At 65.1% G+C, this 115,343-nt stretch carries 96 protein-coding genes (1 of these 96 running past the window's edge); 52 read left to right on the forward strand and 44 right to left on the reverse strand.

Going from position 1 to position 115,343, the window contains the following annotated elements:
- The first annotated feature begins 504 nt into the window (after positions 1–504).
- Together NJG22_RS06355 and mutM are read left to right on the forward strand one after the other, a co-directional pair.
- Positions 505–1,323, forward strand: coding sequence for an HDOD domain-containing protein (locus NJG22_RS06355; protein WP_253093441.1), 819 nt, complete (start codon positions 505–507; stop codon positions 1,321–1,323).
- A 3-nt stretch (positions 1,324–1,326) separates the two neighbouring features.
- Positions 1,327–2,139, forward strand: a complete 813-nt coding sequence (mutM, locus tag NJG22_RS06360) for a bifunctional DNA-formamidopyrimidine glycosylase/DNA-(apurinic or apyrimidinic site) lyase (RefSeq protein ID WP_253093272.1) — start codon at positions 1,327–1,329, stop codon at positions 2,137–2,139.
- A gap of 51 nt (positions 2,140–2,190) precedes the next feature.
- Here the strand turns inward: mutM and ggt are convergent, their stop codons facing one another.
- From ggt to NJG22_RS06390, 6 genes are all read right to left on the reverse strand, one after another.
- The gene (gene ggt, locus NJG22_RS06365) at positions 2,191–3,873 is read right to left on the reverse strand and encodes a gamma-glutamyltransferase (RefSeq protein ID WP_253093273.1); all 1,683 of its coding nucleotides are present in this window, start codon (positions 3,871–3,873) and stop codon (positions 2,191–2,193) included.
- Positions 3,873–4,124, reverse strand: a complete 252-nt coding sequence (locus NJG22_RS06370) for a YfhL family 4Fe-4S dicluster ferredoxin (protein ID WP_011531711.1) — start codon at positions 4,122–4,124, stop codon at positions 3,873–3,875. The genes ggt and NJG22_RS06370 overlap by 1 nt, the downstream gene beginning before the upstream one ends.
- 108 nt (positions 4,125–4,232) lie before the next feature.
- Complete coding sequence (coaD, locus tag NJG22_RS06375; protein WP_134691301.1) at positions 4,233–4,712, reverse strand: pantetheine-phosphate adenylyltransferase; 480 nt, start codon at positions 4,710–4,712, stop codon at positions 4,233–4,235.
- A 111-nt stretch (positions 4,713–4,823) separates the two neighbouring features.
- Positions 4,824–6,422, reverse strand: coding sequence for a GMC family oxidoreductase (locus NJG22_RS06380; RefSeq protein WP_253093274.1), 1,599 nt, complete (start codon positions 6,420–6,422; stop codon positions 4,824–4,826).
- 50 nt (positions 6,423–6,472) lie between these two features.
- Positions 6,473–6,958 carry a twin-arginine translocation pathway signal protein gene (locus NJG22_RS06385; RefSeq protein WP_253093275.1) on the reverse strand — a complete coding sequence of 162 codons (486 nt, stop codon included), beginning with the start codon at positions 6,956–6,958 and terminating at the stop codon, positions 6,473–6,475.
- Positions 6,958–8,388, reverse strand: coding sequence for a coniferyl aldehyde dehydrogenase (locus tag NJG22_RS06390; RefSeq protein WP_253093276.1), 1,431 nt, complete (start codon positions 8,386–8,388; stop codon positions 6,958–6,960). The genes NJG22_RS06385 and NJG22_RS06390 overlap by 1 nt, the downstream gene beginning before the upstream one ends.
- A gap of 170 nt (positions 8,389–8,558) precedes the next feature.
- Between NJG22_RS06390 and NJG22_RS06395 the strand changes: the two genes are divergently transcribed.
- Together NJG22_RS06395 and NJG22_RS06400 are read left to right on the forward strand one after the other, a co-directional pair.
- On the forward strand, positions 8,559–9,224 hold the full coding sequence (locus tag NJG22_RS06395) for a TetR/AcrR family transcriptional regulator (protein WP_217851995.1): 666 nt from the start codon (positions 8,559–8,561) through the stop codon (positions 9,222–9,224).
- Between the two features lie 34 nt (positions 9,225–9,258).
- Positions 9,259–10,113 (forward strand): sulfurtransferase, encoded by an 855-nt coding sequence (locus tag NJG22_RS06400; protein WP_253093277.1) that lies wholly within the window; start codon positions 9,259–9,261, stop codon positions 10,111–10,113.
- Positions 10,114–10,174: 61 nt separating this feature from the next.
- Here NJG22_RS06400 and NJG22_RS06405 read toward each other — a convergent pair whose 3' ends face one another.
- From NJG22_RS06405 to NJG22_RS06420, 4 genes are all read right to left on the reverse strand, one after another.
- A complete protein-coding gene (locus NJG22_RS06405; RefSeq protein WP_253093278.1) occupies positions 10,175–11,167 on the reverse strand; it encodes a hydrolase in 993 nt (330 codons plus the stop codon).
- A 61-nt stretch (positions 11,168–11,228) separates the two neighbouring features.
- Positions 11,229–11,843 (reverse strand): 16S rRNA (guanine(966)-N(2))-methyltransferase RsmD, encoded by a 615-nt coding sequence (gene rsmD / locus NJG22_RS06410; RefSeq protein WP_253093279.1) that lies wholly within the window; start codon positions 11,841–11,843, stop codon positions 11,229–11,231.
- Positions 11,843–13,336 (reverse strand): pitrilysin family protein, encoded by a 1,494-nt coding sequence (locus NJG22_RS06415; protein ID WP_253093280.1) that lies wholly within the window; start codon positions 13,334–13,336, stop codon positions 11,843–11,845. Before NJG22_RS06415 ends, rsmD begins: the two co-directional genes overlap by 1 nt.
- Entirely contained in the window at positions 13,329–14,684 is a 1,356-nt protein-coding gene (locus NJG22_RS06420; RefSeq protein ID WP_253093281.1) for a pitrilysin family protein, read from the reverse strand. Before NJG22_RS06420 ends, NJG22_RS06415 begins: the two co-directional genes overlap by 8 nt.
- Positions 14,685–14,918: 234 nt before the next feature.
- On the opposite strand from NJG22_RS06420, the gene ftsY reads away from it, so the two are divergent.
- The 4 genes from ftsY to rpoH all read left to right on the forward strand — a co-directional run bounded on the left by ftsY (position 14,919) and on the right by rpoH (position 19,118).
- Complete coding sequence (gene ftsY, locus NJG22_RS06425; protein WP_253093282.1) at positions 14,919–16,460, forward strand: signal recognition particle-docking protein FtsY; 1,542 nt, start codon at positions 14,919–14,921, stop codon at positions 16,458–16,460.
- Positions 16,457–17,128 carry a cell division ATP-binding protein FtsE gene (ftsE, locus tag NJG22_RS06430; RefSeq protein ID WP_011531723.1) on the forward strand — a complete coding sequence of 224 codons (672 nt, stop codon included), beginning with the start codon at positions 16,457–16,459 and terminating at the stop codon, positions 17,126–17,128. The genes ftsY and ftsE overlap by 4 nt, the downstream gene beginning before the upstream one ends.
- Positions 17,125–18,153 (forward strand): permease-like cell division protein FtsX, encoded by a 1,029-nt coding sequence (gene ftsX / locus NJG22_RS06435; protein WP_253093283.1) that lies wholly within the window; start codon positions 17,125–17,127, stop codon positions 18,151–18,153. Before ftsE ends, ftsX begins: the two co-directional genes overlap by 4 nt.
- A gap of 110 nt (positions 18,154–18,263) precedes the next feature.
- Positions 18,264–19,118: an RNA polymerase sigma factor RpoH gene (rpoH, locus tag NJG22_RS06440; RefSeq protein WP_253093284.1), complete on the forward strand. Its 855-nt coding sequence runs from the start codon at positions 18,264–18,266 to the stop codon at positions 19,116–19,118.
- A 153-nt stretch (positions 19,119–19,271) separates the two neighbouring features.
- Here the strand turns inward: rpoH and mtgA are convergent, their stop codons facing one another.
- Positions 19,272–19,982, reverse strand: a complete 711-nt coding sequence (gene mtgA, locus NJG22_RS06445; protein ID WP_253093285.1) for a monofunctional biosynthetic peptidoglycan transglycosylase — start codon at positions 19,980–19,982, stop codon at positions 19,272–19,274.
- Positions 19,983–20,046: 64 nt separating this feature from the next.
- On the opposite strand from mtgA, the gene NJG22_RS06450 reads away from it, so the two are divergent.
- The 6 genes from NJG22_RS06450 to NJG22_RS06475 all read left to right on the forward strand — a co-directional run bounded on the left by NJG22_RS06450 (position 20,047) and on the right by NJG22_RS06475 (position 24,495).
- Complete coding sequence (locus NJG22_RS06450; RefSeq protein ID WP_253093286.1) at positions 20,047–20,418, forward strand: DUF423 domain-containing protein; 372 nt, start codon at positions 20,047–20,049, stop codon at positions 20,416–20,418.
- A gap of 102 nt (positions 20,419–20,520) precedes the next feature.
- Complete coding sequence (gene thiS / locus NJG22_RS06455; RefSeq protein ID WP_253093287.1) at positions 20,521–20,721, forward strand: sulfur carrier protein ThiS; 201 nt, start codon at positions 20,521–20,523, stop codon at positions 20,719–20,721.
- A gap of 53 nt (positions 20,722–20,774) precedes the next feature.
- Positions 20,775–21,587, forward strand: coding sequence for a thiazole synthase (locus NJG22_RS06460; protein ID WP_253093288.1), 813 nt, complete (start codon positions 20,775–20,777; stop codon positions 21,585–21,587).
- A gap of 9 nt (positions 21,588–21,596) precedes the next feature.
- A complete protein-coding gene (trmB, locus tag NJG22_RS06465) occupies positions 21,597–22,319 on the forward strand; it encodes a tRNA (guanosine(46)-N7)-methyltransferase TrmB (protein ID WP_253093289.1) in 723 nt (240 codons plus the stop codon).
- Between the two features lie 370 nt (positions 22,320–22,689).
- Positions 22,690–22,851, forward strand: a complete 162-nt coding sequence (locus tag NJG22_RS06470; protein ID WP_253093290.1) for a hypothetical protein — start codon at positions 22,690–22,692, stop codon at positions 22,849–22,851.
- 243 nt (positions 22,852–23,094) lie between these two features.
- Entirely contained in the window at positions 23,095–24,495 is a 1,401-nt protein-coding gene (locus tag NJG22_RS06475; protein ID WP_253093291.1) for a serine protease, read from the forward strand.
- A 41-nt stretch (positions 24,496–24,536) separates the two neighbouring features.
- Here the strand turns inward: NJG22_RS06475 and NJG22_RS06480 are convergent, their stop codons facing one another.
- The 9 genes from NJG22_RS06480 to NJG22_RS06520 all read right to left on the reverse strand — a co-directional run bounded on the left by NJG22_RS06480 (position 24,537) and on the right by NJG22_RS06520 (position 31,113).
- The gene (locus tag NJG22_RS06480) at positions 24,537–24,863 is read right to left on the reverse strand and encodes a DUF3392 family protein (RefSeq protein WP_110735365.1); all 327 of its coding nucleotides are present in this window, start codon (positions 24,861–24,863) and stop codon (positions 24,537–24,539) included.
- Between the two features lie 9 nt (positions 24,864–24,872).
- Positions 24,873–26,051, reverse strand: a complete 1,179-nt coding sequence (gene hemW / locus NJG22_RS06485; protein ID WP_253093292.1) for a radical SAM family heme chaperone HemW — start codon at positions 26,049–26,051, stop codon at positions 24,873–24,875.
- A complete protein-coding gene (gene rdgB, locus NJG22_RS06490; protein WP_217852029.1) occupies positions 26,048–26,644 on the reverse strand; it encodes an RdgB/HAM1 family non-canonical purine NTP pyrophosphatase in 597 nt (198 codons plus the stop codon). The genes hemW and rdgB overlap by 4 nt, the downstream gene beginning before the upstream one ends.
- Positions 26,641–27,075, reverse strand: coding sequence for a DUF4426 domain-containing protein (locus NJG22_RS06495; RefSeq protein ID WP_253093293.1), 435 nt, complete (start codon positions 27,073–27,075; stop codon positions 26,641–26,643). Before NJG22_RS06495 ends, rdgB begins: the two co-directional genes overlap by 4 nt.
- 25 nt (positions 27,076–27,100) lie before the next feature.
- On the reverse strand, positions 27,101–27,721 hold the full coding sequence (gene metW / locus NJG22_RS06500) for a methionine biosynthesis protein MetW (RefSeq protein ID WP_134691337.1): 621 nt from the start codon (positions 27,719–27,721) through the stop codon (positions 27,101–27,103).
- 7 nt (positions 27,722–27,728) lie between these two features.
- Positions 27,729–28,868, reverse strand: a complete 1,140-nt coding sequence (locus NJG22_RS06505; protein WP_253093294.1) for a homoserine O-acetyltransferase — start codon at positions 28,866–28,868, stop codon at positions 27,729–27,731.
- Between the two features lie 100 nt (positions 28,869–28,968).
- Positions 28,969–29,559, reverse strand: a complete 591-nt coding sequence (locus tag NJG22_RS06510; RefSeq protein WP_134691339.1) for a YggT family protein — start codon at positions 29,557–29,559, stop codon at positions 28,969–28,971.
- Positions 29,560–29,569: 10 nt separating this feature from the next.
- Positions 29,570–30,388, reverse strand: coding sequence for a pyrroline-5-carboxylate reductase (gene proC / locus NJG22_RS06515; RefSeq protein WP_253093295.1), 819 nt, complete (start codon positions 30,386–30,388; stop codon positions 29,570–29,572).
- Positions 30,389–30,426: 38 nt separating this feature from the next.
- Positions 30,427–31,113, reverse strand: coding sequence for a YggS family pyridoxal phosphate-dependent enzyme (locus NJG22_RS06520; RefSeq protein ID WP_253093296.1), 687 nt, complete (start codon positions 31,111–31,113; stop codon positions 30,427–30,429).
- A 65-nt stretch (positions 31,114–31,178) separates the two neighbouring features.
- Between NJG22_RS06520 and NJG22_RS06525 the strand changes: the two genes are divergently transcribed.
- Complete coding sequence (locus NJG22_RS06525) at positions 31,179–32,168, forward strand: PilT/PilU family type 4a pilus ATPase (protein ID WP_253093297.1); 990 nt, start codon at positions 31,179–31,181, stop codon at positions 32,166–32,168.
- 77 nt (positions 32,169–32,245) lie between these two features.
- Here NJG22_RS06525 and NJG22_RS06530 read toward each other — a convergent pair whose 3' ends face one another.
- Complete coding sequence (locus tag NJG22_RS06530; protein WP_253093298.1) at positions 32,246–32,890, reverse strand: NlpC/P60 family protein; 645 nt, start codon at positions 32,888–32,890, stop codon at positions 32,246–32,248.
- Positions 32,891–33,047: 157 nt separating this feature from the next.
- On the opposite strand from NJG22_RS06530, the gene NJG22_RS06535 reads away from it, so the two are divergent.
- The gene (locus NJG22_RS06535) at positions 33,048–33,473 is read left to right on the forward strand and encodes a TM2 domain-containing protein (protein ID WP_253093299.1); all 426 of its coding nucleotides are present in this window, start codon (positions 33,048–33,050) and stop codon (positions 33,471–33,473) included.
- A 39-nt stretch (positions 33,474–33,512) separates the two neighbouring features.
- On the opposite strand, the gene NJG22_RS06540 is transcribed toward NJG22_RS06535, so the two are convergent.
- From NJG22_RS06540 to NJG22_RS06550, 3 genes are all read right to left on the reverse strand, one after another.
- Complete coding sequence (locus NJG22_RS06540; protein WP_134691345.1) at positions 33,513–34,214, reverse strand: SPOR domain-containing protein; 702 nt, start codon at positions 34,212–34,214, stop codon at positions 33,513–33,515.
- 1 nt (position 34,215) lies between these two features.
- Entirely contained in the window at positions 34,216–35,952 is a 1,737-nt protein-coding gene (gene argS / locus NJG22_RS06545; protein WP_253093300.1) for an arginine--tRNA ligase, read from the reverse strand.
- Positions 35,953–36,128: 176 nt separating this feature from the next.
- Positions 36,129–38,348, reverse strand: coding sequence for a primosomal protein N' (locus NJG22_RS06550; protein ID WP_253093301.1), 2,220 nt, complete (start codon positions 38,346–38,348; stop codon positions 36,129–36,131).
- A 169-nt stretch (positions 38,349–38,517) separates the two neighbouring features.
- Here NJG22_RS06550 and rpmE point away from each other — a divergent pair, with 169 nt between their 5' ends.
- From rpmE to NJG22_RS06565, 3 genes are all read left to right on the forward strand, one after another.
- On the forward strand, positions 38,518–38,733 hold the full coding sequence (rpmE, locus tag NJG22_RS06555; protein ID WP_134691348.1) for a 50S ribosomal protein L31: 216 nt from the start codon (positions 38,518–38,520) through the stop codon (positions 38,731–38,733).
- Positions 38,734–38,735: 2 nt separating this feature from the next.
- Positions 38,736–39,551, forward strand: coding sequence for a thermonuclease family protein (locus tag NJG22_RS06560; protein ID WP_253093302.1), 816 nt, complete (start codon positions 38,736–38,738; stop codon positions 39,549–39,551).
- Between the two features lie 175 nt (positions 39,552–39,726).
- Positions 39,727–40,995: a malic enzyme-like NAD(P)-binding protein gene (locus tag NJG22_RS06565; protein ID WP_253093303.1), complete on the forward strand. Its 1,269-nt coding sequence runs from the start codon at positions 39,727–39,729 to the stop codon at positions 40,993–40,995.
- A 147-nt stretch (positions 40,996–41,142) separates the two neighbouring features.
- On the opposite strand, the gene NJG22_RS06570 is transcribed toward NJG22_RS06565, so the two are convergent.
- Positions 41,143–43,596, reverse strand: a complete 2,454-nt coding sequence (locus NJG22_RS06570) for a penicillin-binding protein 1A (protein ID WP_253093304.1) — start codon at positions 43,594–43,596, stop codon at positions 41,143–41,145.
- A 169-nt stretch (positions 43,597–43,765) separates the two neighbouring features.
- Between NJG22_RS06570 and pilM the strand changes: the two genes are divergently transcribed.
- The 11 genes from pilM to NJG22_RS06625 all read left to right on the forward strand — a co-directional run bounded on the left by pilM (position 43,766) and on the right by NJG22_RS06625 (position 58,820).
- Complete coding sequence (gene pilM / locus NJG22_RS06575; RefSeq protein WP_253093305.1) at positions 43,766–44,605, forward strand: pilus assembly protein PilM; 840 nt, start codon at positions 43,766–43,768, stop codon at positions 44,603–44,605.
- Complete coding sequence (locus NJG22_RS06580; protein ID WP_253093306.1) at positions 44,602–45,141, forward strand: PilN domain-containing protein; 540 nt, start codon at positions 44,602–44,604, stop codon at positions 45,139–45,141. The genes pilM and NJG22_RS06580 overlap by 4 nt, the downstream gene beginning before the upstream one ends.
- Positions 45,138–46,148 (forward strand): pilus assembly protein PilP, encoded by a 1,011-nt coding sequence (locus NJG22_RS06585; protein ID WP_253093307.1) that lies wholly within the window; start codon positions 45,138–45,140, stop codon positions 46,146–46,148. The genes NJG22_RS06580 and NJG22_RS06585 overlap by 4 nt, the downstream gene beginning before the upstream one ends.
- Entirely contained in the window at positions 46,108–47,340 is a 1,233-nt protein-coding gene (gene pilQ, locus NJG22_RS06590) for a type IV pilus secretin PilQ (RefSeq protein WP_253093442.1), read from the forward strand. Before NJG22_RS06585 ends, pilQ begins: the two co-directional genes overlap by 41 nt.
- 4 nt (positions 47,341–47,344) lie before the next feature.
- Positions 47,345–47,863 (forward strand): shikimate kinase AroK, encoded by a 519-nt coding sequence (gene aroK, locus NJG22_RS06595; protein WP_134691356.1) that lies wholly within the window; start codon positions 47,345–47,347, stop codon positions 47,861–47,863.
- Positions 47,864–47,961: 98 nt separating this feature from the next.
- Positions 47,962–49,059, forward strand: coding sequence for a 3-dehydroquinate synthase (gene aroB, locus NJG22_RS06600; protein WP_253093308.1), 1,098 nt, complete (start codon positions 47,962–47,964; stop codon positions 49,057–49,059).
- 15 nt (positions 49,060–49,074) lie between these two features.
- Positions 49,075–50,697: an AAA family ATPase gene (locus tag NJG22_RS06605; RefSeq protein WP_253093309.1), complete on the forward strand. Its 1,623-nt coding sequence runs from the start codon at positions 49,075–49,077 to the stop codon at positions 50,695–50,697.
- 374 nt (positions 50,698–51,071) lie between these two features.
- Complete coding sequence (gene gltB / locus NJG22_RS06610) at positions 51,072–55,517, forward strand: glutamate synthase large subunit (protein ID WP_253093310.1); 4,446 nt, start codon at positions 51,072–51,074, stop codon at positions 55,515–55,517.
- A gap of 105 nt (positions 55,518–55,622) precedes the next feature.
- On the forward strand, positions 55,623–57,041 hold the full coding sequence (locus NJG22_RS06615) for an FAD-dependent oxidoreductase (RefSeq protein ID WP_253093311.1): 1,419 nt from the start codon (positions 55,623–55,625) through the stop codon (positions 57,039–57,041).
- A 251-nt stretch (positions 57,042–57,292) separates the two neighbouring features.
- Entirely contained in the window at positions 57,293–58,357 is a 1,065-nt protein-coding gene (gene hemE, locus NJG22_RS06620) for a uroporphyrinogen decarboxylase (protein ID WP_253093312.1), read from the forward strand.
- Positions 58,358–58,472: 115 nt separating this feature from the next.
- Positions 58,473–58,820 carry a NirD/YgiW/YdeI family stress tolerance protein gene (locus NJG22_RS06625; protein ID WP_134691363.1) on the forward strand — a complete coding sequence of 116 codons (348 nt, stop codon included), beginning with the start codon at positions 58,473–58,475 and terminating at the stop codon, positions 58,818–58,820.
- 119 nt (positions 58,821–58,939) lie between these two features.
- On the opposite strand, the gene NJG22_RS06630 is transcribed toward NJG22_RS06625, so the two are convergent.
- Entirely contained in the window at positions 58,940–60,178 is a 1,239-nt protein-coding gene (locus NJG22_RS06630) for an MFS transporter (RefSeq protein ID WP_253093313.1), read from the reverse strand.
- Between the two features lie 124 nt (positions 60,179–60,302).
- Between NJG22_RS06630 and NJG22_RS06635 the strand changes: the two genes are divergently transcribed.
- Positions 60,303–61,208, forward strand: coding sequence for a LysR family transcriptional regulator (locus tag NJG22_RS06635; RefSeq protein ID WP_217852076.1), 906 nt, complete (start codon positions 60,303–60,305; stop codon positions 61,206–61,208).
- Positions 61,209–61,260: 52 nt separating this feature from the next.
- The gene (locus tag NJG22_RS06640; protein WP_134691366.1) at positions 61,261–62,034 is read left to right on the forward strand and encodes a ParA family protein; all 774 of its coding nucleotides are present in this window, start codon (positions 61,261–61,263) and stop codon (positions 62,032–62,034) included.
- On the opposite strand, the gene trxC is transcribed toward NJG22_RS06640, so the two are convergent.
- From trxC to betI, 7 genes are all read right to left on the reverse strand, one after another.
- A complete protein-coding gene (trxC, locus tag NJG22_RS06645) occupies positions 62,031–62,465 on the reverse strand; it encodes a thioredoxin TrxC (RefSeq protein WP_253093314.1) in 435 nt (144 codons plus the stop codon). The genes NJG22_RS06640 and trxC overlap by 4 nt on opposite strands.
- Positions 62,466–62,592: 127 nt before the next feature.
- A complete protein-coding gene (gene selO / locus NJG22_RS06650; protein ID WP_253093315.1) occupies positions 62,593–64,053 on the reverse strand; it encodes a protein adenylyltransferase SelO in 1,461 nt (486 codons plus the stop codon).
- Between the two features lie 156 nt (positions 64,054–64,209).
- Complete coding sequence (mscK, locus tag NJG22_RS06655) at positions 64,210–67,515, reverse strand: mechanosensitive channel MscK (RefSeq protein WP_253093316.1); 3,306 nt, start codon at positions 67,513–67,515, stop codon at positions 64,210–64,212.
- Between the two features lie 35 nt (positions 67,516–67,550).
- Positions 67,551–69,293, reverse strand: a complete 1,743-nt coding sequence (locus tag NJG22_RS06660) for a potassium/proton antiporter (protein WP_253093317.1) — start codon at positions 69,291–69,293, stop codon at positions 67,551–67,553.
- 249 nt (positions 69,294–69,542) lie between these two features.
- Entirely contained in the window at positions 69,543–71,240 is a 1,698-nt protein-coding gene (betA, locus tag NJG22_RS06665; RefSeq protein WP_253093318.1) for a choline dehydrogenase, read from the reverse strand.
- A 75-nt stretch (positions 71,241–71,315) separates the two neighbouring features.
- A complete protein-coding gene (gene betB, locus NJG22_RS06670; RefSeq protein ID WP_253093319.1) occupies positions 71,316–72,788 on the reverse strand; it encodes a betaine-aldehyde dehydrogenase in 1,473 nt (490 codons plus the stop codon).
- 38 nt (positions 72,789–72,826) lie between these two features.
- Positions 72,827–73,483 carry a transcriptional regulator BetI gene (gene betI, locus NJG22_RS06675; protein WP_186656587.1) on the reverse strand — a complete coding sequence of 219 codons (657 nt, stop codon included), beginning with the start codon at positions 73,481–73,483 and terminating at the stop codon, positions 72,827–72,829.
- Between the two features lie 535 nt (positions 73,484–74,018).
- On the opposite strand from betI, the gene NJG22_RS06680 reads away from it, so the two are divergent.
- A complete protein-coding gene (locus tag NJG22_RS06680) occupies positions 74,019–75,965 on the forward strand; it encodes a BCCT family transporter (protein ID WP_253093443.1) in 1,947 nt (648 codons plus the stop codon).
- A 145-nt stretch (positions 75,966–76,110) separates the two neighbouring features.
- The gene (locus NJG22_RS06685) at positions 76,111–80,730 is read left to right on the forward strand and encodes a DUF6543 domain-containing protein (RefSeq protein WP_253093320.1); all 4,620 of its coding nucleotides are present in this window, start codon (positions 76,111–76,113) and stop codon (positions 80,728–80,730) included.
- Positions 80,731–80,734: 4 nt separating this feature from the next.
- Here the strand turns inward: NJG22_RS06685 and NJG22_RS06690 are convergent, their stop codons facing one another.
- The 4 genes from NJG22_RS06690 to gpmI form a co-directional block, all read right to left on the reverse strand.
- Positions 80,735–81,502, reverse strand: coding sequence for a divergent polysaccharide deacetylase family protein (locus NJG22_RS06690; protein WP_253093321.1), 768 nt, complete (start codon positions 81,500–81,502; stop codon positions 80,735–80,737).
- An 8-nt stretch (positions 81,503–81,510) separates the two neighbouring features.
- Positions 81,511–82,842 (reverse strand): S41 family peptidase, encoded by a 1,332-nt coding sequence (locus NJG22_RS06695; RefSeq protein ID WP_217852096.1) that lies wholly within the window; start codon positions 82,840–82,842, stop codon positions 81,511–81,513.
- A gap of 87 nt (positions 82,843–82,929) precedes the next feature.
- Positions 82,930–84,228 carry a murein hydrolase activator EnvC gene (locus NJG22_RS06700; RefSeq protein ID WP_253093322.1) on the reverse strand — a complete coding sequence of 433 codons (1,299 nt, stop codon included), beginning with the start codon at positions 84,226–84,228 and terminating at the stop codon, positions 82,930–82,932.
- 185 nt (positions 84,229–84,413) lie between these two features.
- Positions 84,414–85,949, reverse strand: coding sequence for a 2,3-bisphosphoglycerate-independent phosphoglycerate mutase (gene gpmI / locus NJG22_RS06705; protein WP_253093323.1), 1,536 nt, complete (start codon positions 85,947–85,949; stop codon positions 84,414–84,416).
- A 206-nt stretch (positions 85,950–86,155) separates the two neighbouring features.
- On the opposite strand from gpmI, the gene NJG22_RS06710 reads away from it, so the two are divergent.
- From NJG22_RS06710 to secB, 3 genes are read left to right on the forward strand one after another with little or no spacing between them, the layout of a single operon-like run.
- Positions 86,156–86,569, forward strand: a complete 414-nt coding sequence (locus NJG22_RS06710; RefSeq protein ID WP_253093324.1) for a rhodanese-like domain-containing protein — start codon at positions 86,156–86,158, stop codon at positions 86,567–86,569.
- Position 86,570: 1 nt separating this feature from the next.
- Positions 86,571–86,825 carry a glutaredoxin 3 gene (gene grxC, locus NJG22_RS06715; RefSeq protein WP_253093325.1) on the forward strand — a complete coding sequence of 85 codons (255 nt, stop codon included), beginning with the start codon at positions 86,571–86,573 and terminating at the stop codon, positions 86,823–86,825.
- Positions 86,826–86,864: 39 nt separating this feature from the next.
- Entirely contained in the window at positions 86,865–87,350 is a 486-nt protein-coding gene (gene secB, locus NJG22_RS06720) for a protein-export chaperone SecB (RefSeq protein WP_134691382.1), read from the forward strand.
- An 85-nt stretch (positions 87,351–87,435) separates the two neighbouring features.
- Here the strand turns inward: secB and trmL are convergent, their stop codons facing one another.
- Positions 87,436–87,897, reverse strand: a complete 462-nt coding sequence (gene trmL, locus NJG22_RS06725) for a tRNA (uridine(34)/cytosine(34)/5-carboxymethylaminomethyluridine(34)-2'-O)-methyltransferase TrmL (protein ID WP_253093326.1) — start codon at positions 87,895–87,897, stop codon at positions 87,436–87,438.
- Here trmL and NJG22_RS06730 point away from each other — a divergent pair.
- Entirely contained in the window at positions 87,896–88,333 is a 438-nt protein-coding gene (locus tag NJG22_RS06730; protein WP_253093327.1) for a hypothetical protein, read from the forward strand. The two genes, trmL and NJG22_RS06730, sit on opposite strands and share 2 nt — an antisense overlap.
- 221 nt (positions 88,334–88,554) lie before the next feature.
- Here the strand turns inward: NJG22_RS06730 and ntrC are convergent, their stop codons facing one another.
- The 3 genes from ntrC to glnA form a co-directional block, all read right to left on the reverse strand.
- On the reverse strand, positions 88,555–89,991 hold the full coding sequence (gene ntrC, locus NJG22_RS06735) for a nitrogen regulation protein NR(I) (RefSeq protein WP_253093328.1): 1,437 nt from the start codon (positions 89,989–89,991) through the stop codon (positions 88,555–88,557).
- Complete coding sequence (gene glnL, locus NJG22_RS06740; protein ID WP_253093329.1) at positions 89,988–91,073, reverse strand: nitrogen regulation protein NR(II); 1,086 nt, start codon at positions 91,071–91,073, stop codon at positions 89,988–89,990. The genes ntrC and glnL overlap by 4 nt, the downstream gene beginning before the upstream one ends.
- Before the next feature lie 414 nt (positions 91,074–91,487).
- Complete coding sequence (gene glnA, locus NJG22_RS06745) at positions 91,488–92,894, reverse strand: type I glutamate--ammonia ligase (RefSeq protein WP_134691388.1); 1,407 nt, start codon at positions 92,892–92,894, stop codon at positions 91,488–91,490.
- 355 nt (positions 92,895–93,249) lie between these two features.
- On the opposite strand from glnA, the gene thiI reads away from it, so the two are divergent.
- Positions 93,250–94,704, forward strand: a complete 1,455-nt coding sequence (thiI, locus tag NJG22_RS06750; protein WP_253093330.1) for a tRNA uracil 4-sulfurtransferase ThiI — start codon at positions 93,250–93,252, stop codon at positions 94,702–94,704.
- A gap of 127 nt (positions 94,705–94,831) precedes the next feature.
- Positions 94,832–96,652 (forward strand): translational GTPase TypA, encoded by a 1,821-nt coding sequence (typA, locus tag NJG22_RS06755; protein WP_253093331.1) that lies wholly within the window; start codon positions 94,832–94,834, stop codon positions 96,650–96,652.
- A 197-nt stretch (positions 96,653–96,849) separates the two neighbouring features.
- Here the strand turns inward: typA and NJG22_RS06760 are convergent, their stop codons facing one another.
- The gene (locus NJG22_RS06760) at positions 96,850–97,254 is read right to left on the reverse strand and encodes a YkgJ family cysteine cluster protein (protein ID WP_016712459.1); all 405 of its coding nucleotides are present in this window, start codon (positions 97,252–97,254) and stop codon (positions 96,850–96,852) included.
- Positions 97,255–97,437: 183 nt separating this feature from the next.
- Here NJG22_RS06760 and NJG22_RS06765 point away from each other — a divergent pair, with 183 nt between their 5' ends.
- From NJG22_RS06765 to NJG22_RS06785, 5 genes are all read left to right on the forward strand, one after another.
- The gene (locus tag NJG22_RS06765; RefSeq protein ID WP_253093332.1) at positions 97,438–99,903 is read left to right on the forward strand and encodes a glycogen/starch/alpha-glucan phosphorylase; all 2,466 of its coding nucleotides are present in this window, start codon (positions 97,438–97,440) and stop codon (positions 99,901–99,903) included.
- A gap of 286 nt (positions 99,904–100,189) precedes the next feature.
- A complete protein-coding gene (locus NJG22_RS06770) occupies positions 100,190–101,200 on the forward strand; it encodes a class 1 fructose-bisphosphatase (protein WP_134691394.1) in 1,011 nt (336 codons plus the stop codon).
- Between the two features lie 3 nt (positions 101,201–101,203).
- The gene (locus NJG22_RS06775; RefSeq protein WP_253093333.1) at positions 101,204–101,800 is read left to right on the forward strand and encodes a DUF924 family protein; all 597 of its coding nucleotides are present in this window, start codon (positions 101,204–101,206) and stop codon (positions 101,798–101,800) included.
- Positions 101,801–101,971: 171 nt separating this feature from the next.
- Positions 101,972–102,226 carry an outer membrane protein assembly factor BamE gene (locus tag NJG22_RS06780; RefSeq protein WP_217852125.1) on the forward strand — a complete coding sequence of 85 codons (255 nt, stop codon included), beginning with the start codon at positions 101,972–101,974 and terminating at the stop codon, positions 102,224–102,226.
- Positions 102,223–102,795 (forward strand): lipocalin family protein, encoded by a 573-nt coding sequence (locus tag NJG22_RS06785; protein ID WP_253093334.1) that lies wholly within the window; start codon positions 102,223–102,225, stop codon positions 102,793–102,795. The genes NJG22_RS06780 and NJG22_RS06785 overlap by 4 nt, the downstream gene beginning before the upstream one ends.
- A 148-nt stretch (positions 102,796–102,943) precedes the next feature.
- Here NJG22_RS06785 and NJG22_RS06790 read toward each other — a convergent pair whose 3' ends face one another.
- Positions 102,944–104,308, reverse strand: a complete 1,365-nt coding sequence (locus tag NJG22_RS06790; RefSeq protein ID WP_253093335.1) for a formimidoylglutamate deiminase — start codon at positions 104,306–104,308, stop codon at positions 102,944–102,946.
- 144 nt (positions 104,309–104,452) lie between these two features.
- On the opposite strand from NJG22_RS06790, the gene hutC reads away from it, so the two are divergent.
- The 7 genes from hutC (at position 104,453) to hutG (ending at position 112,857) form a co-directional block, all read left to right on the forward strand.
- Positions 104,453–105,163 (forward strand): histidine utilization repressor, encoded by a 711-nt coding sequence (gene hutC / locus NJG22_RS06795; protein ID WP_253093444.1) that lies wholly within the window; start codon positions 104,453–104,455, stop codon positions 105,161–105,163.
- Positions 105,160–105,732 (forward strand): HutD family protein, encoded by a 573-nt coding sequence (locus NJG22_RS06800; RefSeq protein WP_253093336.1) that lies wholly within the window; start codon positions 105,160–105,162, stop codon positions 105,730–105,732. Before hutC ends, NJG22_RS06800 begins: the two co-directional genes overlap by 4 nt.
- A gap of 238 nt (positions 105,733–105,970) precedes the next feature.
- On the forward strand, positions 105,971–107,644 hold the full coding sequence (hutU, locus tag NJG22_RS06805; protein ID WP_253093337.1) for a urocanate hydratase: 1,674 nt from the start codon (positions 105,971–105,973) through the stop codon (positions 107,642–107,644).
- An 87-nt stretch (positions 107,645–107,731) separates the two neighbouring features.
- A complete protein-coding gene (gene hutH / locus NJG22_RS06810; RefSeq protein WP_253093338.1) occupies positions 107,732–109,264 on the forward strand; it encodes a histidine ammonia-lyase in 1,533 nt (510 codons plus the stop codon).
- Between the two features lie 151 nt (positions 109,265–109,415).
- Positions 109,416–110,819, forward strand: coding sequence for an amino acid permease (locus NJG22_RS06815; RefSeq protein WP_253093339.1), 1,404 nt, complete (start codon positions 109,416–109,418; stop codon positions 110,817–110,819).
- A gap of 18 nt (positions 110,820–110,837) precedes the next feature.
- A complete protein-coding gene (gene hutI / locus NJG22_RS06820) occupies positions 110,838–112,043 on the forward strand; it encodes an imidazolonepropionase (RefSeq protein ID WP_253093340.1) in 1,206 nt (401 codons plus the stop codon).
- Between the two features lie 10 nt (positions 112,044–112,053).
- Entirely contained in the window at positions 112,054–112,857 is an 804-nt protein-coding gene (hutG, locus tag NJG22_RS06825) for an N-formylglutamate deformylase (protein ID WP_253093341.1), read from the forward strand.
- A 46-nt stretch (positions 112,858–112,903) separates the two neighbouring features.
- On the opposite strand, the gene NJG22_RS06830 is transcribed toward hutG, so the two are convergent.
- Positions 112,904–115,343, reverse strand: partial view of a DUF6543 domain-containing protein gene (locus NJG22_RS06830; protein ID WP_253093342.1) — the final stretch only. It continues 2,936 nt past the right edge of the window; 2,440 of the gene's 5,376 nt are visible here — the last part of the coding sequence; the start codon falls outside the window, past its right edge — the gene reads right to left on this strand; the stop codon is at positions 112,904–112,906.

The following is a 115,343-nucleotide window of genomic DNA, read 5'->3' on the forward strand; positions in this document are numbered from 1 at the left end:
GGCCTTGCCGGGGCGCCGGACCGGTCGGAAAGGGCCGCGAAGCGGCCCCGGCGATCCATGCGGCGTAGCTGAAACCTGGTGCCGCTGCGCGCCCCATCGCGACGCAAGGCCGCTCCTACAGGTTCGGTTGGGCCGGTCAGAAGGTGTACGCGAGCCGCGGGTGAGCGCACCGTAGGAGCGGCCTTGCCGGGGCGCCGGACCGGTCGGAAAGGGCCGCGAAGCGGCCCCGGCGATCCATGCGGCGTAGCTGAAACCTGGGGCCGCTGCGCGCGCCATCGCGACGCATGCTGGCGAACCAGGCAACGGGGAGGATGGCACCGGCTATGCCGGTGTTCGCCAGCAAGGCTGGCTCCTACAGCGCTAAAGAAATTCTTGGATCCAACGATCCACTGATAGTTACCCTGCCGGAGTACAGGGTTAGAATCCCCCGTCCCCAGCGAGAGTGCACGCATGTCCCAGGAACTTACCGCCGAACAGATCCAGCAAGCCCTGCAGGGCATTACCATTCCGCCGCAACCGCAGATCATGGTCGACCTGCAGTTCGAGCAGTACATGCCCGACCCGGACCTGGAGACCATCGCCAAGCTGATCAGCCAGGACCCGGGGCTGTCTGGTGCCCTGCTGAAACTGGTCAATTCGGCGCAATTCGGCCTGGCGAACAAGATCGGTTCGATCCAGCGCGCGGTGAACCTGCTGGGTAGCCGTTCGATCATCAACCTGATCAACGCGCAATCGATCAAAGGCGAGATGAGCGACGAGACCATCGTTACCCTCAACCCGTTCTGGGACACCGCCCAGGACGTGGCCATGACCTGCCTGACCCTGGCCAAGCGCACCGGCATCCAGGCGGTGGACGAGGCCTACACCCTGGGCCTGTTCCACGATTGTGGCGTGCCGCTGATGCACAAGCGCTTCCCCAACTACATGGAAGTGCTGGAAGAGTCCTACGCCAAGGCCAGCGACGAAGTTCGCGTGGTGGACACCGAGAACCGCGTGTTCAACACCAACCATTCGGTGGTCGGCTACTTCACCGCCAAGTCCTGGCGCCTGCCGGAGCACATCAGCGCGGCCATCGCCAACCACCACAACGCCCTGGCGGTGTTCCGCGACGAGTCCTCGCGCAACACCCAGACCCAGCTGAAGAACCTGTTGGCGGTACTGAAGATGTCCGAGCACATCTGCGCCTCGTACCGGGTCCTGGGCAGCCAGAGCGTCGATCACGAATGGAACATGGTCGGCCCGCTGGTGCTGGACTACATTGGCCTGACCGAATACGACTTCGAGCAGCTCAAGCAGAACATTCGCGAAATGGGCGGGCACTGAACCATGCCGGAACTACCAGAGGTCGAGACCACCCGGCGCGGGATCGCCCCGCACCTGGAAGGCCAGCGGGTCAGCCGCGTGGTGGTGCGCGACCGGCGCCTGCGCTGGCCGATTCCGGAAGACCTCGACGTGCGCCTGTCGGGGCAGCGGATCGTCAGTGTCGAGCGCCGGGCCAAGTACCTGTTGATCAACGCCGAGGTCGGCACGCTGATCAGCCACCTGGGCATGTCGGGCAACCTGCGCCTGGTCGAGCTGGGGTTGCCGGCGGCCAAGCACGAGCATGTGGATATCGAGCTGGAGTCGGGGCTGATACTGCGCTACACCGACCCGCGGCGCTTCGGCGCCATGCTCTGGAGCCTGGACCCGCTCAACCATGAACTGCTCCTGCGCCTGGGGCCGGAGCCGTTGACCGAGCTGTTCGACGGCGAACGCCTGTTCCAGCTGTCGCGCGGGCGGTCGATGGCGGTCAAGCCGTTCATCATGGACAACGCGGTGGTGGTGGGGGTGGGCAATATCTACGCCACCGAGGCGTTGTTCGCCGCCGGCATCGACCCGCGCCGCGAGGCGGGCGGGATTTCCCGGGCGCGTTACCTGAAGCTGGCGATCGAGATCAAGCGCGTGCTGGCGGCGGCCATCGAGCAGGGCGGCACCACCTTGCGCGACTTCATCGGCGGCGATGGTCAGCCGGGGTACTTCCAGCAGGAGTTGTTCGTGTATGGGCGCGGTGGGCAGCCGTGCAAGCTGTGCGGCACCGAGCTGCGCGAGGTGAAGCTGGGGCAGCGGGCCAGCGTGTTCTGCCCGAAATGCCAGCGCTAGCGTCAGTACGAATCCTGCAGGAGCGGCCTTGCCGGCGAAAGGGCCGAGGGCTCAGTAGCCTATCGCTGACTGCCCCACGCCTCGCGGATCACTGGCCGCCTCCAGGGTCCCGCCAGCCTTGTCCCAATACAGCACCTGCTGATTTCCATACTGGCGTCCGACATCCTTCAGCCGATACCCGCGCCCTTCAAGTTCGGCCTTCTGCCCTGCACTGAACGTCCCCGGCTCATGCTCCAGCACATCCGGCAGGTACTGATGGTGATAGCGCGGCGTCGCCGGCCACTCGGCCACTGGCCTGCCTTCGAGCAGACCCATGACCGATAGCAGCACCATGCTGGGTATGCGGCTGCCGCCAGGGGTGCCGAAGCTGGCGAACTGGCCGGGGCTTTCGATGAAGGTCGGGCTCATGCTCGACAATGGCCGCTTGCCCGCCGCCACGGCATTCGCCTGGCTGCCCGCCAGCCCGTAGCTGTTGCTGCCGCCAGGATCGGCGGCGAAATCGTCCATTTCGTTGTTCAGCACCAGGCCGGTGCCGGGCACGCTGAAGGCCGCGCCAAACGGCAGGTTGACCGACAGCGTGGCCGAGACGGCATTGCCCTGGGCGTCGATCACCGAGAAATGCGTGGTGTGGTCGCCTTCGCGCCAGGCCGGCGAGGGCGGCAGGGCGCTGCTCGGCGTGGCCTGGTGCACCTCGATACTGTCGGCCAGGCCGGTCAGGTAGTGCCGCGCCAGCAGGCGATTGACCGGATTGCTGACATAGTCCGGGTCGCCCAGCAGGCCGCGGTCGCGGTAGGCGCGGCGCAGCACCTCGACCACGTAGTGGCTGCGCTGCACCGGCTCGGCGCTCTGCCAGGGCAGGCGCTGGAGCATGGCCAGGCTCTGGGCCAGGGCGATGCCGCCGGCCGAGGGCGGTGGGCTGCTGATCAGCTCGCGCTGCTCGGCCAGTGGGTAGCGCAACGGCTCGCGCCAGGCGCTGCGGTAAGCGGCCAGGTCGTCCAGGGTCCAGATGCCGCCGGCCTGGCGCACGCCATCGACCAGGCGCTTGGCCAGCGGGCCGCGATAGAAACCGTCGCGACCGTGCTCGGCCATGCGCTGCAGGGTGCTGGCCAGCTCCGGCTGGCGGATCAGCGTGCCCAGGGCCGGCACGTCATTGTCGGCGAGGAACAGCCGGGCGCTCTCGGCGTCGTCACGCAGGGCGTTCAGGCGCATGGTGGCGCGGTCGCGGTAGATGCGGTCGACGGCAAAGCCCTGGTTGGCCAGGCGAATGGCCGGGGCCAGGCTGTCCTTGAGCGGCAGCTTGCCGTGGGTGGCGGCGAGCTCGGCCAGGGCCTGGGGCAGGCCGGGAATGGCGGCCGCCAGCGGGCCGTTGGTCGACAGGCCCGGCTGCACCTTGCCGTCCTTGAGGTACATATCGGCACGCGCAGCGGCGGGGGCGCGCTCGCGCGCGTCGAGGAAGGCATAGCGCGGCGTGTCGCCCGCTTCGCGCAACAGGAAGAAACCGCCGCCGCCCAGGCCCGAGCCATAGGGCTCGACCACGGCCAGCGCGGCGCTGATGGCCACCGCGGCGTCGAAGGCGTTACCGCCCTGCTGCAGGATGTGCTGCGCCGCCGCGGTGGCCTCTTGGTGCGGGCTGGCGATCGCCGAGCGGCCCGGGCCTGCGGCCAGGGCACCGCTGGCCAGCAGCGCCAGGACGGCGCCGAGGGCTGCGCGGCGTATCGCGGCGACGAACGGCATCAGGCCTTGCCGGTGATCCGGCGGTACTTGGCCATCAGCTCGTCTTCGGTTTCCGGGTGGGCTTCATCCAGCGGGATGCAGTCGACCGGGCAGACCTGCTGGCACTGTGGCTCGTCGTAGTGGCCCACGCACTGGGTGCACAGGTTCGGGTCGATCACGTAGATCTCTTCGCCTTGCGAGATGGCGGCGTTCGGGCACTCGGGTTCGCAGACGTCGCAGTTGATGCAATCGTCGGTGATGATCAGGGACATGGGGACTCCGGCCTGGGCGTCGGGCCCGGGCATGTTTCAAAGCGATGGGGGCAATTGTGCCGGATTCGCGCCCGCAGTGCACGCGGGCGCGACATCCTGCCCCGTGGCTTACTTGCGGAAGCGCTCGGTCAGCGCGTCGGCCACCGCCGGATGGACGAACTTGGTGATATCACCACCCAGCGCGGCGATTTCCCGGACCAGGGTCGAGGAAATGAACGAGTAGCGCTCCGATGGCGTCAGGAACAGGCTCTCGACGTCCGGCGCCAGCTGGCGGTTCATGTTGGCCAGCTGGAACTCGTACTCGAAGTCGGAGACCGCGCGCAGGCCACGCAGGAAGACATTGGCGCCCTGCTCCTTGGCGAAGTGCGCCAGCAGGGTGGAGAAGCCGATGACCTCGACATTGGGCAGGTGCTTGGTGACCTCGCGGGCCAGCTCGACCCGTTGTTCCAGCGGGAACAGGGGGTTTTTCTTGGGGCTGGCCGCCACGGCGATGATCACGTGGTCGAACAGCCGCGAGGCGCGTTCGACCAGGTCGCCATGGCCTTTGGTAATGGGGTCGAAAGTACCCGGGTACAACACTCGGTTCATCGCGTCATCCTGGCTGGAGTGCGTTGGGGAGTCGGATGGTAGCGCAGCGATTGCGCCCGGCCAAGTCGCGTGGCCGGCCGATGGCACTATAGACAGTACGGCCATTGGCTGTCATGCGCGTGCTGCCAGGCGGCCGATCAGCGCGTCGCTGAGCCGCGCGGCCAGGGCATACACCGATAATTGCGGGTTGGCGCCGATGCTGGTGGGGAACAGCGAACCATCGTGGATCGACAGGTTTTCCAGCTGGTGGTGGCGGCCCAGGCTGTCGCACACGGCCTGGCGCGGGTCTTCGCCGAGGGCGCAGCCGCCCATCACATGGGCGCTGCCCAGGCGCATGCGCAACAGTTGCAGGGGCAGCTGGTCGATCATCGCCTGGGCTTGCCCGGGCGTGTCGACATAGCGGGCGTCGCCGTGTACCGGCAACACCCGGCGGGCACCGGCGGCGAACTGGATCTGCGCCATGCTGTGCCAGGCGCGACGCAAACCGTCGCGCAGGTAGTCGGTAACCGGGTAGTCGAGCACGGGCGAGCCGTCGCCGCGCAGTTCCACCTGGCCGCCGGGGCTGTCGGGGTGGAAGCCGTCGCGCAGCAGCGCCAGCATCACATGGGTGTGGGGCAGCTCGGCCATGCGCAGGGCGTTGTCCTGGCCATGGCCGCCCAGCAGGGTGCTGGCCAGCGCCGGGTGCAGCGGCGGCACCTCGAGTTTGTAGCCGACCGGCCCGGTGACGCCCGCCTGCCATTGGAACTGGTCGCTGTAGATCGACTGCGGGGCGCCGTAGTAAGGATCGATGCGTGCCTCGAACTGCGCGGCGCTGAAATTGACCAGGTGCAGGAAGGTGCGTTTGCCCAGGCGCTGGTGCGGGTCTGGCGCCTGGGAGCGCAGCAGCAGGGCCGGGCTGTTGATGCCGCCGCCGGCCAGCACGTAGTGGCGGGCACGCACGCGCACCTGGCGGCCGCTGGGCTGGATGCCCTGGGCATCGAGGGCCTGGCATTGCAGGTGGTCGATGCGCTGGCCATCGTGGCTGAAACGTTCGGCGCGGGCCAGGTAGAGCAGCGCGCCGCCGTTGTCCAGGGTGGCGGGGATGCTGGTCACCAGCATCGACTGCTTGGCGTTGACCGGGCAGCCCATGCCGCAATAACCCAGGTTCCAGCAGCCGCGCACATTGCGCGGGATCACCGCCCAGCGATGGCCGAGGGCCTCGCAGCCACGGCGCAGCACGTCGTTGTTGGCGTTCGGCGGCAGCGCCCAGGGGCTGATGCCCAGGCGTTGCTCCATGCGCGCGAACCAGGGTGCCATGGCGGCACTGTCGAGGCCTTCGACCGCGTGTTCCCGGGCCCAGTGCTCCAGGGTCTGGGGCGGGGTGCGAAAGCTCGAGGTCCAGTTGACCAGGGTGGTGCCGCCCACCGCCCGGCCCTGGAGGATGGTGATGGCGCCATCCTTGCTCAGGCGCCCGAGGCCTTCCTGGTAGAGGTCGGCGTAGGCCTGGTTTTCCAGCAGGTGGAAATCGCTGCTGGTCTTCAGCGGGCCTTCCTCGATCAGCAGCACCTTCAGCCCGGCGGCGCTGAGCAGCTCGGCAGTGGTGGCGCCGCCCGCGCCGCTGCCGATCACGGCGACGTCGGCCTCGAGGGTCTGGTCCTGCTCCAGGCGTGAACCGTCATGGGTGATCCAGCCTCGTTCGAGGCCTTGGCGAAACGGGTCTGGCACAGGCATGGGCTTCTCTCTGGCAGCGATCGGGTAGTTGAAACCATGGGCGCGATGAGTCAGATCCTGGGTGGCCCGGGGTAGCCGCAGGCCGCCCAGGCTTCTGGGCGCTCGTACCAGGCCATCAACAGCAATTGCAGTAACGACGCATGTCCCTGGCGCAGCAGGTCCAGTGAACTGTCGCGCCAGCGTTGCAGAAACGCCTCGACCTGCGTGGCGTCAGCGCTAGCCCAACTGCCCCAGACCCCGGTCAACGGCCCGCAGGTCAGGGGCAGGCTCAGCACATCGAACAATTGCCGGCTGAGCTTGAGCATGGCCGGCGACAGTGCTGCCAGCTTGTGGTCGAGGCTATGCAGCACCAGCTCGGGGGCTGCCTGGGTGCCGGCCAGCACCACCGGGATCAACGCCCGCAGCAGCACCAGGTCGTCCTCGCGCAGCGCGTGGTAGCCGCTCGAGGGCGTCTGCTGGGTGCACCCGAGCAGGCTGGTGGCGCCCAGGAACAGCGTGGCGCCCATGCCCAGGCGCAGCAGCTCGCGGCGCCGCATCAGCGGATGAACAGCTTGTAGACCAGGCGTTGCAAGGCCTTGCCATAGGGTGGGTAGATCAGCCGGGCCGCATTGATGCGCTGCTTGGCCAGCACCGCCTTGGCCTTGCTGAAGGTCAGGAAACCCTCGTGGCCATGGTAGTGGCCCATGCCCGACGGGCCGATGCCACCGAACGGCAGGTCGTCCTGGGCCACGTGCAACAGGGTGTCGTTGAGGCACACCCCGCCGGAGTGGGTGTCGCGCAGCACCCGCGCCTGCTCGGCGCGGTCGTAGCCGAAGTAGTACAGGGCCAACGGCCGCGGGCGCTGGTTGATGTAGGCCAGCGCCTGGTCGAGGCTGTCGTAGGGCACCAGCGGCAGCAGCGGGCCGAAGATCTCCTCGTGCATCACCTGCATGTCGTCGTTCACCTCAAGCAGCAGGTGTGGCGGCAGGCAGCGGCCCTGGCGGGGCTCGTCGGGGTACAAGTCGAGCACCTGGGCGCCGCGCTCGCGGGCGTCGGCCAGCAGGTGCTCGAGGCGCTGCAACTGGCGTGGGTTGATGATGCGGGTGTAGTCAGGGTTGTCGGTAACCCGCGGGAACTGCCGGCGCACGGCGCGCTGGTAGGCCTCGGCGAAGGCGCCCAGGCGGTTGCGCGGCACCAGCACATAGTCGGGGGCGACACAGGTCTGCCCAGCGTTGAGGTGCTTGCCGAAGGCGATGCGTTCGGCGGCGGTGTCCAGGGGCACCTGCCGCGAGACGATGGCCGGCGACTTGCCGCCCAGCTCGAGGGTCACCGGGGTGAGGTTGTGCGCCGCGGCCTGCATGACATGGCGGCCCACGCCGGTGGCGCCGGTGAACAGCAGGTGGTCGAAGGGCAGGCGCGAGAAGGCCTGGCCCACCTCCACCTCGCCCAGCACCACGCTGACCAGGTCGGCGGGGAACACCCGCTCGAGCAACGCCTTGAGTAGCAGGCCGGTGGCCGGGGTGGCCTCGCTGAGCTTGAGCATCACCCGGTTGCCGGCGGCCAGGGCACCGGTCAGCGGGCCGATGGCGAGAAACAGCGGGTAGTTCCACGGCACGATCACCCCCACCACCCCCAGCGGCTGGTACAGCACCTTGGCGCTGGCTGGCTGGAACGCCAGGCCCGCGCGCCGCCGTGACGGTCGCATCCAGCGCTGCAGGTGGCGCTCGGCATGGCGCAGGCCCTGCACCGAGGGCAGCAGTTCGGCGATCAGGGTCTCGTCGCGGCTGCGCCCGGAAAAGTCGCTGTCGATGGCCGCGATCAGCGCTTGCTGTTCTTTCACCAGGGCTTCGCGCAGGCTTTTCAACCACTGCCGGCGTTGCGCGGCCGGCGGCATGGGGTTGTCGACGAATGCCTGGCGTTGGGCGGCGAACATCGTCTCCAGCCCGAGGTCGGATGCAACAGGAGGTGGGGTGGTGATCGAGGTCATGGCGCGGACACCCGTGGCTGGAAGTGAATAGAGCCTATACTCTAATTCTTTCCGGGGAGAGTGTTTTTTCTGCCAGATCAACGGACATTCGTGCAGCCCGGCCCTGACGTTACCGGGCAATAGCCCGTAAGATGCCCCATCACTTGAACGCCCGGAGACTGGAGCTGAGCATGGCCCCGCGCATGAAGACCCGAGAGCGCATCGTGCAGAACAGCCTGGAGCTGTTCAACCAGCAGGGCGAGCGCAGTGTCAGTACCAACCACATTGCCGCGCACATGGAAATTTCACCCGGCAACCTGTACTACCACTTTCCCAACAAGCAGGCGATCATCGCCTTGCTGTTCAGCCAGTACGAAGAGCTGGTCGACAGTTTTTTGCGCCCGCCCCAGGGCCGCGTCGCCACCGTCGAGGACAAGCGTTTCTACCTCAAGGCGCTGCTGGCGGCGATGTGGAACTACCGTTTCCTGCACCGCGACCTCGAGCACCTGCTCGACAGCGACCCGGAGCTGGCCGCCCGCTACCGGCGCTTCTCGCGGCGCTGCCTGCAGCAGGGCCAGGCGATCTACCGTGGTTTCGTCGAGGCCGGGATCCTGGCCATGGAGGCTGCGCAGATCGAATCGCTGACCATCAATGCCTGGATCGTGCTGACCTCCTGGGTGCGTTTTCTCAGCACCACCCGCGAGCATAGCGCGCACCTGGGCGAGGAAGCGTTCAAACGCGGCGTGTACCAGGTGCTGGTGCTGGAGCTGGGGTTTGTCACCCCGGCCTCGCGCGGTGCGGTGGATGCCTTGTGCGACGAGTTCCACGTTCCCTTCAACCAGGCCCTGGAGCACTAGCCAGGGCCATCGAGCCACCTGTCAGGAGATTGTCATGCCCCTTGCGCAACTGATCACCCCGCAGCAACTGGCCGAGCGTCTGGATACGCCCGGCCTGGTGATCCTCGATTGTCGCTTTGCCCTGGAAGATGTCGACTACGGCCAACGCAGCTATGCCCAAGGGCATATCGCCGGGGCGCACTTCGCCGACCTGGAACGCGACTTGAGCGGGCCGGTGGTCAAGGGGCGCACCGGGCGGCACCCGTTGCCAGACCCGCAACGGCTGGTCGAGCGCCTGCGCGAGTGGGGGCTGGACGACGATAGCCAGGTGGTGCTCTACGACGACGGCCCAGGGGCTTATGCCGCCCGTGCCTGGTGGTTGCTGGCCTGGTTGGGCAAGCGCAGCGCGGTGTTCATCCTCGATGGCGGGCTCAAGGCCTGGCATGCCGCGCACCTGCCGCTGAGCCTCGACCCGCCGCCACGGCGCGAGGGCACGTTCAGCGGTGAGCCAGACATGAAAATGTTGGTCGACGCCGAGCACCTGGCCAAGCGCCTGGGCGAGCCGACGCTGACCTTGATCGATGCCCGCGGGCTGCCGCGTTTTCGTGGCGAGGTGGAGCCGATCGACCCGGTGGCTGGGCATATTCCCGGCGCGCAGTGCGCGGCGTTTACCGACAACCTTGGTGCCGACGGGCGATTCCTGCCGGCCGTGCAACTCAAGCAGCGTTTTGCCGAGAAACTGGGCGATCGCTCGCCGGAGCAGCTGGTGGCCTACTGCGGCTCGGGCGTGACCGCTTGCCACAACCTGTTCGCCCTGGCGCTGGCGGGCTATCCGTTGGGACGGTTGTATGCAGGTTCCTGGAGCGAGTGGATCAATGACCCGCAACACCCCGTGGCGACCGGTGACTGACCTGGACCTGTAGGAGCCTTGCCAGAAGGCCCATTCGCCAGCAAGGCTGGCTGCTGCAGCGTCACCGCCCCTGCAGCAGCCATTGTGGAATCCGTCGCTCCAGGTAATACCCGGGATTGCGCAGGCTGCCGTCCACGAAGCCAACATGGCCACCCCGGCTGTGCAGTTCGAACTGCGTCCCTGTGGCCAGCTCATTGGCATTCGGCAGGCTGTGGCCGAACACGAATGGATCGTCGCTGGCGTGGATGATCAGCGTCGGCGTGCGGTTTTCGCCCAGGTAATAACGGCTCGAGGCCCGCCGGTAGTAATCGTGGGCGTCGTTGAAACCATTGAGCGGCGCAGTGACCCGCCCGTCGAAATCCCAGAACGTGCGCAGGTTGCGCAGCGAGCCGAGGCGCTCGAGGGCGGCCAGCCCTTCGCGGTGGCCCTGGTCGCGAAAAAGCCGCTGCTTGTTGTGCACGTAGCCACGCATCTCGCGCATGAAATGCGCCTGGTAGACCTTCGAGATACCCTGGCCGATGCGGTCGGCGCATTGGTCCAGGCGAAACGGCACCGACACTGCCACCGCCGCCTCCAGCAAGCTGGCCGAGCCACTTTCCCCCAGGTACTTGAGCAGTACGTTGCCGCCCAGCGAGTAACCCACTGCATACAGCGGCGCCAGCGGTCGCTGGGCGCGCAGGTGACGGAGGGTCTCGGCCAGGTCTTCGCTGGCGCCGGAGTGGTAGCTGCGCGGCAGCAGGTTGGGCTCGCCCGAGCACCCGCGCCAGTTCAGCGCGACGCTGGCCCAGCCGTGCGCCTGCAGGGCTTGCTGCAGGCCTTTGACATAGGGCGAGTGAGAGGAACCGGTCAGGCCGTGCAGTACCAGCACCAGCGGTGCGTCAGGCCGGTGCGGGCCGTGCCAGTCGAGGTCGAGGAAGTCGCCGTCAGCCAGCCACAGGCGTTCGCGTTGGCGCGCAAGGTCAGGGAGCTTGCGCCACAGTGGCCCCCACAAGGTTTGCAGGTGGGGGTTGGACAGGCCGGTGGCCGGGCGGAAGGTGGCGCTGAGGCTGGACATGCTGGGGGGGCTCGTGTTGTGCCCGCCTAGAGTGCCATGAAACAGCGCCACTGTACCTGCGCTATTGGTCGGCTGTCGCCCGCTGCCACAAGGCGTAATGCACCTGCCCGGTCTTTTTCTCGCGGTGCAGGCGCCAGTTGCCTGGCATCGGCAGCGAGGAGGGGGACGCCTCGCTTTCGGTGTAGATCCATGCCTGCTCGCGCAGCCACTGGCCTTGTTCCAGCAGGTTGCAGGTGCTGGCCAGCAGGTCCTGATGGAACGGCGGGTCGAGGAACACCACGTCGAACTGCTGCTTGGTCGGGCCTTGCAGGTAACGCAGGGCGTCGCTTTGCAGGATCTGCCCGCGCGGGCAGCGCAGCAGCTCCAGGTTGTGCTTGAGGTTGGCGATGGCCGCCGGGTTGCTGTCCAACGCCACGGCGTCTTGCGCGCCGCGCGACAACGCCTCGAGCACCAGCGCGCCGCTGCCGGTGAAGGCATCGAGCACCCGGGCGCCTTCGATGTAGGGCGCCAGCCAGTTGAACAGGGTCTCGCGCACGCGGTCGGGGGTGGGGCGCAGGCCTTCGCCTTCCGGCACGGCCAGGCGGCGGCTGCGCCACTCGCCGGCGATGATGCGCAACTGGCCGGGGCCCTTGCTGGCGCCCGGGGCCGGGCGCGCGGTGGGGGTGGATCTTGGCATTAGTGCTCCGGTACGCCGAGCGGCTGCTCGGCGGGTTTGTCAGTGGGGGCCGGCAGCGGCTTTTGCGCCACCTTCGGGCCGACGGTGACGATCACCAGCTGGTCCGCCGCGAGGTGCTTGTTCATCGCCGCCTTGACCTGCTCGACGGTCAGCGCCTGGGACTGCTGCATGAAATCTTCCAGCCAGCTCAGCGGCAAGTCGTAGAAACCGATCGCGCCCAGTTGGCCGACGATGCTGGCGTTGCTGGCATTGGACAGCGGGAAGCTGCCGGCCAGTTCGCGCTTGGCGTCGTCCAGCTCCTGTTGCGTGGGGCCGTTCTTCAGGTACTCGGCGAGGATATCCTGGACCAGCTTGAGCGTGCCTTCGCTGAGCTCGGCGCGGGTCTGCAGGTTGATCATGAACGGACCGCGCACCTGCATTGGGCTGAACACCGAGTACACGCCGTAGGTCAGGCCGCGCTTCTCGCGCACCTCGCTCATCAGCCGGGTGCCGAAGGCGCCGCCGCCGAGGATCTGGTTGCCCAGCGACAGGGCGGCCCAGTCCGGGTCGTTACGGTCGATGCCCAGCTCGGCCAGCATCAGGTGGGTCTGCTTGGACGGGAAGTCGATGTGGGTCACCCCCGGTTTGGGCTGCACCGGTTGCCCGGGCTTGGCCAGGGCCTGGCCCTTGGGCAGGCCGGCGGAAACCTGGGCGGCGATGGCCTCGGCCTCGGTGCGGCTGAGGTCGCCGACCAGGGCGATCACCGCGTTGCCAGCGGTGTAGGCCTTGGCGTGGAAGGCGCGCAGTTGCTCCAGGGTGATGCCGGGGATGGTCTGCGCGGTGCCGTCGCTGGGGTGGGCGTAGGGGTGGCTGGCATAGAGGTTGGCGAACAGCGTCTTGCCGGCGATCTTGCCCGGGTTCTGCTTCTCGTACTCGAAGCCGGCGAGCATCTGGTTCTTGATGCGCTTGAGGGCGTCCTCGGGGAAGCTCGGCTTGCCGACCACCTCGGTGAACAGCCTGAGCGCCGGCTCGCGCTTGTCGGCGACGCTGAGGCTGCGCAGCGAGGCCACGGCCATGTCGCGGTAAGAGCCGTTGCCGAAGTCGGCGCCCAGGCCTTCGAAGCCTTCGGCGATGGCGGTCACGTCCTTGCCGGCCACGCCTTCGTTGAGCATGGCGTTGGTCAGGGCCGCCAGGCCCGGGACGCTACCGTCCTGGCTGCTGCCGGCGGCGAAGGTCAGGCGCAGGTCGAACATCGGCAGCTCGCGGGCTTCGACGAACAGCACGCGGGCGCCTTCGGCGGTGGTCCAGTGCTGGATGTCCAGCTGGCGGCGGCTGGGCGCCTTGCCGTCGAGCTCGGCCAGCGACTGCAGGGTATTGGCCGGGCGGGCGGCGGGGTCCGGCTTGGCGGCGTTGTCGGATTGGGCCGGGCGGGCCAGCAGTACGGCAACGGCCACCACCAGCACGATGATCGCCAGGCCGAACAGGGTGTAGCGCGGTGCGCTGCGATCACTCATCAGCGGACTCCTCGGGCAGTACATGGGCAACGCTCAGGCGTTCGCGGGTGAAGTAGGTGCGGGCGGCGGCCTGGATGTCCTGCGGGGTGACGCGCTTGAGGTCGTCGAGCTCGCTGTCGATCAGTTTCCAGGACAGGCCGACGGTTTCCAGCTGGCCGATGGTGGTGGCCTGGCTGCTGATGGAGTCGCGGTCATAGACCAGGCCGGCGATCACCTGGGCGCGCACGCGCTCGAGCTCTTCGGCACTGGGCGGGGTGGTCTTGAGTTCGTCGAGCAGTTGCCAGACGCCTTTCTCGACCTCGGCCAGGGTCTTGTGCTTTTGCACGTTGGGCGTGGCCGAGATCAGGAACAGGCTGTCGCCGCGGGTGAAGGCGTCGTAGCTGGACGAGGCGCCGGCCACCAGCTCCTGGCCGCGTTCCAGGCGGGCCGGCATGCGGGCGCTGTAGCCGCCGTCGAGCAAGGCCGAGATCAGCCGCAGGGCGTTGACGCTGCGCGGGTCCTTGGCGGTGGCCAGGGCCGGGACGTTGAAGCCGTAGATCAGGCTGGGCAGTTGCGTGCGCAGGTGCAGGGTCAACTGGCGCTGGCCGGGCTCGGCCAGCTCCAGCGGCAGTTTGCTCGGCGGCACGGCACGCTTGGGGATGGGGCCGAAGTACTTCTGCGCCAGGGCTTTGACTTCGTCGGGCTTGACGTCGCCGACCACCACCAGGGTGGCGTTGTTCGGCGCGTACCAGGATTCGTACCAGTGCCGCAGCTCCTCGACCTTCATGCGCTCGAGGTCGGCCATCCAGCCGATGGTCGGGGTGTGGTAGCCGCTGGCCGGGTAGGCCATGGCGCGAAACAGCTCGAAGGCCTTGGCGTTGGGCTGGTCGTCGGTACGCAGGCGACGCTCTTCCTTGATCACCTCGATTTCCCGGCTGAATTCATCGGCCGGCAGGCGCAGGCTGGCCAGGCGATCGGCCTCGAGCTCGAAGGCCACCGGCAGGCGGTCGCGGGCCAGCACCTGGTAGTAGGCGGTGTAGTCGTCGCTGGTGAAGGCGTTTTCCTCGGCGCCGAGGTCGCGCAGGATGCGCGAGGCCTCGCCGGGGCCAACCTTGGCGCTGCCCTTGAACATCATGTGCTCGAGGGCGTGGGACAGGCCGGTCTGGCCCGGTGTCTCGTAGCTGGAGCCGACCTTGTACCAGATCTGCGAAACCACCACCGGGGCGCGGTGATCCTCGCGCACGACCACCTTCAGGCCGTTGTCGAGGATGAATTCGTGGGTGGGTTGCACATCGGCGGCCAAGGCCGCGAGCGGCAGGCACAACGTGCCGAGCAACAGGCCTGCGGCGCGGCGGGCTAGAGCATTCATACGGTGTTTAACCTGTTCGGCGGCCCGCTTGGGTTTAGCGTCGGCGGGCCAGGAGGTGCTAGGATACTGATCCGGTTGCCTGGCGACCATGCCTGTCGCCGTTCTGGCCCGCAGGCCCTTACGACAAAACGTTGCGCATGAACCAGATGGCTCCACGGTAGTCTGTTCTGCGTGACTCGAGAATTCCCGATGCGCCGCTGCTGGCCCATCGCTACCCTGAGATAGCCGTCTTCCATGTTTGGTTCCAACGACGACAAAAAAGCGCCGGCCGAGGCTGGCGAGAAGAAAGGCCTGTTCAGCTGGTTTCGCAAGAAGCCGCAGCCCACTGTCGCCGAACAGCCGCAAGCCCCTGAACCGCAGGCCGTAGAGCCGACGGCGCCGGTCGAGCCGGTTGCCGCGGCCGAACCGCCTGCCCCGCTCGAGCCGGTGGCCCCGGTGGTCGAGGCGCCCGCGCCCGTGCCTTCGCCGGCTCAGGCGGCAGAACCTGTCGTGCAGGTGCAAGCCGTCGAGTCGCAGGCCGACGAGCCCGTACAGCCCGCTCTGGTCGAGCCTGAGCCGACTCCGCCAGCCCCAGCCCCGGAGCAGGCGCCTGCCGCGCCGGTCAGCAACCTGGTCCTGCCAGTTGCCGAAGAGCCGGTGGCGCTGGTCCCTGATCTCGAGCCCAAGGCGCCGCCGGCCATTGCGCAACGCCCGGCAGTCGAGCCGGAGGTGGTCGAGGCCGCCGTGCTGGCGCCAGTGGTCGTCGAACCTGTCGCGGCCGCCGTTGCAGCGGAACCAGCACCAGCTCCAGCACCAGCCCCAGTACCGGAGCCAGAGCCGACCCCCGTCGCCACCGAACAGGCCAAGCCTGGCTTCTTCGCCCGCCTCAAGCAGGGCCTGTCGAAGACCAGTGCCAGCATCGGCGAAGGCATGGCCAGCCTGTTCCTGGGCAAGAAAGTCATCGACGACGACCTGCTCGACGAGATCGAGACCCGCCTGCTGACCGCCGACGTCGGCGTCGAGGCCACCTCGACCATCGTCCAGAACCTCACGCAGAAGGTTGCGCGCAAACAGTTGGCCGACGCCGACGCGCTGTACAAGTCGCTGCAGGACGAACTGGCCGCGCTGCTGCGCCCGGTCGAGCAACCGCTGAAGATCGAGGCGCAGAACAAGCCCTACGTGATCCTCGTGGTCGGCGTGAACGGTGCCGGCAAGACCACCACCATCGGCAAGCTGGCCAAAAAGCTGCAGCTCGAAGGCAAGAAGGTCATGCTCGCCGCCGGTGACACCTTCCGCGCCGCCGCGGTGGAGCAGTTGCAGGTGTGGGGCGAGCGCAACCAGATCCCGGTGATCGCCCAGCACACCGGTGCCGACTCGGCTTCGGTGATCTTCGACGCCGTGCAGGCCGCCAAGGCCCGTAACGTCGATGTGCTGATCGCCGACACCGCCGGACGCTTGCACACCAAGGACAACCTGATGGAAGAACTGAAGAAGGTTCGTCGGGTCATGGGCAAGCTGGACGCCGAGGCGCCGCACGAGGTGCTGCTGGTGCTCGACGCCGGTACCGGGCAGAACGCCATCAGCCAGGCCAAGTATTTCAACCAGAGCGTCGAGCTGACCGGCCTGGCCCTGACCAAGCTGGACGGCACGGCCAAGGGCGGGGTGATCTTCGCCCTGGCCAAGCAGTTCAATATCCCGATCCGCTTCATCGGTGTGGGCGAAGGCATCGACGACCTGCGCACCTTCGAGGCCGAACCTTTCGTCAAGGCGCTGTTCGCCGAGCGGGAACCTTCATGATCCGATTCGAACAGGTAGCCAAGCGCTATCCCAACGGCCATGTCGGCCTGCACGAACTGAGCTTCCGGGCGCGTCGTGGCGAGTTCCTGTTCGTCACCGGCCACTCCGGCGCCGGCAAGAGCACCCTGCTGCGCCTGCTGCTGGCCATGGAGCGCCCGACCAGCGGCAAGCTGCTGCTGGCCGGTCAGGACCTGGGGCAGATCAGCAACGCGCAGATTCCATTCCTGCGCCGGCAGATCGGCGTGGTATTCCAGAACCACCAGCTGCTGTTCGACCGCACCGTGTTCAACAACATCGCCCTGCCGCTGCAGATCCTCGGCCTGTCCAAGGCCGAGATCGCCAAGCGGGTGGACTCGGCGCTGGAGCGTGTGTCGCTGAGCGACAAGGGCGAGCTGTTCCCCGCCGACCTGTCCACCGGCCAGCAACAGCGGGTCGGCATCGCCCGCGCCATCGTCCACCAGCCCGCCTTGCTGCTGGCCGACGAACCCACCGGTAACCTCGACCCGCGCCTGGCCGCGGAGATCATGGGCGTATTCGAGGACATCAACCGCCTCGGCACCACGGTGCTGATCGCCAGCCACGACCTGGCGCTGATCGCGCGCATGCGCCACCGCATGCTGACGTTGCAACGCGGCCGCTTGATCGGCGATGGGGAGGCCGGGCAATGAGCACTACACGTACACCAAAGGTTTCCGAGCGCGTCGCGCCGAAAGCCGCCGATCCGCAGCCGTCGAAGAAAAAGCGTGGCGATCACGATGACGATGGTCCGGACTTTCGCAGCCTCCTGCACGCCTGGCTGGAAAGCCATCGTGCCAGCCTGGCCGACAGCTTGCGTCGCCTGGGCAAGCAGCCGATCGGCAGTTTCTTCACCTGCCTGGTGATGGCCGTGGCGCTGAGCATGCCCATGGGCCTGTCGCTGCTGCTCAAGAACGTCGAGAAGCTTGGCGGCTCGTGGCAGCGCGCGGCGCAGATTTCGCTGTACCTCAAGCTCGATGCCAGCAGCCGCGATGGCGAGGCCCTGCGCGACGAGATCATGGGCATGCCGGGGGTTGCCGAGGCCCAGTACATCAGTCGCGAGCAGGCGCTGGAAGAGTTCCAGCAGCAGTCCGGGTTGGGTGAGGCCCTGCGCGAGCTGCCGGACAACCCGCTGCCCGGCGTTGTAGTGGTGACGCCGACCGAGGTCGACAAGCCGGCCTTGGAGGCCCTGCGCCAGCGCCTTTCGCAGCTGCCGCGGGTCGAGGCGGCGCAGTTGGACCTGGTGTGGGTCGAGCGCCTGGCGGCGATCCTCAAGCTCGGCGACCGCTTCGTCTTCGGCCTGGCGGTGATGTTGATTTCCGCGCTGCTGTTAGTAATTGGTAACACTATTCGTCTACATATTGAAAACCGCCGCGTCGAGATCGAAGTGATCAAGCTGGTGGGTGGCACCGACAGCTATGTACGCCGGCCCTTTCTCTACATGGGCGCGCTGTACGGCCTGGGTGCCGGTGTGCTGGCCTGGGGCATCCTGGCGTTCGGCCTGAACTGGCTCAACGACGCGGTAGTCGGGCTTTCGGGCTTGTACGGCAGTGATTTTGCCCTGGGCGGTGTTCCCGCTGCGGATGGTCTTTCGCTCTTGATCGGGGCGGTGCTGTTGGGGTATATCGGTGCATGGATCGCAGTGGCTCGCCACCTGAACGAGCTGGCGCCGCGATAATGTTTTGTGGCCAGTATTGACAAATTTTTCATTATGGAACTTGTACAAGGGTTCCTTGTCTATGCTGGCAGTGCCCAAAAGGCATGAGTCTGTAAGCCGGAGGTACTTGAATGACCAATTCGTTGCAACCTGCCTATGCCCTGGTTCCCGGTGCAAACCTGGAAGCCTATGTGCACACGGTCAACAGCATTCCCTTGCTGACCCCGGAGCAGGAGCGTGAACTGGCCGAGCGTCTCTACTACGAGCAGGATCTTGAGGCCGCTCGGCAAATGGTGATGGCCCACCTGCGTTTCGTTGTCCACATTGCCCGTAGCTACGCAGGCTACGGGCTGGCCCAGGCCGACCTGATCCAGGAAGGCAACGTTGGCCTGATGAAAGCGGTAAAGCGCTTCAACCCGGAAATGGGCGTGCGTCTGGTGTCCTTCGCGGTGCACTGGATCAAGGCCGAGATCCACGAGTTCATCCTGCGCAACTGGCGCATCGTCAAGGTGGCTACCACCAAGGCCCAGCGCAAGTTGTTCTTCAACCTGCGCAGCCAGAAGAAGCGCCTGGCCTGGCTGAACAACGACGAAGTGCATCGCGTGGCCGAAAGCCTCGGCGTCGAGCCTCGTGAAGTGCGCGAGATGGAAAGCCGCCTGAGCGGCCAGGACATGGCCTTCGACCCTGCGGCAGAAGCCGACGACGACAGTGCCTTCCAGTCGCCTGCGCATTACCTGGAAGACCATCGCTACGACCCGGCCGTGCAGCTGGAGGACGCTGACTGGAGCGACAACTCCACCAGCAATCTGCATGAAGCCCTGCAAGGCCTGGATGATCGCAGCCGCGACATCCTCTACCAGCGTTGGCTGGCCGAGGAGAAGGCCACTTTGCATGAGCTGGCCGAGAAGTACAGCGTGTCGGCGGAGCGTATTCGCCAGTTGGAGAAGAACGCGATGAACAAGGTCAAGGCACTGATTACCATCTGATCGACGCCTGGCTGGATCGAAAAGGCCGCTTGCCTCCTGGGTAAGCGGCCTTTTCATTGGTGTTGTCTGCGCCAGCTTCTGAAGGTATCGCGTAGCCCCTGTAGGAGCCGGCTTGCCGGCGAACACCGGCGCAGCCGGTGCTGTCCATCGCGGTCACTGTCGGTGTGCAGGATCCAGCTGCATCAGGTAGCTCGGCCCGCCCAGCTGGCTCATCTGCCGGCGGATCCAGCCGGCGCGGCTGGCCACATAGGCGCTGGGCCGGCTGGCGCTCCACTTGATCGGGCTCGGCAGCACCGCCGCGAGCTGTGCGGCCTGTTGTCGCGTCAGGCGGCTGGCATCCACGCCGAAGTGATAACGCGCCGCGGCCTGGGCACCGAACACGCCCTTGCCCCATTCGGCGCTGTTCAAGTACACCTCGAGGATTCGCTCCTTCGACCAGAACAGCTCGATCAGCGCGGTGAACCAGGCTTCCAGGCCCTTGCGCAACCAACTGCGCCCAGACCACAGGAACAGGTTCTTGGCCACTTGCTGGGTGAGCGTGCTGGCGCCGCGCACCTTGCCGCCACGCTCGTTGTAGGCCAGTGCCGCCTGGATTGCCGGAATGTCGAAGCCCCAGTGGCTGGCGAACTTCTGGTCCTCGCCGGCGATCACCGCCACCTTCAGCTCATCGGAGATGTCTGCCCAGGGTGTCCAGTCGCGTTGCAGGTCGATCGGCTCGCCACTGCCCCAGGATTGCACCTTGCGCTCGACCATCAGCGCCGTGCCGGGCGGCGGCACCCAGCGCAGCACCAGCACCACGACAATGCTGGCAGCCGCGAACCAGAGCAGGGCGCGGGCAAGGCGACGGAGAAGGGATGACAGCATGGTGATGGCTTGGCCGGACCGTAGGAACCGGCCATTATACAGACCCCTCTGGAGGAGTCGTCCCATGCTTCGCAGCTTCCTGATGCTCGCCGCGTTCTTCGGCTTTACCGGTGTCGCGCTTGGCGCTTTCGCCGCCCATGGTTTGAAAAACCGCCTCAGCGCCGACTACCTGGCGATCTTCCATACCGGCGTCACCTACCAGCTGGTGCATGCCCTGGCGATCCTGGGCGTGGCGGTGTTGTCGGCGCACCTGCCCGGGCGCCTGGCCGGCTGGGCCGGTGGTCTGTTCGCGCTGGGCATCCTGCTGTTCTCCGGTAGCCTCTATGTGCTGACCCTCAGCGGCCTGGGCAAGCTCGGCATGATCACCCCACTGGGTGGCCTGTGCTTCCTCGCCGGCTGGCTGTGCCTGGGGCTGGCCGCCTGGCGCCTGGGCTGACCGAACGGTCCACAATCGCGACTAATGGCGTGTGCCGCCCTTGGGTTGCAAGGCGGATCGGGGCTAGAATGCGGGCCCCAAAGAACAATGGTGGCCGTGCGCATGCGCATTCAACTTAACGGTGAACCTTACGACCTGCCCGCGGGCGAGAGCGTCGCGGCGCTGCTGGGCCGGCTGGAGCTGGCCGGCCGCCGGGTGGCGGTGGAGCTGAACCTGGACATCGTGCCGCGCAGCCAGCACGAAAGCACGCAGCTTAAGGACGGCGATCAGGTCGAGGTGGTCCACGCCATCGGTGGCGGCTAACCGCCCCTGAAACCTCGCCAGCAAAGTCCCGCAATCTTTCCTGAGGAACAACGATGAGTAACGTTCGCAGCGACAAGCCCTTCATCCTGGCCGGGCGCACTTTCCAGTCGCGCCTGCTGGTCGGCACTGGCAAGTACCGTGACATGGAAGAAACCCGCCTGGCCACCGAGGCCTCGGGTGCCGAGATCGTCACCGTCGCCGTGCGTCGCACCAACCTTGGTCAGAATGCGGGCGAGCCGAACCTGCTCGATGTGTTGTCGCCCGACAAGTACACCATCCTGCCGAACACAGCGGGCTGCTTCGATGCGGTCGAGGCGGTGCGTACCTGCCGCCTGGCCCGTGAGCTGCTCGACGGCCACAAGTCCCACGAAAACCGGACGCTGGTGAAGCTGGAAGTGCTGGCCGACCAGAAAACCCTGTTCCCCAACGTGATCGAAACCCTCAAGGCCGCCGAAGTGCTGGTCAAGGATGGTTTCGACGTGATGGTCTACACCAGCGACGACCCGATCATTGCCCGCCAGCTGGCCGAAGCCGGCTGTATCGCCGTGATGCCGCTGGCCGGCCTGATCGGCACCGGCCTGGGTATCTGCAATCCGTACAACCTGCAGATCATTCTGGAAGAATCCAAGGTGCCGGTGCTGGTCGATGCCGGCGTGGGTACCGCCTCCGACGCCACCATCGCCATGGAGATGGGCTGCGAGGCGGTGCTGATGAACTCGGCCATTGCCCATGCCCAGCAGCCGGTGCTGATGGCCGAGGCCATGAAACACGCCATCGTTGCCGGCCGCATGGCGTATCTCGCCGGGCGCATGCCGAAGAAACTCTATGCCAGCGCGTCTTCGCCGCTGGAAGGTCTGATCAAGTAAGAGCCCCTGATGACTGAATCGCAAGAAACGCCGATCACCGAAGACGGCGAAGCCCGCCCGCACCGCCGCATCAAGAGCTTCGTGATGCGCGCCGGGCGCATGACCGAAGGCCAGCAACGTGGCCTGGACCAGGGCGGCCCGCAGTTCATCCTGCCGCTGGCCGACAACCCGGTGGACTACGACCAGGTGTTTGGCCGTTCTGCGCCGCGTACCCTGGAGATCGGCTTTGGCATGGGCCACTCGCTGCTTGAGATGGCCGCCGCCTCGCCGGAGCTGGACTTCATCGGCGTCGAAGTGCACCGCCCAGGTGTTGGCGCGCTGCTCAACGGCGTGCTCACTCAGGGCCTGAAGAACCTGCGGGTGTACGACTGCGACGCCATCGAGGTGCTCAACCGCTGCGTGGCCGACAACAGCCTCGACCGGCTGATGCTGTTCTTCCCGGATCCTTGGCACAAGGCGCGTCATCACAAGCGCCGGATCGTTCAGCTGGAGTTCGCCGAGTTGGTGCGCCGCAAGCTCAAGCCCGGTGGCGTATTCCACATGGCGACTGACTGGGAGCCCTATGCCGAATACATGCTGGAAGTGATGAGCGCAGCACCTGGCTATCGCAACCAGGCAACCGATGGCGCTTATGTGCCGCGCCCGCAAGAGCGTCCGATCACCAAGTTCGAGCGCCGTGGTGAGCGCCTTGGGCATGGGGTGTGGGACTTGAAGTTCGAGAAGGTGGGCTGAGCCTGGGTTGCCTGACCGCAAACAAAAAAACCGCCTTGTGAAAGGCGGTTTTTTTATGCGGGCTTCGGGTTACGAATCCTCAGCCTGCGCGTTTCAAGCGTCACTGGAGACCACCCACAAACGCGATACTAGGAGTACTTGTGGAGTGCGTCAATCACGGAAATATTAGGCATCAAGTGTGACTGAGCAGGTGACAGCCTTGAACCTTTCGCTGTCGTAAGATTGCCCCGCTCTCATGGGGGAATCTCCAGTGGCGGGCCGGGAAACGAATTCGTTCTGTTGTCTCGGCCCCTTCGACGCGGCCTACGAACCGCGCCGGCAGGGTTTCGAAGGGCCATCTACCCGGCCACTTCACTGGAGACCACCCCACATGATCTCCGAAGGTGTCGAAGTGCCGGTTAGACGCTGGAAGAATGGCCCAGCCAACACGGAGGCCAAGGCATATGAAGCGTTTGCTGAATACGCTGAGCCGCGTATGGAAGCTGGTTCGGATCCTGATCGTTTTCAGGACCGTCAGGGATTTCCTGCGTGATCACTTCGACGATGCCCGTTAAGAGGTTGGTCGGGTGAGAAGCCGCCCTGGCCCGCCAGGGCGGCTTTTAGCAAGTGCTCAACCCTGTTGATCCGCCACCACACCCATTCGAATCCTCCTGAAAATCAGGCCTGTGTTCTTGTCCGGCCTTTGCGCAGGTAGCACATGTTATGCACTGGTCATCCACGCGCTGTGTGAGCCTTCTGGTCCGGGCATTCAAGCCTGAAAACCAGGAGATTCATCATGCATGTCACGCCTTATCTCTCGTCCACACTGGGTGCACTGCTTAGCGTTGCCACGCTATGCATGGTCGCGTTCGGCTGTGAAGCGTCGGCACCGCCAGGGAGCGGTATCAACCTCTCTGGCATGGCGATGTACGAGCGCACGACCAAAAACTTTGCACCGAACTTCGCGCTGCGCCAAGTCGCGCAGAGCACGGCATTTCTGATCGACAGCGGCAACGATGCAGCACCCGCTTTGCTAGTGGGTAGCGGACATGCACTGGAGGATAGCGCCGACATTGTCGATGCGGAGTTGCCCGGGACTGGGCATATCAGTTTCGCCAGTGTTGCCGGCAGGCATTTCTCCGTCGCTCGGGTGCGTTATGTCTCGCGTCGGGGCCTGGATTTCGCCATCTTCGAACTGTCCCAGACTCAGGGTGCACTCAAGGCGCTTGGGGTTACCCCTTTGGCTTTGGCTGGACGCAAGGCCGTCGAGGATGAACCGGTTATCGCCGTACCGCGCTTGAGTGACAGCCATCGCGGTATCGCCAGTTGGCCGGAACAGGATCTGCCATGGATCGACATGAAGACTGGCGATGGTGTCGTGTATCGCCATCTGTTGAGGGTGGAGGGCGCAAGCCTGCAGCCGGGTGACTCTGGCAGTCCGGTGCTGGATGCAACGCATCGTGTCTTGGCAATCTTCCACAGCACGTTGCCTGGTGCCGGCCATGCTTCGGACCTGAGCTTCCTTCCGGCCTGCCTGATACAGGGGCGCTTCAATGCCCAGGGCGAAGGCTGCGGGTTGGACAATGTCTTCAACGTGCTGGTGGAAAAAGACGATGACAGCCGCCTGATCTACAAACAGTCCGTTCAGGCACCTATCGTCATCGATTCACCTGTGTACTCTACGACGCCCTTCTATCAGGCCAAGCTTGCGCAATGGCCGGAGCAATGTGAGCAAGCGGATGGATACGGAGTGCAGCAGGTCTCGGGTGATGTGCTGAATCTTCCTGTGACAGGCTTGATCCTGGCGCCGGCGAATCCAACGGTACTGGCGTTGTGCTTATGGGGGCGCGAGGCGGATGGGCCTGAGCCTGCCAACCGCAATGCCGTGGCGTTGCCAGTGGTGGTACACCCGCCGGGGCCCGCAGCACAACCGGAGATGGACGTCAGCGCACCCTACCTGGATGCATTCGGTCGCTGGGCCTATCGGATCAATGTGCCGTCAAGGCACATCCTGTTCCAGCGTGTGGAGTTCAAGCTGGGGCCCTGGCAGAGTACCGCCTGTGCAGATCCCCGTGGCTACGGCGATTTGAGCAGCAAGATCATCGTCCGCCAAGACAGCCGGTTGTGTGCCGTGGGCATCGATTACGCCGGGCAGCGTTCAGTAGCGGTGGAGGTCAGGCTGCGCCCTCGAACTTGAACGGTGCGCGGGTCCTTTGCGGCCCGCGCACGCTTGCAGGCTCAACCTCGCCGATCAGCCACAACACCAATCAACACCAGCACCACCAGCAACACCGGGGCCAGTGCATAGTTGTTGAACTGCCCCAGCCCCTTCACGACCCACGGCGTCGCATAGATCAGCGCCGCGCCGCTGCCGATCATCACCAGCAAGGCCATGAACGGCACCCGCAAGGCGCCGGCCAGGCCGCCCAGGCGGCCTTCCACCCAGCCCTTGATATCGGTGCCGAACAGCACCAGCAAGCAGCCCACCAGGGCCAGGGAGATCTCCGATAAATTGCTGCGGCTCCAGCGGGAAACGGTCGAGAGCAGGTCAAGTACCAAGTCCATGGGTCATCCTTAATTCAAGAAGTACTGCAGCAGGTCGTTGAGGAACAGTTGGCCGCGCGGCGTGGCCGCCAATCGATCCGGTTCGACCCGCAAAAGGCCTTTTTGTTCGGCTTCACGGCGGGCTTCGGCCAGTTGTGCAAGAGGCAGGCCGGTACGCAGGTTGAACAGCTCGGCCTCCACGCCGTCGGTGAGGCGCAGCGCGTTCATCAGGAACTCGAACGGTAGCTCTTCGGCGGGCAGCAGCTTTTCCCCGGCCTTGAACGGCTTGGCCGGGTTCAGGTAGTCCTTGGGCAGGCGGGTCTTCCAGGTGCGCAGGATGCGTCCGTCGGGGAACGACAGCTTGCCATGGGCGCCGGCACCGATGCCGATGAAGTCGCCGAAGCGCCAGTAGTTCAGGTTGTGCCGCGCGGCACGACCGGCTTGAGCGTAGGCCGAGACTTCATATTGGCGGTAACCGTGGTCGGCCATCAGCGCCTGGCCCGCTTCCTGGATATCCCAGAGGACGTCGTCCTCGGGCAGCTCCGGCGGCTGGTTCCAGAATACCGTGTTCGGTTCTACCGTCAGCTGGTACCAGGACAGGTGCGTCGGCGCCAGTTCGATGGCTTGGCGTAGGTCGCCCAAGGCGTCGTCGAGCGACTGGTCTGGCAAACCGTGCATCAGGTCCATGTTGAAGTTGTCGAAGCCTGCCGCGCGGGCCATATCGGCGGCGCGCACCGCTTCGGCGCCATTGTGGATGCGCCCGAGCTTCTCAAGCTTGGCGGGCTGGAAGCTCTGCACGCCGATGGACAGGCGGTTGATGCCGGTCTGCCGGTAGGCCTTGAACTTGTCCTGCTCGAAGGTGCCCGGGTTGGCCTCGAGGGTGATCTCGATGTCCGGGGCGAACGGGATGCGTTGCTCGACTCCGCGCAGCAGGCGGCCCAGTGCATCGGCGCTGAACAGGCTGGGGGTGCCGCCGCCGAAGAAGATCGTGCTGATGGCGCGGCCCTGGACGGCAGGCAGCTCCTGGTCGAGGTCGGCCAGCAGGGCGTCGATGTACTCGGCTTCCGGCAGGGTCGGGCCGGCCTGGTGCGAGTTGAAGTCGCAGTACGGGCATTTGCGCACGCACCAGGGGATATGGATATACAGCGACAGCGGCGGGAGCTCGGGAAGGATCAGGCCCGCCGCCTGCAACGACAGCTTTTCGGTCATGCCAGGCCCAGACGTTGACGCAGCAGGGCCATGGCGCGGGCGCGGTGGCTGAGCTGGTTCTTTTCGAGCGGGGCGAGGTCGGCGCTGGAGCACTTGCGCTCCGGCACCCAGAACAGCGGGTCGTAGCCGAAGCCGTGTTCGCCACTGGCCTCGAACAGGATGCTGCCATGCCACAAGCCTTCGCAGAGGATCGGCAGCGGATCGTCGGCATGCCGCACCAGGGCCAGCACGCAGACGAACTGCGCGCCGCGCTGGTCTGCAGGCACGTCCTTGAGGGCTTCGAGCAGCTTGGCGTTGTTCGCCGCGTCGCCCTTGCCGTCGGCGTAGCGCGCCGAGTAGATGCCCGGCGCGCCGCCGAGGAAGTCCACTGCCAGGCCCGAATCGTCGGCCAGCGCCGGCAAGCCGGAGATGCGCGCGGCGTTGCGGGCCTTGAGGATGGCGTTCTCGACAAACGACAGGCCGGTCTCCTCCGGCTCTACCTGGCTGAATTCGCCAATCGAACGCAGCTGCACGGACTCGCCGAGCATCGCTTGCAGTTCCTTGAGTTTGCCGGCGTTGTGGCTGGCCAATACGAGTTGCTGGAAATTCATCATTCGCCTGGGAACACTTCCTGGTTGAAGCTGAGTGTGTGGCTGATGCCGCCGGATTCGATGTTGAGGTCGAATATGACGGTCTCGGCCTGGTCGATCTTGAACTGGGCGATATAGTAAACCGCGCCCTGGTCGGTGATCTGCTTGAACGACAGTGGGTTGCTGCGCCCGGTCAGGTCCTTCACGGTGCCGCTGACCACCGCCATGGCCGGCTTGCCAGCCTTGAGCACGGCGATGTTGAGCACGCCCTGGTTCTTGCTGCGGGTAAGGCCCGTGGCTGCGGCGATCTCCGGTTGCAGCATGCTCGAGGTGAAGGCGCTGTAGTGCACCGTCACGTCGCCGAAGTCCTGCTTGCGCTCGGGCCTGGCGGCATCGGCAGCCAGTACCGGCAAGGCCAGGCACAGGCTGATCAGAAACAGTGCTAGTCGACGCATGATCGCATTCCTCCGTTCGCGAGGGTCAGACCGCGAGCTGGTGCTCCTGCAGGCCCGGGCTGCTGACCCGATAGATACCGATTTCACCTAGAAGATTAGGCCAAAGCCGGCCGCCCAACCCATTACGGTGCAGGCGGTCGACGGCCAGGCGGTCGAGCACCTTGGCGCTGCGCTCGTGGCACAGGTTCTCGAAGTCTTCGAAGGTGCAGAAGTGGATGTTCGGGGTGTTGTACCAGGTATACGGCATGAAGTCCGAGACCGGCATGCGACCCTTGGTCGCCAGGTACCAGCGGCAGCGCCAGTGGCCGAAGTTGGGGAAGGTGATGATGCACTGGCGGCCTACACGCAGCATCTCGTCGAGGATCCGGTCGGGGTATTCCACGGCCTGCAGGGCCTGGGTCATGACCACCACGTCGAAGCTGTTGCTGGCGAAGTTGCCCAGGCCCTTGTCGAGGTCCTGTTCGATGACGTTGACGCCCTTGGCCACGCACGCGGCGATGTTGTCGGCGTCGATTTCCAGGCCATAGCCGGTGACGTTCTTGCGCTCGCGCAGCGAGGCCAGCAGTTCGCCGTTGCCGCAACCGAGGTCGAGTACCCGGCTGCCGGCGGGGATCCAGTCTTGGATGATTTCCAGGTCGGCTCTCATGGGGTCCTCAGACAGCGATGCGGTTCATGTAGTTGGCGAAGCCCTGCATGTAGCGAGGCGTCGGGATGAGGAAGGCGTCGTGGCCGTAGGGCGAGTCGATGTCCAGGTAGCAGACGTTCTTGCGCGCGGCCATCAGGGCGTCGACGATCTCCCGCGAACGGGCCGGCGAGAAGCGCCAGTCGGTGGTGAACGACATGATGCAGTAGTCCGCCTTGACGTGCGCCAGGGTCGCCGCCAGGTCGCCGCCATGGGCTGCGGCCGGGTCGAAGTAGTCCAGCGCCTTGGTCATCAGCAGGTAGGTGTTGGCGTCGAAACGCCCGGAGAACTCCTCGCCCTGGTAGCGCAGGTAGCTCTCGACCTGGAATTCGACGCTGTGGAAGTCGTAGTTGAGCTTGTCGCTCTTGAGCTCGCGGCCGAATTTCTCGCCCATCGAGTCGTCCGACAGGTAGGTGATGTGGCCGACCATGCGTGCCAGCATCAGGCCACGCTTGGGGACCACGCCCTGGTCCTGGAACGAGCCGCCGTGGAATTCGGGGTCGGTGAGGATGGCCTGGCGCGCCACTTCGTTGAAGGCGATGTTCTGTGCCGACAGCTTGGGCGCCGAGGCGATGTCCACGCAGTGGCGCACCCGGTCGGGGTAGGTGATGGTCCATTGCAGCGCCTGCATGCCGCCCAGGCTGCCGCCGACGATGGCGGCCCAGGTCTGTATCCCTAGGCGATCGGCCAGGCGCGCTTGGCTATGCACCCAATCTTCGACCGTCAGTACCGGGAAATCGGCGCCGTAGGGCTTGCCAGTGGCTGGGTTGAGGCTGCTGGGGCCGGTGCTGCCGTTGCAGCCGCCGAGGTTGTTCAGGCTGACCACGAAGAAACGGTTGGTATCGATTGGCTTGCCGGGGCCGATACAGCTGTCCCACCAGCCCGGCTTGCGGTCGCTGGCGGCATGATAGCCGGCGGCATGGTGATGGCCGGACAACGCATGGCAGATCAGCACGGCGTTGCTGGCGCTGGCGTTCAGCTGGCCATAGGTTTCGTAGATGAGTTCGTAGCTGGCCAGGGCGCGGCCACAGGCCAGGGCCAGCGGTTCATCGAACCGGGCGACTTGCGGTGTAACCAGACCGACGGAATCTTCGGGAAGGACAGTGGACATCGACCCTGCTCACGCTTGACGGAGGCGTAAGTCTAAAGAGCGCTACCCCCAGCGGCAAGCAAAGGCTTGCCGCTGGAAGTGTCGATGTGCCGGGGGCGGATCAGATCATCCGCCACAGCTCCTGCGGCATGCCGGCGTAGGCGGCCAGTTGCGGCATGAGGAACGACTGGATCACCTGGATGGCGATGAAGGCGAAGATCGGCGAGATGTCCATGCCACCGAGGTTCGGCACCAGGCGTCGGAAGGGTGCCAGCACCGGCTCGCTGATCTGATAGGCCAGTTCGGCGGCTGGGTTGTGGCTGTTCGGGGCGACCCAGGAGACGATCACCATGACGATCATCGCCACCCAGAAAATCTTCAGGAACAGCGAAGTGATGCCCAGGATCGACCACATCAGCAGGTGCAGGATGTCGCCGAAAGTGCCGTAGGTGACCATCAGCACGAAGGCCATCAGCAGCGCCTGGATGATGATCGACAGCAGCAGCGACGAGGTGTCCAGGCCGGCGATGCTGGGGATCACCCGGCGCAGCGGCTTGAGCAGCGGCTGGGTGGCGCGCACGGCGAACTGGCTGAGCGGGTTGTAGAAGTCGGCCTTGACCAGCTGCAGCACGAAGCGCAGCAGGACGATCACCAGGTACAGGCTGACCAGGGTTTGCACCACGAAGATCGCGGCGCCGGACAGTGCATTCATCAAAGGCTCCTTATTTGCCCAGTTGTTCGGCCAGCTCGGCGGATCGGGTTGCCGCGGCTTGCAGTGCCTGCTCGACGATCGCTTCGAAGCCACTGGCCTGGAAGGACTTGATTGCCGCTTCCGTGGTGCCGGCCGGCGAGGTGACGCGGCGGCGCAGCTCAGCGGCGTCGACATCGCTGGCCACTGCCATGCGCGCGGCGCCCAGGGCGGTTTGCAGGGTGAGCTGCGAGGCGGTTTCGCGTGGCAGGCCGAGTTTCTCGCCGGCGGCGGTCATGGCTTCGATCAGCAGGAAGAAGTACGCCGGGCCGCTGCCGGAAACGGCGGTGACGGCGTCCAGTTGCTGTTCCTGCTGCAGCCACAGTGCGCTGCCCACCGCGGACAACAGTTGCTCGGCTTGCTGGCGTTGTGCGACGGACACTTGCTCGGTTGCATACAGGCCGCTGACCCCTTGGCGCAACAACGCCGGGGTGTTGGGCATGCAGCGCACCAGCGGGACCTGGCCCAGCCAGGCCTGCAGGCTGGCACAGGTGATGCCGGCGGCAATCGAGACGATCAGTTGGCCGGGTTTCAGGTTGGGCTTGAGCGTTTCGCAGACCGCCTTCATCACCTGCGGCTTGACCGCGAGGACGATCACATCCACGCCATCGATGGCCTGGGCGTTGCTTTCGAAGGTTGCGATGCCGTGTTCGGCCTGGATCCGCGCACGGGTCTCGGCACCCGGGTCGCTGGCGCGGATCTGCGCGGCGTCCAGGCCCTGGGCACGCAGGCCGCCGATCAGGCTGGCGGCCATGTTGCCGGCGCCGATAAAGGCAATACGAGTCTTGCTCATGTCAGGTCCTTGAGGGAAAGAGTGAGTTAAGCATGGATTCAGGCCTGGCCGTAGTCGCGGGCACCGAACAGGGCGGTGCCGATGCGGACCCAGGTCGCACCTTGGGCGATGGCGGCTTCCAGGTCATGGCTCATGCCCATCGACAGGGTGTCCAGGCCAAGGCCCAGTTGCGCCTGGAGCTGGCGCAGGGTGGCGAAGGCGGCCTCTTGTTCGGCGCGGTCCTCGGTCGGTTCCGGGATCGCCATCAGCCCGCGCAGGCGCAGGCCGGGCAGGGCATTCACTGCCTGCGCCAGGGCTGGCAATTCGGCTGGAGCGCACCCGGACTTGCTGTCCTCGCCGCTGACATTCACCTGCAGGCAGATGTTCAGCGGCGCCAGGCCGGCGGGGCGCTGCTCGCTGAGGCGTTGGGCGATCTTCAGGCGATCCACGGAATGTACCCAGTCGAAGTGCTCGGCGATGGCCTTGGTCTTGTTCGACTGAATGGGGCCGATGAAGTGCCAGATCAAGGGCAGGTCGGAAAGTGCCTGTTGTTTGGTCAGGGCTTCCTGAAGGTAATTCTCACCTACATCGCGCAGGCCGGCGGCGTAGGCCTCGCGGATAACGCTGGCAGGCTTGGTCTTGCTCACCGCCAGCAGCTGAACGCTGGCGGGATCGCGCCCGGCGGCCCTGGCCGCGCTGTCGATGCGGCGGGCAATGGCGCAAATGTGGTCTGCTAGGGTGGACATGGTTGGTCGCCGACGGCTTTGGGGTCTGCGGCATTCTACCTGCTTGATCGTCGTTGGGGAGTCTCATGGATGTGACTGAACTGCTGGGCCAGGCCCGGGCGGCGGGTGCCAGCGACCTGCACCTGGCCGTGGGAGAACGGCCGTTGCTGCGCCTGGAGGGCGTGTTGCAGCGGCTGGCGCTTGCGCCATTGACCGCGCCGGCGCTCGAGCAAGGCATGGCTGCGCTGCTCGACGACGCCCAGCGCCGGCAATGGCTGGCGGCAGACGAACTGGACCTGGCCGTGAGCCTGCCTGGGCTGGGGCGCTTTCGGCTGAACCTGTTTCGTCAGTGCAATGGGCTGGGCGCCAGTGTGCGCTTGATCCCGGCGCAGGTACCGAATCTCGAGGCGCTGGAACTGATGGATATTTTTGAAGCTATCAGCCGCTGTCGTGACGGCCTGGTGCTGGTGGGCGGGCCGACCGGCAGCGGCAAGTCCAGCACATTGGCGGCGCTGGTCGACCGCCTCAACCGCGACCATGCGCTGCACATCGTCACCCTCGAAGACCCGATCGAAGTGATCCACAGCGGCCAACGCAGCCTGGTCAACCAGCGCGAGATCGGGCGTCACAGCCGCGACTTAGCCCAGGGCCTGCGCAGTGCCCTGCGCCAGGATCCGGATGTGATCATGGTTGGTGAACTGCGTGACCTGGAGAGCATCCGCCTGGCGCTGCGGGCAGCGGAAACCGGGCATCTGGTGCTGGCCACCGTGCATACGCGCTCGGTGGTGAACAGCATCGACCGGCTGGTGGAGGTGTTCGCGCCGCAAGAGAAACCATTGGTGCGCGCGATGCTCGCCGAATCGCTACGCCTGGTGGTCGCGCAGGTGCTGGTCAGGCGTCGCGGTGGCGGGCGTGTGGCGGCGCGTGAGGTGCTGGTGGCGACGCCTGCGGTGCGCCATTTGATCCGCGAGGGGCGGATGGCGCAGGTCTACTCGTTGATGCAGACAGGCGGGGCGGCCGGGATGCGGACGATGGACGCGGCGATGCAGGCGCTGAAGGCGCAAGGTGTGCTGTAGGCGCCGGCTTGCCGGCTACTTTTCGTACAAACCCTAGCACCCAGGCGTGCCTGCTTCGCCAGCGGCAGGGGGGCGGCTTAGCGTTTGGCCAGGCGCAGCGCCTGCTGGTCTTTGGGCAGCACGCGCTTGGCCACCACGTAGTGCTTCTGCCAGTAGGGTTTGTCCAGGCTGTCGATGCTTACCCGCTTGCCGGTGCGCGGGGCGTGGATGAAGCGGTCGTTGCCCAGGTAGATGGCCACATGGTTGACCCGGCGACTCTTGATGTTGAAGAAGATCAGGTCGCCCGGCTTGAGGTCGCCCTTGGCCACTTTCACCCCCTGGCCCTGGGCCATGGCGTTGGAGGTGCGCGGCAGGTCGACATCGGCCACGTCGTTGAAGGCGTACTTGACCAGGCCGCTGCAGTCGAAACCTTTCTTCGGGCTGCTGCCGCCCCAGCGATAGGGGGTGCCGAGCACGTTCACCGCGCGGCTGAGCACCTCACTGCTCTGCTTGGGCGACATCGCCACGGCCTGCAGGCCCACCGCCTGCTGCTTGGCGGCGTTGCCTGGGCGAGCGCGCAGGGTGGTGGTGCGGTATTGAACCGGGGCGCGCTTCACCGTGGCATCGGCATTGGCCGTGTAACCGGTGAAGCCGCTGGGGAGTCGTTGCTCACGGTTGGTGGCGTGGGCGGCCAGGGGCAATAAAAGGCAGAGGGTCAGCCATGTCTTGAAGAAAGGTGGCATAGATGAAGCTCTTATAGGTGTTGGCGCGCAACTTTATAACAGCTTTTTGATCAAATTCTGATCCGTTGGTCGCTCAGCCACGTACCATATGTCGGGTCAACACGGAAAAGTCACATTTTTCGTTAGAAAATTTTCGGCTAACCCACGAGGGCTTCAAATGAATGGTTATCAACAGGGTGTGCCTGCGCACGACACCCACAGCAAGGTCCTCGGCTACCTGCTCTGGATCTTCGGCTTCACCGGTTCGCACCGGTTCTACTATGGCAAACCCGTTACCGGGACGATCTGGTTCTTCACCTTTGGCCTGCTCGGCATTGGCTGGCTGATCGACCTGTTCCTGATCCCGTCGATGGACCGCGAGGCGGACCTGCGCTTCGAGTCCGGTGGGGTGGACTACAACCTGGCGTGGATCTTCCTGACCTTCCTGGGCATCTTCGGCGTGCACCGCCTGTACCAGGGCAAATGGATCAGCGCGTTGATCTACCTGTTCACCGGTGGCCTGTTCCTGCTGGGGGTGCTGTATGACTTCTGGACCCTGAACCGGCAGATTTCCGAGGTCAACCTCGCCCGTCGGCGGGTATGAAAAAAGGCCTTGTCGCGGTGTGCGGCAAGGCCTTTTTCGTTACTGGCGGCGTTGTTGCAGCAGCAGGTTGCTGAAGCCTGCCCCGGCCAGTTGCTTCTGCGCCACGGTCAGCTGTTCGCGGTTGCTGAACGGGCCGACCATCACGCGGTACCAGGTCTCTTCCTTGACCGTCCCCGACTCCACCTTCACCGCCTGGCCGAGCAGGATGATCTGCGCGCGGACCTTGTCGGCGTCCGCCTGCTTGCGGAACGAGCCGGCCTGCAGGAAGAACTGGGTGGTGGCCGCCGGCTTGATCACCGGGGGTGCCGGTGGCGGTGTCTGCCCCAGCAGCGCGGCCTGGGCACGGGCGGTGTCGATCTTCGCCGCTTCCGCCGGGGTGACCGGCGTGCTCGGCACCGGTGGTTGCGCCGGCACCGGCGGAGTCTTCTCGGGCACGGCCTCGGGCGGCACGATCACCTCCGACTCCGGCAGCAGGGTGTAGAAGTCGTACTTCGGCTTCACCGGCTGCTGGGGTGTCGGCGTGGTGGTCTTGCTGGCCTCGGCGACTCGCTCCGGCTTCTGCTGTTCGGGCTTGGCGCGCTTGATATCGCCGCCGCCGGGTTCGAGCTTCATCAGGAACACGATGAAGGCGCCCACGGTCAGGCCGACCGCCAGCCACACCCAGCCGGGGATCGGCTGCTTGGCGGGTGGTTGGTGGCGGCTGGCGCCGCGCTTGGGCGCGGGTTTTTTCTTTGCAGCCAACTTACATGCGCTCCAAGGTTTCCAGGCCGAGCAGCTCCAGGCCCTGCTTGAGGGTGCGGCCGGTCAGGGCGGCCAGGCGCAGGCGGCTCTGCTGCTGTTCGGCGGTATCGGCGGAGAGGATCGGGCAGTTCTCGTAGAAGCTGGAGAACAGGCCGGCGAGGTCGTACAGGTAGCTGCACAGTACGTGCGGGGTGCCCTTGTCGGCAACGTTGTTGAGGATTTCGCCGAACTGCGCCAGGCGCGCGGCCAGGTCCTGCTCATGGGCCGCCTGCAGGACGATTGCGCCGTCCACCTCGTCGAAACCCTTGCCCAGCTTGCGGAACACACCGGCCACGCGGGTGTAGGCATAGAGCAGGTAGGGCGCGGTGTTGCCTTCGAAGTTAAGCATCAGTTCGAAATTGAAGCTGTAGTCGCTGGTGCGGTGCTTGGACAGGTCGGCGTACTTGACCGCGCCGATACCGACCACCTCGCCGATGTGGCGCAGTTCGTCCTCGCCCAGCGAGGGGTTCTTTTCCTTGACCAGCGCGTAGGCGCGGTCCTTGGCTTCGCTGAGCAGGTCGATCAGCTTGACGGTGCCGCCATCGCGGGTCTTGAACGGGCGGCCGTCGGCGCCGTTCATGGTGCCGAAGCCCATGTGCTCCATTTTCATCGGGTGGCCGACGAAGCCGGCACGGCGGGCCACTTCGAACACCTGGTTGAAGTGCAGGGCCTGGCGCTGGTCGACGAAGTACAGGGCGCGATCAGCGTGCAGCGTGTTGCTGCGGTAGCGTACCGCGGCCAGGTCGGTGGTGGCGTACAGGTAGCCGCCGTCGGCCTTCTGCACGATCACCGGCAAAGGCTCGCCTTCGCTGTTCTTGAATTCTTCGAGGAACACGCACTGGGCGCCTTGGTCCTCGACCAGCAGGCCCTTGGCCTTGAGGTCGGCGACCACATTGGCCAGGTCGGCGTTGTAGGCGCTCTCGCCCATCACGTCGGCCATGGTCAGCTTGACGTTGAGCAATTCGTAGGTCTTCTGGCAGTGCGACAGCGAGATGTCCTTGAAGCGCGTCCACAGCGCCAGGCACTCGGGGTCGCCGGCCTGCAGCTTGACCACCAGGCCGCGGGCGCGGGTGGCGAAGTCCTCGGACTCGTCGAAGCGTTTCTTCGCGGCGCGGTAGAAGTTTTCCAGGTCCGACAGTTCGTCGCTGGTGATCGGGTTTTCTTCCAGGTACGCCAGCAGCATGCCGAACTGGGTACCCCAGTCGCCGACGTGGTTCTGGCGGATGACCTCGTCGCCGAGGAACTCCAGCACCCGCGCGACGCTGTCGCCGATGATGGTCGAGCGCAGGTGGCCGACGTGCATCTCCTTGGCCAGGTTCGGCGCCGACATGTCGATGACGACTTTCTCGGCCGGGCCGGCCTTGCGCACACCCAGTTGGGCATCGGCCAGGGCGGCGTCGAGGCGCTGAGCCAGGGCGGCGGTGTTCTGGAAGAAGTTCAGAAAGCCGGGGCCGGCGATCTCGACCTTGCTGATGTCGGCGCTGGCGGGCAGCGCGGCGATCAGTTTTTCAGCCAGGTCGCGTGGCTTCAGGCCGGCCGGCTTGGCCAGCATCATGGCGATGTTGCTGGCGAAGTCGCCGTGGGTCTTGTCCCGGGCGTTTTCCACCTGGATCGCCGGCGTCAGCCCTTCAGGCAGCACACCGTCGGCGACGAGTTGGGTGAGGGCTTGCTGGATCAGCTGGCGAATGGTGTCTTTCATGGGGTTCTCTTTTCGACCGCAAGCGCGGTGGAGCGCTTCGATGCGCAGGTGGAAAAACTGGGCATTATCCGTTGCCGGGGGCGGGTTGCCAACCTTTTGGCCGGTATCGCTGGTCAGGCGTGGGGGCGGGCTTGCCCCGCGATGGGCTCGATCGCGGGGCAAGCCCGCTCAATCGCTCAATACAGGTCGACCGGGTCGACATCCAGCGACCAGCGTACCTGGCGCCCCGATGGCATCTGCTCCAACACTAGCAACCAGGCGCTGATCAGTCGATGCAAGGGCGCCCGGGCATTGGCCTGGAGCAATAGTTGCGCGCGGAATCGGCCCGCCCGTCGCTCCATCGGCGCGGGCACCGGGCCCAGCAGCTCGATACCGTGCAGGCCTTGCTCGCGCAGCAGGCGCTCGGCGGCGCTGCACGCCTCGTCGAGGAAGCTCTCGGCCTGGCCCGGCTTGTGCGCATCGGCGCGCAGCAGGGCCAGGTGGGCGAACGGTGGCAGGCCGGCGGCGCGGCGTTCGCTCAGGGCCTGCTCGGCGAAGGCGAAGTAGCCCTGCTCGGTGAGTTGCACCAGCAGCGGATGGTCGGCCAGGTGGGTCTGTACGATCACCTTGCCGGGCTCCTCGGCCCGTCCGGCGCGGCCGGCCACCTGGACGATCAGTTGGGCCATGCGCTCGCTGGCGCGGAAGTCGCCGGAGAACAACCCGCCGTCGGCATCGAGGATGGCCACCAGGGTCACCCGGGGGAAGTGATGCCCCTTGGCTAGCATCTGGGTGCCGACCAGGATACTCGGCTGGCCGCGCTGGATGGTGCTGAACAGCTGGTGCATGGCGTCCTTGCGCGAGGTGCTGTCGCGGTCCACGCGCAGGATCGGGTAGTCGGGGAACAGCACCTTGAGGCGCTCTTCGGCGCGCTCGGTGCCGGCACCCACCGGGCGCAGGTCGACATGGGCGCACTGCGGGCACTGCAGTGGCAGGCGCTCGTCGTAGCCGCAATGGTGGCAGCGCAGCACGCCCGAGCGTTGGTGCACGGTCATGCGCGCGTCGCAGCGCGGGCATTCCGACAGCCAGCCGCAGTCGTGGCATAGCAGGGTTGGGGCGAAGCCGCGGCGGTTGAGGAACACCAGCACCTGCTGGCCAGCCTCCAGGGTCTGGCGGATGGCCTGTTGCAACGGGCCGCTGATGCCGCTATCGAGCGGCAGGCTGCGCACATCCAAGCGCAGGAAGCGCGGGGGCTTGGCGCCACCGGCGCGCTGGGTCATGCGCAGCAGGCCGTAGCGGCCGCTGTGGGCGTTGTGCAGGCTCTCCAGCGACGGCGTGGCCGAGCCCAGCAGGATCGGCACGTTCTCCTGGTGCGCGCGTACCACCGCCAGGTCGCGGGCGTGATAGCGCAGGCCCTCCTGCTGCTTGTAGGAGCCGTCGTGCTCCTCGTCGATGATGATCAGCCCGGGGTTTTTCATCGGCGTGAACAACGCCGAGCGGGTGCCGATGATGATGTCGGCCTCGCCATCGCGGGCCGCCAGCCAGGCGTCCAGGCGTTCGCGGTCGCTCACTGCCGAATGCAGCAGGGCGATGCGGGCATTGAAGCGTTGTTCGAAGCGCTGCAGGGTCTGCGGGCCGAGGTTGATCTCGGGAATCAAGATCAATGCCTGCTTGCCGGCCTCGAGGGTCTCGCGGATCAGTTGCAGGTAGACCTCGGTCTTGCCGCTGCCGGTGACGCCGGCCAGCAAGTAGGCATGGAAGCCGCCGAAGCCCGCGCGCACGGCCTCGAAGGCTGCACGTTGCTCGTCGTTGAGCGGCAGCTCCGGCTGGGCCAGCCAATGTTCGTGGCGCGCTGCCGGCAGGTGGCGGCGCACTTCGACCTGCACCAGTTCCTTGGCCAGCAGCAGGTCGAGGCTGTCCTTGTTCAGGCCAAGCTTGCCCAGCAGCGCGTGGGCGACACCGTGGGGGTGCTGCGACAGGGTCTTGAGCGCTTCGCGCTGGCGTGGCGCCCGGGCGATGCGAGGGTCTTCCAGGCGCGCGCCGCCGGCAACGTGCCAGAAGCGCTCCTGGCGGGCCTCGGCCGGCTCGCCCTGGCGCAGCAGCGTCGGCAGCGCCCAGCTAAGGGTGTCGCCGAGGCTGTGCTGGTAGTACTGGGCGGTCCACAGGCACAGCTTGAACAACGCCGGCGGCAGCGGCGAGACCGGGTCGAGCAGGGCACTGGCAGGCTTGAGCTTGTCGGCCGGTACTTCGCTTTTGTCGGCGACCTCCACTAGCACCCCGATCATCTCGCGTCGACCGAATGGCACGCGGATGCGCATGCCGGGGGTCAGCGCCTGGCGTGCCATGCTCGCAGTGGCCCGGTAGTCGAACAGGCGACGCAGGGGCGAGGGCAGGGCAAGGCGCAGGATGACGTCGGACACGCGGAAGGTCTCTGGAGGGTGTTTCACAAATCAGGCGAGCCTAGCAGACGACAGCCGGTGCAAGCGACAACTTGCGCTGGCCCTGTGCTCTGGTATTATTCGCCGCCTAATTACGTGCGGTATTCAACAATAGGTGTTGGGTGGCGGCACGCAGCTCGAGGAAGTGACCATGAAAGCAGATATTCATCCGAACTACGAAGCGGTTGCAGTCACCTGCAGCTGCGGCAACAAATTCGAAACCCGTTCGACCCTGGGTAGCACCCTGGCGATCGACGTTTGCAACCTGTGCCACCCGTTCTACACCGGTAAGCAGAAAGTCCTGGACACCGGTGGTCGCGTACAGAAGTTCGCCGATCGCTTCGGTATGTTCGGTACCAAGAAGTAATCATGCGCATGGCGAATCTCTCGAGGTTCGCGCTGTTGCAAAAGAAGGCGCCCCTGGTGGGCGCCTTTTTTGTGGGCGCGATCTGGCATTTTCCAGCCTTGGCGTTCTGTCCGCTGCCCGAGCAGGCGCAGCAGGTGGCGGTGCGCACTGTGGTCGATGGCGACACCCTGCGCCTGGTCGATGGCCGCAGCGTGCGGCTGATCGGTATCAATGCCCCGGAAATCGGCCGCAAGGGGCGGGCCAGCGAAGCCTATGCCGAGGCGGCCAAGCGGCGCCTGCAAGCCTTGGTCAAGGCCAGCGACGGACGGGTCGGGCTGGTGCTGGGGGCTGAGCCCAAGGACAAGTACGGGCGCACCCTGGCGCACATCTATGGCCGTACTGGCGACAATTTCGAAGCACAACTGCTCAGCGAAGGCCTGGGCTATCGGGTTGCCATCGCGCCCAACGTCAGCCTGTCGGGCTGCCAGCAGCAAGCCGAGCAGATGGCGCGCAAGGCGGCCGCCGGGCTGTGGCGGCAGTCGCCGGTGCTGCGCGCGGGGGATATCCGCCAGTCCGGCTTTGCGGTCATCGCCGGCAAAGTCACGAGTATCGAGCGCAATCGTGGCGGTACCTGGCTGGAGCTCGACGACAGCCTGGTGCTGCAGGTACCCGCTCGTCTGCAACGCAGCTTCCCTGCCAGCTTCTTCGCTAACCTCGAAGGACGCCAGGTCGAGGCGCGCGGCTGGGTGCTGGATCGTTCCCGCAAAGGCGGGCTCAAGCCCGGGCAGCGACGCTGGCTGTTGCCATTGACCGATCCGAGCATGGTGGAGCCTAAATAGTTGTAGACAGTTTGCTATTGGATTGTACACACTGGGCCCGGTAAGCCCCGTGGGTTATAGCGTAAAGTCGTAGGCCAGAGGCCTTGACACCGAGTGACCGGGCAGTCTTGTCGCCCCCCGGCTCTTTGCGTATCCTCGGCGGTCCGTCAGAACAGTAAATAGCGGAATGCCCATCATGTCAGACCTGAAAACCGCCGCTCTCGAATACCATGCTCAGCCTCGTCCGGGGAAACTGAGCGTCGAGCTCTCCAAGCCCACCGCCACCGCCCGCGACCTCGCCCTGGCCTACAGCCCAGGCGTCGCCGAACCCGTGCGCGAGATCGGTCGTGATCCAGAGCTGGCCTACAAATACACCGGCAAGGGCAACCTGGTCGCGGTGATTTCCGATGGCACCGCCATCCTCGGTCTGGGTGACCTCGGCCCGCTGGCCTCCAAGCCAGTGATGGAAGGCAAGGGTGTTCTGTTCAAGCGTTTCGCCGGTATCGACGTGTTCGACATCGAAGTCGAGTCCGAGAGCCCGCAGGCTTTCATCGACACCGTACGGCGCATTTCCATCACCTTCGGTGGCATCAACCTCGAAGACATCAAGGCGCCAGAGTGCTTCGAGATCGAGCGCACCCTGATCGAACAATGCGACATCCCGGTATTCCACGATGACCAGCACGGTACCGCCATCGTTACCGCGGCCGGCATGATCAACGCCCTGGAAATCGCCGGCAAGACGCTCGAGGAAGCGAAGATCGTCTGCCTGGGCGCTGGCGCCGCAGCTATCTCCTGCATGAAGCTGCTGGTGAGCATGGGTGCCAAGGTCGAGAACATCTTCATGATCGACCGCAGCGGCGTGATCCACGCTGGCCGTGACGACCTGAACCAGTACAAGGCCCAGTTCGCCCACGCCACCGACAAGCGCACCCTGGCCGACGCCCTCGACGGCGCCGATGTGTTCGTCGGCCTGTCCGGCCCGAACCTGCTGAGCCCGGAAGGCCTGAAGTCGATGGCGGCCAACCCGATCGTGTTCGCCTGCTCGAACCCTGATCCGGAAATCAAGCCAGAGCTGGCCCACGCCACTCGCAGCGACGTGATCATGGCCACCGGTCGTTCCGACTACCCGAACCAGGTCAACAACGTACTGGGCTTCCCGTTCATCTTCCGTGGTGCCCTGGACGTTCGCGCCAAGCGCATCAACGAAGAAATGAAGATCGCCGCCGCTATCGCCCTGAAGGACCTGGCCAAGCAGCCGGTGCCGCAGGAAGTGTGCGAGGCCTACGGTGTGCAGGCCCTGGAATTCGGCCGTGAATACATCATTCCGAAGCCGCTGGACGCACGTCTGATCACCGTGGTTTCCGATGCCGTGGCCAAGGCCGCCATCGAATCCGGCGTGGCTACCCTGCCCTATCCGAAGCACTACCCGCTGAAAAGCGTGGATGACGTGTTCAACGGCTGATGCCGTTGTAGCGGCATGAAAAAGCCCCGGCTCGCGAGAGTCGGGGCTTTTTGTTTGCCGATGGCCGGCTGACGCGGCCCCTTGTAGGAGTGGCCTTTCCGACCGGTCCGACGCCTCGGCGAGGCCGCTCCTACACGGACGGTGTGTTTAGAACAGGTCCATCGGCGCCGCTTCATCCGCCGGCAGCGGGCTGCCGGGTGCCGCGCCATTGCCCAGTTCGTCCACCGAAGGCGGCGAATCCTCGGCCTTGAACAGCTCGAAGTAGGCATTCGGCGTGCTCGGGGTGGCGGCGCGGCCGCTCACTGGATCAACGCGCAGGCTGAGGATGCCCTCGGGCTCGGCGGGCGCATGCTCGGGCATGCCCTTGAGGGCGGCGCCCATGAAACTCATCCAGATCGGCAGGGCCACGGTGCCGCCGTACTCGCGGCGGCCCAGGGTTTCCGGCTGGTCGAAGCCGACCCATACGGTGGTGACGTAGTCGGCGTTGTAACCGGAGAACCAGGCGTCCTTGGACTCGTTGGTGGTACCGGTCTTGCCTGCCAGGTCGGTGCGGCCCAGGGCCAGCGCCCGGCGGCCGGTACCGCGCTTGATCACGTCCTGCAGCATGCTGGTGAGGATGTACGCGGTGCGCCCGTCGATGATCTGCTCGGCCACTGCCGGCGCCTGCGGCGCAGCCGCGACCTGGCCATAGGCCGATGGCGCCTCGCCGGGTACCGGGGCGACGCTGATCGGCTGCTCGGGAGCGGCGAGACCGGCCTGGTCCTGGCTGCCCTGGGGCACGCGGGCCGGGTTGGCGGTGAACAGCGTCTCGCCGTTGCGGCTGTCGATGCGCTCGATCAGGTAGGGGTTGATCTTGTAGCCGCCGTTGGCGAAGGCGCTCCAGCCGGTGGCGATCTCCATCGGGGTCAGCGTCGCGGTGCCCAGTGCCAGCGACAGGTTGCGTGGCAGGTCCTGCTTGTTGAAGCCGAACTTGGCGATGTAGTCGATGGTGCGGTCCACGCCCATGGCTTGCAGCAGGCGGATCGACACCAGGTTACGCGACTTGTACAGCGCCTCGCGCATGCGGATCGGGCCGAGGAAGGTGTTGGTGTCGTTCTTCGGACGCCAGACCTTGTCCAGGTATTCGTCGACGAACACGATCGGTGCGTCGTTGACCAGGCTGGCGGCGGTGTAGCCGTTGTCCAGGGCGGCGCTATAGACGAAAGGCTTGAAGCTCGAGCCCGGCTGGCGCTTGGCCTGCATGGCACGGTTGTAGTTGCTCTGCTCGAACGAGAAGCCGCCGACCAGGGCGCGGATGGCGCCATCGCGGGGGTCGAGGGTGACCAGTGCGCTCTGCGCGCCCGGCACCTGGCTGAACTTGAGGGTGCCGTCTTCCAGGCGCTGCAGGCGCACCAGGTCGCCGACCTGGGCGACATCGGCCGGGGCTTGCGGCGCGCGGCCCTGGGCGTTGTTGTTGAGGTACGGTCGGGCCCACTTCATGGTGTCCCAGGCCACGGTCTCTTCCAGGCCGCCGCGGGTCATCACCTTCAGGCCGGTCTTCTCGACCTGGGTGACGATCGCCGGCTCCAGGCCGCCGAGGGTGCGTTGCTTGCCCAGGTCCTGCAGCCAGGCGGCGCGGGTCTTGCCCGGGAAACGTGCTTCCGGGCCGCGATAGCCGTGGCGCTCGTCGTATACGCTGAGGCCGTTGAGCACGGCGTTGTTGGCCATCTGCTGGGTGGTGCTGGGCACCGTGGTGGTGACGCGGAAACCTTCGGTATAGGCGTCGCTGCCGTAGCGGCCGACCATCTCGGCGCGGGCCATCTCGGCCACGTAAGGGGCGCTCACTTCCGGCGTCGGCACGTGGTAGCTGGCGTTCAGCGGCTCGGCCAGGGCGGCCTGGTAACTGGCCTCGTCGATCTTGCCGAGCTTGTACATGCGCCCGAGGATCCAGTCGCGGCGCTCCTTGGCACGCACCGGGTTGGCCAGCGGGTTGAAGCGCGACGGCGCCTTCGGCAGGCCGGCGATCATGGCCATCTGCGCCAGGCTGACATCGCGGATCGATTTGCCGTAGTACACCTGCGCCGCGGCATCGATGCCGTAGGCGCGGTTACCCAGGTAGATCTTGTTGACGTACAGCTCGAGGATCTCGTCCTTGGTCAGCTCGCGCTCGATCTGCAGGGCCAGGAGGATCTCGTTGGTCTTGCGCGAGAAGCTGCGTTCGCTGGTCAGGAAGAAGTTCTTCGCCACCTGCATGGTGATGGTGCTGCCGCCGGTCTGGATATGCCCGGACTTGAGCAACTGCGACGCGGCGCGCATCAGGCTGCTGGGGTCGACGCCGTAGTGGTTGAGGAAATTGTCGTCCTCGGCAGACAGAAGCGCCTGGATGAACTGTGGGGGAATTTCCTGGAACTTGATGGGCGAGCGGCGCATTTCGCCGAATTCGGCGATCAGCTTGCCGTCGCTGCTGTAGACCCTCAGGGGGATTTGCAACTGGACGCTTCTGAGCGCGTCGACCGAGGGCAGGCTGGGACTAAGATACAGAAACGCACCGCTCACACCGAGTACGAGCGCGCAGATGACTGCGACGAAAGACCACCAGAAGAACTTCAGCAGGCGTATCAAGGCTTTGGGGTGTCCTGGTTGAGGAGTGGAGGGCGCGAGGGGCCGGCGGACGGGAAAATTCGCTGGGCATTATAAGCATTTTTCGCCCCGCCGGGTGACCGCCCGGGGCGGCGCGGCGACCGCCTGCAGCGCAATGGCACAGGCTGCGCACGACAGGGAAGTGACAGTCATGCTTGGAGACTTTGGCCGCAGCGTCGGTTCACTGCTGGGGGTGGAAATCACCGCCGATTCCATACGAATGGTGCACCTGCGCCGGCACAGGCGGGCCTTGCGGGTCGCCGGTTGGGCCGTGGAGCCCTACCTGGGCGCGCAGTCCACGGGCAGCGAGCACCTGCACGCGGCGTTGCGCGAAGCGCATGCGCGTTGCGCGACACGCCAGCGCCAGGTGGCCCTGGCACTGCCGGCCTCCCAGGTGATCTGCAAGGTTTGCCAAGTGCTGGCCGACCCGTCCGCTGAGGCCATGGAGGCGCAGTTGCTGGGGCTCGCCGACCAGCTCTTTCCTTTTCCGCTGGATGATCTTGCCCTGGACTTTCAACTGCTCGGGCCCAGCGCTCAGGCACCGGGCAAGATCGACGCGCTGGTCGTGGCCTGTCGGCAGAGCCAGCTCGACCCCTTCGAGCAATTGTTCGCTCAGGTTGGTTTGGAACTGGTGGCCGTGGAGGTGGACAGCCTGGCGCTTTGGCGCGCGCTGACGCCGGGCGACAGCCTGGTCCTGCAGATGGAAAACGCGCAACTGGTGACGCACCGCTGGCCGGACGGTGATGTTCCCCAGCGCCAGCAAACCGTGATGGCCTCGCCGGAGCAATGGGGTGAACACATCGATGGCCTGGCCGGAGCCCGCGAGGTCCTGTTGATCGGTGCCGGTGCGAGCCCTGGGCGAGCCCGGTCACTCTCCGAGCGGCTGGGGGTGGCCTGTCGCCTGGCTTGTCCGCCCGCGCTGGCCGGGCTGGAGGATATCGGTCCATCGATGGTACTGGCTTACGGGCTGGCGCAGGGCGGTGTCGCATGAGGGTGCGACTGAACCTGATGCCTTGGCGCGAGCAGCGGCGGGCGAAGACATTGCGGCGCTTTCAGCGGGCACTGGTGCTCAGCCTGAGCCTGGCCTTGGTCGGCGTGTTGCTGCTCGACCAGGCGGCGCGGGCGCGGCTGGCGAGGCAGGCCGATGTGGTTGCCCGGCACCAGGCTGAGCTTGCCCGGCTCGACGGTGGGCTGCTGCAGCTTGAGCGGCTGCGCGAGGCGCGCCAGGCGGCGCAGGCGCACTATGGCGCCTTGACCACGCTGCGTGCCAGGCAGGCGTTGCTACCGGGGCTGCTGCTCAGCCTGGAGCAGGCGATGCCCGAGGGGGCGCAACTGACCGAGGTCGACTGGCAGGACAACCGCTTGCAACTGGCCGGGTTGGCCGCCTCGGCAGCGGTGGTGGCGCGGCTCATGCGTGACTTGCAGCAGAGCGGTGTGGTGCAGGAGGTCGAGCTGGTCCACCTGCGTTACCACCAGGCAGGAGATGAGTTTCTGCTGGCGGCGCGTTTGTCGCCGGAGGCGTCATGAGTGGCTGGCACTGGGGCGCCTGGCAGGCGTGGGTCTGCCGATCCCCGGTATTCGGCATCGTGGCGGTCTTGTTGAGCCTATTGGCGGTGCTGGTCGCGGGGTACTTCATGCGTCTGCGCGAGCCGGGGCTGGCGTACGGCGCGGCTGTCGCGCAGGTGGTTGCCGTGCAGCAAGCGTTGCAGGCGCGTGAAGCGCAGCTCGCCGAGCTGGGCGCCGAGCGTCGGGCGCTCGAGGAAGCCGAACAGCATGTGCGCGCGGAGCGTTGGCGACTCTCCGCAGGGGAAGGCATGAGCGAATGGCTCGAAACCTTGGCGCTATCCGGCCATGAGCATGGCCTGTTGTTCGAGCGTCTCGATGTGCTCGATGAGCGCCACGAACCCGGTTATCGGCTGATTCCCCTGGAAATTCGAGTGAGAGGGCGCTATCCGGCCGTGCGTGCCTGGCTGGAACAAGGGCAGCGGCAGTTACGCTTGTTGAATGTGGCGCGGTTGCGCCTGACCCGGGCCGATGAGCGTTCGGGCCTGGTCGTGGGACAGTTGCTGATCAATGCCTATCACGCCGGCGAAGCGTTGCCGGTGCCGGCCGATCTGGCGCACGAGCCTGCTCGGCCGGCACCGGCCGTGACGGCATTCGATCCATTCCGGGCCTGGTCATCGGCCCGGCTCGGCCTTGGGCTTGGCCGCATCCCGCTGGAGCAGCTGGAAATGGTCGGCACTCTGGCGCGTGGCGGGCGGCATCAGGCGCTGTTGCGCTCGGGCGGTCAGGTGTATCGGGTCGGGGAGGGCGAGGCGCTGGGGCGTGACGAAGGGACAGTGGTGGCGATTGCGGCGGACCAGGTAACCGTGCGCGAGCGGATCTATATCGGGGATGCCTGGCAGGAACGCCATCGGTATCTGCTGCTTGGGGCTCGCATGACAGAGGAGGTCAGGGATGAAACAGGGGCGATGGCTGGGCGGGCTGCTGCTCATGCTGATGGGGACACGGGGCGCCTTGGCGACAGAGGGTGAGCCGCTGTCGCTGAACTTCCAGGACGTCGAAGTTCGCGCGGTCCTGCAAATCATGGCGGATTATGTGGGTGTCAACCTGGTGGCCAGCGACACCGTGCAAGGGCGGATCACCTTGCGGCTGGAGCAGGTACCTTGGCAGCAGGCCCTTGACCTGGTGTTGCGCAGTCGGGGCCTTGGCCGTCGTCAGGAGGGTAACGTGCTGCTGGTCGCACCCTTGGCGGAACTGGCCGAGCGGTCGATGGGCATTCGCCAGGAACAGGCCCTGGAGGCGCAGTTGGCGCCGCTGCAACGTGCATTGATCCCTGTGTTCCATGCCAAGGCGGCGGAGCTCGCCGAGCTGCTGATGGCCAGCCTGGCCGACGACGGCATCCTCGCCGAGCGTGGCACCGTCAGTGTGGATGCGCGCACCAATACCTTGGTGGTCACCCAGCCTGCGCGGCAGTTGGCACAGTTGCGCAGGTTGGTGGCGCAGCTGGACGTGCCGGTGCGTCAGGTGATGATCGAGGCGCGGATCGTCGAGGCCAGCGTCGATTATGAAAAGGCCCTCGGCGTCCGTTGGGGCGGGCCGCTGTATGGCCAGGACAGCCGCCTGGGCAGCGAGCTGTTCGTCGACCTCGGTGTCGAGCGCGCCACCTCGGGCCTGGGAGTCGGCCTGCTGCGCAGCGACATTCTGCTCGACCTGGAGCTCAGTGCCATGGAAAAGAGCGGCAACGGCGAGATCATCTCCCAGCCCAAGGTGGTTACCGCCGACAAGGAAACCGCGCGGATCCTCAAGGGTACCGAGGTGCCCTACCAGGAAACCACCAAGAGCGGCGCCACCTCCATTTCCTTTCGCGAGGCCTCGCTGTCGCTGGAGGTGACCCCGCAGATCACCCCCGATGGGAAGGTGGTGATGGCGGTACGGGTGACCAAGGACGAGCCGGACTTCATCAATGCCCTGAACAACGTGCCGCCGATTCGCAAGAACGAGGTCAATGCCAAGGTGCGCGTGGCCGATGGCGAAACCATTGTGATTGGTGGCGTTTACTCGACGTCGCATAACAAAGTGGTCGACAAGGTGCCATTTTTCGGCGATCTGCCGTATGTTGGGCGGCTGTTTCGACGCGATGCATTACAAGAGAAAAAATCCGAGCTGCTGGTCTTCCTGACTCCGCGTATCATGAGTGACCAGGCGATTGCTGTGAGTCGTTGATTCTGTGCGAAATTTGATACTTGTGGGGCCCATGGGCGCTGGAAAAAGCACCATCGGACGCCTGTTGGCCAAAGAGCTGCGCCTGCTGTTCAAGGATTCCGACAAGGAAATCGAACTGCGAACCGGCGCCAACATCCCGTGGATCTTCGACAAGGAAGGCGAGCCGGGCTTTCGTGATCGCGAGCAAGCGATGATCGCCGAGCTCTGCGCCCTCGATGGCGTGGTCCTGGCTACCGGTGGCGGCGCGGTGATGCGCGATGCCAACCGCGCCGCGCTGTATGCCGGCGGGCGGGTGATCTACCTGCATGCCTCGGTCGAGCAGCAGGTCGGGCGCACCTCGCGGGATCGCAACCGGCCGCTGCTGCGCACCGCCAACCCGGAGGCTACCCTGCGTGCCCTGCTGGAGACCCGGGACCCGCTCTACCGCGAGATCGCCGACCTGGTGGTGGAAACCGACGAACGGCCACCGCGCATGGTGGTGCTGGACATTCTCGAGCGCTTGCAGAAGTTGCCGCCCCGCTGAGCGGGGACTATGCTCGGCGACCAACGCCGGGACGGGGTTGAACGTCATCGCGCGGGGCTGCTCCGACGCCACCGCGCCTTAGTACATTGTGGGGATACATGCAGACACTAAAGGTCGACCTGGGCGAACGTAGCTACCCGATCTACATTGGCGAGGGCCTGCTGGACCAGCCCGAGCTGCTGGCGCCGCACATTGCCGGCCGACAGGTCGCCATCGTCTCCAACGAGACCGTCGCGCCCCTGTACCTCGAACGCCTGAGCAAGACCCTGGGTGCCTATTCGGTGCTGCCGGTGGTGTTGCCTGACGGTGAGGCCCACAAGAATTGGGAAACCCTGCAGCTGATTTTCGACGCGCTGCTCACCGCCCGGCACGATCGGCGCACCACCGTGGTCGCCCTCGGCGGCGGGGTGATCGGCGACATGGCCGGTTTCGCCGCCGCCTGCTACCAGCGCGGCGTCGATTTCATCCAGGTGCCGACTACCCTCTTGTCCCAGGTCGATTCCTCGGTGGGCGGCAAGACCGGCATCAACCACCCGCTGGGCAAGAACATGGTCGGCGCCTTCTACCAGCCCAACGCGGTACTGATCGACACCACCAGCCTGAAGACCCTGCCCGAACGCGAGCTGTCCGCCGGCCTTGCCGAAGTCATCAAGTACGGCCTGATCTGCGACGAGCCGTTCATGGCCTGGCTCGAAGACAACATGCAGGCGCTGCGGGCGCTGGAGCCGGTTGCGCTGACCGAGGCCATCCGCCGCTCCTGCGCGGCCAAGGCCGCCGTGGTGGGTGCCGATGAGCGCGAGTCGGGCGTGCGCGCCACGCTCAACCTTGGCCATACCTTTGGCCATGCCATCGAAACGCATATGGGCTATGGCGTCTGGCTGCACGGCGAAGCCGTGGCGGCGGGCACGGTCATGGCCCTGGAGATGTCCATGCGCCTGGGCTGGATCGACCAGTCGGCGCGGGACCGCGCCATTCGCCTGCTGCAGGACGCAGGATTGCCGGTGGTGCCACCACAGGAAATGACCCCGGCGCATTTCATGGAGCACATGGCGGTCGACAAGAAAGTGCTCGACGGGCGCCTGCGCCTGGTGCTGCTGCGCCAGCTGGGCGAGGCCGTCGTCACCGACGACTATCCGAAAGAGATTCTACAGGCCACGCTGGCGGCGGATTACCGCGCGATCGTGGCCCAGCTTTGAGGTTGTGACAACGCAATGAGCACTCTGCATGCCGATGAGGCGTTCCTCGAACATTACCAGCTGACCCACGATCCGTTCGCGCCGCGGGTGCCTGGCTTCAAGTTCTTCCCTGCCCAGCGCAAGCCGGTATTGGGCCAACTGCACCACCTGGCGCGCTACAGCCAGCTGATGCTGGCGGTTACCGGCCCCATGGGCAGCGGCAAGACCCTGCTGCGCCAGGCGCTGGTGGCCAGCACCAACAAGCAGTCGGTGCAAAGCGTGGTGGTGTCCGCCCGCGGTGCTGCGGACGCGGCCAGCGTGCTCGGCCAGGTGGCCCAGTCGCTGGGTGTGGCCCAGGCCGAAGTGCAGGCGATCCTCAAGCAGGTGGTGCAACTGGCCCTGACCGGCCAGGAAGTCTATCTGTTGGTGGACGACGCGGAACAACTCGACGAGTCGGCACTCCAAGCGTTGCTGGAGTTGGCGGCCGGCGTCGCCGAAGGGCGACCGCATGTGTTCCTGTTTGGCGAGCCGTCGTTGATCGCCGGGCTGGAAGAGCTCAATGCCGATGGCGAGCGTTTCCATGTCATCGAGCTGGCGCCCTATAGCGAGGAAGAAACCCGCGAGTACCTGGAGCAGCGCCTGGACGGCGCCGGCCGGGGCATCGAGGTGTTCACCCGCGAACAGATCGTCGACATCCACGAAAACTCCGACGGTTGGCCTGGCAACATCAACCAGGTTGCCCGCGATACCTTGATCGAAGCCATGATCGCCAGCCGCACCACGGCCAAGCGACCATCCATGGGGTTCAAAATGCCTAAGAAACACGTGCTCGCGTTGTCCGCTGTGGTCGTGGTCGCCGTTGGCGCGGCGGTCCTGATGCCCAAGAAGGGCGACAAGGCCCCGGCCGAGGCGCCCGCCGCCCAGGCCCAGCTGCCCTTGGGCCAGGGCGGCAATGGGGGTGCCCCCGCCATCGAGTTCTCCGGCTCCTCGCAGCCAATGCCGCTGCCGCTGGTGGGGCAGTCGCAACCGGTGATGCGCGAGCCGCTGGCCGAAGCCGCTGGCATGGGCGAGGGCGAGGAAGGTGGCCCGGCCGGCAATACCGCGTTGCAGCCTGCCGCGCCATCGGCGGCCGTGCCGCCGACCGTGACCACCATCGCACCGCCAGCCGGTGCCACCGCCAGCCCCGCGCCAACCCCGGCCCAGCCGGTGACAAGCGCTCCGGCACAGCCGGTTGCGCCAGTGGCGAAACCGGTTGCAACCCAGCCAGCCAAGCCGGTTGCGCCTGCCAAGCCGGCAGCGGCCCCGACCCAGGTCGCCAGTGCCAAGCCAGCAGCCAAGCCCGCCGACAAACCGGCTGCTGGTGGCGCCGGCAACAGCAGCTGGTATGCCGGCCAAAAACCCGGCAATTACGTGGTACAGATCTTCGGCACCAGCTCCGAGGCGTCGGCCCAGTCGTTCGTCAAGGCCCAGGGTGGCGACTATCGCTACTTCAAGAAAAACCTGCAGGGCAAGCCACTGTACGTGGTGACCTACGGCAACTTCGCCAGCCGCGACGCCGCGGCGGCGGCAATCAAGAACTTGCCAGCCAAGGTCCAGGCTGGTAAACCTTGGCCACGTACCGTCGGCAGCGTCCAACAAGAGCTGGCCACGGCCCGCTGAAACCTTCCGGGCGGCAGCACCCCGCCGCCCAGTTGCTGAGCGAATCCTGATTCACGTCTAGCCTGCTGCGCACCCCGCGCGGCAGGCTTTTCTGTCCCAGACTGCCGGCCAAAAGCCCTCCCTTGCAGTCCTGGCTGAAACGCTTCAGACTCAAGCCAAGTCGCTATCACGACGCAAGGCTAAAAACATTCAAAATTGCGACATAAGTTTTCAATGGTGAGACATGAAAATTTGTGGGCGTCGCTGTCGCTGTGCAACAATGGTTTTCCATGACCACCGCAAAAAAGCTGGCGTTTGATCGGCGTGGATGGTAAGTGGTTGTTAAAAAAGAGATTTGCCTCCGGTTGAGAGGTGAACCTGGTGAGAAAGTGTCTATGAAAACAGGTCTGTACCATCCCGAAGAATTCAAGGACAACTGTGGTTTCGGCCTGATCGCCCATATGACGGGGCAGCCGAGTCACCACCTTCTGCAAACCGCCATGCAGGCGCTGACCTGCATGACCCACCGCGGCGGCATCAACGCCGACGGCAAGACCGGCGACGGTTGCGGCTTGCTCATGCAGAAGCCCGATCAATTCCTGCGTGCCGTGGCCCAGGAGCACTTCGCTGTCGAGCTGCCCAGGCAGTACGCCGTCGGCATGGTGTTCTTCAACCAGGACCCGGTCAAAGCCCAAGCCGCCCGCGCCAACATGGACCGCGAAATCGTCGCTGCCGGCCTGAAGCTGGTCGGCTGGCGCAAGGTGCCGATCGACACCCGCGTGCTTGGCCGCCTGGCCTTGGAGCGCCTGCCGCAGATCGAACAGGTGTTCATCGGCGGTGAAGGCCTGAGCGACCAGGAATTCGCCATCAAGCTGTTCAGTGCCCGTCGCCGTTCGTCCGTGGCCAACGCCCATGACGCCGACCACTACATCTGCAGCTTTTCGCACAAGACCATCATCTACAAAGGCCTGATGATGCCGCGCGATCTCGCGGCGTTCTATCCGGACCTTGGCGACGAGCGCCTGCAGACCGCGATCTGCGTGTTCCACCAGCGTTTCTCCACCAATACCCTGCCGAAATGGCCGCTGGCGCAGCCGTTCCGCTTCCTCGCCCACAACGGCGAGATCAACACCATCACCGGCAACCGCAACTGGGCCATGGCCCGGCGTACCAAGTTCGCCAACGACCTGATCCCCGATCTGGAAGAGCTCGGCCCGCTGGTCAACCGCGTCGGTTCCGACTCCTCGAGCATGGACAACATGCTCGAGCTGATGGTTACCGGCGGCATCGACCTGTTCCGTGGCGTGCGCATGCTGGTGCCGCCAGCCTGGCAGAACGTCGAGACCATGGACGCCGACCTGCGCGCCTTCTACGAATACAACTCCATGCACATGGAACCGTGGGATGGCCCGGCCGGCATCGTCATGACCGAAGGTCGCCACGCGGTGTGCCTGCTCGACCGCAACGGCCTGCGTCCGGCGCGCTGGGTGACCACCACCAACGGCTACATCACCATCGCCTCGGAAATCGGCGTGTGGGGCTACCAGCCTGAGGACGTCTTGGCCAAGGGCCGGGTCGGCCCGGGGCAGATCCTTGCCGTGGACACCGAGACCGGCCAGATCCTCGACACCGACGCCATCGACAACCGCCTGAAATCGCGCCACCCGTACAAGCGCTGGCTGCGTCAGCACGCCACGCGCATCCAGGCGACCCTGAGCGACGACCAGGGCGTGGCCAGCTACGACGCCGACCAGCTCAAGCAATACATGAAGATGTTCCAGGTCACCTTCGAGGAGCGTGACCAGGTGCTGCGCCCGCTCGGCGAGCAGGGCCAGGAAGCGGTCGGCTCGATGGGCGACGACACGCCCATGGCCGTGCTGTCGCAGCGCGTGCGTTCGCCGTACGACTTCTTCCGCCAGCAGTTCGCCCAGGTGACCAACCCGCCGATCGACCCGCTGCGCGAAGCGATCGTCATGTCCCTGGAAATCTGCCTGGGCGCCGAGCGCAACATCTTCCAGGAATCCCCCGAGCACGCCTCGCGGGTGATCCTCAGTTCGCCGGTGATCTCGCCCGCCAAGTGGCGTTCGCTGATGAACCTGGAGCGCGAAGGCTTCGACCGCCAGCTGATCGACCTCAACTACGAGCAGGGCGTCGGCCTGGAAGCGGCCATCCGCAACATCGCCGACCAGGCCGAGGAGGCCGTGCGCGGCGGCAAGACCCAGCTGGTGCTGAGCGACCGCTACATCGCCCCGGGCAAGCTGCCGGTGCATGCTTCGCTGGCCGTCGGTGCGGTGCATCACCGCCTGACCGAGCAAGGCCTGCGTTGCGACAGCAACATTCTGGTCGAGACCGCCACCGCGCGCGACCCGCACCACTTTGCCGTGCTGCTGGGCTTCGGTGCCTCGGCCGTGTACCCGTACCTGGCCTATGAGGTGCTGGCCGACCTGATCCGCACCGGTGAAGTGCTGGGCGACCTGGACGAGGTCTTCAAGTACTACCGCAAGGGCATCTCCAAGGGCTTGCTGAAGATCCTGTCGAAGATGGGCATCTCCACTATTGCCTCGTACCGTGGCGCCCAACTGTTCGAAGCGATCGGCCTGTCCGAGGAAGTGGTTGGCCTGAGCTTCAAGGGCGTTTCCAGCCGCATCAAGGGCGCGCGCTTCGAAGACCTCGAAAGCGACCAGAAGCTGCTGGCAGCCGAAGCCTGGAGCGCGCGCAAGCCGATCCAGCAAGGTGGCTTGCTCAAGTTCGTCCATGGTGGCGAGTACCACGCCTACAACCCGGACGTGGTCAACACCCTGCAGGCCGCCGTGCAGCAGGGCGACTATGCCAAGTTCAAGGAATACACCACGCTGGTGGACCAGCGCCCGGTGTCGATGATTCGCGACCTGCTGAAAGTGAAAGTGGCTGACCAGGCCCTGGCACTGGATGAAGTCGAACCGCTGGAGGCCATCCTCAAGCGCTTCGACTCCGCCGGCATCTCCCTGGGCGCACTGTCGCCAGAGGCCCACGAAGCCCTGGCCGAGGCCATGAACCGCCTGGGCGCGCGCTCCAACTCCGGCGAGGGCGGCGAAGACCCGGCCCGCTACGGCACCCTCAAGAGCTCGAAGATCAAGCAGGTGGCCACCGGCCGCTTCGGCGTGACCCCGGAATACCTGGTCAACGCCGAAGTGCTGCAGATCAAGGTGGCCCAGGGCGCCAAGCCCGGCGAGGGCGGCCAGCTGCCGGGCGGCAAGGTCAACGGCCTGATCGCCAAGCTGCGCTATGCGGTACCGGGCGTGACCCTGATCTCGCCGCCACCGCACCACGACATCTACTCGATCGAAGACCTGGCCCAGCTGATCTACGACCTCAAGCAGGTCAATCCGCAGGCGCTGGTGTCGGTCAAGCTGGTGGCCGAGGCTGGTGTCGGCACCATTGCCGCTGGCGTGGCCAAGGCCTACGCCGACCTGATCACCATTTCCGGCTATGACGGTGGCACCGGTGCGTCGCCGCTGACCTCGATCAAATACGCGGGCGCCCCGTGGGAGCTGGGCCTGGCCGAAACCCACCAGACCCTGCGCGGCAACGACCTGCGCGGCAAGGTGCGGGTGCAGACCGACGGCGGCCTGAAGACCGGTCTGGACGTGATCAAGGCGGCGATCCTCGGTGCCGAGAGTTTCGGCTTCGGTACCGCGCCGATGATCGCCCTGGGCTGCAAGTACCTGCGCATCTGTCACCTGAACAACTGCGCCACCGGCGTGGCCACGCAGAACGACAAGCTGCGCAAGGACCACTACATCGGCACCGTCGACATGGTGATCAACTTCTTCACCTTCGTCGCCGAAGAAACCCGCGAATGGCTGGCCAGGCTGGGCGTGCGCAGCCTCGGCGAGCTGATCGGGCGTACCGACCTGCTCGACGTGCTGCCGGGTGACACCGAGCGCCAGCAGCACCTCGACCTGTCGCCGCTGCTGGGCAGCTCGCACATTCCGGCGGACAAGCCGCAGTTCTGCGAAGTCGACAGGAACCCGCCGTTCGACAAGGGCGAGCTGGCCGAGAAGATGGTCGAGATGGCCCTGCCGGCGATCCGTGACCTGGCCGGTGGCGAGTACGCCCTCGATATCTGCAACTGCGACCGCTCCATCGGGGCGCGCATCTCCGGCGAGATCGCCAAGCTGCACGGCAACCAGGGCATGGCCGCGGCGCCGATCACCTTCCGTTTCAAGGGCACCGCGGGGCAGAGCTTTGGCGTGTGGAACGCCGGTGGCCTGAACCTGCACCTTGAGGGCGATGCCAACGACTACGTCGGCAAGGGCATGACCGGTGGCAAGCTGACCATCGTGCCTCCTGCCGGCAGCCCGTTCGAAACCCAGCACAGCGCCATTGTCGGCAACACCTGCCTGTACGGGGCCACTGGCGGCAAGCTGTTCGCCGCCGGCACCGCGGGCGAGCGTTTCGCTGTGCGCAACTCCGGGGCCCACGCTGTGGTCGAGGGCACCGGCGATCACTGCTGTGAATACATGACCGGCGGCTTTGTCTGCGTCCTGGGCAAGACCGGTTACAACTTCGGTTCCGGCATGACCGGCGGTTTCGCCTACGTGCTCGACATGGACAACAGCTTCGTCGACAAACTCAACCATGAGCTGGTGGAAATCCAGCGTATCAGTGGTGAGGCGATGGAGGCCTACCGCAGCCACCTGGCGCGGGTCCTGGGCGAGTACGTGGAAGAAACCGGCAGCGAGTGGGGGCGTGAGCTCTGGGAGAACCTGGACGACTATGTACGGCGCTTCTGGCTGGTCAAGCCGAAGGCGGCCAACCTCAAGCAACTGCTGTCCAGCACCCGCGCCAACCCGCAGTAACAACAGCTGCAAGTGGCAGCCCCGTGCGCGGGGCCTGCCCGGCTCAAGTGATCGTCTTGCAGCTTGCGGCGAATGCCGGCAACTGCGGTAAAGAGGTTTTGAAAAATGGCTGAACGTCTGAACAACGACTTCCAGTTCATCGAAGTGGGCCGCAAGGACCCGAAGAAAAAATTGCTGCGCCAGCGCAAGAAGGAGTTCGTCGAGATCTACGAACCCTTCAAGCCGCAGCAGTCGGTCGAGCAGGCCCACCGCTGCCTGGGCTGCGGCAACCCATACTGCGAGTGGAAGTGCCCGGTGCACAACTTTATTCCCAACTGGCTGAAGCTGGTCGCCGAGGGCAACATCCTGGCGGCGGCGGAGCTGTCGCACCAGACCAACACCCTGCCGGAAGTGTGTGGCCGGGTGTGTCCGCAGGACCGCCTGTGCGAAGGTGCCTGCACCCTGAACGACGGCTTCGGCGCGGTGACCATCGGCTCGGTGGAGAAGTACATCACCGACACGGCCTTCGCCATGGGCTGGCGCCCGGACATGTCCAAGGTCAAGCCCACCGGCAAGCGTGTCGCCATCATCGGTGCCGGCCCTGCGGGCCTGGGCTGCGCCGACGTGCTGGTGCGTGCTGGCGTGACCCCGGTGGTGTTCGACAAGAACCCGGAGATCGGTGGCCTGCTGACCTTCGGTATCCCTGAGTTCAAGCTGGAAAAGACCGTGCTGAGCCATCGTCGCGAAGTCTTCACCGGCATGGGCATCGAGTTCCGCCTGAACACCGAGGTGGGCAGGGACATCAGCATGGAGCAGCTGCTGGCCGAGTACGATGCGGTGTTCATGGGCATGGGCACCTACACCTACATGAAGGGCGGCTTCCCTGGGGAAGACCTGCCGGGCGTGCACGACGCGCTGGACTTCCTGATCGCCAACGTCAACCGCAACCTGGGCTTTGAAAAGTCGCCGCAAGACTTCGTCGACATGCAGGGCAAGAAGGTCGTGGTGCTCGGCGGTGGCGACACCGCGATGGACTGCAACCGCACCTCGATCCGCCAGGGCGCCAAGTCGGTGACCTGCGCCTATCGCCGGGACGAAGCCAACATGCCGGGTTCGCGCAAAGAGGTGAAGAACGCCAAGGAAGAGGGGGTGAAGTTCCTCTACAACCGCCAGCCCATCGCCATCGTCGGCGAGGACAAGGTCGAGGGCGTGAAGGTGGTCGAGACCCGTCTTGGCGAGCCGGATGCCCGTGGCCGGCGCAGCCCGGAGCCCATCCCGGGTTCCGAGGAGATCCTGCCGGCCGATGCCGTGGTCATTGCCTTCGGCTTCCGCCCGAGCCCGGCGCCTTGGTTCGAGCAGCATGACATCCAGCTCGACAGCCAAGGCCGCGTGGTGGCGCCGGAAAAGGGCAAGTTCAAGCACCAGACCAGCAACCCGAAAGTGTTTGCTGGTGGTGATATGGTGCGGGGGTCGGACTTGGTGGTGACGGCTATTTTCGAGGGTCGCACGGCTGCCGAGGGAATCCTGGACTACCTCGAGGTCTGATCAACCGTTGGGGCTGCTTCGCAGCCCTTTCGCGACACAAGGCCGCTCCTACAGAGGTAACGCGATTCCCTGTAGGAGCGGCCTTGTGTCGCGAAAGGGCCGCAAAGCGGCCCCATGTCCTGTCAGGCTACATACTTTTTGTATACAAAACGCTTGATCCAAGACACCCAATAGACAAAACGAATGGCCATGGCCGTGCCTTTTGCGTCCGCGTCTGAGAAAATGCCCGCACTTTTTTTCCGGATGCCGACATGACTGCCCTGAAGAACGATCGTTTCCTGCGTGCACTGCTCAAGCAACCCGTAGACGTCACCCCGGTGTGGATGATGCGCCAGGCCGGCCGCTACCTGCCGGAGTACCGCGCCAGCCGGGCCAAGGCCGGCGACTTCATGAGCCTGTGCATGAACCCGCAGTTCGCCTGCGAGGTCACCCTGCAGCCGCTGGACCGCTACCCGCTGGACGCGGCGATCCTCTTCTCGGACATCCTCACCATCCCCGACGCCATGGGCCTGGGCCTGTACTTCGAGACCGGCGAAGGGCCACGCTTCAAGAAGGTCATCAGCACTCCGGCCGACATCGAGGCACTGCCGATCCCCGACCCGCAAAAAGACCTGGGCTACGTGATGGACGCGGTCAGCACCATTCGTCGCGAACTCAATGGCCGCGTGCCGTTGATCGGTTTCTCCGGCAGCCCCTGGACCCTGGCCACCTACATGGTCGAGGGCGGCTCGTCCAAGGATTTCCGCAAGACCAAGGCCATGGCCTATGACAACCCCCAGGCCCTGCACCTGTTGCTGGACAAGCTGGCCCAGTCGGTCACCAGCTACCTCAATGGCCAGATCCTGGCCGGTGCCCAGGCGGTGCAGATCTTCGACACCTGGGGCGGCAACCTGTCGGCGGCGGCCTACCAGGAGTTCTCGCTCAACTACATGCGCAAGATCGTCAGCGGCCTGATCCGCGAGCACGAAGGGCGCAAGGTGCCGGTGATCCTGTTCACCAAGAACGGCGGCCTGTGGCTGGAAAGCATCGCCGAGGCTGGCGCCGATGCGCTGGGCCTGGACTGGACCTGCGAAATCGGCGATGCCCGCCGCCGCGTGGGTGACAAGGTGGCTTTGCAAGGCAACATGGACCCGACCGTGCTGTACGCCAAGCCCGAGGCCATTCGCCAGGAAGTCGCGCGAATCCTCGCCAGCTATGGCAAGGGCACTGGCCATGTGTTCAACCTGGGCCACGGCATCACCCCGGAAGTCGACCCGGAACACGCGGGCGTGTTCATCAACGCCGTGCACGAGTTGTCGGCGCAGTACCACCAGTAATCGGTGTGCAACGCGAGAAGCCCGGCCAAGTGCCGGGCTTTTTGTTGTATTAAGTTTCAATTCAGCGATCATCGGTAATCTGGGACCATCAAAACGCAAACAGGACCCGATCACCATGAAAGCCCGTTACCTGCCCCTGATCCTCGCCCCGCTGTTCAGCACCGCTGCCCTGGCTGCCGGCTACACCGGCCCTGGCGCCCAAGCCGTGACCACCGTTGCCGCCGCCAAGGAAGCTGCCGATGACACCCCCGTGGTGCTGCAGGGTTACGTGACCAAGAAGATCAACAACGACGACAAGTACGAGTTCAAGGACAACACCGGCAGCATCACCGTTGAAATCGACGACGAAGACCTGCCGCCGACGCCGTTCAATGAAAAGACCAAGGTCAAGCTGACCGGCGAGGTGGAAAAGCACCTGATGAGCCGTGAGGTGGATGTGGATATCGTCGAGATCATCAACTGATCCGAGATTTTGCGGCTGCTGCGCAGCCCATCGCGACACAAGGCCGCTCCTACAGGGAAACGCGTACCCCTGTAGGAGCGGCCTTGTGTCGCGAAAGGGCCGCAAAGCGGCCCCAGCGATCAATTCTTCGGCGGTAACTTGCTCAAGTGCAGCGCCACCAGCAACGCCACCGCCAGCAGGCTGGCGATGAACAGGCCGATGCCGTTCCAGCCCCACTGGTGCCAGAACACCCCGCCCGCCGTTCCGGCGACACTCGACCCCGCGTAATAGCTGAACAGGTACAGCGACGACGCCTGCCCCTTGGCCTTCAGCGCCCGCCGCCCGATCCAGCTGCTGGCCACCGAGTGGGCGCCGAAGAAGCCGAAGGTGAACACCAGCATGCCGACGATGATCAGCGCCAGTGGGCTGGCCAGGGTCATCAGCAAACCGCCGAGCATCACCACGATACTGGCCCAGAACACCTTGCGCCGTCCCAGTTTGTCAGCCAGCGCGCCGACCTGCGCCGAGCTGTAGATCCCCGACAGGTACACCACCGACAACAGGCCGACCAAGGCCTGGTTCATGTGGTAAGGCCCGGCCAGCAGCCGGTAGCCGATGTAGTTGAACAGGGTGACGAAGGCGCCCATCAGCAGGAATGCTTCGAGAAACAGCCAAGGCAGCCCGGCGTCCTTGAAGTGCATGACGAAACCGTCCAGCAGGCTGCGCGGTTGCAATGGTTGTGGGCGGAAGTTGCGCGACTCGGGCAGGACTTTCCAGAACACCACGGCTGCCACCAGGGCCAGGCCGCCCATCACCAGCATCGCCGCATGCCAGCTGACGAAGTCGATCAGCACGCCGCTGATCAGTCGCCCGCTCATGCCGCCGATGGCATTGCCGCCGATGTACAGGCCCATGGCCAGGCCGATGTGCTGCGGGTGGATCTCTTCGCTCAGGTAGGTCATGGCCACTGCCGCCAGGCCGCTCAGCGACAGGCCCACCAGGGCGCGGGTGGCCAGCACCAGCTCCCAGCTTTGCATCACCGCGCTGGCCAGGGTCGACAATGCCGCGCACAGCAGGGCGAAGACCATCACCGGCTTGCGCCCGATGCGGTCGGAAATCGGGCCGGTGATCAACAAGCCGATGGCCAGCATGGCGGTGGACACCGACAGCACCAGGCTGCTTTGCGCGGCGTTGATGGCGAATTCCCGGGACAGCAGCGGCATCATCGGTTGCACGCAGTACAGCAGGGCGAAGGTGGCGAAGCCGCCGCTGAACAGCGCCAGCACGGTCTTGATGAAGGCGGGAGTGCCTTTTTCGATCCAGATATCGTTGGCCACGGGGCTGGGTTCAGGGGGCAGGGGGGCGACGGCGGATCTCACGGACGGATACCTCGGGCGCTGGGGCCAGGTGTTGCGGTGAAAAAAGCATATAGCTGGCTAATGATTAGATCCAATATATTGTTCGACCTGTTTAAGACGTTTTACGACTTGTTTGGAGTGGGCCATGGAACTGCGTCACCTGCGTTACTTCGTCGCGGTGGCCGAAGAGCTGCATTTCGGTCGCGCCGCCCAGCAACTGGGGATCTCCCAGCCGCCGCTGAGCCAGCAGATTCAGGCGTTGGAGCAGGAGCTTGGGGCGCGCCTGTTCGAGCGCACCAACCGTCGTGTAGCGCTCAGCGAAGCCGGCCGGCTATTTCTGGAAGAGGCCCGGCAGGTGCTGGCGCAAGTGGAAAAGGCCGCCGATGTGGCCCGCCGGGCGCAGCTGGGCGAGCTGGGCGAGATGAAGGTCGGCTTCACCTCCTCGGCACCCTTCACCTCGCGTATTCCCCAGGCCATCCATGCTTTTCGCCAGCGCTTCCCGGCGGTGCACCTGAACCTCAAGGAAATGAGCAGCCGCGAGGTGGTGGAGGCCGTATTCGACGAGTCCATCGAGGTTGGCCTGATGCGCCCAATGCCCTTGCCGGACGGTATCGTCTGTACCGAGTTGTTCCGCGAGCCCCTGGTGGCGGTGCTCAATGCCTCGCATCCGCTGGCGGCCGGCAGCGCCCAGGGGCTGTACATGCAGGCCCTGGCCCAGGAGCCCTTCGTGTTCTTCCCGCGCAGCTATGGCAGCGGCTTGCACGCCCAGTTGCTGAGCCTGGCGCGCAAGGCCGGCTTCACCCCGCATTTCGCCCAGGAGGCGGGCGAGGCGATGACCATCATCGGCCTGGTCTCGGCGGGGCTCGGGGTGTCGGTGCTGCCGGCGTCGTTCCAGCGCATGCGTATCGAGGGCGTGGTGTACCGCACCCTGTTGGACGACGAGGCGATGACCGCCGTCTGGCTGGTGCGTCGCGCGGCATCGGGCTCGGCCATGGCCAATGCCTTCGGCGCCCTGCTGGCTGGGCTGGAGCAGCCCGAAGGTGCTGGCTAAACCGCCGCGCTGGCCACATACTCGGGCATTCGTTGATACACGGAGGTCTCTCATGCGGCGCGTGGTGTTCAATCAGAAAGGTGGCGTGGGCAAGTCGAGCATCGCTTGCAACCTGGCGGCGGTCAGCGCCAACGAGGGCTACCGGACCCTGCTGATCGACCTGGATGCCCAGGCCAACTCGACCCAGTACCTGACCGGCCTGACCGGCGACGACATCCCCATGGGCATCGCCGACTTCTTCAAGCAGTCGCTGTCCAGCGGGCCCTTTGCCAAGAAGAACAAGGTCGATATCTACGAAACCCCCTTCGACAACCTGCACGTGGTCACTGCCACTCCCGAGCTGGCCGACCTGCAGCCCAAGCTCGAGGCCAAGCACAAGATCAACAAGCTGCGTAAGCTCCTCGACGAATTGGACGAGGACTACGAGCGGATCTACATCGACACCCCGCCGGCCCTTAATTTTTATGCGGTTTCCGCGTTGATCGCCGCCGATCGCGTGCTCATTCCCTTCGACTGCGACAGCTTCTCGCGTCAGGCCCTGTATGGCCTGCTGGCCGAGATCGACGAACTCAAGGAAGACCACAACGACGAACTGGTGGTCGAGGGCATCGTCGTCAACCAGTTCCAGTCACGTGCCAGCCTGCCCCAGCAAATGCTTGACGAGCTGCTGGCCGAAGGCCTGCCGGTGCTGCCGGTGTACCTGGGCAGCTCGGTGAAAATGCGCGAGTCGCACCATGCCAGCCTGCCGCTGATCCACCTGGAGCCACGGCACAAGCTGACCCAGCAGTTCGTCGAGCTGCATGACTTGCTGGAGCGCAGCGCTTAGATACCCTGGCCGCGCAGCCACTCCAGCAATGACTGGAGGGGAAAGGCACCGGCCTGGCGGGTCACTTCACGGCCGTTCTTGAACAGAATCAGGCTGGGGATCGAGCGAATGCCCAGTTGCCCGGCCAGGTTGCGGTTGGCTTCGCTGTCGAGCTTGGCCAGGCGGCAGCGGCCAGCGAGTTGCCGCGCGGCCTGCTCGAACACCGGGGCGAAGCTCTTGCACGGGCCGCACCAGTCGGCCCAGACATCCAGCAGCAAAGGCAGGTCGCCCTTGATCTGGGCGGCGTAGTTGCCTTCGCTCAGGTCGAAGGGGCGGGCCAGCAGCACATCCTGCTTGCAGCGGCCGCACTTGGGGCTGTCGCCCAGGCGTTCGGCGGGCAGGCGGTTGAGGCCGTTGCAGTGGGGGCAGGGGATTACCAGGGGTTCGGACATGTTGTTTCCTTGAGATTTTTGCGGCTGCTTTGCAGCCCATCGCGACACAAGGCCGCTCCCGCAAGGATACGCGGACTCCTGTGGGAGCGGCCTTGTGTCGCGATGGGCCGCAAAGCGGCCCCAGGATTCATGACGAGCAACTGATTTCCAGGTGCTTGCCCCATTCCGGTGGGCGCTCGGCATAGGCCTGCATCCCGGGCTGCTCTTCGAAGGGCTTGCTCAGTACCTGGTGCAACCGCCGCACTTCACTGTAGTCACCCGCTTCAGCCGCTTCGATGGCTTTCTGCGCCAGGTAGTTGCGCAGCACGTACAGCGGGTTCACCGCATGCATCCGCGCGCGTCGCCCGTCGGCATTGCCCGGCTCGCGCTGGCAGCGCGCCAGGTAGTCCGCGCCCCAGGCATCGAAGCCGGCCAGGTCGACGAAATCGTTGCGCACCACCTGCAGCGCGTCGGCCACCGGCTGCTCGCCCAGGCGGCGGAAGAACAGGCTGTAGTCCACGCCGCCGCTCTGCATGCGTTGCAACAGGCGTTCGACCAGCGCCATGTCGTCATCCTCGGCAGTGGTCAGGCCCAGCCGTCGGCGCATCAAGTCCAGGTAATGGGCCTGGTACAGCGGCAGGAACAGCCCCAGCGTCTCTTTGAGCGGCTCTACCTCGATTACCGTGGTCAATGCCTGGGCCAGCGCGCTGAGGTTCCAATGGGCGATGGGCACCTGGTTGGCGTAGCTGTAGCGGCCACGGTCGTCGGAGTGGTTGCAGATGAAGTTGGCGTCGAAGTCGTCGAGGAAGGCGTAGGGGCCGAAGTCGAAGGTGATGCCCAGGATCGACATGTTGTCGGTGTTCATCACCCCATGGCAGAAACCATAGGCCTGCCAGCGGGCGATCAGCTCGGCGTTGCGCTCGACGATGCTGCGGAACATGGCCAGGTAGGGCTGCTCGGCTGCCCGGCATTCGGGGTAGTGCTGTTCCAGCACATGGTCGATCAGCACGCGCTGTTGTTCTGGCTGCTGGGTGTAATAGAAATATTCGAAATGGCCGAAGCGTACGTGGCTCTGCGCCAGGCGCAGCAGCATCGCCGCGCTCTCGCGGGTTTCGCGCCATACCGGGGTACTCGAGCCGATCACGCACAGCGCGCGGCTGCTGGGGATGCCCAGGGCGTGCAGGGCCTCGGAGGCGAGGAACTCGCGGATCGACGAGCGCAGCACGGCGCGGCCATCGCCCATGCGCGAGTAAGGGGTCTGGCCGGCGCCCTTGAGGTGCAGGTCCCAGTGCTGGCCGGCGTCGTTGCGCACTTCGCCCAGCAGCAGGCCGCGGCCATCGCCCAGGCGCGGGTTGTAGGCGCCGAACTGGTGCCCGGAGTAGACCATCGCCCGCGGGTCGGCGTGTTCCCAGAGCTTGTGGCCGCTGAACAGCTCGGCGAACACGGCTTGCTCGGCCTCGGCCGGGTCGAGGTCGAGCAGGGCCATGGCCGAGGCGCTGGCCACCACCAGGCGCGGGTCGGCGATCGGCTCGGGCAGCACCTGGGTGGAGAAGGCATCGCCCAGGCGAGCGAAGCGGTTGTCGAAGACGAGTTGGTCGAGGGACTTCACGGGGCCTGCTCCTGGGTGGCGGTGCCATGGGGCCGCTTTGCGGCCCTTCGTCGGCAAGCCGGCTCCTGCAGGTGGGCGGTGCAGGAGCCGGCTTGCCGGCTAACGAGGGCAAAGCCCTCGCAGCGAATGTGCACAGGATAAAGTATTCGAGCGTTCTCAGGCCGACGCCGTGCCATCCGGCTTCGACTGCTCCATCGGGATCAGCTGCTGCTTGCCGCCCTTCTGGTCCATCAGGAACACCTCCACCTGGCGCACCGAGATCTTGATGTTGTGCGCCTTGAACTCGCGGTTGATATAGCGGTTCAGTTCGTCCAGGGTCGGGTTGCGGTCGCCCAGGTCGCGCACGTGCATGCGCAGCTCGTGGTCCAGCGAGCTTTCGCCGAAGTTGAGGAAGTACACCAGCGGCTCCGGGTCCTTGAGCACCCGCGGGTTCTCGTGGGCGCCCTTGAGCAGCAGGTCGCGTACCAGGTCAAGGTCCGAACCGTAGTCGATGCCCAGCTTCAGCGTCACCCGGGTGACCGTGTCGGTCAGCGACCAGTTGATCAACTGGCCGGTGATGAAGGTCTTGTTGGGGACGATGATGTCCTTGCGGTCGAAGTCGGTGATGGTGGTGGCGCGGATGCGGATACGGCTGACCGTGCCGGACAGGTTGCCGATGGTGATGGTGTCGCCGATGCGCACCGGGCGTTCGAACAGGATCATGATGCCGGAGATGAAGTTGGCGAAGATCTCCTGCATGCCGAAGCCCAGGCCCAGGGACAGGGCCGCCACCAGCCACTGCAGCTTGTCCCAGCTGACCCCGAGGGTGGCCAGGGTGCTGACGATACCGACGCCGGCGATGACATAGGACAGTAGCGTGGTGATGGCATAGGCGCTGCCCTGGGCAAGGTTCAGGCGCGACAGCACCAGCACCTCGAGCAGGCCGGGCAGGTTGCTGGCCAGGGCCACGGCGATGCCGGCGATGACCATGGCGCCGAGCAGGTCGCCGAGACTGATCGGCACCATGCTGGCGGCCGCGCCGGTGCCGCTGCTGTATTCGTACAGGGTGATGTTGTTGAGGTAGGCGAACACGCTGATCAGGTCCGCCCAGACCCAGTACAGGCCACCGATGAAGCCGCCGAGCAGGGCCAGGCGAATCAGGCGCAGCGACTGCTGGTTGACCTGCTCGATGTCCAGGGTCGGCTCCTCGACCACCACTTCGCCGTCCAGGCCCTCCTTGGCCGCCTGGCGCTTGCTCAGGGCGCGCTGGTAGGCCAGGCGCCGCGCTGCCACTGACAGGCCGCGGACGAACGCGGCCTCGATCACCAGCCAGAACAGCAGCAGGTACAGGGTGTAGATCAAGCGGTCGGTGAGCTTGAGGGCGGTGTAGTAGTAGCCGAAGCACACCGCCACGAACAGGGCGATGGGCAGCGCGGTGAAGGCCACCCCCACCGCCTTGCGGAACAGCGAGGTGTTGCGGTGCGCCGGGCTGCTCAGCAGTAGGCGGCTGAGCAGCCAGGCCATCAGCGCGTAGCAGGTCAGCACCACGCCGATGCCCAGTACGTCGTCGGCCAGCGCCGACGGCTGGTGCTCGGCCACCGCCACCACGCCGACCAGGGCCAGCACCACGGTACCCAGGCGGCGTACCCAGCCACGCAGGAACTCGACCTGCGGCTTGTGCCAGCGGAAGTGGATCTCGGCTACCCCACCGGGGGCGAGGATGCGGTAGGCGGTGTAGAACACCAGCCAGGCCTGGGCGAGCTGCCACAGCGCGGCGCCGAGGTTGGCGTTCTGCCCGCGGGCATCGAGTTGCAGGGCGTAGCTGCCCAGGGTCAGGGCCAGGGCCACCGGCAAGGCCAGGAGGATGTTGATCAGGATCGCCTGGGGGGTGTGCCACTGGCTGTCGCGCTTGAAATGGCCGATGTCCTGGTGGACCTTGCCCAGGCGCCGGTACAGCGCCTTGCGCCGCCACAGCAGGGCGCCGATCACCAGGATCAGCGGCAGGAACAGCAGCGGCTGCTGCACCAGGCCGTCGCCCAGTTCCTTCACGCCGGCGCCCCAGGGCAGGCTGGCCACCTGGTAGGTCAGGCGCTGGGGTACGTCGCGCAGCCATTGCCAGTCCAGCGGCTTGTTGCTGGGGATCCAGAACATCTGTTCTTCGAGGGTGGTACGCAGGTTCTGCGCGGTGCTCAGCAGCTGCTTCTGGTTCAGTTGCAGGGTGATGCTTTCATTGAGCAGCGCCGACAGCTCGCGGTTCAGCCGCTCCAGCAGGTCGCTGCGGGTGATTGCCACCTCCAGCAGGGCCTTGCGCAGCTGGGGGGTGATGTCTTCCTGGGGTTGGTTGGCCAGCAGCTTGTCCACATAGCTGGACGGGCTGCTCATCAGCTCGCGTTCCTGGTTGATCTCGAACTGGTAGAGGCGGATATCGGCAATCTGGTCGGCCAGGTCGCGGTCGACCTTCAGGTGCGGCAGGGCTTGCTTTTGCTTGTAGAGGATCTTCGACAGCAGCAGGCTGCCCTTGAGCACGCTGATCTGTTCGTCCAGGGCCTGGTCGGCCTGGGTCAGGCTGTCGAGCTGCTGCTTGGCGCGCAGATTCTGCTGGGTGACTTCGTTGAGCCGGTCGGTTCCGCGCAGCAGGTAGTCCGACAACTGCAGGTTCTCGGCGCTCTCGGCGGCCAGCAGGTTGCTGCCACCGGCTTTTTGCGCCTCGATCGATTGCTGGGTGACGGTCTGCTGCGACTGGGCCAGGCGCTTCTGGTTGATTAGCGTCTGCAGGTCCTGGATCTCCTGTTCCAGGCGCGCGGCGCGCTCGAGCAGCAGGTCGTGGCGGGCGTTGCCCAGGTCTTGCAGCAGGCTGTTGCCGGCCAGCTCCTGGCGGCGCAGCAGGGTCAGGGCGTTGAGCGAGGCCAGCTCGGCGTTGAGCTGGTTGCGCTGGTCGGCGTTGAGCGGCTTGCCGTTGTCCTTGCCGCTCTTGAGGCTGTTGTTGATCTGTTGCGCGCGTACCTGGTTGTTGCTGATCTCGGCCTGGGCGCGCTCGGGGCGGGTCTGCGAATTGATGATCAGGCTGTTGGCTTCGGACAGCGCCTTTTGCAGGTCGCTCTGCTGGGTGCTGCGCTCGCTGAGCATCTGCTCGAGCTGCGGCACCGTGAGGCTGGCGTAGCGCTGGGCCACCGGCAGCGGGCTGGTGGCCTTGAGCTTGATCAGCTCGCGCTGGCTGTCGCGGGTTTCCTGGGGCGCGGTGGCCAGCTGCTGCTTGAGCGCGGCGAGTTTCTTCTCGCTGTCGTCGCGCGCGGCCAGCAGGGCCAGGGTCTGCTCCAGCACCTGCTGCACGGCCTTCTGCTCGGGCTCGGGCAGCTTGCGCTCGGTGATCTTGCTCAGGCTGCCCTGGATGCCCGGAGTGGTCGGGATTTCCGCCATGGCGGTGAGCGGGAGGGTCAGGCACAGCCCCAGCAGGGCTGTGCGGCAGTACGCACGCAGGGACATAGGCAACATTCTTGGATTACGAGGCAAATCGGAGTTTAGAGGAACAACCCAGGGCCGGGTCGAGTACCTTCGGGGAATCTGACGCCCACTTTCTGGATCTTGTTCCCGTCCATGACCGCGACGGTCCAGATCGTGCCATGCCATTCGATCTGGTCGCCTACTACTGGCGCGCCTCCGACCTTCTGTCGGATGAACTGCGCCAGCGGCATTTTCGCGTCCAGGCCATCGAGTTTCAGGCCATACAGTGCGGCCACCGCGCCCAGTTCGGCGTCGCCCTCGAGCACGAAGTCGCCGAAAAAGCGCAGGTCCAGGCCGCGCTGCGGCGCCTGGCTGAACAGCTTGCCCAGGGCCGGCAGGTTGTGTTCGTGGCCGATCACGCAGAGCATGTCGCCGACTTCCAGCACGGTGCTGCCCGAGGGGTGCAGCAGTTGCTCGGCGCGAAACAGCGCGGCGATGCGCGTGCCTTCGGGCATCTTCAGTTCGCGCAGGGCGGCGCCGATGCACCATTTTTCCGCGCCCAGGCGGTAGACGAACAGCTCCCACTCGCTGGTGACATGCACCTCCAGCGCCGAGCGGGAGATGGGCGCCGGGTCTGGCGGCACGGTGACTTTCAGCAGCTTGGCCATCCACGGCAGGCTGGTGCCCTGCACCAGCAGCGACACCAGCACGATGAAGAACGCCAGGTTGAAGAACAGCTGCGCATCCGGCAGGCCGGCCATCAGCGGAAACACCGCGAGGATGATCGGCACCGCGCCGCGCAGGCCGACCCAGCTGATGAAGCCCTTCTCGCGACCATGGAAGGCCTTGAACGGCAACAGCGCGGCGACCACCGACAGTGGCCGGGCGAACAGGATCATCCACAGCGCCAGGCCCAGCGCTGGCAGGGCGATGGGCAGCAGGTCGTGGGGGGTGACCAGCAGGCCGAGTACCAGGAACATGCCGATCTGCGCCAGCCAGGCCATGCCGTCGAGCATGTGCAGGATGCCGTGGCGGCTGCGGATCGGCTTGTTGCCCAGCACCAGGCCGCACAGGTAGACGGCGAGGAAACCGCTACCGTGCAGGGCGTTGGTCAGCGAGAACACCACCAGGCCGCCGGCCACCACCAGGATCGGGTACAGGCCGCCGGCCAGGTTGATGCGATTGACCAGTTGCAGCATCAGCCAGCCGCCGCCCAGGCCCAGCAGGCCGCCGATGCCGAATTCGCGCAGCAGATGGGTCAGCAGGCTCCAGTGCAGGCCGGTCTGGCCGCTGGCGATCATGTCGATCAGGGTAACGGTGAGGAACACCGCCATCGGGTCGTTGCTGCCCGACTCGATTTCCAGGGTGGCGGTGACCCGCTCGTTCAGGCCCTTGCCGCCGAGCAGCGAGAACACCGCCGCGGCGTCGGTGGAGCCGACGATGGCGCCGATCAGCAGGCCCTGGATCAGGCTCAGGTCGAACAGCCAGGCGGCGACCATGCCGGTCAGCCCGGTGGTGATCAGCACGCCGACGGTGGCCAGTGACAATGCCGGCCATAGCGCCACGCGAAAGCTCGCCACCCGCGTGCGCAGGCCGCCGTCGAGCAGGATTACCGCCAGGGCCAGGTTGCCCACCAGGTAGGCGGTCGGGTAGTTGTTGAAGATGATGCCGCCACCGTCCACGCCCGCGACCATGCCGACGGCGAGGATGATGACCAGAATGGGGATGCCCAGGCGCGACGACAGCGAGCTGACCAGGATACTGGCCCCGACCAGCAACGCGCCGATCAGGAACAGACTGTTGATGGTGCTCGCATCCAAAGGCGGTACTCCGGGACAGCGCAGAGAAAAGGGACCTGCTGGGTGAACTAGCAGGTCGCGTGCCAATCGATTCTAACCTGATGAATTGGCAGGCTGTAAAGCGTTTCTGCAGATGTAGAAAAGGCACCTCGAAGGGTGCCTTTCCAGGTGTCGCCAGGGAGGGCCTCATTGCCAGCAAGCCGGCTCCTACGGGATGACCGCAGGCCGTGAAACCTGCGCCGTCCCTGTAGCGATGGGGCTGGAGCAGGATTACGCCTGCTTCACTTCCCGCATCGGCTTGCCCTTCACCGGGGCATCGCCCGCCACGTAGTACTTGGCGGTGCTGCGCGGCAGTGGCTTGCGGCCACGGATCTTGTCCGAGATTTTCTCGGCGATCATGATCGTGGTGGCGTTGAGGTTGCCGGTGATGATCAGCGGCATGATCGAGGCGTCGACCACGCGCAGACCCTGCATGCCATGCACGCGGCCTTCGCCATCGACCACGGCCATGTCGTCGGTGCCCATCTTGCACGAGCAGGACGGGTGGAAGGCGGTTTCGGCGTGCTCGCGGATGAACTTGTCCAGCTCTTCATCGGTTTGCACGTGGGCGCCCGGGCTGATCTCGCGGCCGCGGTACGGGTCCAGCGCCGGCTGGGCCATGATTTCGCGGGTCAGGCGGATGCCGTCGCGGAATTCCTGCCAGTCCTGCTCGGTGGACATGTAGTTGAACAGGATGCTCGGGTGCTGGCGCGGGTCTTTCGACTTGGCCTGGATGCGACCACGGGCCGGCGAGCGCATCGAGCCCATGTGCGCCTGGAAGCCGTGCTCCTTCACACCGTTCGAGCCGTTGTAGTTGATGGCCACCGGCAGGAAGTGGTACTGGATGTTCGGCCATTTGAACTCAGGGCGAGTACGGATGAAACCACCGGCCTCGAACTGGTTGCTGGCGCCGATGCCGGTGCCGTTGAACAGCCACTCGGCACCGATTTTCGGCTGGTTCCACCACAGCAGCGACGGGTACAGCGACACGGGCTGGGTGCAGGCGTACTGCAGGTACAGCTCGAGGTGGTCCTGCAGGTTCTCGCCGACGCCCGGCAGGTCGTGGACCACTGGAATGTCGAGGCTTTCGAGCAGGGCGCGCGGGCCGACGCCGGAGCGCTGCAGCAGTTGCGGCGAAGCGATGGCGCCGGAACTGACGATGACTTCCTTGCGCGCGCGGGCTTCGACGCGTTCTTCGCTGTCACCGACCAGGTAGGTCACGCCGACGGCGCGCTTGCCGTCGAACAACACGCGGTCAGTCAGGGCGTGAGTGACGATGGTCAGGTTCGGGCGCTTCTTGGCCTGGTCCAGGTAGCCGCGAGCGGTGCTCGAGCGACGGCCATTCTTGGTCACCGAACGGTCCATCGGGCCGAAGCCTTCCTGCTGGTAGCCGTTGAGGTCCTCGGTGCGCGGGTAACCGGCCTGCACGCCGGCCTCGACCATGGCGTGGAACAGCGGGTTGTTGCCGGCCTTGGGCGTGGCCACGCTGACCGGGCCTTCGCCGCCGTGGTAGTCGTTCGGACCGATATCGCGGGTTTCGGCCTTGCGGAAGTACGGCAGGCAGTCCAGGTAGGTCCAGTCCTCGAGGCCTGGCAGTTCAGCCCAGCCGTCGAAGTCCATGGCGTTGCCGCGGATGTAGCACATACCGTTGATCAGCGAGGAGCCACCCAGGCCCTTGCCGCGACCGCATTCCATGCGGCGGCCGTCCATGTGCGGCTCCGGGTCGGTCTCGTAGGCCCAGTTGTAGCGACGACCCTGCAGCGGGAAGGCCAGGGCGGCCGGCATCTGGGTGCGGAAGTCGAAGCGGTAGTCGGGGCCGCCGGCTTCCAGCAGCAGGACGGTGACGCTGGCGTCTTCGGTCAGGCGGGTGGCCAGGGTGTTACCGGCCGAACCGGCACCGACGATGATGTAGTCGAATTCTTGGGACATTGAAGTACCCTCGTTGGCAGTTGTCAGGGAGCGAAAGCGCCCGCGCTCAAGGGCGCGGGCGTGGCGGGACCGGGTTTAGAAAACCGAGTTGTAGCCGCCCAGCTCGACCTGAACCGACTTGATGCGGGTGTATTGGGCCAGCGAGCTGACGCCGTTCTCACGGCCAACGCCCGACTGCTTGTAGCCACCGACCGGCATTTCGGCCGGCGATTCGCCCCAGGCGTTGATCCAGCAGATACCGGCTTCGAGCTTGTGGATGATGCGGTGGGCACGGCTGATGTCGTTGGTGCAGACGCCGGCGGCCAGGCCGTATTCGGTGTCGTTGGCGCGGCGGATGACTTCTTCCTCGGTCTCGTAGCTGAGGATGCTCATCACTGGGCCGAAGATCTCTTCCTTGACGATGGTCATGTCGTCGGTGCAGTCGGTGAACACGGTCGGCGCGACGAAGGCGCCCTTGGCGAAGTCGCCGTCCAGCAGGCGCTCGGCGCCGCACAGCACGCGGGCACCTTCTTCCTTGCCCTTGGCGATGTAGGACAGCACGCTTTCCATGTGGGCGAAGCTGACCAGCGGGCCGAAGTTGGTGTTCTCGTCTTCCGGGTTGCCAACGCGGATGCGTGCGACACGCTCGGCGATCTTGGCTTCGAAGGCGGCCTTCATCGAGGCCGGGATGAACACGCGGGTACCGTTGGTGCAGACCTGGCCGGAGCTGTAGAAGTTGGCCATCATGGCGATGTCGGCGGCCTTGTCCAGGTCGGCGTCGTCGCAGATGATCAGCGGCGACTTGCCGCCCAGTTCCATGGTGACTTCCTTGAGCGAGGAGCTCGAGGCGCTGGCCATGACTTTTTTACCGGTGGTGGTGCCGCCGGTGAAGGAGACTTTCTCGATGCGCGGGTGCTCGGTCAGCCAGGTGCCGACTTCGCGGCCGCTGCCGGTCAGGACGTTGAACACGCCGTTCGGCAGGCCGGCTTCGGTGAAGATCTCGGCCAGTTTCAGGGTGGTCAGCGAGGTGACTTCCGACGGCTTGAAGATCATCGCGTTGCCAGCGGCCAGGGCCGGGGCGGATTTCCACAGGGCGATCTGGATCGGGTAGTTCCAGGCACCGATACCGGCGGTCACGCCCAGCGGCTCGCGGCGGGTGTAGACGAAGGACGATTCGCGCAGCGGGATCTGCTCGCCTTCGATGGCCGGGACCAGGCCGGCATAGTATTCCAGCACGTCGGCGCCGGTGACGATGTCGACGTAGCGGGTTTCGGAGTACGACTTGCCGGTGTCCAGGGTTTCCAGCATGGCCAGCTCGTCGTTGCGCTCGCGCAGGATCTCGACGGCGCGGCGCAGGATGCGCGAACGCTGCATGGCGGTCATCGCGGCCCAGACTTTCTGGCCACGTTCGGCGCTCTCGACGGCCTTCTCGACGTCAGCCTGGGTAGCGCGCTGCACGTGGGCGAGGACTTCGCCGGTGGCTGGGTTGATGGCTTCGAAGGTGGCATCGCTGCCAGCGTCGACGTAAGCGCCATCGATGTAGAGTTTTTGCGTTCCGAAACGGGCCATAGTGTCCTCGCAAGTGCAGTGTGTGGTTGGCTACCGCGTCACGCTCCTGCCGCTTGGCTGGTCGCTGCGCGCGGCTGTTCAGCGGCCTGGTCGGTTGTGCCCAGGGTCTGCTGCTTAGCCAGTTGTAGATCCATGTATTCGTAAGCGATGCGTATTGCCTGCTCGGTGTCGAATGCGTCACCCGACAGGGCGCCACGCAGCCACAAGCCGTCGATCAGCGCCGCCAGCCCGCGGGCAGCCTTGCGCGCATGGTAAAGCGGCAGGACGCGGCGGAACTGGCAGCACAGGTTGGAATACAAGCGGTGATCGTTGATCCGCTGCAACCTGTGCAAAGACGGCTGGTGCATGCTGGAGGCCCAGAAGGCCAGCCAGGTTTTCATTGCCGGGCCGTTCACCTGGCTGGCATCGAAGTTGCCCTCGATGATCACCTTCAGGTGGGCGCGCGGGCTGTCATCCGTGAGGGCCTGCCGACGCGCGATCACGCCCTCGTTGAGCATGTTCATGATGTAGCGCATCGTCGCTGCGATCAGGCCGTTCTTGTCCTGAAAGTAGTGACTGATGATGCCGTTCGACACGCCGGCCAAACGGGCAATCAGCGCAATGCTGGCATCTCCCAGACCGACCTGATCGACCGCCTGCAAGGTGGCTTCGATCAACTGCTGGCGGCGGATGGGTTGCATACCGACCTTGGGCATCTTGCTATCTCCTCAGGCCTGCGGGCAGACGACGAGCGGCTGCCTCGGCGAAGGCCAGTCTATTTTGTTTTGATTGAACGTTCAATCAATAAAGAATAAGCTCTGCGACAATTTGTGCCATTGACAGTTTTCAGGACGGTCACAGAGGCACGAATCGACACCCCAGGAAATCGCGTAACCCCCGGAATACAAGGCGTTGACGGGCATGGGCGATGCAAAATACAGATTCTGCCGAGCGGTCACAGGCTGCGCGGTCGGCCCTTGGAGCGGGCCAGGTGTCTGTGGCGAATGCGCGCACCTCCACACGGAGAGCGTGGTTTTTCACAGGCGACCGGTCTGGTTTTTTTGCAACGTTTCTATTCGGGATCACGGTTTCCAGGGTGCTTTTATAACACCTGTCGCAGTAGGGCTATTGCACCAATTGCGTGGGAAATAACTGTTTAGCCTCCACTGCCGCACTGCCCGGAGCATTCGTGCAATGAGTTCTGCCTCCCTGACAAAGCCTCCCGCCGAGCGGGTACGGGTCAATCGCGTGGTGTTCTTCACCTCGGCGATGATGATCCTCGTTCTGACTGCCTTGCTGATCGCTGTACCCGATATCGCCGGCCAGGTGCTCGGTGTCGCCCAGAAATGGCTGACCCGTACCTTTGGCTGGTACTACATGCTGGTGATCTGCGGTTACCTGCTGTTCGTCGTCTACCTGGCCTTCTCCGACTACGGCAAGCTCAAGCTTGGCGGCAAGGACGACACCCCCGACTTCAGCTACGGCGCCTGGGCCGGCATGCTGTTCTCCTCCGGTATCGGTATCTCGCTGCTGTACTTCGGCGCCTCCGAGCCGCTGGACCACTACTTCAACCCGCCAGAAGGCACGCCCGCCAGCCTCGAGGCCGCGCGCCAGGGCCTGCAGCTGACCTTCCTGCACTGGGGCCTGCACGGCTGGGCAATCTATGCCCTGGTCGGCCTGGCCGTGGGTTACTTCGCCTACCGCCACAACCAGCCGCTGGCCCTGCGCTCGGCGCTGTACCCGCTGGTCGGCGAGCGCTGGGTCAAGGGCGGCGCCGGCCATGCCGTGGACATCTTCGGCATGTTCGTCACCCTGCTGGGCCTGGTGACCAACCTCGGCATCGGCTCGATGCAGGTGGCCTCGGGCCTGGAATACCTGTTCGGCATGGACCACAGCAAGACCAACCTGCTGGTGGTGATCCTGGTCATGGCCGGCGTGGCCACCGTGGCCGCGGTGTCGGGCGTGGAAAACGGCATTCGTCGCCTGTCCAACCTGAACATCCTGCTGTTCAGCGGCTTGCTGATCTTCGTGCTGCTCGCCGGCAACACCCTGCACCTGCTCAACGGCTTCGTGCAGAACGTCGGTGACTACCTCAACGGTGTCGTACTGAAGACCTTCGACCTCTATGTCTATGAAGGCGACAACGACAAGTCCGAGCGCTGGCTGGGCCTGTGGACCGTGTTCTACTGGGCCTGGTGGATCTCCTGGGGCCCGTTCGTCGGCATGTTCATTGCCCGTATCTCCAAGGGCCGGACCGTGCGTCAGCTGGTCAGCGGCGTGCTGCTGATCCCGCTGGGCTTCACCCTGGCCTGGTTGTCGATCTTCGGTAACACCGCGCTGGACCTGGTGATCAACCAGGGTGCGGTGGAACTGGGCAAGACCGCGCTCGAACAGCCATCAATGTCTATCTACCAGCTGCTGGAATTCTTCCCGGCCGCCAAGATCGTCATCGGCCTGGCAGTGTTCGTCGGCTTCGTGCTGTTCCTCACCCCGGCCGACTCCGGCGCGGTGATGATGGCCAACCTGTCGTGCAAAGGCGGCAAGGTCGACGAAGACGCCCCGCACTGGATGGTGGTGTTCTGGTCGGTGGTCATCACCCTGGTCACCATCGGCCTGCTGTTCGCCGGTAACTTCGAAGCCATGCAGACCATGGTGGTACTGGCCGGCCTGCCGTTCTCGGTAGTCCTGGTGCTGTTCATGTTCGGCCTGATGAAGGCCATGAAGCAGGACGTCGCGGCTGAAAGCGAGCGCGCCGAACTGGCCGCCCGTGGTCGTCGCGGTTTCAGCGAGCGTCTCAGCCAGCTGGACCTGCAGCCGACCCAGGCCGTGGTGCAGCGGTTCATGGACAAACAGGTCAGCCCGGCGCTGAAAGAAGCCGCCGAGCAGCTGCGTACCCTGGGCTTCGAGGTCGAGACCCGGGTAGGTCAATCGCGCAACATGATGGGCCTGCGGGTGATGATGGAAGAGGGCAACCCCTTCGTCTACGAAGCCAGCCTGGATGGCTACCTGGCCGCGCCGAGCGAGGCGCCGGTCGAGGGCGAGCCGGAAGTGCAGCAGCGCTTCTATCGCGCCGAGGTGTACCTGCACGACGGCAGCCAGGAGTATGACCTGATGGGCTTCACCCGCGAGCAGATCGTGCGTGATGTGCTTGATCAGTTCGAGAGCCACCGCCAGTTGCTGGGGCGTGTGTACAGCTGATATCGGCTGATCCCAGGCAAGGGCCCGGTTCGCGAGAACCGGGCCTTTTTCGTTTCGCCGGCGGCCTGCGCACTATCAACATGTAGTGCCTGGTGATACGGCGAAATGGCCACCCTGGTGCCTCTGTTCAATGGAGTGCACCCTCATGTCAACCGCGACACTTCCTCTCTTCGACTTCAAGGCGGTGGTTGCCCGGCAGTTCGCCGATCGACCCAGGCTGCGGCAGGTGCTGGGCGAGCAACTGCTGGCGCTGTTGGTCAGAAAACACCCCATTCTGGCGCGAGTGACGCCGGCGCTCGCTTCGGCGGATGCCTTGGAGTTGTTGATCCCCGACCCGCACAGGCAGTCCTGGCAAAGAAAACCGCTGCTCGATGTGGCCGTGCAGGCCGCGCTGGACGGCGCCGCGCTGAGCCTCGATCCGGTCGGCGGGCGCCACTTCGGCTTGGCGCTAGCTGAGCCGTACCGATTCCCGGGGGCTTCGGATCGTTTCGAGTACCACCAGATCGACGCGTCCGATGCCGAACTAGACGAGCTGCTCTTGGCGCTCCCCGACTATTGGCGTCAGGCGCAGGTGGATTATTGGCGCGCCGCTGGCCCGTCCGGTGTCAGTCGCGACCGCTGGTTGCAATTGGTGCTGAAGATGGCCCTGTTGCGCAACTTGCCGCTGCAGGGGCTGGATACTAATCAGCAAGCCTGCGTGCATGGGTTGCTTGGCCCGATCGCCAAGCGTCCGTCGGTCTTCGCGGTGAACGTGCAGATGACGTCCAAGGGCCAGCGCTTCAACGAACAGCAGGCGTGCCTGCTGGTGACCGGGGAATGGGATGAGCAGCAGGTGATCCTGTGGTGTTCGCCATCGAGCGTGGTCAGGGCCTTCGACTCGCTCGGCGACTTTGCCAGGGCGCTGCGTGACGAGTTGGCCGGTCGCCATCGCTTCGATGAGATGACCTGGCATCGTCAGGAGCTGGAGGGCGATGTGTTCGCCCAGCAGGCGGCACTGATGCTGGAAGCCATGTTTGCGCGGTCGCAGCAGGTTGTTGGCCGGGTGCTGGAAGGGGCGTCTGAGAAAAACCGCGTGATCGATGCCTTGAGCGATCCCGCGCAATGGTTCATCGACGGTTATTACCTCGCCCCGCCCCGCCAGGCCATGCTGCCGCCGGGTGTGGCCAGGGCTGGCGTGGCCAGCAGTTTTGCCTACCAGGATGCGCTGTTCGCGCTGGCGCTGGATCAGGCCGTCTCGCAGGGGGCACGGGCGTCGGATGGCATTGAGGATTTGCGCAGCTATACCCGTAAGCAGTTGCGTCAGGCCTTGCTGGAGGACCATCCGGTCGATGCCAACTACCAGTCGGATGACCTGATCCTCGAGCTCAAAAGCGCCGAGGGCGTGCCCGGAGGCGCCGCCACGGGGGCGGGCGGTGGCGAGCCGCTGGTGCCGCTTGCCGGCAAGTCGCTGACGGACTTCGCCATCGGCAACCTGGGGTCGTTGCAGGGCGCGCTCATCACGACGGTCAAGCATCGCGATGGCCAGTTGATCATGCCGTGGTTGACCGCCGATTACTTGCGGGCATTGGTTCAGCGCGTCGATATCGGTGGCCGATACCCCGCTTACGTGGCGCGGTCAATGGACGCGCAGCAAGGGCGCGCGCAGCGTGTCGAGCACTTCGCCAGGGAGTGGCGCCAGGCGCTGCTGTTCAGCGCGCTGTCGGCAAGGCTCGACGGTAGGCTCAGCGAGGCTGGGCTGCAGATTGTCACCGACTATGTGCGCGGCTTGGCCGATACGACTACCTCGCTGATGCCGCTGGCTTACACCGAGGTGGGGCCATCATCGCGCCATGACACCGTGCATGGCATGTATGTGCTGAGCTGCACCGCACCTGCGCGGGTGATCCTTTATCGGCCACTATACGGCCACGAGGCTGTGCGGGAGTTCAGCGACCTGGAGGCGCTCGGTAGCTCGATTCGTCAGTCGTCCACCTTGCGCGCCAGCGTTTTGCAATGGCTGGACGAGGATGCGCGCACGCATTACCACGGCGACCTCAGCGCCGATACCCTCCTGGTGCACGCTGGCATCGACCCTGGTCTGCTGCCCGAGCCGGCGCAGTTGGCTCAGCGCTTCTGGCACATCGATGTCGACACCAAGCTGTACAACGCCAATCGTGACTGGTTGGTAGCCATCGCCGAACAAGCGACGACCTCCACGGCGCAAAGCCGGTGGCGGATGTTCGAACAGGTAGCCTGGCTGTTGTTCCAGACTGCCGCGCCGTTGTTACGGGGGCCGGTCGCGGTGGTGGCATGGTTGACACAATCGGTCATGGCGTTTTCGAGCGATGTTTCGGCATTGCTCGAAGGTACTGCGTTTGATGCATCACAAGCGGTGGTGGACCTGGTACTCAATGTCGGCATGGTCTTGCTGCATAAGCAACTACCTGGGGTGACGTCCGCGGTGTCTGAGCCTGTGGCTGGGCTTGACTACACCTTGCACGGCTACTCGCAGGGCCGCGAAGCGAGCGTGGAGCCGACCCAAGGCAAAGTCGGTTTGCCTGGCGTGGTAGCGGATACGCAGTTGGACTTTTCCTGGCGTGGTAACGCTGGCTTCAACTGGCTCGATCCGCAGCGGCGCCAGGCTTTGCGCCAGTTGCGTGTGAGCGTGAACCTCGAAGGCATCGCGCCGTTGGGCGCGGGGGAGGCGAGCGGGCTCTATTCAGTTGATGGGCGGCTGTATGCAGTGATGGCCGATGAGGTCTATCCGGTGACGGTACTCGACGGTGAAGTACGCCTCCTCGATGCGCAGGGTGCGCCGCAGGCATGGATCACCCAGCAGGATGGTGCTTGGCGTATCGATGCCTCGATGAGGCTGGCAGGAGGAGGGCCCAAGACCCGCCGTGAGCTCAAGCAGCAGGAGAACCAGCGCCTGATCGTGGCACTGAAGGACGAAGAGAAAAGACTCATTACCGAATTGCTCAAGCTGGATCGGGAGTTCGCCAAGCATCGCGATTTCTACACCCGGGCGACTGCGGACTTGAGAGCGCTGCAAGCGGATCCGCGCGACGAACAACGTCTGCGACTCCAGCAGAAAATACAGCATCAGGCTAAGTTACGCGTCGTCGACGACCTGAGGATGCTGGTCGAGAAGGGGCTCGCGCAGGACAAGGTGGTTTCGCGCCTTGAGTCGATGAGGCTGACTGACCCCATGCTGCCGGAGGCGATCAGGTTGCAGCGCAATGCCACGCGTGAGGAGCTGCTTTCGCGTTGTGAGATCTACTACAACGAGCTGACCACCTTGATCAACGATGTGGACGTGCAAGCGTTGAGCGATGCCATGGCGATCCTTCCTGAGTCGTTGGAAGAGATCCAGTATTACCAGGACTTTTATACACAGCTGGAGCGAGTCATTGGTTGGGAGGGCGAGTTGATCAGCCTGTCTGTTGAGTATGACCAGCTATTGGAGGATACCCTGCGTGATGATTCTATCCTCTTCCAACCAGGCGCCGATGGCAGGCCAGCCGATAAGCAAAGGCAATTGCAGAACGTCATCGAGCAGCGCCGTTTGACCTCCACCGAACTGGCCTTCAGGCGCTTGACGGATCTCGCCGAGGCGAGTCTGAATCGTCTGGCGAGCGTTGATGAGAGCACCTTGGAGGCATATGCGCAGTACTTGTCCGGACCTGAGCTGGTCAGCGCGGGAGCCGCCCATGGGGATCTGGCGGGGAGCGGCGTGACCCTAAACGAACGCATCGATATTCTCACGGGGGTGCTGGAATCCTATGCCCAGGCCGAGGTCATGAGCCAATACCTGTCCAGTCTGGGAGGGGATGCAATTCGCCCGCCCCGATTGCAGGATTATCGCAAGGCGCTTCGAGCGTTGATAGAAAGCGCCGAGGACGCGTTGGGGCAAGCCGTTCGCGAGCAACAACTGGCTGAAACAGCGCTGCCTCGTCCGGCTGTATACGCGATGCGTGGCGGCAAGCGACGGGTAGTCAGGACTCAGCGTGGCAAGAGCATCGTCGGTGAGCACCGACAATTGGATGGCGAGGATGTCGTGCAGCAGACGGACTCGCGCAACTCGGTGCTTAAAACGTTTCGTCGCCAGGGGGAGGAGTGGGTCGAGGACGTCACCCTCCGTGATCCGCAACCTGCGCCAGTCGTCGACACTGGCAGGCTGGGAAAGCAGGGACGCAAGCTGGTCGGGCAGATCGAGTCGGTGGTCAAGTTGGCCAAGCAGTACGTCAAGACCGACGAGCCCAACGGGTTGTCCACTATCATCGACGAGCATATCGACAAGCTCCGGGACGTGCTGGGGGGCCTGCCGGATGACGCTGAGTACGTTGAGCTGCGCGAAGCGCTGGAGGCTGGAATCAACCGTTTGGACTCGTCTCGTCAAGACCTGCTCGAGGCCCTGTACCTGACGACGAGCCACCCGAATGCCGAGAGCCTGCGCTACCTGCTGGCGCGTGATCAGGTGACCGTTGTCCGCGTGCCTGGGCGCACGCCGCTCAAGGCGGATGATTATCTGGATGTCTACGAGATCCGGCGCAAGCTCAGAAAAGAGGGGCGCCCAGGGAGCGGCTTATGGGAGGCACACTTCCACTACCCGGCGGCGGATACCCCCAGGCGGCAGTTCAGCAAGGGGCATATCAAGCTCTGGGCCGAGCGCAAGCTGGGTCGGGAGGCCCAGTTGCGCGCGGCGCTCGCGCGCAATGAGTTGCTGCCGATCTACCGCGGCAATGTACAACTTGCCCAGGTGGACGGCTTGATCCCGTTCGATTGATGCCTCAGCGGTTGCTGTAGACCCCATGCCTGCCATGAGCGGGCATGGCCTGGTTGCCACGTTCGGCGATCATCTGGCGCAGGCTGATCAGTTCGACCCCCTGGCCCTTGAGCCGGGGGATCTCGCGTTCCAGTACTTCCAGCGTCTGCGGGTAGGGGTGTCCGATCAGTACCGCCGAGCCTTGCTTGCGCGCCAGCTCGATGCCTTTGCGCAGCTGCCCGGCAATGGCTTCGGTGGTGGGCTCGTCATCGAGGAACACGTCCCGCGAAACGTGCGCCAATCCCCGTGCCTGGGCCTCGGCTGCTGCCACGGTGGCCGCGCTGGTACGGCTGTCGACGAAGAACAGATGACGCCGTTGCAGATCCCCCATCAACCAGCTCATGGGTTCGCGCTGCGCTGTCATGCGGCTGCCCATGTGGTTGTTGATGCCCGCGGCATAAGGCACCTTGGCCAGGGCGTGGTCCAGGCGTCGGGCCAGTTCCTCGATGGCGATGCCTGGATGCCAGGCATAGGGCCCGGTGGCCGGGTCCATGGGCATGTGCAGGATCACCGTGCGCCCGGCCTTGTGCGCCTGGCGGGCGAAATCGCTGGCGTGCGGGGTGTCGGGCATGATCGCCATGGTCACCGGCCCAGGCAGTGCCAGGGTGCGGCTATCGCGCGCGCTGCTCTGGCCGAGGTCGTCGATGATGATGCTCATGTAGGCCTTGCCGGCCGGAGCCGCTTGCGCGACACCGGCCAACAGGCAGAACAGCAGGGACAGCAAATAACGCATGGCGCGGATCAGTCACCCTTGGTGATGTTCAGGCCCTTGAGCAGGCTGAGGGCCTGGCTGAGCTGGAAGTCGTTGTCCTGCGGGCGATCCTTGCGCTTGGCGCTGCCGCTCGGGCGGTCGGCGCCGCCGTTGCCGTTGCCGAGGTGACCCTGCAGGTCGGCTTCCTTGAAGTTGTCGGTGTCGGCCTCGGCGGTGAGCTTGGCCGGGCGCACCTCGATGTCCGGGACGATGCCCTGGGCCTGGATCGAGCGACCGTTGGGGGTGAAGTACAGCGCGGTAGTGAGCTTGAGCGCGCGGTCGTTGGCCAGTGGCAGCACGGTCTGCACCGAGCCCTTGCCGAAGCTGTCGGTACCCATCAGCACGGCGCGTTTCTGGTCCTGCAGGGCGCCGGCGACGATTTCCGAGGCCGAGGCACTGCCGCCGTTGATCAGCACCACCAGCGGCACGCCTTCGCTGGCGTCGGCCGGATCGGCGGAGTAGCGCAGTTCGGAATTGGCGATGCGGCCCTTGGTGTAGACGATCAGGCCCTTGGTCAGGAAGTGGTCGGCCACTTCCACCGCCGATTGCAACACGCCGCCGGGGTTGTTGCGCAGGTCGAGGACCACGCCGCGCAGTTTCTTGCCGTTGTCCTTGCGCAGCTTGGCCAGGGCCTTGCCCACCTCGTCGCCGGTCTTGACCTGGAACTGGGTGATACGGATGTAGCCGTAGTCGTTCTCCAGCAGCTGGCTCTTGACGCTCTTGACCTGGATCACCGCGCGGGCCAGCGTCACGTCGAACGGCGTGCCGCCATCACGCACGAGGGTCAGGGTGATCTTCTCGCCGATCTTGCCGCGCATCTTGTCCACGGCCTCGGTCATGCTCTGGCCGCGGGTCGGTGCGCCGTTGATCTTGACGATCAGGTCGCCGGCCTCGATGCCGGCGCGCGAGGCCGGGGTGTCGTCGATGGGCGAGACCACCTTGACGAAGCCGTCCTCCATGCCGACCTCGATGCCCAGGCCGCCGAACTCACCGCTGGTGCTTTCCTGCAGTTCCTGGAAGTCCTCGGGGCCAAGGTAGGCCGAGTGCGGGTCGAGGTTGCTGAGCATGCCCTTGATGGCATTCTCCAGCAGGGTCTTGTCATCCACCGGCTCGACATAGGCGGCCTTGATGCGGTCCATGACCTCGGCGAAGGTGCGCAGCTCGTCCAGCGGCAGCGGCGCCTTGGCGGTCACCTCGGTGGCCGGCACCGCGGCGGGCTTGGCCGCCATCGGCTTGGCCGGCTCGGCGGCAACGGCCAGGGGCGCGCCGACGACCAGGGCGATGGTCAGGGCCAGCTGGGTGAGGCGGGGCGAGTGCAGCATGTCGAACGAACTCCTGATCCTGTTGGTGCTCCTGCGGGGAGCATCGGTGCCGCCGTTTGGTGGGCGGCGCCGTAAAAGTAGCATTAACTAGCCGCGGCACCATTGCGCGGGGTCGCTGGGCCGGCCTTGCTGGCGAATCGCGAAGTACAACCCGGCGCTGTCCTGGCCGCCGCTGTCGCCGACGGTGGAGATCGCCTCGCCGGCCTTGACGATGTCGCCGGCGCTCTTGAGCAGGCTTTGATTGTGGCCGTACAGGCTCAGGTAACCGTTGCCATGGTCGAGGATGACCAGAAGTCCGGCGCCGCGCAACCAGTCGGCGAACACCACGCGCCCGCCATGCACCGCGCGCACCTGGGTACCGGCGCTGGCGCCGATCATTACCCCGTCCCACTTGGCCCGGGCATCGCTGCCACGGGCGTCACCGAAGCGCGCGAGCAATCGACCATTGACCGGCCATGGAAGTTTTCCCCGAGCGGCAGAAAAAGCGCCGCCATAGCTGGCGCCGTCGCTGGAAACCACCGGGCCCAGGGTGGTGCGGGCTTTTTTCGGGGCTTCTTCGGGGGCATTGTCACGGGCGGCGGCAAGAGCCTGGGCCTTGCGCCGCTGTTCTTCTTCCTGCCTGGCCAGCAGGGCGCGCTGGCGGGCTTCTTCAGCTTCGCGGGCCTGGCGGGCGAGGGTTTCCTCGATGGTCTTGAGCACCTTGCTCAGGTCGGCCTGGTCCTGCTCGCGGCTTTGCAGCTTCTGGTCGCGCGCTTTCATGTCGCTGTTGAGCTTGGCCAGTACCTGCTGGCGCTTGTCGCGTTCGGCGACCAGGGCCTGGCGGCGATTGTCGAGGTCGGCGCGCTGGCTCAGCAGTTGTTCCTGCTGGCGGCCGATGTCCTGCTCGACGTTGGCCAGTTGGCGCAGGGTTTCGTTGAAGGCGCGCAACTGCTCCAGGCGCGCCTGGCTCAGGTAGTCGTAGTAGGTCAGGGTGCGGGCGAACTTCTCGGGGTTCTGCTGGTTGAGCAGTAGTTTGAGGTATTCCTCGCGGCCGTTGTTCTGGTAGGCCGAACGGGCCTGGATGGCAATCAGGCGTTGTTGTTCAACGCGGGCGCTCTGGAGTTTTTTTTTCTCGTGATCAAGGCGCTCCAGCTCGCCCTCGGTCTTTTTTAGTTCTTTTTGCAGCGCCTCCACTTGTTTCTCGAGGTTGCCGATATCGGTCTCGGTGGACTTGAGGTCTTTCTGCACGCCGGCTTTTTCTTCCTGGAGCTTGCCCAGCATTTTTTTCAGCTCGGCGATGTCCTGGCGGGTGGCGTCCAGCTGTTGCTGGGTCTGTGCGCGCTCATCGGCGGCGAAGGCCGGGGTGAGCAGGCATGACAGGGCGAGTAGGATGAGGGCGCGGAGCATGGGGTTGGGCGTACCAGGGATGGAGACTGGCCTAGTATGCCCGCGCGGGCCTGCAAAAAAAACGCCTCGCGGCGTGTGCGGCGAGGCGTTTGTCTGGAATCCAGGTGTTTTAGCGCTGCCGTTCGCCGGCAAGCCGGCTCCTGCGAGGCTTGTGTAGGCGCCGGCTTGCCGCGAACAGGTCTCGATCAGGCATCGACCAGGATCGAGGTCCCGGTCATTTCCGCCGGTTTTTCCAGCCCCATCAGCTTGAGCATGGTCGGCGCCACGTCGGCCAGCACGCCGCCTTGGCGAACCTTGACGCTGCGCTTGCCGACATAGATGAACGGCACCGGCTCGGTGGTGTGGGCGGTGTGCGCCTGGCCTGTGCACTCGTCTTCCATCTGCTCGACGTTGCCGTGGTCGGCGGTGATCAGGGCTTCGCCGCCGACCTTGTCCAGGGCCTGGACAATGCGCCCGACACAGCTATCCAGGGCTTCCACGGCCTTGACCGCCGCCTCGAACACGCCGGTGTGGCCGACCATGTCGCCGTTGGCGTAGTTGACCACGATCACGTCGAAGCGCTGCTGCTCGATGGCCTCGACGATGCGGTCGGTGACCTCCGGGGCGCTCATTTCTGGCTGCAGGTCGTAGGTGGCGACCTTCGGCGACGGGATAAGGATGCGTTCCTCGCCTTCGAACGGCTCTTCGCGTCCGCCCGAGAAGAAGAACGTGACGTGGGCGTACTTCTCGGTTTCGGCGATGCGCAGCTGGGTCTTGCCGTTTTTCGCCAGGTATTCGCCGAGCACGTTGTGCAGGCTGGCCGGGGCGAAGGCCGCCGGGGCCGGGATCTTCGCCGAGTACTGGGTCAGGCCGATGTAGGCCGCCAGCTTGGGCAGGCGCGCGCGCGGGAACTCGTTGAAATCAGGCTCGACGAACACCCGCGACAGCTCGCGGGCGCGGTCGGCGCGGAAGTTCATGAAGATAACCGCATCGCCGTCTTCGACCTTGACCGCCTGGCCAATGCGCGTGGCCTTGACGAACTCGTCGCTCTCGTCGCGGGCGTAGGCCGCTTGCAGGCCGGCAAGGGCGTTGTCGGCGGTGTATTCGGCGGCGCTGTCGACGATCAGGTTGTAGGCGGCGCTGACACGGTCCCAGCGGTTGTCGCGGTCCATGGCGTAGTAGCGACCGATCAGGCTGGCGATGCGGCCCTTGCCCAGCTTGGCGAAGGTGGCGTCGAGCAGTTCGATGGACGACTGGGCGCTGCGCGGCGGGGTGTCGCGGCCGTCGAGGAAGGCATGCAGGTAGATCTTCTCGGCGCCACGCTGGGCGGCCAGTTCGGCCATGGCGATCAGGTGGTCCTGGTGGCTGTGCACGCCGCCGTCGGAGAGCAGGCCGAGGATGTGCACGGCCTTGCCGGCACCGACGGCCTTGTCCACCGCGCCGCCAAGTACGGGGTTTGCGAAGAACTCGCCGTCACGAATGGCCTTGGTCACCCGGGTGAAGTCCTGGTACACCACACGCCCGGCGCCGAGGTTCATGTGACCGACTTCCGAGTTGCCCATCTGCCCGTCGGGCAGCCCCACGTCCATGCCGGAACCGGAGATCAGGCCATGCGGCTGGGTGGCGCGCAGGCGGTCGTAGACCGGTGTGTTGGCGGCGTAGATGGCGTTGTATTCGGGGCTTTCGCTGTGACCGAAGCCATCCAGGATGATCAGGACCAGGGGTTTAGGCGTGCTCGTCATCAATCAAACTCACGGTTGTTCAAAGATGATAAAGACACGCATTTTAGGGCAAATACGCCAGCGGCGGCGAATATTCCTCCCCTCGCCTGACCGGCGTGCTCGGCCAGGTGCCGTGCAGCCCGGTTTGCCGGTGGCCCGGTGGGCTTTGGTGGTCATGGGGGGCTGTGTATACTGGCCGCCATTTTCAATCGCCTGGAACACCCCCGATGGTTGCTCACCTGATTCAATTCGCGACAGATCACTTCATCCTGGTGGCGATCTTCGTCGTTCTGCTGGTTTTGCTGCTGATCAACGAAGTCCGCCGTGGCGGCCAGAGCCTGAGCAACGGCCAGCTGACCGCGCTGGTCAACGCCGACAAGGCGCTGGTGATCGATATCCGCCCCGCCAAGGACTACTCGGCCGGGCACATCGTCGGTGCGGTGAACATCCCGCAGGACAAGCTGGTCAGCCGCATGAGCGAACTGGAAAAGCACAAAGAGAAGACCCTGATCGTCGTCGACGCGATGGGCCAGCAGTCCGGCACCATTTGCCGCGAGCTGCTCAAGGCTGGTTACACCGCGGCCAAGCTCAGCGGTGGCGTGTCCAGCTGGAAAGCCGATAACCTGCCCCTGGTGAAGTGACATGAAGCCCGTCATCGTTTACTCCAGCGACTACTGCCCCTACTGCATGCGCGCCAAGTCCCTGCTCCAGAGCAAGGGCGTGGCGTTCGAAGAGATCAAGGTCGACGGCAAGCCCCAGCTGCGCGCCGAGATGAGCCAGAAGGCCGGCCGCACCTCGGTGCCGCAGATCTGGATCGGCAGCACGCACGTCGGTGGTTGCGATGACCTCTATGCCCTGGAGCGCGCCGGCAAGCTCGACGCGCTGCTGGCGGCCTGATTCGCACTGCATTCAAGAACATTAGGAAAAGGATCTGCCATGACCGAGCAACAGACCAACGGCGCTGCCGCTGAAGAAACCGCACCACAATTCTCCCTGCAGCGCATCTATGTGCGCGACCTGTCGTTCGAGGCGCCGAAAAGCCCACAGATCTTCCGCCAGCAGTGGGAGCCGAGCGTTTCGCTGGACCTGAACACCCGTCAGAAAGCCCTGGAAGGCGACTTCCACGAAGTGGTGCTGACCCTGTCGGTGACCGTCAAGAACGGTGACGAAGTGGCGTTCATCGCCGAAGTGCAGCAGGCCGGTATCTTCCTGATCGCCAACCTGGATGCCGCCTCGATGAGCCACACCCTCGGCGCGTTCTGCCCGAACATCCTGTTCCCGTACGCCCGCGAGACCCTGGACAGCCTGGTGACCCGTGGCTCGTTCCCGGCGCTGATGCTGTCGCCGGTCAACTTCGACGCCCTGTACGCGCAAGAGATGCAGCGCATGCAGGAAGCCGGTGAAGTGCCGACCGTGCAGTAATTGCCGCGGCCGTGAGAAAAGCGCCTTTCGAGGCGCTTTTTTTATGCCGGCAATGCGGGCTGCGGCGCGAGGCTCTGGCCCTGCATCAACTCCCGGCAAACCCTTGCTGGCGCCAGGCCTCGTATACGGTCACCGCCACGGTGTTGGACAGGTTCAGGCTGCGGCATCCCGGGCGCATCGGCAGGCGCAGGCGTTGCCCGGCTGGCAGGCTGTCCAGCACTTCTGCCGGCAAGCCACGGCTTTCAGGCCCGAACAGGAAGGCATCGCCTGGTTGGTACGCGACCTCGTGGAACGGCTGCGAGCCCTTGGTGGTGAAGGCGAACAGCCGCGGCTGGCCGAGGCTTTCCAGGCAGGCAGCCAGGCTCTCGTGGCGCTTGAGCGTGGCATACTCGTGGTAATCCAGCCCGGCGCGGCGCAGGCGTTTGTCGTCCAGTTCGAAGCTGATCGGCTCGATCAGGTGCAAGGCGCAGCCGCTGTTGGCGCACAGGCGGATGATGTTGCCGGTATTCGGCGGAATTTCTGGTTGAAAAAGGATGACGTGAAACATGCACGGCTCCAAGCGTGAAAATGACGAGCATTCTACCCCCGAAGCGGACCCGCGTTCGAAGGCTTGGCCGCGAGTGCTGCTGTCGCTGGCGATCTTCGGCATGCTCGTGGGCTTGATGATCGGCCGCTTGACGGCTCCCGAGGCGCGGGTGCTGGAACAGGTGGAAGTGGTGCAGGGGGGGCTGGAGCTGTGGTTCAACGACGAACCGCAGCTGCATGGCGAGAATGTCCAGGGCACCGTGGCGCTGGTATTCCAGGCCGAGGGCAAGGCCGCGCGTGGCCAGTTGCTGTTGCAGGGCAAGCCGGTGGCCTGGCGCTTGCAAAAAGGCGAGGAAGGCTTGCTGCTGACCCTGGTCGCCGCACGCCCCCTGCGCGGTGAATGGGTTGGCGCGCAGGAGACGGGGCGTTGGCGGGTGCAGGTGCGGCTGCATGAATAAAAGAGGGGATTTCCCGGCCTGCCTGTACCGAGGTCCCCAAAACTGCAAGTACCTGGGTTATTGCAGGTGTCGTGCCAGTTTTATCGGTGTGTAAAAACAGGGGTTTGCCGACATCCGCAGCCGTTTTGCCGGATTATTTGCCTCGTCGCGGTGCAAGGGGCACGTAATCGGTGCATGACGCGATCGCGGGGCAAGCCCGCGATGCGTTGCCTCCTTGGGGCTCAGTGCTCCTGCGCTTCGTCCTCATCCTCTGCGGCGACATTCATCCCCAGCTCCTTGATCTTGCGCGTCAGGGTATTGCGCCCCCAGCCCAGCAACAGCGCCGCATCGCGACGGCGGCCGGCGGTGTGCTTGAGCGCGGTCTCGATCATGATCCGCTCGAAGCTCGGCACCGCGCTGTCGAGCAGGTTGCTCTGGCCGCGTGCCAGGGCCTGGTCGGCCCACTGGCGCAGGGCCTGCTCCCAGTTGGTGACCGGCGTGGCGTCCTGCGGCAGGCTGAGCAGCTCTGGCGGCAGGTCGCCGATCAGCACTTCGCGGCTGGAGGCCATCACGGTGATCCAGCGGCAGGTGTTCTCCAACTGGCGCACGTTGCCCGGCCACGGCAGGTTGCGGATGAACGCCTCGGTTTCCGGCTTCAGCAGCTTGGGTTCCACGGCCAGCTCCAGGGCCGCGCGGCCGAGGAAGTGACGGGCCAGCGCCGGGATGTCCTCGCGGCGGTCGGCCAGGCGCGGGATGTGGATGCGAATCACGTTCAGGCGGTGGAACAGGTCTTCACGAAACTTGCCGGCCTGGACCAGGGACTCGAGGTTCTGGTGGGTGGCGGCGATGATGCGCACGTCCACCTTCACCGGCACATGCCCGCCGACCCGGTAGAACTCGCCATCGGCCAGGACCCGCAGCAGGCGGGTCTGGGTGTCGGCGGGCATGTCGCCGATCTCGTCGAGGAACAGCGTGCCGCCGTCGGCCTGCTCGAAGCGGCCGCGGCGCAGGTTGGCGGCGCCGGTGAAGGCGCCTTTCTCGTGGCCGAACAGCTCGGACTCCATCAGGTCCTTGGGAATCGCCGCCATGTTCAGCGCGATGAACGGCGCGGCCGCCCGTGGGCTGTGACGGTGCAAGGCGTGGGCCACCAGCTCCTTGCCGGTCCCCGACTCGCCGTTGATCAGCACGGTGATATTGGAGTGGCTGAGCCGGCCAATGGCGCGGAACACCTCCTGCATCGCCGGCGCTTCGCCGATGATCTCGGGGGTGCGGGCCAGGGCCTGGGGGACTTCCAGGGCCTGTTGCTCCTGGGCGTGCTGGTTGGCGCGCTTGACCAGCGATACCGCCTCATCCACGTCGAACGGCTTGGGCAGGTACTCGAAGGCGCCGCCCTGGTACGAGGCCACGGCGCTGTCCAGGTCGGAGTGGGCGGTCATGATGATCACCGGCAGCCCCGGGTGCTGCTCGCGGATCTGCGCCAGCAGGTCGAGGCCGCTGGCCCCCGGCATGCGGATATCGGAGATGATCACATCCGGCTGCTGGCGGGCCAGGCGGCCCATGACGCCATCGGCGCTGTCGAAGCTTTGGGTGTTCATGCCTTCCTGTTGCAAGGCTTTCTCCAGCACCCAGCGGATGGAGCGATCATCATCGACGATCCAGACGGTTTCACTTCGGCTCATGGGGCGGTGGCTCCTTGTTCCAGGGGCAGGTAGATGGAGAACGTGGTGTGGCCGGGGTGGCTCTCGCACTCGATCAGGCCCTGGTGCTGGCTGATGATGTTCTGGGTAATGGCCAGGCCCAGCCCGGTACCGTCCGGGCGGCCGCTGACCATGGGATAGAAGAGGGTGTCCTGCAGTTCGGCGGGGATGCCGGGGCCGTTGTCGACGATCTCGACCCGCGCCACCAGGCGGTGGCGCACATGGCCGATGGTGAACTGGCGCACCGCGCGGCTGCGCAGGGTGATGCGGCCCAGGCGCAACTCGTTCTGCCCGCCGATGGCCTGCATGGCGTTGCGCACGATGTTGAGCACGGCCTGGATCATCTGCTCGCGGTCGACCAGCACATCCGGCAAGCTCGGGTCGTAGTCGCGCACCAGGGTGATCCCGCCCTGGCTCTCGGCCTCGACCAGGCTGCACACGCGCTCCAGCACCTCGTGGATATTGGTCATGGCCAGCGACGGCAACTTGTTCGAGCCGAGCATGCGGTCGACCAGGTTTCGCAGGCGGTCGGCTTCCTCGATGATCACGTTGGTGTAGTCGCGCAGGCCGTCCTCGGGCAGTTCGCGGGCCAGCAACTGCGCCGCGCCGCGGATGCCGCCGAGCGGGTTCTTGATCTCATGGGCCAGGCCGCGCACCAGCATCTTGGTGGTTTCCTGCTTGCTCAGCTGGGCTTCTTCCTTGGTGATGCGCAGCAACCGGTCGCGTGGGTGCACCTCGAGCAACAGCAGGGTCTGGCCCTGATGCAGGATGGGGGTCACGGCGTAGTCGACGGTGATGGTCTGCCCGGTCAGCGAAGTCAGTTGGGCTTCGCGCTTGGTGAACGGATGCGCGTGCTCCACGGCCTGGCGCAGCGAGTTGAGCGCCTCGGTCGACTCGGTGAACAGCTCGCTGATGAACTGCCCATGGCTGCGCTGGCCGCTGACGGCCAGGAGCATTTCCGCGGCCGGGTTCATGTACTCCAGGCGCAATTCGCCATTGAGCAGCAGCGTGGCTGTGGTCAGGTTGTCCAGGAGCAGACGGTGCTGTGCATCGCTGATGGTCATGGGGCGTCGTCGACCTCTTTTGGCACATGGCTGAAACCCGTGGTACCGGGAAAATGCAAGAAACAAACCAAGGCTCCGAAAAGAAGCGCAATTGCCGCAGAATCGCCTGAGGATGCGCGAATTCGGCACAGAAACTCTGGATGTAACGATTCAGTTGGGCCAGATTGGGAAGCACCGTGGGGCATTCCGTCAAGTCGTGCACCAATATAGAGCATAGTGCGCCCCCCCTTGCAGGAGCGGCCTTGCGTCGCGAAAGGGCCGCCAAGCGGCCCAATCTGCGCAAACCCGAGTAATCCCGGGCCGCTGCGCAGCCCTTTCGCGACACTAGGCCGCGCCTACAGGGGGGGTGCAAAGGTGCCGGGCAGAAACGAAAACGGCCTCCCGAGGGAGGCCGTTTCAGTGCCGCGGATTACATCAGCAGCTGTAGTACAGCTCGTATTCCAGCGGGTGGACGAAGGTACGGACCTTGATCTCTTCCTCGCTCTTCAGCTCGATGAAGGCATCGATGAAGTCGTCGGAGAACACGCCGCCCTTGGTCAGGAACGCACGGCCTTTGTCCAGCTCTTCCAGGGCTTCCTTCAGGCTGCCGCAAACCTGCGGGATGTCCTTGGCCTCTTCAGGCGGCAGGTCATACAGGTTCTTGTCGGCGGCATCGCCTGGGTGAATCTTGTTCTGGATACCGTCCAGGCCAGCCATCAGCAGGGCCGCGAAGGCCAGGTACGGGTTGGCCGATGGGTCCGGGAAGCGTGCTTCGATACGGCGGGCTTTCGGGCTGCCGACGTAAGGAATGCGGATCGAGGCGGAACGGTTGCGTGCCGAGTAGGCCAGCATGACCGGGGCTTCGAAGCCTGGGACCAGGCGCTTGTACGAGTTGGTCGACGGGTTGGTGAAGCCGTTCAGCGCCTTGCCGTGCTTGATGATGCCACCGATGAAGTACAGGGCGGTGTCGGACAGGCCGGCATAGCCTTCGCCGGCGAAGGTGTTCTTGCCTTCTTTCCAGATCGACATGTGCACGTGCATGCCCGAACCGTTGTCGCCGTACAGTGGCTTGGGCATGAAGGTGGCGGTACGGCCGTAGGCGTCGGCAACGTTGTGCACGACGTATTTCAGCGCCTGTACTTCGTCAGCCTTCTTCACCAGGGTGTTGAACTTGACGCCGATTTCGTTCTGGCCGGCAGTCGCCACTTCGTGGTGGTGAACTTCGACGGTTTGCCCCATCTCTTCCAGTGCGTTGCACATGGCGGTACGGATTTCGTGGTCGTGGTCGAACGGCGGAACCGGGAAGTAGCCGCCTTTCACGCCAGGACGGTGGCCTTTGTTGCCGCCTTCGACGTCGGCATCGGACATCCACGAGCCTTGCTCGGAGAAGATCTTGAACATCGAGCCGGAGATGTCCGACTTGAACTTCACTTCGTCGAAGATGAAGAACTCAGGCTCTGGGCCGGCGAACACGGTGTCACCGATGCCGGTGCTCTTCAGGTACTCTTCGGCTCGCTTGGCGATCGCACGTGGATCGCGATCGTAGCCCTGCATGCTCGACGGGTCGACGATGTCGCAGGTGATGATCAGGGTCGGCTCTTCGGTGAACGGATCGAGCACGGCGGTCTCGTCGACCGGCATCAGGATCATGTCCGAGGCTTCGATGCCTTTCCAGCCAGCGATGGAGGAACCGTCGAACATCTTGCCGACTTCGAAGAAGTCTTCGTCCAGGCCATCGCGCGCCGGCATGGTCACGTGATGCTGAACGCCTTTGGTGTCCGTGAAACGCAGATCAATCCACTTGACGTCATGATCTTTGATGAGTTGAACCGACTTCGACATGTTGTCCTCCGGATGGTCTAGGGCGCTTGGCCGCGGCCCTGGAAAAAGGGTGTCGCTGGGCGCGGATAGTCGGCCAAGCTTACCTGCCTCACAAGGGAGCAAATTGCATGCCAGTGCCCGAAAATGGCGAGGGTCGGGATGAAACCCGGCGTTGGCGGGCATGTAGCCTAGCGGCAGGAAGCATTCGTGCACGCATTGAGGGCGCGGACAAGATGCAGTGCACCATATTGGTGCGCTGCAGGGTTCGGGCTCGGTAAATCAAACCTTCTGTACAAAAGTTGCTCAAACCTTGAGCGATTTCCGCTATAATTCGCGCCCCCTATTTTCGGCAGGCCCTGCGCGCGCTGTTAAACCAATGAAACTTATCGTCAAAGTCTTCCCAGAGATCACCATCAAGAGCCGGCCGGTGCGCAAGCGCTTCATCCGCCAGCTCGGCAAGAACATCCGCGTCGTGCTCAGGGACCTCGATCCTGAGCTCGCGGTCGATGGCGTCTGGGACAATCTCGAGGTGGTTACCCGCGTCGAGGACGAGAAGATCCAGCGCGAGATGATCGAGCGCCTCACCTGCACCCCGGGTATCACCCACTTCCTGCAGGTCGAGGAATACCCCCTGGGTGACTTCGACGACATCGTCGCCAAGTGCAAGCAGCACTTCGGCCACCTGCTGGCCGGCAAGCGCTTCTCGGTGCGCTGCAAGCGCGGCGGCCACCACGACTTCACCTCGATGGACGTCGACCGCTACGTCGGCAGCCAGCTGCGCCAGCAGTGCGGCGCCGCCGGCATCGACCTGAAGACGCCTGAAGTGGTGGTGCGCCTCGAGATCCGCGATCAGCGCCTGTACGTGATCCACAACCAGCACAACGGCATCGGTGGCTACCCGCTGGGTGCCCTGGAGCAGACCCTGGTACTGATGTCCGGTGGTTTCGACTCCACCGTGGCGGCCTACCAGATGATGCGCCGTGGCCTGATGACCCACTTCTGCTTCTTCAACCTCGGCGGGCGCGCCCACGAGCTGGGCGTGATGGAAGTGGCCCACTACCTGTGGAAGAAGTACGGCAGCAGCCAGCGCGTGCTGTTCATCAGCGTGCCGTTCGAGGAAGTGGTCGGCGAGATCCTCAACAAGGTCGACAACAGCTACATGGGCGTGACCCTCAAGCGCATGATGCTGCGCGGTGCCGCGCACATGGCCGAGCGCCTGCAAATCGACGCGCTGGTCACCGGCGAGGCGATTTCCCAGGTCTCCAGCCAGACCCTGCCGAACCTGTCGATCATCGACTCGGCCACCGACAAGCTGGTGCTGCGCCCATTGCTGGCCAGCCACAAGCAGGACATCATCGACCAGGCCAGCGAAATCGGCACCGCCGACTTCGCCAAGCACATGCCGGAATACTGCGGCGTGATCTCGGTGAACCCGACCACCCATGCCAAGCGTCACCGCATGGAGCACGAAGAAAAGCAGTTCGACATGGCCGTGCTGGAGCGCGCCCTGGAACGCGCCAAGTTCATCTCCATCGACCACGTGATCGATGAACTGGGCAAGGACATCGAGATCGAGGAAGTGGCCGAGGCGCTGCCAGGCCAGATCGTCATCGACATTCGTCACCCCGATGCCCAGGAAGACGAACCCCTGGCGCTGGACGGTATCGAAGTCCAGGCCATGCCGTTCTACGCGATCAACAGCAAGTTCAAGCACCTGGACCCTACGCGCCAGTACTTGCTGTATTGCGACAAAGGTGTGATGAGCCGTTTGCACGCACACCACCTGCTCAGTGAGGGACATGCCAATGTGCGTGTTTATCGTCCGACATAAGACGCCAGGGCTGTATGGCGGCAGTATCCGCCATCGCCCTCCCGACCATCGGGCCCGCTGAGCCTCAAACCGTACATATTCGCCGCCTACACTGGCGGCAACCGAATCCTCTGATCGAGATACAGTTGTGATCGAAAATCTGCGTAACATCGCCATCATCGCCCACGTTGACCATGGTAAAACCACCCTGGTCGACAAACTCCTGCGTCAGTCCGGCACCCTGGAGCGTAACGAGCTCAACGACGAGCGCGTCATGGACTCCAACGACCAGGAGAAAGAGCGCGGTATTACCATTCTGGCGAAAAACACCGCCATTAACTGGAACGGCTACCACATCAACATCGTCGATACCCCCGGCCACGCCGACTTCGGTGGCGAGGTCGAGCGTGTAATGTCGATGGTCGACTCCGTGCTGCTGCTGGTCGACGCCCAGGACGGCCCGATGCCGCAAACCCGCTTCGTGACCAAGAAGGCCTTCGAAGCCGGCCTCAAGCCAATCGTCGTGATCAACAAGGTCGACCGTCCGGGCGCGCGCCCTGATTGGGTGCTGGACCAGATCTTCGACCTGTTCGACAACCTCGGCGCCACCGACGAACAGCTGGACTTCAAAGTCGTCTACGCCTCGGCCCTGAACGGCATCGCCGGTCTGGACCACACCGCCATGGGCGAAGACATGACCGCCCTGTACCAGTCGATCGTCGACAACGTACCGGCGCCATCTGTTGACCGTGACGGCCCGTTCCAGATGCAGATCTCGGCACTGGACTACAACAGCTTCCTCGGTGTTATCGGCGTTGGCCGCATCGCCCGTGGTCGCGTCAAGCCGAACACCCCGGTTGTTGCCATCGACACCGAAGGCAAGAAGCGTAATGGCCGTATCCTCAAGCTGATGGGCCACCACGGCCTGCACCGCGTCGACGTCGAAGAAGCCCAGGCTGGCGACATCGTCTGCATCAGCGGTTTCGACGAGCTGTTCATCTCCGACACCCTGTGCGCTCCGGATACCGTCGAAGCGATGAAGCCGCTGACCGTTGACGAGCCGACCGTTTCGATGACCTTCCAGGTCAACGACTCGCCGTTCTGCGGCAAGGAAGGCAAGTTCGTCACCAGCCGTAACATCAAGGACCGTCTGGACAAGGAACTGCTGTACAACGTTGCTCTGCGCGTTCAGGAAACCGATTCCCCTGACAAGTTCAAGGTATCGGGCCGTGGCGAGCTGCACCTGTCGGTACTGATCGAAACCATGCGCCGTGAAGGCTTCGAGATGGCCGTGGGCCGTCCTGAAGTGATCATCCGCGAAGTCAACGGCACCAAGCAGGAGCCGTTCGAAAACGTCACCATCGACATCCCTGAAGAATCCCAGGGCAAGGTCATGGAAGAGATGGGCCTGCGTAAGGGCGACCTGACCAACATGGTGCCGGATGGCAAGGGCCGTGTGCGCCTGGAGTACAACATTCCAGCCCGTGGCCTGATCGGTTTCCGTAACCAGTTCCTGACCCTGACCAACGGTGCAGGCATCCTGACCTCGATCTTCGATCGCTACGACACCATGAAGTCGGGCCAGATGTCCGGCCGCCTGAACGGCGTCCTGGTTTCGGTCGAGACCGGCAAGGCGCTGACCTACTCGCTGGAAACCCTGCAGGCGCGCGGCAAGCTGTTCGTCGAGCACGGCCAGGAGATCTACAACGGTCAGATCATCGGCCTGAACAGCCGTGACAACGACCTGGGCGTGAACCCGACCAAAGGCAAGAAGCTCGACAACATGCGTGCTTCGGGCAAGGACGAAGTCATCGCCCTGGTACCGCCAGTTCGCCACACCCTCGAGCAGGCCCTGGAATTCATCCAGGACGACGAGCTGTGCGAAGTGACGCCGAAGTCGATCCGTCTGCGCAAGAAGATCCTCGACGAAGGCGAGCGTACCCGCGCTGCCAAGAAAGCCAAGAACTGAGTCATTAGTTCAGGCTGAATGAAAACGCCCCCGGTCCAAAGGCCGGGGGCGTTTTTGTTTGCCTTCGAAATGTGCGGCCGCTTGGCGGCCCATCGCGACGCAAGGCCGCTCCTACAAGAGATCGCGGTCCCCTGTAGGAGCGGCCTTGCGTCGCGATGGGCTGCACAGCAGCCCCAGGATCTCAAGCAAAAACAACTTCAGCGCCCGACCACCTTGGGCTTGTACGCGCAATACCCCGGCCGCGGCCCGACCTTGGGGTGGTTGCGGCAGGTGTCCGGACGCTTGTCGTAGATGGTGCACAGCCGGCTCTTGCGATCCAGGTACATGCAGTCGTCGTTGCTCATCCGGGTCAGGGTGAAAATCCCCGACTTCTGGTTGAAGCGCTCGATGATGCCTTCCTTCTGCAGGCGCTTGGCCACGTTCTTCGGCGGCTCGTCTTTCTCGAACTCGTCCACCACGCCGATACGGATCAGATCCTTGATCTTCACCTCCACCGGCAAGGTGCAGCAGGTCGAGTGGCAGCCACCGCACATGTGGCTGGCATAGCGCTGCCAGGTCTCCAGGCGGTCGACTTCGGCGGCGGCGATCAGGGTCGTTTTCATCGTTATGGGGGGATCACGGTCTTGGGGCGCGCGATGATACCGGAGTTGTTCAATTTGTGAACAACCTTTTGCCCGATTCCCTGCGTCAAGGTGAAATCCGCGAACCCTCACTGTCGCTGTGTGTCAGAGCGTCTAGGCTGAACACTCTCCCTGCGCTTTCGCCTACTTGCCCGAGGATGCCCCATGTCCCAGGAAAACAAGGCCCGTGAGGCCAAAGCTCATCACGAAGAAGTCGCCGCGTTCCGCGATGCCGTCCTGGCCAAGCTGACCTACGCGGTCGGCAAGGACCCGGAGCACGCCTTCGACCATGACTGGTTCGAGGCCATCGCCCTGGCGGCCCGCGACCACATGGTCGATCACTGGATGGACCACACCCGCCAGGCCTATCGACGCAGCCAGAAGCGGGTCTACTACCTCTCCCTCGAATTCCTCATCGGCCGGCTGCTGTACGACAGCCTGAGCAACCTCGGCTACCTGGAGATCGCCCGCGAAGCCCTGGAGGGCCTGGACGTGGACCTGGAGCGCATTCGCCTGCTCGAGCCCGACGCGGCGCTGGGCAATGGTGGCCTCGGGCGCCTGGCCGCGTGCTTCATGGAGAGCATGTCGACCCTGGGCATTGCCGCCCATGGCTACGGCATCCGCTACGAGCATGGCCTGTTCCGCCAGGCGTTGGTCGATGGCTGGCAGCAGGAACAGACCGAGAACTGGCTGGATTTTGGCAACCCCTGGGAGTTCGAGCGGGCCGAGGTGATCTATCCGATCAGCTTCGGCGGCAGCGTCGAGACCGTGCACGAAAGCAATGGCCAGCCACGCCAGGTGTGGTGGCCGGGCGAGACGGTGCGGGCGGTGGCCTATGACACGCCGGTGGTCGGCTGGCGTGGCGCCAGCGTCAACACCCTGCGGCTGTGGCGGGCCCGGGCCCTGGAAGAGCTGCACCTGGAGCGCTTCAACGCCGGCGATCACCTGGGCGCCGTGGCCGAGGTGGCGCGGGCCGAGAGCATCTCGCGGGTGCTGTACCCGGCCGACAGCACCGAGGCCGGCCAGGAGCTGCGCCTGCGCCAGGAGTACTTCTTCGTCTCGGCCTCGTTGCAGGACCTGCTGCGCCGCCACCTGAACATGCACGACAACCTGCTCAACCTGCCGGACGCCGCGGCCATCCAGCTCAACGACACCCATCCGTCGATCGCCGTGGCCGAGCTGATGCGCCTGTTGGTCGACCAGCACGAGATTCCCTGGGATACCGCCTGGCAACTGACCGTAGGCACGTTGGCCTACACCAACCACACGCTGTTGCCCGAAGCCCTGGAAACCTGGCCGGTGGCGCTGATGGAGCGCATGTTGCCGCGGCACATGCAGATCATCTACCTGATCAACGCCTATCACATCGACGCCCTGCGTGCCAAAGGCCTGCACGACTTCGACGTGCTGCGCGCGGTGTCGCTGATCGAGGAGGACAACGGCCGTCGGGTACGCATGGGCAACCTGGCGTTCCTTGGCTCGCACAGTGTCAACGGCGTGTCGGCGCTGCACAGCAAGCTGATGAAGAGCACGGTGTTCGCCGATCTGCACAAGCTCTACCCGCAGCGCATCAACAACAAGACCAACGGCATCACCTTCCGCCGCTGGTTGTACCAGGCCAACCCGGCGCTTACCACGATGCTGGTCGAAGCCCTCGGGCCCGACGTGCTGGACAACCCCGAGGGCAAGCTCAAGGCGCTGGCGCCGTTCGCCGACAAGGCCAGCTTCCGCAAGCAGTTCGCCGCCCAGCGCCTGCACAGCAAGCGGGCCCTGGCCAGCATCATCCAGGACCGCGTGGGCGTCACGGTCAACCCTGAGGCGCTGTTCGACGTGCAGGTCAAGCGCATCCACGAGTACAAGCGCCAGTTGCTCAACCTGCTGCATACCGTGGCGTTGTACCAGGCCATGCGCAACGACCCGGGCACCGACTGGGTGGCCCGGGTGAAGATCTTCGCCGGCAAGGCCGCGGCCAGCTACCACCAGGCCAAGTTGATCATCAAGCTGGCCAACGACATCGCCCGGGTGGTCAACAACGACCCGACCGTGCGCGGGCTGCTCAAGGTGGTGTTCCTGCCCAACTACAACGTCAGCCTGGCCGAAAGCATCATCCCGGCGGCCGACCTGTCGGAGCAGATCTCCACCGCCGGCTACGAGGCCTCCGGCACCAGCAACATGAAGTTCGGCCTCAATGGCGCGCTGACCATCGGCACCCTGGATGGCGCCAACGTCGAGATGTGCGAGCAGGTGGGCGCCGAGAACATGTTCATCTTCGGCCTGACCGCCCAGCAGGTGGAGGCCCGCGGCCGTTCCGGCGATTTCGGCGCCAGCGCGGCGATCGCCGCTTCCAGCCGCCTGGGCGATGTGCTGCAGGCGATCCGCAGCGGGGTGTTCTCGCCAGACGATCCGGCGCGCTACGCCGGGCTGGTGGACGGGCTGGTCGGCCATGACCGCTTCCTGCTATGCGCCGACTTCGACGCCTACTGGGACGCCCAGCGGCGGGTCGAGGAACTGTGGCATGCGCCCCAGGACTGGTGGCGCATGGCGGTGCTCAATACCGCGCGGATGGGCTGGTTCTCGTCGGACCGGACCATTCGCGAGTATGCGACCGAGATCTGGAAGGCGTTGGATTGAGGCTGGATGCACGAACCTGTGGGAGCGGCCTTGCGTCGCGAAAGGGCCGCGCAGCGGCCCCGGCAATTCTGGTTGCGTAGATGGAACCTGGGGCCGCTTCGCGCCCCTTTCGCGACGCAAGGCCGCTCCCACAGAGTCCGGGCAGGCTGCCGGAGCATGACGCCAACCGACCATTGGCCTGTCCATTGCTGAACTCAAGACCTCCCGACGAGTCTCTTTGCTCGCTAGCCCGCAACTCTCCCTGTAAACTGCGGGGGTTTTTCCCCTATCCCTTTCGGAGCCACACATGTCCCGCGTTACCCTGAGTCGCTATCTGATTGAGCAGACCCGCAGCAACAATACCCCTGCCGATCTGCGCTTCCTGATCGAGGTGGTGGCGCGCGCGTGCAAGGAAATCAGCCACCACGTGTCCAAGGGCGCCCTCGGCGGCGTGCTGGGCAGCATGGGCACCGAGAACGTCCAGGGCGAAGTGCAGAAGAAGCTCGACGTGATCTCCAACGACATCCTGCTCGAGGCCAACGAGTGGGGCGGCCACCTGGCCGGCATGGCGTCCGAGGAAATGGACAACGCCTACCAGATCCCCGGCAAGTACCCCAAGGGTGCCTACCTGCTGGTCTTCGACCCGCTGGACGGTTCGTCGAACATCGACGTCAACGTCTCGGTCGGCACCATCTTCTCGGTCCTGCGTTGCCCTAACGAGTACCTGAGCCAGAACGAAACCCTGAACGAAAAGGCCTTCCTGCAGCCCGGCACCGAGCAGGTCGCCGCCGGCTATGCCATCTACGGCCCGCAGACCATGCTGATCCTGACCCTGGGCAACGGCGTCAAGGGCTTCACCCTGGACCGCGAGCTGGGCAGCTTCGTGCTCACCCACGAAAACATCCAGGTACCGGCCACCACCGCCGAGTTCGCCATCAACATGTCCAACCAGCGCCACTGGGAAGCCCCGGTGCAACGCTACGTGGGCGAGCTGCTGGCCGGCGAGACCGGGCCGCTGAAGAAGAACTACAACATGCGCTGGATCGCCTCGATGGTGGCCGACGTGCACCGCATCCTCACCCGTGGCGGCCTGTTCATGTATCCGCGCGACGCTCGTGAGCCGAGCAAGCCGGGCAAGCTGCGCCTGATGTATGAGGCCAACCCGATGTCGTTCATCATCGAGCAGGCCGGTGGCGCCTCCACCAACGGTTATGAGCGCATCCTCGACATCAAGCCGGAGAGCCTGCACCAGCGCGTGTCGGTCATCCTCGGCTCGAAGGAAGAGGTCGAGCGCGTCACCGCCTACCACAAGGAATAACCCATGCTCGCACCTTGGCAGCCGTTGCTGGAGTGGTGGTTCGGTTGGGGCAGCAATGCCCAGGCCGTGGCTGACGAGAAGAACACGCTGTGGTTCGGCAAGCACCATGACGCCGAGGCCCAGGCCCAGTTCGGCGACTTGGTCGAACAGGCCCTGGCGGGCGGGCTCGACGAGTGGCAGCAAAGCCCGCAGGGCTGGCTTGGCCTGCTGATCCTGCTGGACCAGCTGCCGCGCATGATCCACCGCGACACGCCGCGCGCCTTCGAGGGCGACCGGCGGGCGCAGGTGGTGGCCATGCAGGGCCTGCAGAAGGGCTGGGACTACCAGTTGCTGCCGATCCAGCGGGTGTTCGTGCTGCTGGTGCTGGAACACGCCGAAGTGCTGGACTGGCAAAACCTGTGCGTCGAGCGTTACCAGATGCTGCTGGCTGAGCAGCCCGAGGCCAATCGCCGGTTGTTCGAAGGTTTCCTCGACTACGCCGAGCAGCATCAGCGGGTGATTGCCCGCTTCGGTCGCTTCCCGCACCGCAACCTGGTGTTGAACCGCCCGAGCACCAGCGAAGAGATGGACTTTCTGCTGGAGCCTGGTTCGCGGTTCTGATGCACGACCCACCGTGCAGGAGCATTCGTTCCTGCACGGCCTGCCAGGCACGCCACCCGACCAATGGCGTACAGGGAAAGCACCTGCGCCAGGGAACCGAAACGGCTTTTTTCCTTCTAAGCTCCTGGCAGGCCCTCGCGCCTGTGTATCCCTCTCCAGGAGTGTCCCTTCATGTCGTTGCGTTCTCTCGCCCTGTTGTCCTTGTGCGTCGTCCTGACCGCTTGCAGCAAGATCAACCAGGAAAACTATTCCAAGCTCAAGGCCGGCATGAACAAGGCCGAGGTCGAGCAACTGCTCGGCATGCCGAAGGAGTGCTCCGGCGCCCTGGGCATGAGCAGCTGCACCTGGGGTGACGAGAAGAGCTTCATCAGCGTGCAATATGCCGCGGACAAGGTCCTGATGTATTCCGGGCAGGGCCTCAAATGAGGCGTCTGCACCTGCTGCTGGGCGTGTGCCTGGTGATGCTGCTGGGTGGCTGCGCCACCTCGGCCACCGACCCGCTGGCGCCGAAGACCGCAGGTGCGGTCGACCTCAAGCGTTACCAAGGCAAGTGGTTCGAACTGGCGCGCCTGCCGATGAAGTACCAGGACGGCTGCGCCCAGTCCGAGGCCCACTACAACCTCAAGCCCGACGGCACGGTCGGCGTGCTCAACCGCTGCCGCACCCTGGGTGACGAATGGTTGCGCGCCGAAGGCCATGCCTGGGCGCAGGATGCCGGGCATAGCGACAGGCTGTGGGTGGAATTCGACAACTGGTTCACCCGCCTGGTGCCGGGTGTGACCAAGGGCGACTACTGGATCCTGTTCGTCGACGAACGCTACCGCACCGCCATCGTCGGCAGCCCGGACCGCAAGTACCTGTGGATCCTGTCGCGTACGCCGTCGCTGCCGGCTTGGGAGCGCGAGAACCTGCTGGCCAAGGCGCGGCAGCAGGGCTTTGATACCAGCCGGCTGATCTGGCGCACGCCTGACAGAGATATCGTCGCCCGGCATTGAGCGGTAGGCTGACGCGATCCCTGTAGGAGCGGCCTTGTGTCGCGAAAGGGGTGCGAAGCGCCCCCAGGATTTCAGCATTAATGCGCATATCGCCGGGGCCGCTATGCGGCCCTTTCGCGACGAAAGGCTGCTCCTACAGGGACCGCGTTCAGGCTAGAAGCTGGCGCAATACCTCGACAAACGCCACCGCGCTTTCCTCTTCCTGCCCATGCCGCCCCTGGCGCACGACCCAGCGGCCATTGACCATCACATCGCGCACCTGGCGATCGCCACCGGCGAACAGCCAGCGGTTGAGGATGGCATCGCCGTCGGCCACGGCCAGGTACGGATCCTGTCTGTCGAGCACCAGCCAGTCCGCGCGCCTGCCCACGGCGAGCTCGCCGATCGGCTGCCCCAGCGCCTGGGCGCCGCCGCGCAGGGCCGCGTCATACAAGGTTCGCCCGACCATCGGCTGATCGGCCCGATACAGTCGGTTGCGCCGTTGGTCGCGCAGACGCTGGCCGTATTCCAGCCAGCGCAGTTCCTCGACCACGCTCAGTGACACATGGCTGTCCGAGCCGATGCCCATGCGCCCGCCCTGGGCCAGGTAGTCCACCGCCGGGAAGATGCCGTCGCCCAGGTTGGCCTCGGTGGTCAGGCACAGGCCGGCCACTGCGCCGCTGCGGGCCATGGCGCTGACCTCGTCGGCTTCGGCGTGGGTGGCGTGGACCAGGCACCAGCGCTGATCTACCTCGACATGCTCGTACAGCCACTGCAGCGGACGGCGGCCACTCCAGGCCAGGCAGTCATCGACTTCCTTCTGTTGCTCGGCAATGTGGATATGCACCGGGCAGGCCGCATCGCCAGCGCCCAGCACATCGGCGATCTGGCCCGGCGTCACCGCGCGCAGCGAGTGGAAGCACAGCCCCAGCGCCTGCGCCGGCTGTTGCGCCAGCAAGGGTGCAAGCTGCTGTTGCAGGCGCAGGTACTGTTCGGTGGCGTTGATGAAGCGCCGTTGGCCGTCGTTGGGCGCCTGGCCGCCAAAGCCGGAATGGCTGTAGAGCACCGGCAGCAGGGTCAGGCCGATGCCGCTGGCACTGGCAGCGGCGCTGATGCGCCGTGACAGCTCGGCCGGGTCGGCGTAGGCCTGGCCGTTCTGGTCGTGGTGCACGTAATGGAACTCGGCCACCGAGGTGTAGCCAGCCTTGAGCATCTCGATGTATAGCTGGCGGGCGATCACCTGCAGCTGCTCGGGGGTGATTTGCCCAACCAGGCGGTACATCAGCTCGCGCCAGGTCCAGAAGCTGTCGTTGGGGTTGCCGGCCACTTCCGCCAGCCCCGCCATGGCTCGCTGGAACGCATGCGAGTGCAGGTTGGGCATGCCTGGCAGCAGCGGGCCGGCCAGGCGCTCGGCGCCAGCGGCGTCGGCATCGGCCATGACCGCGGCCAGGCGGCCATCGGCGCCGACCTCCAGGCGGACATTGCGGGCCCAGCCGCTGGGCAGCAGGGCGCGTTCGGCAAAATAGGCGGGCATCGGTGAAATCCTGTTATTGTTAACTTGTATATACATATACAGCCGTTTGCCTGCCGGGTAAACTCCGGCAAGCTACCGTTCACGCCAACCGAACAAGGATTCAACGCCGTGCCGACACCTCCTGTCTCCGCGCTGGTTGCCCAGATGGGCGAAGGGCCGGCGCCGCTCTACGCCCGGGTGAAACAGATGATCATCCAGCAGATCGAGAGCGGCAGCTGGCCGCCTCATCACCGGGTACCCTCCGAGAGCGAGCTGGTCAGCCAGCTGGGTTTCAGCCGCATGACCATCAACCGCGCCCTGCGCGAACTGACCGCCGAAGGCCTGCTGGTACGCATGCAGGGCGTCGGCACCTTCGTCGCCGAGCCCAAGAGCCGCTCGGCGCTGTTCGAGGTCAACAACATCGCCGACGAGATCGCCGGCCGTGGCCACCAGCATAGCTGCCAGGTGATCACCCTGGCCGAGGAGGCCGCCGGTTCCGAGCGCGCCCTGGCCCTGGACATGCGCGAAGGCCAGCGGGTGTTCCATTCGTTGATCGTGCACTACGAGAATGGCGTGCCGGTGCAGATCGAGGACCGCTACGTCAACGCCGCCATCGCCCCCGACTACCTCAAGCAGGATTTCACCCGCCAGACGCCCTATGCCTACCTGTCGCAGGTGGCGCCGCTGACCGAAGGCGAGCACGTGGTCGAGGCGATTCTTGCCGAGCCTGAAGAATGCAAGCTGTTGCAGATCGAGCGCGGCGAGCCGTGCCTGCTGATCCGCCGCCGCACCTGGTCGGGACGCCAGCCGGTGACCGCCGCGCGGCTGATTCACCCCGGTTCCCGCCACCGCCTTGAAGGACGTTTTAGTAAATGACCCAGTTGCAGTTGCTGCGTGCGCAGGATTACCCGCGCATGCCCTGGAAGAACGGTGGCGGCTTCACCGAAGAGATCACCCGCGACAACGGCGAGGGGCTCGACGGCTTCGGCTGGCGTCTGTCGATCGCCGATATCGAGGAGTCGGGCGGGTTTTCCCTATTCGCCGGCTACCAGCGGATCATCACCGTGCTGCAGGGTGACGGCATGCGTTTGCTGGTCGACGACCAGGCCAGCCGGCCGTTGTTGCCGTTCGATGCGTTCGCGTTCAGTGGCGAGAGCCAGGTCAGTTGCAAACTGCTGGGTGGGGCGATTCGCGATTTCAACCTGATCTATGCGCCACAGCGATATCGGGCCAGGTTGCAATGGTTCGATGGCAGCAGCCGGTTGTTCAGCTCGGCGTCGACGGTGTTGCTGTTTGCCGCTGGCAATCATGTCGAGGTGGCGTTGGCCGGGCAGGGCATGCAGCAGCTCGGGCGCTATGACTGCCTGCGGATCGAGGGCAACGAGGGGTTGCTGGAGCTGGATGTGCAGGGGCGGTTCTGCCTGATCGAACTCATTTCACATTGAGATAGCCGGGGCCGCTGCGCGACCCTTTCGCGACACAAGGTCGCTCCTACAGGGGAACGCATATCCCTGTAGGAGCGGCCTTGTGTCGCGAAAGGGCTGCGCAGCGGCCCCAGCTTTTTTGCCACCCAGCGGAATCGTCCGACAATTTTGGTTGTCCATGCTTGTACATACAAGTAAAGATGTGTTTGTATGTTGACCACGACACATCAGCCCGCGCTCAACCGCCGAGGACCTTCCCGTGACCGACAACAACAAATACCGTGACGTAGAAATCCGTGCCCCGCGTGGCAACAAGCTGACCGCCAAGAGCTGGTTGACCGAAGCCCCGCTGCGCATGCTGATGAACAACCTCGACCCGCAGGTCGCCGAAAACCCGAAAGAGCTGGTGGTGTACGGTGGCATCGGCCGTGCCGCGCGCAACTGGGAGTGCTACGACAAGATCGTCGAGACCCTGACCCGCCTGGAAGACGACGAAACCCTGCTGGTACAGTCGGGCAAGCCGGTCGGCGTGTTCAAGACCCACAGCAACGCCCCGCGCGTGCTGATCGCCAACTCCAACCTGGTGCCGCACTGGGCCAACTGGGAACACTTCAACGAACTGGATGCCAAGGGCCTGGCCATGTACGGCCAGATGACCGCCGGCAGCTGGATCTACATCGGCAGCCAGGGCATCGTCCAGGGCACCTACGAAACCTTCGTCGAGGCCGGCCGCCAGCACTACAACGGCAGCCTCAAGGGCAAGTGGGTACTGACCGCGGGCCTGGGTGGCATGGGCGGTGCCCAGCCACTGGCCGCGACCCTGGCCGGCGCCTGCTCGCTGAACATCGAGTGCCAGCAGAGCCGTATCGACTTCCGCCTCGAGACCCGCTACGTCGACGAGCAGGCCACTGACCTGGACGATGCCCTGGCGCGCATCGCCAAGTACACCGCCGAAGGCAAGGCCATCTCCATCGCCCTGCACGGCAACGCCGCCGAAATCCTGCCGGAGCTGGTCAAGCGTGGCGTGCGCCCGGACATGGTCACCGACCAGACCAGCGCCCACGACCCGCTCAACGGCTACCTGCCGGCCGGCTGGACCTGGGAGCAGTACCGCGACCGCGCGCAGACCGACCCGGCTGCAGTGGTCAAGGCGGCCAAGCAATCCATGGCCGTGCACGTGCAGGCCATGCTCGACTTCCAGAAGCAGGGCATCCCGACCTTCGACTACGGCAACAACATCCGCCAGATGGCCAAGGAAGAGGGCGTGGCCAACGCCTTCGACTTCCCAGGCTTCGTCCCGGCGTACATCCGCCCGCTGTTCTGCCGCGGTGTCGGCCCGTTCCGCTGGGCCGCGTTGTCGGGTGACGCCGAGGACATCTACAAGACCGACGCCAAGGTCAAGGAGCTGATCCCGGACGACGCCCACCTGCACCGCTGGCTGGACATGGCCCGCGAGCGCATCAGCTTCCAGGGCCTGCCGGCGCGCATCTGCTGGGTTGGCCTGGGCCTGCGCGCCAAGCTCGGCCTGGCGTTCAACGAAATGGTGCGCAGCGGCGAGCTGTCGGCGCCGGTCGTCATCGGCCGCGACCACTTGGACTCGGGCTCGGTATCCAGCCCCAACCGCGAGACCGAAGCCATGCGCGACGGCTCCGACGCGGTCTCCGACTGGCCGCTGCTCAACGCCCTGCTCAACACCGCAGGCGGCGCCACCTGGGTCTCGCTGCACCACGGCGGTGGCGTGGGCATGGGCTTCTCCCAACACTCGGGCATGGTCATCGTCTGCGACGGTACCGACGAAGCGGCCGCGCGCATCGCCCGCGTGCTGACCAACGACCCAGGCACCGGCGTGATGCGCCACGCCGACGCCGGCTACCAGATCGCCATCGACTGCGCCAAGGAGCAGGGCCTGGACCTGCCGATGATCACCGGCTGATCGCCGCGCTTTGGATCGCACCCGCCACGGGTGATACTGAACAACAAGAAGGGGCCCCGCGTGGCCCCAAGCGATTGGAGTAGCGAAGTGACCGAATTGACCCTCAAGCCCGGCACCCTGACCCTGGCCCAGCTGCGCGCCATCCACGCCGCCCCCGTGCGCCTGCACCTGGACGCCAGCGCCGCGCCCGCCATCGATGCCAGCGTCGCCTGCGTCGAGCAGATCATCGCCGAGGACCGTACCGCCTACGGCATCAACACCGGATTCGGCCTGCTGGCCTCGACCCGCATCGCCAGCCACGACCTCGAGAACCTGCAGCGCTCTCTGGTGCTGTCCCACGCCGCCGGTATCGGCGCGCCGCTGGACGACGACCTGGTGCGGCTGATCATGGTGCTCAAGATCAACAGCCTCAGCCGTGGCTTCTCCGGCATCCGCCGCAAAGTCATCGACGCGCTGATCGCCTTGGTCAATGCCGAAGTCTATCCCCACATCCCGCTCAAGGGCTCGGTCGGCGCTTCCGGCGACCTCGCGCCCCTGGCGCACATGTCGCTGGTGCTGCTGGGTGAAGGCAAGGCCCGCTACAAGGGCCAGTGGCTGTCGGCCAGCGAAGCCCTGGCCGTCGCCGGTCTGGAGCCGCTGACCCTGGCCGCGAAGGAGGGCCTGGCCCTGCTCAACGGCACCCAGGCCTCCACCGCCTACGCCCTGCGCGGCCTGTTCCAGGCCGAAGACCTGTACGCCGCGGCCATCGCCTGTGGCGGCCTGAGTGTCGAGGCAGCGCTGGGTTCGCGCTCGCCGTTCGATGCGCGCGTCCATGCCGTGCGCGGCCAGCGTGGCCAGATCGACACCGCCGCGTGCTTCCGCGACCTGCTGGGCGATTCCAGCGAAGTGTCGCTGTCGCACAAGAACTGCGACAAGGTCCAGGACCCGTACTCGCTGCGCTGCCAGCCGCAGGTGATGGGCGCCTGCCTGACCCAGATCCGCCAGGCCGCCGAGGTGCTGGGCATCGAGGCCAACGCGGTGTCGGACAACCCACTGGTGTTCGCCGCCGAGGGCGACGTGATCTCTGGCGGCAACTTCCACGCCGAACCCGTGGCCATGGCCGCCGATAACCTGGCCCTGGCCATCGCCGAGATCGGTTCGCTGAGTGAGCGCCGCATCTCGCTGATGATGGACAAGCACATGTCCCAGCTGCCGCCGTTCCTGGTGGAAAACGGCGGGGTCAACTCCGGCTTCATGATCGCCCAGGTCACCGCCGCCGCGCTGGCCAGCGAGAACAAGGCGCTGTCGCACCCGCACAGCGTCGACAGCCTGCCGACCTCGGCCAACCAGGAAGACCATGTGTCGATGGCCCCGGCCGCCGGCAAGCGCCTGTGGGAAATGGCTGAGAATACCCGTGGCGTGCTGGCCATCGAATGGCTGGGCGCCTGCCAGGGCCTGGACCTGCGCAAGGGCCTGAAGACCTCCGCCAAGCTGGAGCAGGCGCGTCAGGCGCTGCGCCGCGAAGTGCCGCACTATGACCGCGACCGCTTCTTCGCCCCGGATATCGAGGCGGCTTCCACGCTGTTGGCCAAAGGCACCTTGACCGGCCTGCTGCCGGCTGGGGTACTGCCTAGCCTGTAATGCCGCTGGGGCCGCACTGCGGCCCATTCGCCGGCAAGGCCGGCTCCTACAAAGGTATGTGCCTTGCCTGTAGGAGCCGGCCTTGCCGGCGAATGGGCTGCGCAGCAGTCCCAATCCGACCTCACGACCAGAACAACAATAAGGACGTGACATGCAACAAGCTCAAGGTCTCAAGCGCGGGCTATCGGCCCGGCACATCCGTTTCATGGCGCTCGGTTCGGCCATCGGTACCGGGCTTTTCTATGGTTCGGCCTCGGCCATCCAGATGGCCGGCCCGGCCGTGCTGCTGGCTTACCTGATTGGTGGCGCCGCGGTGTTCATGGTCATGCGCGCGCTCGGCGAGATGGCCGTGCACAACCCGGTGGCCGGTTCCTTCGGCCACTACGCCAGCACCTACCTCGGCCCCATGGCCGGCTTCATCCTCGGCTGGACCTACGCCTTCGAGATGGTCATCGTCGCCATCGCCGACGTCACCGCCTTCGGTATCTACATGGGCTTCTGGTTCCCGGAGGTCGCCCGCTGGATCTGGGTACTGGGCATCGTGTTCCTGATCGGCGGCCTGAACCTGTGCAACGTGCGGGTGTTCGGCGAGATGGAGTTCTGGCTGTCGCTGCTCAAGGTTGGCGCCATCGTCGCGATGATCCTCGCGGGTCTGGGCATCATGGCCTTCGGTTTCAGCCAGGTGGGCAGCGGACACGCGGTCGGGGTGAGCAACCTGTTCGACCACGGCGGCTTCATGCCCAATGGCGTCAGTGGCTTGATCGCTTCGTTCGCGGTGGTGATGTTCGCCTTCGGCGGCATCGAGATCATCGGTGTCACCGCCGGTGAGGCGAAAGACCCGCAGCGGGTGATCCCCAAGGCGATCAACGCCGTGCCGCTGCGTATCCTGCTGTTCTACGTGCTTACCCTGTTGGTGCTGATGTGCCTGTACCCCTGGCCGCAGATCGGCAGCCAGGGCAGCCCGTTCGTGCAGATCTTCAGCAACCTGGGCATCGGCTCGGCCGCCGCCGTGCTGAACATCGTGGTGATCTCGGCGGCCATCTCGGCGATCAACAGCGACATCTTCGGCGCCGGGCGCATGATGTACGGCCTGGCCCAGCACGGCCAGGCACCGCGTGGCTTCGGCAAGCTGTCGAAGCACGGCGTGCCGTGGATGACCGTGGTGGTGATGGGCGCGGCGCTGCTGATTGGCGTGCTGCTCAACTACCTGATCCCGGAGAACGTGTTCCTGCTGATTGCTTCGATCGCCACCTTCGCCACCGTGTGGGTGTGGCTGATGATCCTGGTCACCCAGGTTGCCATGCGCCGCAGCATGAGCCGCGAAGAGGTCGCCCAGCTCAAGTTCCCGGTACCCTTCTGGCCCTATGGCCCGGCCTTGGCCATTGCCTTCATGGTGTTCATCTTCGGTGTGCTCGGCTACTTCCCCGATACCCAGGCGGCCTTGATCGTCGGGGTTATCTGGGTGGTGTTCCTGGTGGCCTCCTACCTGCTGTGGTGCAAGCCACGCGCCGGTGGTGGCGAGCCGCTCCGAGCGCCTGCCGAGCTGCACCGCTGAATTAGATAGGAGATCCTGATGAGAACCCTCTGGCAGCACTGCCACGCCGCGACCATGACCGACGGCCGTTACTCGGTCATCGAGGACGCGGCGATCGTCACCAGCGCCGGGCTGATCGAGTGGATCGGCCCCCGTGCCGAGGTGCCGCCGGTGGCGGCCGACCGCGTCGTCGACCTGGGCGGCGCCTGGGTCACCCCCGGGCTGATCGACTGCCACACCCATGCGGTGTTCGGTGGCAATCGCAGCGGTGAGTTCGAGCAGCGCCTGCAGGGCGTCAGCTATGCCGAGATTGCCGCCCAGGGCGGCGGTATCGCCAGCACCGTGCGGGCGACCCGCGCGGCCAGCGAGGACGCGCTGTTTGTTAGTGCCCGCCAGCGGGTCCAGGCGCTGATGCGCGACGGCGTGACCACCATAGAGATCAAGTCCGGCTATGGCCTGGACCTGGCGAGCGAGCGCAAGATGCTGCGCGTGGCTCGGCGCCTGGGCGAGGAACTGCCGGTGACCGTGCGCAGCACCTGCCTGGCCGCTCACGCCCTGCCACCGGAGTACGCTGGCCGGGCCGACGACTACATCGCCCACATCTGCGATGAGATGCTCCCAGCGCTGGCCGCCGAGGGCCTGGTGGATGCGGTGGATGCCTTCTGCGAGCACCTGGCGTTTTCCCCGGCCCAGGTCGAGCGGCTGTTCATCAAGGCCCGTGAGCTGGGCCTGCCGGTCAAGCTGCATGCCGAACAGCTGTCGTCGCTGCATGGCTCGAGCCTGGCAGCCCGCTATCAAGCGCTGTCGGCTGATCACCTGGAGTTCATGACCGAGGATGATGCCATCGCCATGGCCGAGGCCGGCACGGTCGCCGTGCTATTGCCTGGGGCGTTCTACTTCCTGCGCGAAACCCAGCTGCCGCCAATGGATGCCTTGCGCCGGCATGGCGTGAAGATCGCCCTGGCCAGCGACCTCAACCCCGGCACCTCGCCAGGGCTGTCGCTGCGCCTGATGCTGAACATGGGCTGTACCTGTTTTCGCATGACCCCCGAGGAGGCCCTGGCCGGCGTCACCGTGCATGCCGCCACGGCGCTGGGCCTGGGCGACAGCCATGGCTCGCTGGAGGTGGGCAAGGTGGCCGACTTCATCGCCTGGCAGATCGAGCGCCCCGCCGACCTCAGCTACTGGCTCGGCGGCGACCTGCCCAAGCGCGTGGTGCGCCTGGGCCATGAAATATCCAACTGAGCGAGGGCACATGAACAAGGTATTGAGTTTTCACCAGGGCCGCCTGCCACTGCTGATCAGCATGCCCCACGCCGGGCTCGGCCTCACCGACGCCGTGCGCGACGGCCTGGTCGACCAGGCGCGTAGCCTGCCGGACACCGACTGGCATATCCCGCGCCTGTACGACTTCGCCCGTGACCTGGGCGCCAGCGTGGTGGCGGCGGAGTATTCGCGGTTCGTCATCGACCTGAACCGCCCGGATGACGACAAGCCGCTGTACGCCGGTGCCACCACCGGCCTGTACCCGGCCACGCTGTTCGACGGCGAGCCGTTGTTCAAGGACGGCCAGGTGCCCAGCGCCGCCGAGCGGGCCACCTACCTGGAGCAGGTCTGGCGCCCGTACCACGACACGATTCGTCGTGAGCTCGAGCGCCTGCGCGGCGAGTTCGGCTACGCACTGCTGTGGGACGCCCACTCGATACGTTCGCTGATTCCGCACTTGTTCGACGGCAAGCTGCCGGACTTCAACCTTGGCACCTTCAATGGCGCCAGTTGCGACCCGGCGCTGGCCGAACGCTTGCAAAGCGTGTGCGCCGAGGCGCAAGGCTACAGCCATGTGCTCAACGGGCGTTTCAAGGGCGGGCATATCACCCGCCATTACGGCGACCCGGCCAATCACATCCATGCGGTGCAACTGGAGCTGGCGCAAAGCACCTACATGGACGAAACCGAGCCGTTCGCCTACCGCGAGGACCTGGCGCAGCCAACTCAACGGGTGCTCGAGGCTTTGTTGCAAGCCTGCCTGCTGTGGGGGCAGAAGCAGTACCAACGCTAGAAGGTGGCGACGCGCCGCAGGTCGGGCGTGTCGCCGGTTACGACCCTTAGCTCTGGTTGATCTGGGCGATGGTCAGCTCGCGCAGTAGCTCCTGTTCTTCCTCAGCCTTCTCGTGTTGTAGGCCCTGTTGCAAATGCAACTCGTCCTCCAGCGAGAGATTGCTGTCGGCCAGCTCCAGCACGCGCAGCCGCCGTTGGTCTTCCAGCTCGGCGAAGCGCTCGCTGAACTCGGCTCGCAGGCGCATCACCCAGTACGGATTCGCCAGCATGTAGTTCACAAGTGCATCGCCCAGTTCAGCCTTGCGGACTTTCTCCAAAACCCCGGTCAGCTCGTCTGGGGCCAGGTTGGCGGCACCCCGAAAGCGCATGCTATCGGCGATTGGCAGGTCGAGGTCCCTGGCCAGTTCGCGTCGGTAAGCCAGGCGTACCGAAACCAGGTCACCCGAGCGGGAGCGCTGGGTTGCCAGCCGATCCAGCTGTTCGATGCGGAACAGCTGCAACAGGCGATGTCGCAGCGATTGCAGGCCATCGCCAGCTTCGATCAGCAGGCGCTCGCTCATCAGGTACAGCTCGATGTTGTTGAACTCCACCAGCGCGCCGTCGTGACAGGTCTGCGAGCCAGTCGCAGGGTCCAGCAGGCCCGCCACGGCTATTGCTTCCATGTTTTCCCGTTGCGTCGGGTTGCCAGCCGCTGTCACCAGCATCATGCGTACTCGCTCGCTAAAGCTGGCCCGCGTGTTCGGATCGACATAAGGCGCCGCATTGCGCAAACGGCCTGCCAGGCGCAGCAGGTCGCTGCCCTCCAGGGTTTTCCAGCTGTCCTGCAGCGCTTCGTTCTGCGCCTCGTTGCCCAACATCCAGTCTTCCTGCCTGGGCTTGTCGTCGCCCTGCAGGGGGAAGTGCGGGTGATCGAGCGAACCTTCGCTCGACGAATCGACCAGCAGCAGGTTGTCAGGGATGTCCAGGGCGAATGAGTAGCTGTGCTGGCTGTCCGAAAACGTGCGTAGGCGCAGGATGGTTTCCAGTGGCAGCGGGTTGTCGAACAGGGCGATTGACGAAATAGGCATCGGGTTGTTCAGGTTCGATGCGATGTGCTCGGGCAATTGGGTGATGCTGTTTGCGCTCAGGTCCAGCAACTCCAGCGGCAACAGGGCATCGCACCACCTTGGCCAGGCCTGCAGGTTCATGTTGGTCAGCGCCAGTGACTGCAGGTTGCGCGACAGTTGTGCGGGTACCTGGTTGATGGTGCCTACACGATTGCCTGACAGGTCGATCGAGCTCAGGTGCTCCAGCCCGGCGAAGACTTCCAGCATGGCCTGGTCGACTTCCAGGCCCATGTTGCGAAACTCCAGCATGGCAAGCTGTGGCAGGCGCGCCAAGGCAGAGGCCAGCGAAGGGCTGGCAGCCTGATGGGCATCGATGGTCAGCCGCGTGATATTGGGGAAGCGGCGCAGCAGCTGATCGACTTGCGAGGTGCTGCCGCGCAAGCGGGTCAGGCTCATGGCCCGTACTCGCTCGCCAAAGAACGACGGAAGCCGCCGAGGGAAATGCTCGATCGCCACGTCCTCCAGATGCAGGCGCAGGTACTGCTGGCCTTGCTCCTGCTGCTCCCAGAACTGATTGAGAGCTGTTTCGATACGCTGCCTGTCGGCCAGTGCAGCCTGTGTCAACGGGTTGCTAGAGCTTGAGGCTTGGGCCCAGCCATCGATGGCTTCGCGCAGTTGGCGCCGTTCATCACGGATGCGCTCGAGTTGTTCGCTGAGCGCAGCCGGCTGGTCGGTGGTAATGCCGGACGTATCGACCCGCTCGTTAAGCAGCAGCCGCAGCAGGTGGGTCTGATTGATGCTGTTGCCCTGCAGCGATATCACCGGCGGCGTGGTCAGGGTTTCGGTTTCATTGACCAGGAACGATGGCAGCGACCTGAGGTTGTTGTCACGCAACGACAGATGGGCGATACGTGCCAGGGCATCGCTGCCGATACCGATCGGCCATTGGGACAACTGCATCTGGTCCAGGCCCAGATAGTCCAGGGTCAGCGCGTGGAAACTTGGCCTGTTGTTCTGCGCCAACCGATTGCCGCTCAAGTCCAGGTGGCGCAGTTGCTCTAGTCCTGATAACAGGTTCAGGTCGCTTTCCGACAGCGCGATGTTCTGATGGGTGACCACCAGCCGGCGCAACCCGGGCAAACACTCGCTGATTGTAGGAATACTGAACAGGAAGGATGACGGCGTGGCCCCGGCGCTATAGGGGCGGTTGATTTCAAGCGACTCGAGCTGCGGCATCTGCCTGAGCAGGCGTTGCAACAGGCGCTCGTTCTGTGTCCAGCCGGCGAGGGCGCCCGATGGCAGGTCGATCAGGCTCAAGCTGCGCACGCGCGAGGTGAAGAAGTCCGGCAAGGTCAGGGGAATGTCCGACAATGGCACGCGCTGGATGCTCAGCCCTGCCGTATGTTGCAGGCCGTCGTGCAGGGCCGTGTCATACCAGTGC

The organism is Pseudomonas sp. VA159-2 (assembly GCF_024126635.1).
Classification (GTDB): domain Bacteria; phylum Pseudomonadota; class Gammaproteobacteria; order Pseudomonadales; family Pseudomonadaceae; genus Aquipseudomonas; species Aquipseudomonas muyukensis.

Bases quoted from the DNA above. Each gene is read 5' to 3' on its own strand.
- NJG22_RS06775 (WP_253093333.1), top strand. From the start codon at position 101,204: ATGCTCGCACCTTGGCAGCCGTTGCTGGAGTGGTGGTTCGGTTGGGGC.
- NJG22_RS06800 (WP_253093336.1), top strand. From the start codon at position 105,160: ATGACCCAGTTGCAGTTGCTGCGTGCGCAGGATTACCCGCGCATGCCC.
- hutC (WP_253093444.1), top strand. From the start codon at position 104,453: ATGGGCGAAGGGCCGGCGCCGCTCTACGCCCGGGTGAAACAGATGATC.
- thiS (WP_253093287.1), top strand. From the start codon at position 20,521: ATGCGCATTCAACTTAACGGTGAACCTTACGACCTGCCCGCGGGCGAG.
- NJG22_RS06760 (WP_016712459.1), bottom strand. From the start codon at position 97,254: ATGAAAACGACCCTGATCGCCGCCGCCGAAGTCGACCGCCTGGAGACC.
- pilM (WP_253093305.1), top strand. From the start codon at position 43,766: ATGCTTGGAGACTTTGGCCGCAGCGTCGGTTCACTGCTGGGGGTGGAA.
- NJG22_RS06585 (WP_253093307.1), top strand. From the start codon at position 45,138: ATGAGTGGCTGGCACTGGGGCGCCTGGCAGGCGTGGGTCTGCCGATCC.
- NJG22_RS06785 (WP_253093334.1), top strand. From the start codon at position 102,223: ATGAGGCGTCTGCACCTGCTGCTGGGCGTGTGCCTGGTGATGCTGCTG.
- NJG22_RS06690 (WP_253093321.1), bottom strand. From the start codon at position 81,502: ATGCGTTATTTGCTGTCCCTGCTGTTCTGCCTGTTGGCCGGTGTCGCG.
- trmL (WP_253093326.1), bottom strand. From the start codon at position 87,897: ATGTTTCACGTCATCCTTTTTCAACCAGAAATTCCGCCGAATACCGGC.
- rsmD (WP_253093279.1), bottom strand. From the start codon at position 11,843: ATGCCAAGATCCACCCCCACCGCGCGCCCGGCCCCGGGCGCCAGCAAG.
- NJG22_RS06565 (WP_253093303.1), top strand. From the start codon at position 39,727: ATGTCAGACCTGAAAACCGCCGCTCTCGAATACCATGCTCAGCCTCGT.
- betB (WP_253093319.1), bottom strand. From the start codon at position 72,788: ATGGCCCGTTTCGGAACGCAAAAACTCTACATCGATGGCGCTTACGTC.
- ggt (WP_253093273.1), bottom strand. From the start codon at position 3,873: ATGCCGTTCGTCGCCGCGATACGCCGCGCAGCCCTCGGCGCCGTCCTG.
- NJG22_RS06710 (WP_253093324.1), top strand. From the start codon at position 86,156: ATGGTTGCTCACCTGATTCAATTCGCGACAGATCACTTCATCCTGGTG.
- ftsX (WP_253093283.1), top strand. From the start codon at position 17,125: ATGAGCACTACACGTACACCAAAGGTTTCCGAGCGCGTCGCGCCGAAA.
- ftsY (WP_253093282.1), top strand. From the start codon at position 14,919: ATGTTTGGTTCCAACGACGACAAAAAAGCGCCGGCCGAGGCTGGCGAG.
- hutI (WP_253093340.1), top strand. From the start codon at position 110,838: ATGAGAACCCTCTGGCAGCACTGCCACGCCGCGACCATGACCGACGGC.
- argS (WP_253093300.1), bottom strand. From the start codon at position 35,952: ATGAAAGACACCATTCGCCAGCTGATCCAGCAAGCCCTCACCCAACTC.
- NJG22_RS06765 (WP_253093332.1), top strand. From the start codon at position 97,438: ATGTCCCAGGAAAACAAGGCCCGTGAGGCCAAAGCTCATCACGAAGAA.
- trxC (WP_253093314.1), bottom strand. From the start codon at position 62,465: ATGTCCGAACCCCTGGTAATCCCCTGCCCCCACTGCAACGGCCTCAAC.
- NJG22_RS06385 (WP_253093275.1), bottom strand. From the start codon at position 6,958: ATGCGGCGCCGCGAGCTGCTGCGCCTGGGCATGGGCGCCACGCTGTTC.
- metW (WP_134691337.1), bottom strand. From the start codon at position 27,721: ATGAGAGCCGACCTGGAAATCATCCAAGACTGGATCCCCGCCGGCAGC.
- mtgA (WP_253093285.1), bottom strand. From the start codon at position 19,982: ATGCTGTCATCCCTTCTCCGTCGCCTTGCCCGCGCCCTGCTCTGGTTC.
- glnL (WP_253093329.1), bottom strand. From the start codon at position 91,073: ATGACCATCAGCGATGCACAGCACCGTCTGCTCCTGGACAACCTGACC.
- NJG22_RS06415 (WP_253093280.1), bottom strand. From the start codon at position 13,336: ATGAGTGATCGCAGCGCACCGCGCTACACCCTGTTCGGCCTGGCGATC.
- NJG22_RS06780 (WP_217852125.1), top strand. From the start codon at position 101,972: ATGTCGTTGCGTTCTCTCGCCCTGTTGTCCTTGTGCGTCGTCCTGACC.
- NJG22_RS06605 (WP_253093309.1), top strand. From the start codon at position 49,075: ATGAGCACTCTGCATGCCGATGAGGCGTTCCTCGAACATTACCAGCTG.
- grxC (WP_253093325.1), top strand. From the start codon at position 86,571: ATGAAGCCCGTCATCGTTTACTCCAGCGACTACTGCCCCTACTGCATG.
- NJG22_RS06470 (WP_253093290.1), top strand. From the start codon at position 22,690: ATGATCTCCGAAGGTGTCGAAGTGCCGGTTAGACGCTGGAAGAATGGC.
- gpmI (WP_253093323.1), bottom strand. From the start codon at position 85,949: ATGACGAGCACGCCTAAACCCCTGGTCCTGATCATCCTGGATGGCTTC.
- betI (WP_186656587.1), bottom strand. From the start codon at position 73,483: ATGCCCAAGGTCGGTATGCAACCCATCCGCCGCCAGCAGTTGATCGAA.
- NJG22_RS06475 (WP_253093291.1), top strand. From the start codon at position 23,095: ATGCATGTCACGCCTTATCTCTCGTCCACACTGGGTGCACTGCTTAGC.
- coaD (WP_134691301.1), bottom strand. From the start codon at position 4,712: ATGAACCGAGTGTTGTACCCGGGTACTTTCGACCCCATTACCAAAGGC.
- NJG22_RS06460 (WP_253093288.1), top strand. From the start codon at position 20,775: ATGAGTAACGTTCGCAGCGACAAGCCCTTCATCCTGGCCGGGCGCACT.
- NJG22_RS06625 (WP_134691363.1), top strand. From the start codon at position 58,473: ATGAAAGCCCGTTACCTGCCCCTGATCCTCGCCCCGCTGTTCAGCACC.
- NJG22_RS06685 (WP_253093320.1), top strand. From the start codon at position 76,111: ATGTCAACCGCGACACTTCCTCTCTTCGACTTCAAGGCGGTGGTTGCC.
- NJG22_RS06615 (WP_253093311.1), top strand. From the start codon at position 55,623: ATGGCTGAACGTCTGAACAACGACTTCCAGTTCATCGAAGTGGGCCGC.
- NJG22_RS06695 (WP_217852096.1), bottom strand. From the start codon at position 82,842: ATGCTGCACTCGCCCCGCCTCACCCAGCTGGCCCTGACCATCGCCCTG.
- ftsE (WP_011531723.1), top strand. From the start codon at position 16,457: ATGATCCGATTCGAACAGGTAGCCAAGCGCTATCCCAACGGCCATGTC.
- NJG22_RS06770 (WP_134691394.1), top strand. From the start codon at position 100,190: ATGTCCCGCGTTACCCTGAGTCGCTATCTGATTGAGCAGACCCGCAGC.
- proC (WP_253093295.1), bottom strand. From the start codon at position 30,388: ATGAGCAAGACTCGTATTGCCTTTATCGGCGCCGGCAACATGGCCGCC.
- NJG22_RS06450 (WP_253093286.1), top strand. From the start codon at position 20,047: ATGCTTCGCAGCTTCCTGATGCTCGCCGCGTTCTTCGGCTTTACCGGT.
- NJG22_RS06640 (WP_134691366.1), top strand. From the start codon at position 61,261: ATGCGGCGCGTGGTGTTCAATCAGAAAGGTGGCGTGGGCAAGTCGAGC.
- NJG22_RS06480 (WP_110735365.1), bottom strand. From the start codon at position 24,863: ATGGACTTGGTACTTGACCTGCTCTCGACCGTTTCCCGCTGGAGCCGC.
- NJG22_RS06525 (WP_253093297.1), top strand. From the start codon at position 31,179: ATGGATGTGACTGAACTGCTGGGCCAGGCCCGGGCGGCGGGTGCCAGC.
- betA (WP_253093318.1), bottom strand. From the start codon at position 71,240: ATGTCCCAAGAATTCGACTACATCATCGTCGGTGCCGGTTCGGCCGGT.
- NJG22_RS06815 (WP_253093339.1), top strand. From the start codon at position 109,416: ATGCAACAAGCTCAAGGTCTCAAGCGCGGGCTATCGGCCCGGCACATC.
- NJG22_RS06405 (WP_253093278.1), bottom strand. From the start codon at position 11,167: ATGTCCAGCCTCAGCGCCACCTTCCGCCCGGCCACCGGCCTGTCCAAC.
- NJG22_RS06520 (WP_253093296.1), bottom strand. From the start codon at position 31,113: ATGTCCACCCTAGCAGACCACATTTGCGCCATTGCCCGCCGCATCGAC.
- NJG22_RS06635 (WP_217852076.1), top strand. From the start codon at position 60,303: ATGGAACTGCGTCACCTGCGTTACTTCGTCGCGGTGGCCGAAGAGCTG.
- hemW (WP_253093292.1), bottom strand. From the start codon at position 26,051: ATGACCGAAAAGCTGTCGTTGCAGGCGGCGGGCCTGATCCTTCCCGAG.
- NJG22_RS06395 (WP_217851995.1), top strand. From the start codon at position 8,559: ATGGCCCCGCGCATGAAGACCCGAGAGCGCATCGTGCAGAACAGCCTG.
- NJG22_RS06505 (WP_253093294.1), bottom strand. From the start codon at position 28,868: ATGTCCACTGTCCTTCCCGAAGATTCCGTCGGTCTGGTTACACCGCAA.
- NJG22_RS06370 (WP_011531711.1), bottom strand. From the start codon at position 4,124: ATGTCCCTGATCATCACCGACGATTGCATCAACTGCGACGTCTGCGAA.
- ntrC (WP_253093328.1), bottom strand. From the start codon at position 89,991: ATGAGCCGAAGTGAAACCGTCTGGATCGTCGATGATGATCGCTCCATC.
- NJG22_RS06380 (WP_253093274.1), bottom strand. From the start codon at position 6,422: ATGCCTGTGCCAGACCCGTTTCGCCAAGGCCTCGAACGAGGCTGGATC.
- NJG22_RS06790 (WP_253093335.1), bottom strand. From the start codon at position 104,308: ATGCCCGCCTATTTTGCCGAACGCGCCCTGCTGCCCAGCGGCTGGGCC.
- NJG22_RS06580 (WP_253093306.1), top strand. From the start codon at position 44,602: ATGAGGGTGCGACTGAACCTGATGCCTTGGCGCGAGCAGCGGCGGGCG.
- rdgB (WP_217852029.1), bottom strand. From the start codon at position 26,644: ATGATGAATTTCCAGCAACTCGTATTGGCCAGCCACAACGCCGGCAAA.
- NJG22_RS06390 (WP_253093276.1), bottom strand. From the start codon at position 8,388: ATGACCTCGATCACCACCCCACCTCCTGTTGCATCCGACCTCGGGCTG.
- NJG22_RS06700 (WP_253093322.1), bottom strand. From the start codon at position 84,228: ATGCTCCGCGCCCTCATCCTACTCGCCCTGTCATGCCTGCTCACCCCG.
- hutG (WP_253093341.1), top strand. From the start codon at position 112,054: ATGAACAAGGTATTGAGTTTTCACCAGGGCCGCCTGCCACTGCTGATC.
- NJG22_RS06510 (WP_134691339.1), bottom strand. From the start codon at position 29,559: ATGAATGCACTGTCCGGCGCCGCGATCTTCGTGGTGCAAACCCTGGTC.
- mscK (WP_253093316.1), bottom strand. From the start codon at position 67,515: ATGTCCCTGCGTGCGTACTGCCGCACAGCCCTGCTGGGGCTGTGCCTG.
- NJG22_RS06535 (WP_253093299.1), top strand. From the start codon at position 33,048: ATGAATGGTTATCAACAGGGTGTGCCTGCGCACGACACCCACAGCAAG.
- hemE (WP_253093312.1), top strand. From the start codon at position 57,293: ATGACTGCCCTGAAGAACGATCGTTTCCTGCGTGCACTGCTCAAGCAA.
- thiI (WP_253093330.1), top strand. From the start codon at position 93,250: ATGAAACTTATCGTCAAAGTCTTCCCAGAGATCACCATCAAGAGCCGG.
- aroB (WP_253093308.1), top strand. From the start codon at position 47,962: ATGCAGACACTAAAGGTCGACCTGGGCGAACGTAGCTACCCGATCTAC.
- gltB (WP_253093310.1), top strand. From the start codon at position 51,072: ATGAAAACAGGTCTGTACCATCCCGAAGAATTCAAGGACAACTGTGGT.
- NJG22_RS06495 (WP_253093293.1), bottom strand. From the start codon at position 27,075: ATGCGTCGACTAGCACTGTTTCTGATCAGCCTGTGCCTGGCCTTGCCG.
- pilQ (WP_253093442.1), top strand. From the start codon at position 46,108: ATGCTGATGGGGACACGGGGCGCCTTGGCGACAGAGGGTGAGCCGCTG.
- trmB (WP_253093289.1), top strand. From the start codon at position 21,597: ATGACTGAATCGCAAGAAACGCCGATCACCGAAGACGGCGAAGCCCGC.
- NJG22_RS06400 (WP_253093277.1), top strand. From the start codon at position 9,259: ATGCCCCTTGCGCAACTGATCACCCCGCAGCAACTGGCCGAGCGTCTG.
- NJG22_RS06560 (WP_253093302.1), top strand. From the start codon at position 38,736: ATGCGCATGGCGAATCTCTCGAGGTTCGCGCTGTTGCAAAAGAAGGCG.
- glnA (WP_134691388.1), bottom strand. From the start codon at position 92,894: ATGTCGAAGTCGGTTCAACTCATCAAAGATCATGACGTCAAGTGGATT.
- NJG22_RS06730 (WP_253093327.1), top strand. From the start codon at position 87,896: ATGCACGGCTCCAAGCGTGAAAATGACGAGCATTCTACCCCCGAAGCG.
- mutM (WP_253093272.1), top strand. From the start codon at position 1,327: ATGCCGGAACTACCAGAGGTCGAGACCACCCGGCGCGGGATCGCCCCG.
- NJG22_RS06420 (WP_253093281.1), bottom strand. From the start codon at position 14,684: ATGAATGCTCTAGCCCGCCGCGCCGCAGGCCTGTTGCTCGGCACGTTG.
- secB (WP_134691382.1), top strand. From the start codon at position 86,865: ATGACCGAGCAACAGACCAACGGCGCTGCCGCTGAAGAAACCGCACCA.
- rpmE (WP_134691348.1), top strand. From the start codon at position 38,518: ATGAAAGCAGATATTCATCCGAACTACGAAGCGGTTGCAGTCACCTGC.
- NJG22_RS06530 (WP_253093298.1), bottom strand. From the start codon at position 32,890: ATGCCACCTTTCTTCAAGACATGGCTGACCCTCTGCCTTTTATTGCCC.
- rpoH (WP_253093284.1), top strand. From the start codon at position 18,264: ATGACCAATTCGTTGCAACCTGCCTATGCCCTGGTTCCCGGTGCAAAC.